Annotated in this window: 71 protein-coding genes, 2 tRNA genes and 3 pseudogenes; 41 read left to right on the forward strand and 35 right to left on the reverse strand. The window is 71.9% G+C overall.

Going from position 1 to position 82,885, the window contains the following annotated elements:
- From ACWDVB_RS06200 to ACWDVB_RS06210, 3 genes and pseudogenes are all read left to right on the forward strand, one after another.
- A pseudogene (locus tag ACWDVB_RS06200) lies at positions 1 to 177 on the forward strand (replication initiation protein); the annotation flags it as partial.
- A complete protein-coding gene (locus tag ACWDVB_RS06205) occupies positions 171 to 389 on the forward strand; it encodes an excisionase family DNA-binding protein (RefSeq protein WP_451517438.1) in 219 nt (72 codons plus the stop codon). The pseudogene ACWDVB_RS06200 and the gene ACWDVB_RS06205, both read left to right, overlap by 7 nt.
- Complete coding sequence (locus ACWDVB_RS06210) at positions 389 to 1,513, forward strand: tyrosine-type recombinase/integrase (RefSeq protein WP_451517430.1); 1,125 nt, start codon at positions 389 to 391, stop codon at positions 1,511 to 1,513. Before ACWDVB_RS06205 ends, ACWDVB_RS06210 begins: the two co-directional genes overlap by 1 nt.
- A gap of 90 nt (positions 1,514 to 1,603) precedes the next feature.
- Here the strand turns inward: ACWDVB_RS06210 and ACWDVB_RS06215 are convergent.
- A tRNA-Arg gene (locus ACWDVB_RS06215) sits at positions 1,604 to 1,676 on the reverse strand.
- A 114-nt stretch (positions 1,677 to 1,790) separates the two neighbouring features.
- Positions 1,791 to 2,204, reverse strand: a complete 414-nt coding sequence (locus ACWDVB_RS06220) for an organic hydroperoxide resistance protein (protein WP_451517429.1) — start codon at positions 2,202 to 2,204, stop codon at positions 1,791 to 1,793.
- A gap of 179 nt (positions 2,205 to 2,383) precedes the next feature.
- On the opposite strand from ACWDVB_RS06220, the gene ACWDVB_RS06225 reads away from it, so the two are divergent.
- Together ACWDVB_RS06225 and ACWDVB_RS06230 are read left to right on the forward strand one after the other, a co-directional pair.
- On the forward strand, positions 2,384 to 2,908 hold the full coding sequence (locus tag ACWDVB_RS06225; RefSeq protein ID WP_451517428.1) for a MarR family winged helix-turn-helix transcriptional regulator: 525 nt from the start codon (positions 2,384 to 2,386) through the stop codon (positions 2,906 to 2,908).
- A gap of 28 nt (positions 2,909 to 2,936) precedes the next feature.
- Positions 2,937 to 3,677, forward strand: a complete 741-nt coding sequence (locus tag ACWDVB_RS06230; RefSeq protein WP_451611945.1) for a maleylpyruvate isomerase family mycothiol-dependent enzyme — start codon at positions 2,937 to 2,939, stop codon at positions 3,675 to 3,677.
- A 14-nt stretch (positions 3,678 to 3,691) separates the two neighbouring features.
- Here the strand turns inward: ACWDVB_RS06230 and ACWDVB_RS06235 are convergent, their stop codons facing one another.
- The 5 genes and pseudogenes from ACWDVB_RS06235 to ACWDVB_RS06255 form a co-directional block, all read right to left on the reverse strand.
- Positions 3,692 to 3,943: a phosphopantetheine-binding protein gene (locus tag ACWDVB_RS06235; RefSeq protein ID WP_451517426.1), complete on the reverse strand. Its 252-nt coding sequence runs from the start codon at positions 3,941 to 3,943 to the stop codon at positions 3,692 to 3,694.
- Positions 3,944 to 4,101: 158 nt separating this feature from the next.
- Positions 4,102 to 4,722, reverse strand: a pseudogene (locus ACWDVB_RS06240) (isochorismatase family protein); the annotation flags it as partial.
- 18 nt (positions 4,723 to 4,740) lie between these two features.
- Complete coding sequence (locus tag ACWDVB_RS06245; protein ID WP_451517437.1) at positions 4,741 to 6,390, reverse strand: (2,3-dihydroxybenzoyl)adenylate synthase; 1,650 nt, start codon at positions 6,388 to 6,390, stop codon at positions 4,741 to 4,743.
- Positions 6,391 to 6,410: 20 nt separating this feature from the next.
- Complete coding sequence (gene dhbC / locus ACWDVB_RS06250; RefSeq protein ID WP_451517425.1) at positions 6,411 to 7,619, reverse strand: isochorismate synthase DhbC; 1,209 nt, start codon at positions 7,617 to 7,619, stop codon at positions 6,411 to 6,413.
- 150 nt (positions 7,620 to 7,769) lie between these two features.
- Positions 7,770 to 8,585, reverse strand: coding sequence for a 2,3-dihydro-2,3-dihydroxybenzoate dehydrogenase (locus ACWDVB_RS06255; RefSeq protein WP_451517424.1), 816 nt, complete (start codon positions 8,583 to 8,585; stop codon positions 7,770 to 7,772).
- A gap of 102 nt (positions 8,586 to 8,687) precedes the next feature.
- Between ACWDVB_RS06255 and fhuB the strand changes: the two genes are divergently transcribed.
- Both fhuB and fes read left to right on the forward strand, forming a co-directional pair.
- A complete protein-coding gene (gene fhuB / locus ACWDVB_RS06260; protein WP_451517423.1) occupies positions 8,688 to 10,973 on the forward strand; it encodes a Fe(3+)-hydroxamate ABC transporter permease FhuB in 2,286 nt (761 codons plus the stop codon).
- 5 nt (positions 10,974 to 10,978) lie between these two features.
- Positions 10,979 to 12,226 (forward strand): enterochelin esterase, encoded by a 1,248-nt coding sequence (fes, locus tag ACWDVB_RS06265; RefSeq protein ID WP_451517422.1) that lies wholly within the window; start codon positions 10,979 to 10,981, stop codon positions 12,224 to 12,226.
- 20 nt (positions 12,227 to 12,246) lie between these two features.
- Here the strand turns inward: fes and ACWDVB_RS06270 are convergent, their stop codons facing one another.
- The 3 genes from ACWDVB_RS06270 to ACWDVB_RS06280 are packed head-to-tail and all read right to left on the reverse strand — an operon-like array spanning position 12,247 to position 21,103.
- On the reverse strand, positions 12,247 to 13,641 hold the full coding sequence (locus ACWDVB_RS06270; RefSeq protein WP_451517421.1) for a DHA2 family efflux MFS transporter permease subunit: 1,395 nt from the start codon (positions 13,639 to 13,641) through the stop codon (positions 12,247 to 12,249).
- A complete protein-coding gene (locus tag ACWDVB_RS06275; protein WP_451517420.1) occupies positions 13,638 to 13,811 on the reverse strand; it encodes an MbtH family protein in 174 nt (57 codons plus the stop codon). The genes ACWDVB_RS06270 and ACWDVB_RS06275 overlap by 4 nt, the downstream gene beginning before the upstream one ends.
- Positions 13,808 to 21,103 (reverse strand): amino acid adenylation domain-containing protein, encoded by a 7,296-nt coding sequence (locus ACWDVB_RS06280; RefSeq protein WP_451517419.1) that lies wholly within the window; start codon positions 21,101 to 21,103, stop codon positions 13,808 to 13,810. The genes ACWDVB_RS06275 and ACWDVB_RS06280 overlap by 4 nt, the downstream gene beginning before the upstream one ends.
- A gap of 107 nt (positions 21,104 to 21,210) precedes the next feature.
- Here ACWDVB_RS06280 and ACWDVB_RS06285 point away from each other — a divergent pair, with 107 nt between their 5' ends.
- Complete coding sequence (locus ACWDVB_RS06285; RefSeq protein ID WP_451517418.1) at positions 21,211 to 22,368, forward strand: M20 family metallopeptidase; 1,158 nt, start codon at positions 21,211 to 21,213, stop codon at positions 22,366 to 22,368.
- Here the strand turns inward: ACWDVB_RS06285 and ACWDVB_RS06290 are convergent.
- Complete coding sequence (locus ACWDVB_RS06290; RefSeq protein ID WP_451517436.1) at positions 22,355 to 23,350, reverse strand: ABC transporter substrate-binding protein; 996 nt, start codon at positions 23,348 to 23,350, stop codon at positions 22,355 to 22,357. The two genes, ACWDVB_RS06285 and ACWDVB_RS06290, sit on opposite strands and share 14 nt — an antisense overlap.
- 126 nt (positions 23,351 to 23,476) lie before the next feature.
- On the opposite strand from ACWDVB_RS06290, the gene ACWDVB_RS06295 reads away from it, so the two are divergent.
- Together ACWDVB_RS06295 and rho are read left to right on the forward strand one after the other, a co-directional pair.
- The gene (locus ACWDVB_RS06295) at positions 23,477 to 24,268 is read left to right on the forward strand and encodes an ABC transporter ATP-binding protein (RefSeq protein ID WP_451517417.1); all 792 of its coding nucleotides are present in this window, start codon (positions 23,477 to 23,479) and stop codon (positions 24,266 to 24,268) included.
- Between the two features lie 359 nt (positions 24,269 to 24,627).
- Positions 24,628 to 25,854, forward strand: a complete 1,227-nt coding sequence (gene rho, locus ACWDVB_RS06300) for a transcription termination factor Rho (RefSeq protein WP_451517416.1) — start codon at positions 24,628 to 24,630, stop codon at positions 25,852 to 25,854.
- Here rho and ACWDVB_RS06305 read toward each other — a convergent pair.
- Positions 25,841 to 27,124, reverse strand: a complete 1,284-nt coding sequence (locus tag ACWDVB_RS06305) for a M6 family metalloprotease domain-containing protein (RefSeq protein ID WP_451517415.1) — start codon at positions 27,122 to 27,124, stop codon at positions 25,841 to 25,843. The two genes, rho and ACWDVB_RS06305, sit on opposite strands and share 14 nt — an antisense overlap.
- A 292-nt stretch (positions 27,125 to 27,416) precedes the next feature.
- Between ACWDVB_RS06305 and ACWDVB_RS06310 the strand changes: the two genes are divergently transcribed.
- The gene (locus ACWDVB_RS06310; RefSeq protein WP_451517414.1) at positions 27,417 to 28,073 is read left to right on the forward strand and encodes a TetR/AcrR family transcriptional regulator; all 657 of its coding nucleotides are present in this window, start codon (positions 27,417 to 27,419) and stop codon (positions 28,071 to 28,073) included.
- Positions 28,074 to 28,203: 130 nt separating this feature from the next.
- Positions 28,204 to 29,703, forward strand: a complete 1,500-nt coding sequence (locus ACWDVB_RS06315; RefSeq protein WP_451517413.1) for an MFS transporter — start codon at positions 28,204 to 28,206, stop codon at positions 29,701 to 29,703.
- Positions 29,704 to 29,716: 13 nt separating this feature from the next.
- On the opposite strand, the gene ACWDVB_RS06320 is transcribed toward ACWDVB_RS06315, so the two are convergent.
- A complete protein-coding gene (locus tag ACWDVB_RS06320; protein ID WP_451517412.1) occupies positions 29,717 to 30,232 on the reverse strand; it encodes a MarR family winged helix-turn-helix transcriptional regulator in 516 nt (171 codons plus the stop codon).
- A gap of 118 nt (positions 30,233 to 30,350) precedes the next feature.
- Between ACWDVB_RS06320 and ACWDVB_RS06325 the strand changes: the two genes are divergently transcribed.
- Positions 30,351 to 31,121: a dioxygenase family protein gene (locus ACWDVB_RS06325; protein ID WP_451517411.1), complete on the forward strand. Its 771-nt coding sequence runs from the start codon at positions 30,351 to 30,353 to the stop codon at positions 31,119 to 31,121.
- A gap of 86 nt (positions 31,122 to 31,207) precedes the next feature.
- Here ACWDVB_RS06325 and ACWDVB_RS06330 read toward each other — a convergent pair whose 3' ends face one another.
- Positions 31,208 to 32,245 carry a questin oxidase family protein gene (locus tag ACWDVB_RS06330; RefSeq protein ID WP_451517410.1) on the reverse strand — a complete coding sequence of 346 codons (1,038 nt, stop codon included), beginning with the start codon at positions 32,243 to 32,245 and terminating at the stop codon, positions 31,208 to 31,210.
- 48 nt (positions 32,246 to 32,293) lie between these two features.
- Positions 32,294 to 32,836, reverse strand: coding sequence for an N-acetyltransferase family protein (locus ACWDVB_RS06335; RefSeq protein ID WP_451517409.1), 543 nt, complete (start codon positions 32,834 to 32,836; stop codon positions 32,294 to 32,296).
- Positions 32,837 to 33,018: 182 nt separating this feature from the next.
- On the opposite strand from ACWDVB_RS06335, the gene ACWDVB_RS06340 reads away from it, so the two are divergent.
- On the forward strand, positions 33,019 to 34,017 hold the full coding sequence (locus ACWDVB_RS06340) for a sigma-70 family RNA polymerase sigma factor (protein ID WP_451517408.1): 999 nt from the start codon (positions 33,019 to 33,021) through the stop codon (positions 34,015 to 34,017).
- Between the two features lie 147 nt (positions 34,018 to 34,164).
- Here the strand turns inward: ACWDVB_RS06340 and ACWDVB_RS06345 are convergent, their stop codons facing one another.
- The gene (locus ACWDVB_RS06345; RefSeq protein ID WP_451517407.1) at positions 34,165 to 35,148 is read right to left on the reverse strand and encodes a helix-turn-helix transcriptional regulator; all 984 of its coding nucleotides are present in this window, start codon (positions 35,146 to 35,148) and stop codon (positions 34,165 to 34,167) included.
- A 151-nt stretch (positions 35,149 to 35,299) separates the two neighbouring features.
- Here ACWDVB_RS06345 and ACWDVB_RS06350 point away from each other — a divergent pair, with 151 nt between their 5' ends.
- Positions 35,300 to 36,829 carry an MFS transporter gene (locus ACWDVB_RS06350; protein WP_451517406.1) on the forward strand — a complete coding sequence of 510 codons (1,530 nt, stop codon included), beginning with the start codon at positions 35,300 to 35,302 and terminating at the stop codon, positions 36,827 to 36,829.
- Between the two features lie 36 nt (positions 36,830 to 36,865).
- On the opposite strand, the gene ACWDVB_RS06355 is transcribed toward ACWDVB_RS06350, so the two are convergent.
- On the reverse strand, positions 36,866 to 38,119 hold the full coding sequence (locus ACWDVB_RS06355) for an extracellular solute-binding protein (RefSeq protein ID WP_451517405.1): 1,254 nt from the start codon (positions 38,117 to 38,119) through the stop codon (positions 36,866 to 36,868).
- A 143-nt stretch (positions 38,120 to 38,262) separates the two neighbouring features.
- Between ACWDVB_RS06355 and ACWDVB_RS06360 the strand changes: the two genes are divergently transcribed.
- The 5 genes from ACWDVB_RS06360 (at position 38,263) to ACWDVB_RS06380 (ending at position 43,114) form a co-directional block, all read left to right on the forward strand.
- Complete coding sequence (locus ACWDVB_RS06360; RefSeq protein WP_451517404.1) at positions 38,263 to 38,946, forward strand: TetR/AcrR family transcriptional regulator; 684 nt, start codon at positions 38,263 to 38,265, stop codon at positions 38,944 to 38,946.
- Between the two features lie 135 nt (positions 38,947 to 39,081).
- The gene (locus ACWDVB_RS06365; protein WP_451517435.1) at positions 39,082 to 39,843 is read left to right on the forward strand and encodes a DeoR/GlpR family DNA-binding transcription regulator; all 762 of its coding nucleotides are present in this window, start codon (positions 39,082 to 39,084) and stop codon (positions 39,841 to 39,843) included.
- Positions 39,840 to 40,787: a 1-phosphofructokinase gene (gene pfkB, locus ACWDVB_RS06370; RefSeq protein WP_451517403.1), complete on the forward strand. Its 948-nt coding sequence runs from the start codon at positions 39,840 to 39,842 to the stop codon at positions 40,785 to 40,787. Before ACWDVB_RS06365 ends, pfkB begins: the two co-directional genes overlap by 4 nt.
- 55 nt (positions 40,788 to 40,842) lie before the next feature.
- On the forward strand, positions 40,843 to 42,795 hold the full coding sequence (locus ACWDVB_RS06375; protein WP_451517402.1) for a PTS fructose transporter subunit IIABC: 1,953 nt from the start codon (positions 40,843 to 40,845) through the stop codon (positions 42,793 to 42,795).
- A 52-nt stretch (positions 42,796 to 42,847) separates the two neighbouring features.
- A complete protein-coding gene (locus ACWDVB_RS06380) occupies positions 42,848 to 43,114 on the forward strand; it encodes a hypothetical protein (protein ID WP_451517401.1) in 267 nt (88 codons plus the stop codon).
- A gap of 13 nt (positions 43,115 to 43,127) precedes the next feature.
- On the opposite strand, the gene ACWDVB_RS06385 is transcribed toward ACWDVB_RS06380, so the two are convergent.
- The 4 genes from ACWDVB_RS06385 to ACWDVB_RS06400 all read right to left on the reverse strand — a co-directional run bounded on the left by ACWDVB_RS06385 (position 43,128) and on the right by ACWDVB_RS06400 (position 47,702).
- Positions 43,128 to 43,886: a DUF6227 family protein gene (locus ACWDVB_RS06385; RefSeq protein ID WP_451517400.1), complete on the reverse strand. Its 759-nt coding sequence runs from the start codon at positions 43,884 to 43,886 to the stop codon at positions 43,128 to 43,130.
- A gap of 136 nt (positions 43,887 to 44,022) precedes the next feature.
- Positions 44,023 to 45,252, reverse strand: coding sequence for a L,D-transpeptidase (locus tag ACWDVB_RS06390; protein WP_451517399.1), 1,230 nt, complete (start codon positions 45,250 to 45,252; stop codon positions 44,023 to 44,025).
- Positions 45,253 to 45,369: 117 nt separating this feature from the next.
- A complete protein-coding gene (locus ACWDVB_RS06395) occupies positions 45,370 to 46,395 on the reverse strand; it encodes a P1 family peptidase (protein ID WP_451517398.1) in 1,026 nt (341 codons plus the stop codon).
- A 50-nt stretch (positions 46,396 to 46,445) separates the two neighbouring features.
- Positions 46,446 to 47,702, reverse strand: a complete 1,257-nt coding sequence (locus tag ACWDVB_RS06400; protein WP_451517397.1) for a low temperature requirement protein A — start codon at positions 47,700 to 47,702, stop codon at positions 46,446 to 46,448.
- Positions 47,703 to 47,860: 158 nt separating this feature from the next.
- On the opposite strand from ACWDVB_RS06400, the gene ACWDVB_RS06405 reads away from it, so the two are divergent.
- Positions 47,861 to 48,061 carry a hypothetical protein gene (locus ACWDVB_RS06405; RefSeq protein ID WP_451517396.1) on the forward strand — a complete coding sequence of 67 codons (201 nt, stop codon included), beginning with the start codon at positions 47,861 to 47,863 and terminating at the stop codon, positions 48,059 to 48,061.
- A gap of 43 nt (positions 48,062 to 48,104) precedes the next feature.
- Here the strand turns inward: ACWDVB_RS06405 and mscL are convergent, their stop codons facing one another.
- The 6 genes from mscL to ACWDVB_RS06435 all read right to left on the reverse strand — a co-directional run bounded on the left by mscL (position 48,105) and on the right by ACWDVB_RS06435 (position 53,858).
- Entirely contained in the window at positions 48,105 to 48,581 is a 477-nt protein-coding gene (gene mscL / locus ACWDVB_RS06410; RefSeq protein WP_451517395.1) for a large conductance mechanosensitive channel protein MscL, read from the reverse strand.
- Between the two features lie 138 nt (positions 48,582 to 48,719).
- Positions 48,720 to 49,241 carry an RcpC/CpaB family pilus assembly protein gene (locus tag ACWDVB_RS06415; protein ID WP_451517394.1) on the reverse strand — a complete coding sequence of 174 codons (522 nt, stop codon included), beginning with the start codon at positions 49,239 to 49,241 and terminating at the stop codon, positions 48,720 to 48,722.
- 192 nt (positions 49,242 to 49,433) lie between these two features.
- Complete coding sequence (locus ACWDVB_RS06420) at positions 49,434 to 50,303, reverse strand: S-methyl-5'-thioadenosine phosphorylase (RefSeq protein WP_451517393.1); 870 nt, start codon at positions 50,301 to 50,303, stop codon at positions 49,434 to 49,436.
- A gap of 93 nt (positions 50,304 to 50,396) precedes the next feature.
- Positions 50,397 to 50,732 carry an FmdB family zinc ribbon protein gene (locus tag ACWDVB_RS06425; RefSeq protein ID WP_451517392.1) on the reverse strand — a complete coding sequence of 112 codons (336 nt, stop codon included), beginning with the start codon at positions 50,730 to 50,732 and terminating at the stop codon, positions 50,397 to 50,399.
- Between the two features lie 67 nt (positions 50,733 to 50,799).
- A complete protein-coding gene (locus ACWDVB_RS06430; RefSeq protein ID WP_451517391.1) occupies positions 50,800 to 52,071 on the reverse strand; it encodes an MFS transporter in 1,272 nt (423 codons plus the stop codon).
- A 248-nt stretch (positions 52,072 to 52,319) separates the two neighbouring features.
- The gene (locus tag ACWDVB_RS06435; RefSeq protein WP_451517390.1) at positions 52,320 to 53,858 is read right to left on the reverse strand and encodes a potassium/proton antiporter; all 1,539 of its coding nucleotides are present in this window, start codon (positions 53,856 to 53,858) and stop codon (positions 52,320 to 52,322) included.
- A 210-nt stretch (positions 53,859 to 54,068) separates the two neighbouring features.
- On the opposite strand from ACWDVB_RS06435, the gene ACWDVB_RS06440 reads away from it, so the two are divergent.
- Entirely contained in the window at positions 54,069 to 56,864 is a 2,796-nt protein-coding gene (locus ACWDVB_RS06440) for a penicillin acylase family protein (protein ID WP_451517389.1), read from the forward strand.
- A 65-nt stretch (positions 56,865 to 56,929) separates the two neighbouring features.
- On the opposite strand, the gene ACWDVB_RS06445 is transcribed toward ACWDVB_RS06440, so the two are convergent.
- Positions 56,930 to 57,544: a 5-formyltetrahydrofolate cyclo-ligase gene (locus ACWDVB_RS06445; RefSeq protein WP_451517388.1), complete on the reverse strand. Its 615-nt coding sequence runs from the start codon at positions 57,542 to 57,544 to the stop codon at positions 56,930 to 56,932.
- A 93-nt stretch (positions 57,545 to 57,637) separates the two neighbouring features.
- On the opposite strand from ACWDVB_RS06445, the gene galU reads away from it, so the two are divergent.
- From galU to ACWDVB_RS06480, 7 genes are all read left to right on the forward strand, one after another.
- Positions 57,638 to 58,549: a UTP--glucose-1-phosphate uridylyltransferase GalU gene (gene galU, locus ACWDVB_RS06450; RefSeq protein ID WP_451517387.1), complete on the forward strand. Its 912-nt coding sequence runs from the start codon at positions 57,638 to 57,640 to the stop codon at positions 58,547 to 58,549.
- A 4-nt stretch (positions 58,550 to 58,553) separates the two neighbouring features.
- Positions 58,554 to 59,900: a molybdotransferase-like divisome protein Glp gene (gene glp, locus ACWDVB_RS06455; RefSeq protein ID WP_451517386.1), complete on the forward strand. Its 1,347-nt coding sequence runs from the start codon at positions 58,554 to 58,556 to the stop codon at positions 59,898 to 59,900.
- Positions 59,901 to 59,987: 87 nt separating this feature from the next.
- Positions 59,988 to 60,512: a cyclic pyranopterin monophosphate synthase MoaC gene (moaC, locus tag ACWDVB_RS06460; protein WP_451517385.1), complete on the forward strand. Its 525-nt coding sequence runs from the start codon at positions 59,988 to 59,990 to the stop codon at positions 60,510 to 60,512.
- Positions 60,509 to 61,093 (forward strand): MogA/MoaB family molybdenum cofactor biosynthesis protein, encoded by a 585-nt coding sequence (locus tag ACWDVB_RS06465; RefSeq protein WP_451517384.1) that lies wholly within the window; start codon positions 60,509 to 60,511, stop codon positions 61,091 to 61,093. The genes moaC and ACWDVB_RS06465 overlap by 4 nt, the downstream gene beginning before the upstream one ends.
- Positions 61,090 to 61,713: a GNAT family N-acetyltransferase gene (locus tag ACWDVB_RS06470; protein ID WP_451517434.1), complete on the forward strand. Its 624-nt coding sequence runs from the start codon at positions 61,090 to 61,092 to the stop codon at positions 61,711 to 61,713. Before ACWDVB_RS06465 ends, ACWDVB_RS06470 begins: the two co-directional genes overlap by 4 nt.
- A 260-nt stretch (positions 61,714 to 61,973) precedes the next feature.
- A complete protein-coding gene (gene sepX, locus ACWDVB_RS06475; RefSeq protein ID WP_451517383.1) occupies positions 61,974 to 63,230 on the forward strand; it encodes a divisome protein SepX/GlpR in 1,257 nt (418 codons plus the stop codon).
- An 85-nt stretch (positions 63,231 to 63,315) separates the two neighbouring features.
- Positions 63,316 to 63,389, forward strand: a tRNA-Ala gene (locus ACWDVB_RS06480).
- 85 nt (positions 63,390 to 63,474) lie between these two features.
- Here ACWDVB_RS06480 and ACWDVB_RS06485 read toward each other — a convergent pair.
- Positions 63,475 to 63,993: a GNAT family N-acetyltransferase gene (locus tag ACWDVB_RS06485; RefSeq protein ID WP_451517382.1), complete on the reverse strand. Its 519-nt coding sequence runs from the start codon at positions 63,991 to 63,993 to the stop codon at positions 63,475 to 63,477.
- 187 nt (positions 63,994 to 64,180) lie between these two features.
- Here ACWDVB_RS06485 and ACWDVB_RS06490 point away from each other — a divergent pair, with 187 nt between their 5' ends.
- Positions 64,181 to 64,972 carry an exodeoxyribonuclease III gene (locus tag ACWDVB_RS06490; RefSeq protein ID WP_451517381.1) on the forward strand — a complete coding sequence of 264 codons (792 nt, stop codon included), beginning with the start codon at positions 64,181 to 64,183 and terminating at the stop codon, positions 64,970 to 64,972.
- A 136-nt stretch (positions 64,973 to 65,108) separates the two neighbouring features.
- Entirely contained in the window at positions 65,109 to 66,134 is a 1,026-nt protein-coding gene (locus ACWDVB_RS06495) for a DUF6528 family protein (protein ID WP_451517380.1), read from the forward strand.
- Positions 66,135 to 66,140: 6 nt separating this feature from the next.
- On the opposite strand, the gene ACWDVB_RS06500 is transcribed toward ACWDVB_RS06495, so the two are convergent.
- Positions 66,141 to 66,767 carry a MerR family transcriptional regulator gene (locus ACWDVB_RS06500; protein WP_451517433.1) on the reverse strand — a complete coding sequence of 209 codons (627 nt, stop codon included), beginning with the start codon at positions 66,765 to 66,767 and terminating at the stop codon, positions 66,141 to 66,143.
- A gap of 181 nt (positions 66,768 to 66,948) precedes the next feature.
- Between ACWDVB_RS06500 and ACWDVB_RS06505 the strand changes: the two genes are divergently transcribed.
- Genes ACWDVB_RS06505 through ACWDVB_RS06515 form a run of 3 tightly spaced genes read left to right on the forward strand, consistent with a single transcriptional unit; the run spans position 66,949 to position 70,339 of the window.
- On the forward strand, positions 66,949 to 68,511 hold the full coding sequence (locus ACWDVB_RS06505; protein ID WP_451517379.1) for a flavin-containing monooxygenase: 1,563 nt from the start codon (positions 66,949 to 66,951) through the stop codon (positions 68,509 to 68,511).
- A complete protein-coding gene (locus ACWDVB_RS06510) occupies positions 68,508 to 69,464 on the forward strand; it encodes an alpha/beta fold hydrolase (protein ID WP_451517378.1) in 957 nt (318 codons plus the stop codon). The genes ACWDVB_RS06505 and ACWDVB_RS06510 overlap by 4 nt, the downstream gene beginning before the upstream one ends.
- Positions 69,461 to 70,339: an SDR family oxidoreductase gene (locus ACWDVB_RS06515; protein WP_451517377.1), complete on the forward strand. Its 879-nt coding sequence runs from the start codon at positions 69,461 to 69,463 to the stop codon at positions 70,337 to 70,339. The genes ACWDVB_RS06510 and ACWDVB_RS06515 overlap by 4 nt, the downstream gene beginning before the upstream one ends.
- An 86-nt stretch (positions 70,340 to 70,425) precedes the next feature.
- On the opposite strand, the gene ACWDVB_RS06520 is transcribed toward ACWDVB_RS06515, so the two are convergent.
- Both ACWDVB_RS06520 and ACWDVB_RS06525 read right to left on the reverse strand, forming a co-directional pair.
- The gene (locus ACWDVB_RS06520) at positions 70,426 to 70,632 is read right to left on the reverse strand and encodes a hypothetical protein (RefSeq protein WP_451517376.1); all 207 of its coding nucleotides are present in this window, start codon (positions 70,630 to 70,632) and stop codon (positions 70,426 to 70,428) included.
- Positions 70,633 to 70,722: 90 nt separating this feature from the next.
- Positions 70,723 to 74,046: a S41 family peptidase gene (locus ACWDVB_RS06525; RefSeq protein ID WP_451517432.1), complete on the reverse strand. Its 3,324-nt coding sequence runs from the start codon at positions 74,044 to 74,046 to the stop codon at positions 70,723 to 70,725.
- 264 nt (positions 74,047 to 74,310) lie between these two features.
- Here ACWDVB_RS06525 and ACWDVB_RS06530 point away from each other — a divergent pair, with 264 nt between their 5' ends.
- Both ACWDVB_RS06530 and ACWDVB_RS06535 read left to right on the forward strand, forming a co-directional pair.
- On the forward strand, positions 74,311 to 74,901 hold the full coding sequence (locus ACWDVB_RS06530) for a TetR/AcrR family transcriptional regulator (RefSeq protein WP_451517375.1): 591 nt from the start codon (positions 74,311 to 74,313) through the stop codon (positions 74,899 to 74,901).
- Between the two features lie 121 nt (positions 74,902 to 75,022).
- Complete coding sequence (locus ACWDVB_RS06535; RefSeq protein WP_451517374.1) at positions 75,023 to 77,245, forward strand: MMPL family transporter; 2,223 nt, start codon at positions 75,023 to 75,025, stop codon at positions 77,243 to 77,245.
- 38 nt (positions 77,246 to 77,283) lie between these two features.
- Here ACWDVB_RS06535 and ACWDVB_RS06540 read toward each other — a convergent pair whose 3' ends face one another.
- Positions 77,284 to 77,628 (reverse strand): SsgA family sporulation/cell division regulator, encoded by a 345-nt coding sequence (locus ACWDVB_RS06540; protein ID WP_451517373.1) that lies wholly within the window; start codon positions 77,626 to 77,628, stop codon positions 77,284 to 77,286.
- A 251-nt stretch (positions 77,629 to 77,879) separates the two neighbouring features.
- On the opposite strand from ACWDVB_RS06540, the pseudogene ACWDVB_RS06545 reads away from it, so the two are divergent.
- From ACWDVB_RS06545 to ACWDVB_RS06555, 3 genes and pseudogenes are all read left to right on the forward strand, one after another.
- A pseudogene (locus tag ACWDVB_RS06545) lies at positions 77,880 to 78,917 on the forward strand (energy-coupling factor ABC transporter permease); the annotation flags it as partial.
- Between the two features lie 328 nt (positions 78,918 to 79,245).
- Complete coding sequence (cbiQ, locus tag ACWDVB_RS06550) at positions 79,246 to 80,007, forward strand: cobalt ECF transporter T component CbiQ (RefSeq protein ID WP_451517372.1); 762 nt, start codon at positions 79,246 to 79,248, stop codon at positions 80,005 to 80,007.
- Complete coding sequence (locus tag ACWDVB_RS06555) at positions 79,995 to 80,774, forward strand: energy-coupling factor ABC transporter ATP-binding protein (protein WP_451517371.1); 780 nt, start codon at positions 79,995 to 79,997, stop codon at positions 80,772 to 80,774. The genes cbiQ and ACWDVB_RS06555 overlap by 13 nt, the downstream gene beginning before the upstream one ends.
- A gap of 91 nt (positions 80,775 to 80,865) precedes the next feature.
- Here the strand turns inward: ACWDVB_RS06555 and ACWDVB_RS06560 are convergent, their stop codons facing one another.
- Positions 80,866 to 81,129 (reverse strand): DUF3817 domain-containing protein, encoded by a 264-nt coding sequence (locus tag ACWDVB_RS06560; protein ID WP_451517370.1) that lies wholly within the window; start codon positions 81,127 to 81,129, stop codon positions 80,866 to 80,868.
- A 5-nt stretch (positions 81,130 to 81,134) separates the two neighbouring features.
- Positions 81,135 to 81,626, reverse strand: a complete 492-nt coding sequence (locus ACWDVB_RS06565; protein WP_451517369.1) for a hypothetical protein — start codon at positions 81,624 to 81,626, stop codon at positions 81,135 to 81,137.
- A 90-nt stretch (positions 81,627 to 81,716) separates the two neighbouring features.
- Here ACWDVB_RS06565 and ACWDVB_RS06570 point away from each other — a divergent pair, with 90 nt between their 5' ends.
- Both ACWDVB_RS06570 and ACWDVB_RS06575 read left to right on the forward strand, forming a co-directional pair.
- A complete protein-coding gene (locus ACWDVB_RS06570) occupies positions 81,717 to 82,061 on the forward strand; it encodes a PadR family transcriptional regulator (RefSeq protein WP_451517368.1) in 345 nt (114 codons plus the stop codon).
- Positions 82,058 to 82,753, forward strand: coding sequence for a permease prefix domain 1-containing protein (locus tag ACWDVB_RS06575; RefSeq protein WP_451517367.1), 696 nt, complete (start codon positions 82,058 to 82,060; stop codon positions 82,751 to 82,753). The genes ACWDVB_RS06570 and ACWDVB_RS06575 overlap by 4 nt, the downstream gene beginning before the upstream one ends.
- Positions 82,754 to 82,885 lie beyond the last annotated feature (132 nt).

The following is an 82,885-nucleotide window of genomic DNA, read 5'->3' on the forward strand; positions in this document are numbered from 1 at the left end:
GCCGACGACCCGGAGGGCTCCACGCTGGTCATGGCCCACTGGACCTACGCCGGACACGGCCACACACCCGGCGAATCCTGGCTCGCCCAAACCATCGCTGAGGGCATCCGCACCAACCGCGAAACCGCACGCGAAGCACTCGCCGACATGACCGATCTGGCAGAGGGGGACTGGTGACCGTGGATCGACTTCTGACCGTGCAGCAAGCCGCTGAGCTTCTTGGCACGAGCGTGCGGTTTCCCCGTCGGTTGATCGAGGAACGCCGGATTACGTTCGTCAAGGTCGGGCGGCATGTCCGCATCCCTGAGAGCATCCTGTCCACCTACGTTGCTGAGCACACCGTTCAGCCGGTGAGGGCTCGATCTGCCGCGCTGCGGGGGGTTGCCTGATGGCGAACAACCAGGGCAGGCGGCGCCGGTTCGGCTCGGTGCGACAGCTCAAGTCCGGTCGCTGGCAGGCACGCTACCGCGACCCGAACACGGGCCAGCTCCGCAGCACGGAGGACACGTACGCCACCAAGACGGATGCCGAAGTGGTCCTGACTCACATCGAGGCGGACATCACCCGTGGCCAGTGGTCGGACCCTGACGCGGGCAAGGTCCACTTCGGGGAGTACGCCACGGCGTGGATCAAGGATCGGAAGCTGGCTGCCCGTTCGAGGGAACGTCACGAGTCGGTGATCCGACTGCATCTCATGCCGACGTTCAGTGAGCGACCGCTGTTCTCGATCACGACAGCCCAGGTCCGGGCCTGGCGGACTACGCGCCTTGCGCGGACCGGTGAGCCCACCGTGGTCAAGGCTTACCAGATCCTCCGCGCCATCCTGAATACGGCCGTGGATGACGAATTGATCCGGCGCAACCCTTGCCGGATCAAGGGTGCCGATCGTTACGACGTGCCAGAGCGACCCGTCCTGACCGTGGCTGAGGTGTACGCCGTGGCCGACGCGATCACCCCGCGCTACCGGCTGCTCGTGCTTCTGGCGGCCTTTACGGGGCTGCGTTTCGGGGAACTGGCTTCGCTGCGTCGGCGGGACATCGATGCGGCGAACGCCGCGCTCATGGTCCGGCGCTCACAGGCGGAGATGCAGACCGGAGCACTCTTCGACAAGGCGCCCAAATCCGATGCCGGAATTCGGCCGGTGGCCTTTCCGACCGAACTTCTGCCGGACGTGAAGCAACATCTCGACGCCTACGCCGGGCCAGGCCGCGACGGGCACGTCTTCCTCGGCTCTCAGGGCGGACAGCTCCGACGGAGCAACTTCCGGGATGACTGGATCAACGCACGAAGGAAGGCGAGGATCGCGGCTGGCGTTCACTTTCACGATCTTCGGCATACCGGGAACACGCTCGCTGCGTCCGGCGCGAGCCTGCGGGAGCTGATGACCAGGATGGGCCACAGCACCCCCCGGGCAGCGCTGATCTATCAGCACGTGGTCAGCGGCCGTGATCGTGAGATCGCCGATCGGCTTGGCTCGATGATCCGCAAGACGCGGGGAGGGGCGGGCTCCTAGCGGACCTTGTGGCACGAGTGTGGCACGGCCGCGATCATGGCAAAGGGCCAGTTCGAGAGGATCAAGCCTCTGAACTGGCCCTTAGTCGCGTGCCCCCGGCAGGATTCGAACCTGCGACACCCGCTTTAGGAGAGCGGTGCTCTATCCCCTGAGCTACGAAGGCCGGGCATGGTGGCGCGGGTCCGGACGGACTGCGGCACCGCCGTCAGTGTAGCGGGTGGTCGTTTCGGGGCCGGGGGGTTGTCCGGAGGCGGGGTGGAGGTGGTCGGGGGCGAGGTTACTCGATGACCAGTTCCACCGGGATGTTGCCTCGCGTCGCCTTCGAGTAGGGGCAGAACTCGTGGGTCTTCTTCAGGAGGTCCTCGCCCGCGGGGCCCTGCAGGTGGTCGGGGAGTTCCGCGCGCATGACCACGGCGAGGCCGAAGCCGCCGTCGGTGTCCTTGCCGATGCTGACCTCGGCGGTCACCGAGACGTCCGAGACATCGATCTTCTCCTGGCGCGCGATGTTGCCCATCGCGCTGGCGAAGCAGGCCGCGTAGCCCGCGGCGAAGAGCTGCTCGGGGTTGGTGCCCTTGCCGTTGCCGCCGAGGGCGGCGGGGAAGCCGAGGGGGAGGTCGATCTGGCCGTCGGAGCTGACGGCGCGGCCCTCGCGGCCGTTGGCGGTGGCCACAGCGGTGTACAGCGCGTCCATGGGGTCTCCTCTTCCTGTCCGGTTCCATCCGGTCTCGTCCGGTTTTGTCCGGCCCTGTTCTCTGTGCGGTTGTCGGCCGGTGGCTGCTGGAGCTGCCTGCCGTCCGAAGAAAGTAGAGCATGCTATTTAATTGTGCACAACTTAATTGGGCGCGGTGGGGTCGTTGTAGTGTGGGAGGTATGGAGAACGACGCGAACTACGGGGCCCTGCGCGGTGAGCCCCGTGACGAGGACGACGAGGACGGCTTTCTGCGGCTCGATTCTCAGATCTGCTTCTCGTTGCACGCCGCCGCCCGCGCCTTCAACGGCGTCTACCGTGCCGCGCTCAAGGATCTGGGGCTCACCTATCCCCAGTACCTCGTGATGCTCGTACTCTGGGAACACGGTGAACTGCCCGTCAAGAAGATCGGGGAGCGGCTGCGGCTGGACTCCGGGACGTTGTCGCCGCTGCTCAAGCGGCTGGAGGCTGCCGGGCACGTGGAGCGGCGGCGGAGTGTCGAGGATGAGCGGTCCGTCGGGGTGCGGCTCACCGGGCAGGGGGCGGCGCTCCGGGAGAGGGCTCGTGCCGTGCCTCGTGCCATTGCCACGTCCACCGGGCTTTCGCTGGACGAGATGCGGGATCTGCGAGCCCGGCTCAACGCGTTGACCGCCGCGCTCGACGGGGCCGAGGTCGAGGAAGGGGGCGTGAGGGACTGTGTCCGTTGATGTTGGCGTTCACGTGCACCGGGGTGCCGTGGCCGCCGAGAGCGAACGGTTCGTGGCCCTTCTGGAAGGGGCGGATCTCTCCGTTCCCGTGCCCGCGTGTCCGGGGTGGACCCTGCTTGACCTCGTGCGGCATATCGGGAGCGTGCAGCGGTGGTTCTGTGTTCTTCTGCGGGAGCCTGCGCAGGAGCCGCCAAGGACGCGGGCGGTGGAGTTGGAGCTGCCGGAGTCCGAGGACGCGTACGCCGCTTGGCTCGCCGCCAGTGCGGACCTCGCCGCCCGCGCCTTCGCCGAGGTCGATCCCGACGCGCCCATGTGGGTCTGGGGCGCCGACCCGCACGCCCGGTTCTGGGTGCGGCGCATGCTGCACGAGACGCTCGTGCACCGCACCGACGCGGAGGCCGCCCTCGGGGTGCCGACCGTGATCGACCCGGCGTTGGCCGCCGACGGCGTGGACGAGTTCCTCGTCAATCTGCCCTTCGCCACGCCGTACGCCCCTGGAGTCGCCCAGTTGCGCGGCCAAGGCGAAGTCATTCGCTTCCGGGCTACTGACGTTGGTCAGGAGTGGCTCGTTCAGCTGCGCGCCGATGGGTTCGGCCTCGTCGAGCAAGGGCAGCCGGACGTGGACGCCTCCGTGGATGCCTCCGTACACGCTCGCGCCGCCGATCTGCTTCTGCTGCTCTATGGGCGGCTCGCGTGGGACTCCGGTGCCTACGAAGTCGGCGGCGACGCGGAGCTGCTCGGCCGGTGGTTCGGCAACTCCGCCTTCTGAGACCGCCTTCCGGGCTACGCCCCCCGCGTCAGTACCGGCACCCACTTCTCCAGTGCCGGCTCCTCCGCCAGGTCCGCGAAGGACGCCGTCACGCCGTGGTCGCGGCGCCAGCGGCCGAGCAGGGTCATGAGGCGTACGGAGTCGAGACCGTAGTCGACGAGGTTCTCGTCGGCCGGGATGTCCGCCGGGTCCTCGCCGAGGACGTCGGCCACGTCCGCGCGCAGCTGGTCGAGGGTCAGAGGGGGAGGGGTTGGGGTTGTGGTCATGGTCGCGGTTCCTGCCTTCACGCTTCGTCAGTAGTGGCGGTGCTGGCGGTCGTGCCGCCGAGGCCGGTCGTCGTTCCCGCGTGACCCCCGTGACCCCCGTGGCCCGCCTGGCCCGCGTGACCCTCGTGGCCCCCGTAGCCCCCATGGCCCCCGTCCCCGAAGACCGCCCCCGTCGTCGTGACCACCGCGCACCTGCCCGCCGCCCAGCGCAGCGCCATCGCGTGGTCGTCCGCCGAGAAGTCGGCCACCGCGTCGGCGACCACGAATGCCTGGATGTCCTGCATCCACGCGTCGCAGGCCGTCATCAGGACGCCGATGTGGGCGTAGATCCCGGTGATGACCAGCTGGTCGCGGCCCTGTTCGCGCAGCCGCTCCAGGAGGTCGGTGCGGACGAAGCCGCTGTACTTCCACTTGGTGAGGACCGTCTCGGCGGGCGCCGGGCCGATCTCCGGGGCGATCGCCGCCGCCTGCGCGTCGTCCGGCAGGCCCGGACCCCAGAAGTCCTGCTGGAGGCCGCGTTCCTCGGGGGTCTGGCCGCCGGGCTGCGCGGTGTGCAGGACCGGTACGCCGAGCCGGTCGGCCTGTCGCTTCAAGCCGGCCACGTTGGCGAGGAGTTCCGGCACGGGCGAGGCGTCGCGGTCGTACGCCGACAGGAAGTAGTTCTGCAGGTCGTGGACGAGGAGCACCGCGCGGGACGGGTCGACCTTCCAGTCGACGCGGTTGGCGGGCAGCTCGTCACCCGACGGCATCGGGTACGGGGTGATGGCGGGAAGGGCCATGGTGGTGAGGTGTTCCGATCAGGCTTGCGTGGACGGGGACGGGGACGGGGACGGATGCGGAGCGGAAGCGGGCTGCGCCGACGCCGCCGCCCGTAGGTCCTTCTTGGAGATCTTTCCTACGCCCGTCTGCGGGAAGGCGTCCACGAACTCGACACGGTCCGGCACTTTGTACGCCGCCAGGCCCCGCCCCCGTACGAACTTCTTGACCGCGACCGGCTTCAGCGGCTCGGCGTCGGCGCGCAGGATGACGTACGCGCATGTGCGCTCGCCCAGGTAGGGGTCGGGTTCGGCGACGACGTTCGCGTCGTGCACGGACGGGTGGGCGAGGATGTGGTTCTCGACCTCCTCCGCCGCGATCTTCTCGCCGCCGCGGTTGATCTGGTCCTTCGCGCGGCCCTCGACGACCAGGTGGCCGGTCTCGGTGAGGCGGACCACGTCGCCGGTGCGGTAGAAGCCGTCGGCGGTGAAGGAGCGGGCGTTGTGCTCGGGCGCCTTCCAGTAGCCGCGGATCGTGTACGGGCCGCGGGTCAGCAGGTGGCCGGTCGCGCCCGCGGGCAGGTCGTTGTCCTCGTCGTCGACGATCCGGATCTCGTCGTCGGGGGAGATCGGGCGGCCCTGCGTGGTCACGATCGTCTCGTCGGGGTCGTCCAGGCGCGTGTAGTTGACCAGGCCCTCCGCCATGCCGAAGACCTGCTGGAGGGTGCAGCCCAGTGCGGGCCGCACGCGGCGCGCCGCCTCCTCGCTGAACTTCGCGCCGCCGACCAGGAGCACGTCCAGGCTGGACAGGTCGTACGTCGATGAAGGCGCCGCCTCCGTCCAGACCAGGGCGAGCGGCGGGACGAGGCCGGTGATGGTGACGCCCTCGGACTCGATGAGCGGGAAGGCGGCCTCCGGGCTCGGCTGCGGGCAGAGCACGACGCGGGCGCCCGCGTAGAGCGCGCCGAGCGAACCGGGCGAGGAGAGCGGGAAGTTGTGGGCCGCGGGGAGGGCGACCAGGTACACGGAGTCCGCGTCGACCGCGCACAGCTCGTTCGAGCCGCGCAGCGAGTAGATGTAGTCGTCGTGCGTGCGGGGGATCAGCTTCGGTACGCCCGTCGACCCGCCGGAGAGCTGGAGGAACGCCAGGTCGGAGGGGGCGGGCGGGTCCGGGACGGTCACCGGGTCGACGGGTACGTCGGACAGGGCCTCGAAGGCGCCCGGGTCACCGGCGGCCACGAAGACGTGCCGCAGGGTCGGGACGTCCGCGAGGACCTTCGCCGCCAGGTCGCGGTAGTCGAAGCCGCCGTGCTCGGCGGGGATGACGTACCCGGCGGCCTCGGTGAACTCGCAGAAGTAGCGGATCTCCGTCTCGCGGTGCGCGGGCAGCGCGAAGACCGGCAGCGCGCCGATCCGGAACAGCGCGAAGACCGTCTCGAAGAACTCGGCGATGTTGGGGAGTTGGACGACGACCTTGTCGCCCTTGGCGATGCCCCGGGCGAGCAGGCCCGCGGCCAGGCGGTCGGCCCGCTGGTCCAGTTCGCCGTAGGTCCAGCGGCGGTCCCCGGCGGGGTCGACGATCGCGATGCGGTCGGGGTGTTCGGCCGCGCGGTCGCGGAGCATCCCGCCGAAGGTCTCGCCGCGCCACCAGCCCGCGGCGCGGTAGTGGGCGGCGAACTCCTCGGGCCACATGGGGGCTTCCAGGGCGGCGCTCACAGCTCCGCCCCCACCGCGTTCAGGAACGTACGGAACTTCGCGCCCGTCTCCGCGGTCTCCGCCGCCGGGTCCGAGGCGGCGACGACGCCCGCGCCCGCGTACAGCCGCAGGGAGCGCTCCTCGGCCTCGGCGCAGCGGATCGTCACGACCCACTCGCCGTCGCCGTTGGCGTCGCCCCAGCCGATCATGCCGGTGAAGAAACCGCGGTCGAACGGCTCGGTCTCGCGGATCACCTCGCGCGCCGTGGCCGTCGGGGTGCCGCAGACCGCGGGGGTGGGGTGCAGCGCGCAGGCCAGTTCGAGGGCGGACGCGTCGGGGGACGCGAGGGTGCCGGTGACCGTGGTGGACAGGTGCCACATGGTCGCCGTGCGGATGAGGGTGGGGCGGGCCGGGACGGTCAGGTCCGTGCAGAAGGAGGCGAGCGCCTGGTGCACGGCGTCGACCACGACCGCGTGCTCGTGGAGGTCCTTGGCGGACTCCAGGAGCGCGGCGGCGCGGCGCACGTCCTCGGCGAGGTCGTCGCTGCGGGGCGTCGAACCGGCGAGGGGGTTGGCGACGACCTGGCGGCCCCGGCGCGAGACGAGCAGTTCGGGGCTGGCGCCGATCAGGGTGCGGCCGGGGGCCGTGGGCAGCGCGAAGGTGTAGCCGGAGGGGTCGCGGCGGGCCAGGCGCTGGAGCATCAGGGGGATGTTCAGCGGGGCGGGCGCGGTCAGTTCGAGGGTGCGGGCGAGGACGACCTTGCTGAAGTCGCCGCGCCACATCCGCTCGACGGCGGCGGCCACTCCGGCGCCGTACTCCTCGGGGGCCGGTACCGGGCGGATCTGCCAGTCGGTGGCGTCCGGCGTCTCGGCGGGCAGCGCGATCAGCGGGTCCGCGGTCAACGGCGGCGCGGTGCGCAGCGCTTCGGGGACGGCGAGGGCGGCGGGCGCGGTGTGGTCGAAGGGGACGGCGCCGACGACGTACGGCTTGGCGATCCCGGACCGGCGGGCGTCGGCCAGGGTGGCGGCGACGCGCTGCGGCAGGGGTCTCTCGTCGTGCGGGACGTGGGCGTGGACGCCGCCCTCGGTGAGCAGGGTGCGGGTCGGCGTCGCGAGGAAGCGTTCGCCGGGCGTGTAGGCGTCGAGGAGGGCGGTGGCCGCTCCTACGGCGGGGTGGGCCTGCTCGGCCGTCGTGACGTGCGTGGCGACTTCGGGTGCCGTCGACACGGGGGCTCCATTTCTTGGGGGCGGTGACCCCTGGTTGCTGTACGACTCGGCGGGGCCGGGTGTTCCTACGGGGGGCATAACGCGGGGCGCACGGGTGGGAGGGTGGGAAAGCATCCGCCGCGAAGCGGCGGCCAGAACACCGCGCAAGCCTCAGCGCAGCGTCGCGCCCCCATCGACGTAAAGCTCCTGCAAGGTCACATGCCGGGCCCGGTCCGAGGCGAGGAAGAGCACCGCTTCCGCGATGTCGTCCGGGGAGGCGATCCGGCCGAGGGGAATACCCGTGCGGTACGTCGCCGGGTCACCGTCGATGACGCTGAGCGGCACCTCCGCCTGCCCCTCGGGCCACAGGGCCCGCTGCATCGCCGTATCCGTGGAGCCCGGCGCGACGACGTTGCAGCGCACCCCGCTGCGGGCGATCTCAAGCCCGAGGCACTTGGTGAACATCGTGGCCGCCGCCTTGGAAGCGGCGTACGCGGCCATGCCGGTCCGGGGGATCCCGGCGGCGTTGGAGGCGACGGTGACGATGCAGCCGGAGCCGCGCGCCGTCATGTGGGAGGCGGCGGCGCGCGAGGTGTGGAAGACGCCGGTGGTGTTCACGGCGAAGGTGTCGGCCCAGTCGGCGTCGGTCAGTTCGGCGACGGGCGCGGCGCGCAGGATGCCCGCGACGTTCACGAGGAGGTCGAGGGCGCCGTACTCGCGTACGACGTCGTCGATGACGGCGGTGACGGCGGCGGGGTCCGTGACGTCCATGACGCGCGGCGTGACCGTGCCGACCGAGCCCCGCGAGGCGGCGGCCACTTCGTCGACGCCGTGCGCCGAGCGGTCGGTGGCGACGACGTGCGCGCCGCGGGCGGCGAGCGCGGTGGCCACCGCGGCGCCGATACCCTGGCCCGCGCCGGTCACCAGAGCCGTACGCCCGGCGAACTCGCCCTCGGCCTGCGACTCGTACGGTATGTGCTCAGGCATGTGTGAGCCACCTCCCCCTGCTTTTTAGGTAAGCCTAACCTAACGTATAACTACTGCCCAGAGGTCGCAACGCCGTCACCATAGTTAGGCTAGCCTCACCTTATGCGCATGCCGACCGTGGGCACCACACCCCGAGCACCTCAACCGTCCGGACCGTCGGGCGAGTTGGCCGAAAAGGGCGCCCCCGGGCCGGTGCCCGACGACACCGAGCCCCGCACCCCGCGCCGCACCGTCGGTCTCGCCGTCGCCGGATTCACCTTCGCCCTGCTCCTGCTCGTGGTCCTCTCGCTGTGCGTCGGCGCGGGCGAGGTCGGCCCCGGCGGAGTCCTCGACTACCTCCTGAACCGGGGCGGCGCGCGCGGCGATTCACGCCTCGATCTCGTCGTCGGTGATCTGCGTATCCCGCGTACGCTCACCGCGCTGCTCGTCGGCGGCGCCCTCGGTGTCGCCGGGTGCCTGCTGCAGGCGGTCACCCGCAATCCGCTCGCCGAGACCGGCCTGCTCGGCGTCAACGCCGGTGCCTCACTGGGTGTCGTCGCGGGCATCGCGCTGCTCGGTCTCGATTCCGGTTACGCCTATCTGGTCTGCGCGTTCGTGGGCGCCGTGGTCGCGAGCGGGCTTGTGCTGCTCATCGCGGGACGCAAGGGCGGCGGCTCTCCCATGCGGCTCGTCCTCGCCGGATCGGCGCTCGGCGCCACCTTTGGCGGGCTCACCAGCGTCATCGTCGTCAACTCCGCCGAGACCTACGACAAGTTCCGCTTCTGGGTGCTCGGCTCGCTCGCCGGAGTCGAGGGATACGGCGAGCTCGGGCGGCTCGCGCCGGTCCTCGCGGCCGGGTTCCTGGTGGCGCTGCTGGTCGCCCGGCCGCTGTCCGCCCTCGCCCTCGGCGACGACCTCGCCCGCAGCCTCGGCCACCGGCCGCCCCTGATCCGTACCGTCGTCGCCGTCGCCGTCACCCTGCTCACGGCCGCCGCCGTCGCGCTCGCCGGGCCCATCTCCTTCCTCGGCCTGCTCGCGGGCTTCCTCGCCCGCGCCATCGCGGGCACCCGTCTGCCGGCCCGGCTCCTCCTCGCGGGCCTCGTCGGCGCCTGCGTCCTGACCGTCTCGGACGTCGCGGCCCGCGTCGTCTCGCGCCCGTACGAGGCGCCGGTCTCCGTCATCGTGGCGCTGATCGGCGCCCCCGTACTGATCCTCATCGTCCGCTCCAAGCAGCTCGCCACGATGGGCATGACGGAACCGGCGACGGAGGAGAGCGCCCCGTCCAAGTCCCGCCGGCTGCTGGGCCTGCGCCTCCCGAAGCGCGCCACCGCGCGACTGTCGAAGAAGCCCACGTCCCGTACTCCCCGCCTCCGCCCCGCCGACACCTACGTCCTGCGCCGCGGCCCCCTCTCCTTCCTCGTCGCCCGCCGCGCGACCCTCGCCTCGCTGCTGCTCGCCGCGCTGCTCCTGGTCGCCGTCGTGTTCTCCGCGTACGCGGGACAGAGCGACATGGGCGTCAGCCGCACCTTCCGCGCGGTGTTCGGGTACGGCGACCACTTCGACGTACTCCTCGTACAGAAGTTCCGCCTCGGCCGCATCGTCGCCGGGCTCACCGCGGGCGCCGCGCTCGGCCTCGCCGGGTGCCTGACCCAGACCCTCGCCCGCAACCGCCTGGCCACCCCCGAACTCCTCGGCGTCAACGACGGCGCCACGGCCGCGGTCCTGATCTCCGTCACCTTCAGCGCCTCCGGGTCCTTCGGCGCCTGGTGGGCGGGCCCGATCGGCGCGCTCGTCGCCGTGATCGTCGTGACGCTCGTCTCCGGCGGGCTCGGGCAGCGCGGCTACCGCGTGCTCGTCGTCGGCCTCGCCATGTCCGCGCTCGCCTCCGCCGCCACGCAGGTCGTCCTCTCGCGCCGCTCCCTCAACTCGGCCAGCTCGCTGTACGTATGGACCTCCGGGAGCCTCAACGGCCGCGGCTACTCCGTCGCCGTCCCCGTCCTCATCGGCCTGGCCGTCCTCGTCCCGCTCGCCCTCGCCGTCGCCCGCCACCTCGGCGTACTCCGCTTCGACGACGACACCGCCGCGTCGCTGGGCTCCAATGCCGGGCGCACCCGCCTGATCTGCCTCCTCCTCGCCGTCGCCCTCGCCGGGCTCGCGGTCGGCATCTGCGGGCCCGTCGGCTTCGTCGCCCTCGCCTCGCCCGTCATCGCCTCCCGCCTCGCGGGCCCGCTGCGGGTGCCGCTGGTCGGCTCGATGCTGACCGGCGCGGCCCTCGTGGTCGTCGCCGACACGCTCGGCCGCATCGCCTTCGACGGTTCGGAGCTGCCGGTCGGCATCGTCACGACGGTCCTCGGCGGACCGTTCCTGCTGTGGGTCCTGCTCGGCCGCTCGGCGGCGACGCGCGTCTGAGTCGTATGAGCCGCCCCCCAACTCCGAGAGAGGTCCCCGCTGTGCTGCGCAGTCCACTGCTTCGTACGCTCCTCCAGGCCGTACGAGCCCGCATACCCGGCGCCGAACGGGACTTCTGGAACCGGATCGAGGCCATGGGGGCGCCCCTCGTCGAACCGGACCCGGCCGGCGACCCGGCGTACCGCCTCGTCACCTTCCTCTGGCGGGACGACTCCGCACACTCCGCGCACCCCGCCACGGACGTCCTCGCCCTGCTCCACACCGTCACCGACAAGGACCGCCACGCGGGCGACCTCACCCCGCACCTCATGGAGCGGCTGCCCGGCACGGACGTCTGGGCGCTCGGCCACCGGCTGCGGGCCGACCACCGGGCCTCGTACCAGTTCTACGTCGCCCACGGCACCCGGCAGGACACCCTCCGCACCGACCGCGAGGCCTGGCTGCGCGTCCTCGACGAGGCCGTGCCCGATCCGCTCAACGCAGACCCGCGGCTGCCCGCCCGCGACGGCCGCAACCCCGCCTCCGTGATGTCGCTGCCGGACGCGCCGCCCCAGCCGTACGTGAACCGCCGCGCCAAGGCGGCCGGGAAGTCCGTCGAGGCCGAGGTGGACGGCAGGCGCGTCACCCTCCACCTGCCGCAGGAGCCGCCCCGCGCTCTGGCCGTACTTCTGGACGGCGAGATGTGGGGCCCGGTCCTCCGCGTCGGCGACACGCTCGACGCGCTGCACGCCGACGGCGCCGTGCCGCCCACGGCCGCGCTCCTCGTCGACACGATGGGCCGGCGCATGGAGGATCTGAGCTGTAGCGGCGACTTCGTGGACTGGCTGGCCGACGTGCTCCTGCCGTGGGCGGCGACCGCGTACGACGTGACCGCGCCCCCGGAACGCACGCTCATCGCAGGCCAGAGCGCGGGCGGCCTCACGGCGGCGTACGCGGCCCACCGCCGCCCGGACCGCTTCGGCGCCGCGCTCAGCCAGTCGGGCTCCTTCTGGTGGCCCGACGAGAACGCCCCGGACGGCGCGGGCCCGGAGTGGCTCACCCGCCAGTACGCCCGTGCCCCGCACCGCCCGGTCCGCCTCCACCTGGAGGTGGGCGCCCAGGAGTGGATGCTCCTCGCCGAGAACCGCCGCCTGCGCAACGTCCTGCGGGCCCGCGGCTACGACGTCACGTACGAGGAGTTCAACGGCGGCCACGATTACGCCTGCTGGCGGGGCGGCCTGGCGGCGGGGCTGGCGGAGCTGCTGGGGGACTGATCCCCGGCGGCAGCCGACCCTCACCCCGGTGGCGGTCCCGCCACCGTCTTCGGCAGGCGCATCGCCAGCAGCGCTCCCGCCGCCACGAAGCCCGCCGTCACCAGGACCGCCACGCGGTACGGCCCGGCGTCCGTGAAGCCCACTCCGTGGCCGCCGATCACCGCCGCGCACGCCGCGATGCCCAGCGCGCCGCCCAGTGTGCGGACGATCTGGAAGAGGCCCATCGCCTGGCCCATGTCGGCGGGGGCGATGTCCTCGAAGCCGGCGATCTGGATGGTCAGGACCGCCGTGCCGAGGACCAGGCCCACCGCGAACATCAGCGCCCGCACGGCCCAGGCGTTCTCCGCCACCCCGGGAACGGCCAGCGCCGCGAAGACGCCCGCCGCGAGGAGCAGCGCCGGGACCGCGAGGCGGCGCGGGCCGAGCCTCGGCAGCAGGCGGTCCACCGCCTGGGACGCCAGCATCAGGCCGAGCGCCTCGGGGAAGACGCTCAGCCCGGCGTCCAGCGCGGACGCCCCGAGCGCGGCCTGGTAGAGGAGCGGGAAGACGAAGAGGACGCCCATCAGGCCCGCCGCGCTGACCAGGGCCAGCCCGGAGGCCGCCCCGTACACGCGGTCGCCGAGCAGCCTCAGGCGCAGGAGCGGCTCCCGTGCGCGGAGCTGGTGGACGGCCGTGGCGGCCAGCAGGGCCACGCCCGCCACCGCGCTGACGGCCACCGACGGCTGGGACCAGCCGTGCGAGGGGCCGAAGCCGAGCGCGTACGTGAGGAGGCCGAGGGCCGGGGTGGCGAGGAGGAAGCCGACGCGGTCGAAGGGGCCCGGCGTGCCCTCGACGTGCTCACGCAGGGACACGGCACCCAGCAGCAGAGCCGCCGCGCCGACCGGCACGTTCACGAAGAACAGCCAGTGCCAGGAGAGGTGTTCCGTGAGGAAGCCGCCGAGCGGCGGGCCGAGCGCGGGCATCAGCGCGGTCGGCACGATGAGAACCTTCGATAGCTTCACCCGCTCCTCGGGCGGGAACGCGCGGAAGAGCAGCGTCATGCCGACCGGCGTGAGCAGCCCGCCCGCCAGACCCTGGACCGCCCTCGCCACCACCAGGGTGGTGAGGTTCGGCGCGAGACCGCAGACCGCGGAGGCCGCCGTGAAGACGGCCAGGGAGCCGAGGAAGACCCGCTTCGTGCCGAGGCGGTCGCCGAGCCAGCCCGCCACGGGGAGGGCGAGGGCGAGCGCGACGAGGAACGCCGTCTCGACCGTGTTCGCCGCCGACACCGGGCGGCCGAAGTCGCCCGCGATGGTGAACAGGGCCGGGTTGACGATCGTAGAGTCCAGGCCGTTCATGCACATCGCGGCCGTGTAGACGAGGACGACGGCGACCTTCGGGCGTATCCGGGGTCTGACCAGCAGGCCGCCGCTCACCGGCTGTTGACCCAGTCCAGGGCGTCCTGGCGCGGGCACGGGCCGTGGGCCGTGGACCAGCCGTCGGGCACGGCGGCGAAGAGCGGCCACAGCGAGTGCTCGCCGCGGTCGTTGGTCAGGACCAGGAACTCGCCTTCGCGGTCGAAGGGGTTGGCGCGGGCGTCATTCATGATCGCGGGTTCTCCAGCTCGGTCAGTCGGTCGGCGACCACGCGGGCGATGTGCGCGATCGGCTCGGGCAGGGTCATGTCCTTGTGCGAGCAGGCGACGTTCGTGTTCGCTATGCGCCCGCCGACGTACGGTGCCCAGGTCTCGGGCGTGAGCGTCTCGTCGATCGTGTCGACGGTCGCCCGGAAGAACAGCACGTCGCCGTCGAAGCGGCGGTGGTCGTAGGCCCGTACGAGATGGTTCGTGTTGAGGTAGATGTCGCGCAGCGCCTCGAAGGTGACGGGCGGCAGGGCGGCCAGCGGGCTGCCTTCGCGGCGCAGTACGTCGATGACGTTCCCGGTGGTCAGCTCCTTGCCCGCGAGACTGTCGGGGCCGTAACCGCCCATCGTGAGCAGCGACTCCAGGGCCTCGGCCTCGTCGGACTCGGGCAGCTCGCGGAAGCCCTCCGCCGGGTAGGCGTCGAGGATCGCGAGGAGCTCCACCTCGTGGCCGAGCTCCTGGAGGTGCGTGGCCATGGCGTGCGCGATGATGCCGCCGGTCGACCAGCCGAGGAGGCGGTAGGGGCCGGTGGGCTGGACCTCGCGCAGGCGGGAGACGTAGTGGGCGGCCAGCTCCTCCAGGGTGCGGGGGAGCGCGTCGGCGGCGGTGGCCGCTCCCACGCCCTGCGCCTGGAGGCCGTAGATCGGCACATCCGGCGGGAGGTGGCGGATCAGGCCCGCGTAGCACCAGCTCAGGCCGCCCGCCGGGTGGACGCAGTGGACCGGGGCGCGGTCGCCGTCGCGGGCGGGGCGCAGGGGCAGCAGGACGTCCAGGGGGTCGGCCTGCCCGCTCCCGGAGTCGAGGAACGCGTCGAGCCCGGCAGGTGTCGGCGACTGGAAGACCGTACCGATGGAGACCTCCGTGCCGAACGCGGCCCTGACGCGGCCCGCGAGGCGCACGGCGAGCAGCGAATGCCCGCCCAGTTCGAAGAAGTTGTCGTCGATGCCCACCGTCGTGACGCCGAGGACCTCCGCGAAGATCGCGCAGAGCTGCTCCTCGCGCGGCGTGCGCGGGGCGCGGCCCGCGTCGGTGGCGGCGGGCCGCTCCGGCGCGGGGAGGGCCTTGCGGTCCAGCTTGCCGTTGCTGGTGAGCGGCAGCCGGTCCAGGACGACGACGGCGGAGGGGACCATGTGGACGGGCAGTTCGCCGGCCGCGTGTTCACGCAGCTCAGCGGCGGTAGTGGTCGCGCCGTCGGCGACGACCGCGTAGCCGACGAGCCGCTTGTCGCCGGGCACGTCCTCGCGTACGACGACGGCCGCGTCCGAGACGGCGGGGTGCGCGGCGAGGACGGCCTCGATCTCGCCGAGTTCGATGCGGAAGCCACGGATCTTCACCTGGTGGTCGGCGCGCCCGAAGTACTCCAGGTTCCCGTCGGCGCGGCGGCGCGCGAGGTCGCCGGAGCGGTACATGCGGGCACCGCGCTCGCCGAAGAGGTGCGCGTACGGGTCGGCGACGAAGCGGGTCGCGGTCAGGTCGGGCCGGCCCAGATAGCCGCGGGCCAGGCCCTCACCGGCGACGTACATCTCACCGGTGACGCCGGGCGGGCACGGCTGGAGGCGGTCGTCGAGGACGTAGACGCGCAGGTCGGGAATGTTCACGCCGATGGTGCTCGACGTGGAGGCGGCGGCTTTCGCGCGGTCGAGCGCGAAGTAGGAGACGTGCACGGTCGTCTCGGTGATGCCGTACATGTTGACGAGGGTGGGCGCGGTGTCGCCGTGCCGTTCGTACCAGTCGTCGAGCCGGCCCAGTTCGAGCGCCTCGCCACCGAACACCACATACCGAAGGGCGAGCTCACGGCCGCCTCGCGCCTCCCGGTCGGCGGCGGCGAGCTGGTAGAAGGCGGACGGCGTCTGGTTGAGGACGGTGACGGCCTCGTCGGCGAGGAGCGTGCGGAAGGCGCCCGGGTCGCGGCTGGTCAGATGCGGTACGACGACGACCTTGCCGCCGTAACCGAGCGCGCCCCACAGCTCCCACACCGAGAAGTCGAAGGCGTACGAGTGGAAGAGCGTCCACACGTCGTTCTCGTCGAAGCCGAACCAGTGGTCGGTCGCGGTCAGCAGCCGCGTCACGTTGTGGTGTGTGACGACGACTCCCTTGGGGCGGCCCGTCGATCCTGAGGTGTAGATGACGTACGCGGGGTCGTCGGGGGTGAGCGGGCGGGTGCGGTCGCTCTGGGCGAGGGGGGTCTCGTCGTACGCGGCCGGGGCGTCGCCGTCGACCGCGATCAGCGGCAGCGCGTGGGCCTCGGCGGGCAGCCGGGGCGCGGTCGCGGTGTCGGTGAGCAGCGCGGCGGGGCGGGCGTCGCCGAGCATGTACGAGAGGCGGTCGGCGGGGTAGTCCGGGTCCAGGGGGAGGTAGGCGGCGCCGGAGAGCGCCACCGCGAGCAGGCCCGTGACCAGGTCGGCGGAGCGGGGCAGGGCGAGCGCCACGATGGAGCCTGGGCCGATGCCGCGGGCGGCGAGGAGGCGGGCCAGGCGGTGGGCGCGGGCGGACAGTTCGGCGTAGGTGAGGGCGTGGCCGTCGTGGGAGACGGCGGTGCGGTGCGGGTGCCGGGCGGCGGCCGATTCGTAGACGTCGGCGAGGGTGGCGGGCTCTTCCGTACGTGCCTGTGCGGCCTGCTGGTTGACGGCGACCAGGGCGTGGTGGCGCTCCTCGGCGCCGAGGAGGGGGAGGAGGCCGAGGGGGGTGTCGGGCGCCTCGGCCGCGGCGGTGAGGAGGCGGGCCAGGCGGGCGGCCAGGGCCTCGGCGGTGGCGCGGTCGAACAGGTCCGTACGGAATTCGAGGAAGCCGGATATGCCCTGCTCGTCGGCCAGTTCGCCGGCGTTCAGGGTCAGGTCGAACTTGGCCGTGCCCGACGGGACGGCGGTCAGCCGGGCCGTGGTGTCCGGGCCGAGCGCGAACCGCCCGTCCGGGATCGACTGCCAGGCCAGCATCACCTGGAAGAGGGGGTGGCGGGCGAGGGAGCGGGGCGGGTTCAGCTCCTCGACCAGCTGGTCGAAGGGGAGTACGTCGTGCTCGTACGCGGCGAGTGTCCCGCCCCGCACGCGGTCGAGGAGCGCACGGAAGGCGGGGTCGCCGGAGGTGTCCGTGCGCAGCACGACGGTGTTGGTGAAGAACCCGACGAGGTCGGCGGTCGCGTCGTCGTCGCGCCCGGCGACGGGCGTGCCGAGCGGGATGTCGGTGCCGCAGCCGTGCCGGGTGAGGAGCGCGGCAAGACCGGCCTGGACGGTCATGAAGACGGTGGTGCCGGTGGCGGCCGCGAGACGCTTCAGGGCGCGGTGGGTGGCGGGGGTGAGGCGGAAGGGGACGGTGCCGCCCTGGGACGAGGCGACGGGCGGGCGGGGCCGGTCGGCGGGCAGCTCCAGCTGGTCGGGCAGGCCCGCGAGGGCGTCCTTCCAGTACGCGAGGTGGGTCTGCGCCAGGCCGTCCGCGAGCAGTTTCTGCTGGTGGGCGGCGAGGTCGGCGTACTGGAAGGGGAGCGGCGCGAACTCCGGCGCCCGGCCGGCCGCGCGGGCGGTGTAGGCGGTCGCGAGGTCGCGGGCGAGGGGGGTGGTGGAGGCGCCGTCGCCCGCTATGTGGTGCAGGAGGAGCAGCAGGGTGTGACGGGCGGGGTTCTCGGGGTCGGTGAACAGGGTGGCGCGGAGCGGGGGTTCGGCGGCGAGGTCGAAGCAGTGGCGTACGGCATGGGAGAGGGCGTCCGCGTCGAGGGGCTCGCGGTGCAGGGCCGGGCGGGCCAGGGGGTGGTCGACATCGAGAATGCGCTGGTGGGGCTGGTCCTCAGGGGCGTTGTCAGTGGCGGGATATACCGTTCTGAGTGTCTCGTGGCGCGCGGTCAGATCGTGCAGGGCGAGCTGGAGCGCGGCGTGGTCGACAGGGCCGTTCAGGGTGAGGACGAGCGGGATGTTGTAGGTGGGGCTGGGTCCTTCGAGGCGGTGCAGGAACCACAGGCGCTGCTGGGCCGGGGAGAGGGGGAGGGTGTCGGTGCGGGGGACGGGGACGAGCGGGGCCGCTTCGCTGCCGGAGGCGGCCGAGGCGCGCACCAGTGCGGCGAGAGCGGCGGGGGTCGGCGCCTTGAAGACGTCGGCGATACCGACGGCGGCGGTGAACCGCTCACGAATACGGGCGGCCAGGCGCCCCGCGAGCAGCGAGTGACCGCCGAGATCGAAGAACCCGGCGTCGGCTGAGGGCCACCCGGACTCCAGCCCGAGAACATCGGCGAAGAGCCCGCAGAGGATCTCGGTGTACGGGTCACTCGGGTGCCTGCCGGTGTCCCCGACGGGGGCGACCGCGGGCTCCGGGTCGGGCAGGGCCCGATGGTCCAGCTTGTCGTTGGCGGTGCGCGGCAAGGCGGCGAGGAGCGTGACCGTGGCCGGGACCATGTGCTCGGGGAGGACCGCGGCGAGGTGGGCGCGGAGTTCGTCGGGGGTGACGGTGGGGAGTCCGTCCGGGGTGACGGCGCGGGCGTCGCGCGGCACCGCGTAGGCCAGGAGTCGCTTGCCATGCGCGGTGTCGCGGGCGATTACGGCCGCCTGGGCTACCGCCGGGTGGTCCGCGAGGCGTGCCTGGATCTCGCCGAGTTCGATGCGGAAGCCGCGGATCTTCACCTGGTCGTCGCCGCGGCCCAGGAACTCCAGGGTGCCGTCCGCGCGACGGCGCACGAGGTCCCCGGTGCGGTACATGCGGCCGCCGGGGTCGCCGTGCAGTGCCCCGAACGGATCGGCGACGAAGCGCTCGGCGGTCAGGTCGGGGCGCCCGAGATAGCCGCGGGCGAGGCACGCCCCGGCGACGTACAGCTCACCGGTGACGCCGGGGGGCGTCGGACGGAGGGAGGAGTCGAGGACGTAGACGCGGGAGGCGCGGACCGGGTGCCCGGTGGTGCTCCCGTCGGGCTCCGGCAGCCAGTAGTACGCGTCGACGGTCGTCTCCGTCGGCCCGTACAGGTTGACGGGCCGCGACCCTGCCGTGGACGCGAGCCGCTCCCACAGTGGTGCGGGGACGGTCTCGCCGCCCACGACCAGGACGGCGGGGTGGTGCCTGCCCTCGTCGAGGAGGCCCTCGGCGACGAGCGCCTCGGCGTAGGACGGGGTGACATCGAGGTAGTCGACGCGGTGCTCGTCGACGTACGCGGCGAGCACCGAGGGGTCGCGGTACGCGGCGTCGTCGAGGAGGTGGAGTTCGTGGCCGTGGACCATCCACAGGACCGGGTCCCACGACGCGTCGAAGGCGAACGACGCGCTGTGGGCGACGCGTAGGCGCTCCCGGCCGCCCGCGCGCTCGACCGCGGGCGCGATGTGGTCGGAGCCGTGCCCGGCGAGGAGGTTGGCGAGCGAGGCGTGGGTGACGACGACGCCCTTGGGGCGTCCCGTGGAACCGGAGGTGTGAATGATGTAGGCGGGGTCAGTCAGGCGCGGGGAGGCGGCGGGCGCGTCACAGGGGAGGGCGGCCAGCGCGGCCGACGTGTCCGGGTCGTCGAGCGCCAGTACGGGCAGGCCGTGGTCCGGGAGCGCGGCGAGCGTCGCCAGGGTCCCGATGACGTACGCGGGGCGGGCGTCGGCCAGCACGTCCAGGGTCCGCGCTGCGGGATGACCGAGGTCCAGCGGCTGGCAGACGCCGCGCGCCTTCAGCACGGCGAGCAGCGCCACGACCGTGTCGGTGCTGCGGGGCAGGGCGAGGGCGACGGGCGTGCCGGGTGCCACGTCGGCGGCCAGCCGGTGGGCGAGCCGGTTCGCCGCCGCGTCGAGCCCGCCGAAGGTCAGCGCGGCGCCGCCGCTGCGGACGGCCACCGCCTCGGGGGCGCGGGCGGCCTGCGCGGCGAACACCTCGGGCAGCGTGTGCTCGGCGGGCGCCTCCGCGCGCCCGGCGGTGGCCGCGCGGACCTCGTCGGGGGTGAGCAGGTCGAGGGTGCCGATGGGGCGGTGCGGGTCGGAGAGGAGGAGCTCGGCGAGACCGTCCAGGTAGGTGACCAACGTACGTTCGTGACGGGCGAGTTCGGCGTCCTCGTACCGTCCGGCGTTGGCGTCCAGGGTGATGCGCAGGGTGCCGTCCGCGCGGGGTGCGGCGCCGACGGCGAGGTCCTCGACGGGGCCCGCGGCGAGGTTGCGGATGGTGCCGGGCAGGCCCGCGAAGTCCAGGTCGGTCTCGAACGGCTTGATGTTGACCATGGGCCCGGTCAGCGGCTCGCCCGCCGTGCCGAGCGCGAGGTCGCGGCGCAGGTCGGCCTGCGGGTAGCGCTGGTGGCGGCGGACGGCGCGGACCTCCAGGACGACGCGGCGCAGGAGTTCGGCGCCGGTGTCGCGGGGGCGTACGGCGATGCGCAGCGGCAGGACGTTGACGGTCATCGCCGGGGTGCGCAGGGCGGCGGGGCCGCGGCGGTTGGTCAGCGGAAGGCCGAGCACGATGTCCTCGGCACCGGTGACGCGGTGCAGATGCCCGGCGGTGGCGGCGATGACCAGCTCGGCCCAGGTGGCCTTCACGGCCTGCGCGGCACGGCTGACGCGGTCGAAGGAGCCGTCGGGCAGGTCGGTGGCGCGGCGGTGCAGCAGATCGGAGGTTCCGGCGCGGGCGGCGAGGGTGGCGGGGGTGGTGTGCCCGGCGGTGCGCTCGGCCCAGAAGGCGCGGTCGGTGGCGTACTGCTCGCTGCCGAGGTAGTGCCGCTCCTCGTCGGCCAGCTCGGCCAGCGGCGCGAACCGGCGTTCGGGCAGCTCCTCTTGGCCGGTCGTGAGGGCGGTGTACAGCTCGGCGACGCGGCTGCCGATGAGCTGGAGGGCGTAGGCGTCGACGGCGAAGTGGTGGACGCGCTGGTACCACCAGTGGCGGTCGTCGGCGAGGCGGATCAGGGCCTGGGTGACGAGGCCGCCAGCAGCCTGGCCTCCGGCTTGGCCGTGGGCTCGGCCTTGGGAACCGGCGCCGGTGAGGTCCACGGGTCTCGCGAGGTCGGCCCGCATCCAGGCCTCGGCGGCCTGCTCCGGGTGGGCCTCGGTGCGCAGGTCCAGGTGGTGCAGGGTCACCGGCACGGCGTCGGGGCGGACCTCCTGCCAGGGGGTGCCGGCCGCGTCCTCGCCCGCCCGCAGCGACAGCGTCTCGGCCTCGGCCATGGTGCGCAGGAGCGCGGCCTCGAAGAAACCGGTGTCCAGGGGGCCTTGGATCTCCACGCGGTCCGCCGTGTTGAGCGCGGTGCTCTGGGGGGCCAGCTGCTGCGCGTAGAGGATGCCGGCCTGCGCGGTGAGCAGGGGAAGGCGGTCAGGGCGCTGATGCATGTGTGTGACGACTCCCGTGAACCTGAACATGAACCTGGACCTGGGCCTGGACCGGAACCCGGACCTACCGGTATGAACTTAGGTTAGCCTAAGTTATCTTGCTCGCCATGGAGAAGACGACCGCCCCCACGGACATCAAGACCGCCCTGCGCAAGGGCGTTGAGACCCACCGCGACGCCCTGCTCGCCCTCAGCGGCCGCATCCACGCCCACCCCGAGACCGCCTTCGAGGAGCACCGCGCCGCCGCCTGGTGCGCCGAACTCCTCGCCGGGCACGGCTTCGCCGTGACCACGCCCGCCTTCGGCCTGGAGACCGCGGTCAGTGCGACCATCGGCTCCGGACCCGTCACGGTCGCCATCGCCTGCGAGTACGACGCGCTGCCCGGCCTCGGCCACGCCTGCGGCCACAACCTGATCGCCGCCGCCGGTGTCGGAGCGGCCCTCGCCCTCGCCCCGTACGCCGATGCACTCGGCCTCACCGTACGAGTACTCGGGACACCCGCCGAGGAGCGCGGCGCGGGCAAGGCGCTGCTCATCGACGCGGGCGCCTTCGACGGCGTGGACGCGGCGATGATGGTGCACCCCTGCCCGTTCGAGATGGCCGACTTCCGCTCCTTCGCGCTCGGCACGCTCTCGGTGACGTACACGGGCAGGTCCGCGCATCCCAGCCTCAACCCGCACGAGGGCCGCAACGCCGCCGACGCCCTGACCGTCGCGCAGGTCGCGCTCGGCCTGCTGCGCCAGCAGCTCCCGGCGCAGTGGCGGGTGCACGGCATCACCACCGCCGCGGGCACGGCGCCGAACGCGATACCGGACCGCGCCACGGCCGAGTACGAGATCCGCGCCCTGGCCGCCGAGGACCTGCGCGAACTGAGGGAGCGGGTCGAGAACTGCTTCCGCGCCGGGGCTCTCGCCACCGGCTGCGACGTCACCCTGGAGCGGCCCGAGCCCGACTACCTCGACTTCCGCGGCGACCCGGAACTGATCGCCCTGTGGAAGGCGAACGCCCGGACGCTCGGCCGCGCCGAACCCGTCGAGCGCGAGCCGTTCGCCTGCACGGACATGGGCAACGTCTCGCACCTCGTGCCGTCCATCCACCCCGTCCTGGACATCAGCGGCGGCGCCTGCGGCCCGCACGAACCGGAGTTCGCGGCGGCCGCCGTCTCGCCGGCCGCCGAGCAGGCAGTGCTCGACGGCGCGCTGGGGATGGCCTGGACGGCGGCGGACTTCGCGAACGCCCGCTCCGGGGGTGCTACTTCTTCTTGAGCGCCTCGCTGATGTCGTTCATGACCTCGTCGGCGGCCAGTGGGCCGCCGCGGGTCGACCAGACCGAGCCGTCCACGGTCACGACCTGCTTCTTCTTGACCGCGCCGAGGTCCTTGTAGGCGGGCTTCTTCTGGACGTCCTTGAGGGCCTTCTCGCCGTCCGACGTGAGCGTGGAGAGGAACAGCCAGTCGCCGTCGATCTCGTTGATCTTCTCCAGGCTGAGCGAGGGGGTGTGCGCGTTGCCGTCCTTGTTCTGGTTCTTGGGCCGCTTCAGTCCCATCTCCAGGGCGACACCGCTGGCGAACTGCTTGTTCTCCATCCAGCTCGGGCCGTCCGGGTTCCAGCGGACGATGGAGACCTCGGCGCCCTTGTTCGCGCCGAGCTCCGTACCGGCCTTCTTGGCGGCGGCCTCGTGGTCGCCGATGACCTTGTTCGCCTTGGGGAGTTCGCCCACGGCGTTGCCGATGCCCCGCAGGGTCAGCTTCCAGTCGTCGGTGGGTGCCATCGTGACGACGGTCGCGGGCGTGATCTCGCGCAGCTGCTTGAGCACCTGCTCGTCCTGCATGTCACCGGCGAGGATCAGGTCGGGCTTGGCCGCGACGACCTTGTCCATGACGGGCTGCAGCAGATTGCCGACCACGTCGATGCCCTCGACCTTGTCGGCGAGGTAGGCCGGCGGCTTGTCCAGGCCCTGGCCGTTGGTGATGCCGACCGGCTTCACGCCGAGCGCGAGGACGGCGTCCAGGTCCTCCTGGGTCAGCGTCACGACGCGCTTGGGGCGGGCCGGGACCTTCACGGCCTTGCCGGTGGCGTCCTTGATGGTGCGGGTGTCCGAGGAGCCGGAGCCGCCCTTGGCGGAGCCCTTGTCGGAGCCGTCGTCCGAGCCGCAGCCCGTCAGGAGCAGCGCCGCCGCGCCGAGCGCGGCGACCGACTGGGTCGCGCGTCGGGAGGCGATGGAGAGGGGGCGGCGGGGGACGGTCATCAACAGCTCCGGGTTCAAGGGGACATGATGGAGTGGTCGTCAGCGACCATGGTTTTGGCTAAGGTTAGCCTTACCTTAGGTCAAATTGGCAAGGGGTGAGCCCCTCGATGCCGGAAAGGCACATCCGTGGAACTCCGCGTCGAGCAGCTCACCGCCGGATACGGCGGCACCCACACCGCCGTCGACGGCGTCGACCTCACGGTCGAATCCGGCCAGGTCGTGGCCATCGTCGGCCCCAACGGCTGCGGCAAGTCCACGCTCCTGCGCTGCATGGCGCGGCTCCACCAGCCCCTCTCCGGGCGGGTGTTCGCGGGCGACGCGGACCTCTGGAAGCTCAAGCAGCGCGAGACGGCGCATCGCGTCGCCCTGCTCCCGCAGTCGCCGCAGGCGCCCGAGGCGGTGACCGTCGCGGGTCTCGTACGGTACGGGCGCCATCCCCACCAGGGGCTGTTCCGCCAGTGGTCCGCCGAGGACGAGCGCGCCGTGACGCGGGCGCTCGAAGCCACCGGCACGGCGGAACTCGCCGAGCGGCGCCTCGACCAGCTGTCCGGCGGGCAGCGGCAGCGGTGCTGGCTCGCCATGGCACTGGCCCAGGAGACGCCGGTCGTCCTCCTCGACGAGCCGACCAGCGCGCTCGACATCGGGCACGCGGTGGAAGTGCTCGACCTGGTGCGGGAGGTCGCGGCGGAGGGCCGGACCATCGTGATGGTCGTCCACGACCTCGCGGCGGCGGCGCGGTACGCGGATGTCGTCGTCGCCATGCTGGCGGGGCGGATCGTGGCGACGGGCGCGCCGCGGGACGTGGTCGACGCGGGGCTCGTCAAGACGCTCTACGGGATCGACGCGGAGATCCTGCGGTCGGCGGTGGACGGGGCGCCGGTGGTGGTCCCGGCGGTGCGGGCTCCCGTCCGGGGGTGACGTTGCTCTGCACCCGCCGCTTCACGGCGGGGTGTTTCCCGCCCACTCGCCCGTTGCTCCGCATCATGCGGCGGGCGTAGGGGGCAGGCCGTTGGTCGCATGCGGCGGCATCGCGGGGCTTTTTGGGTGCGCGTTCTTCGTCTCGTGTGTTACCTTGCCATCAGTACGTGTGTACGCCCCGGCTCATATCAGGGCGCCCGTACCGGATTTTCTTCTCCCTCTTCCGGGATCCGGCAGGCCGGTCAGGCCTTCCCTCTCACTGCTCACGCAGCAGTTTCCCTTCTGCCCGTCGTACGGGGCGTGATCATCGCCGCCCCGCCGGGCCCCCTCATTCGCATGTCCGCGAAAGGACCACTCTCATGACCGCCACCGCGACCGAACGAGTCACGCGTACCGCTTCCACCACCCGCTCCACCACCCGCTCCACCGTTCTGACCTGCACCGGGGTCCTCGACATCGCCCGCGACGGGCGCGGGTTCCTCCGCGGCGACGGGTGTCTGCCCGGCTCCGACGACGTACAGGTGCCCGCCCCGCTCATCCATCAACTCGGCCTCCGCGGCGGGGACTTCGTCGACGGCGAGTGCGCCGGGCGGGCCCGGACCCTCACCGGCGTCCACCGGGTCAACGGACGCGTGCCCGAGGAGCTGCGGGGACGGCCCCGCTTCGGGGACCTCACCCCGCTGCACCCCCGCGAAAGGCTCCGCCTGGAGACCAGCGGCGCGGGCACCGTCGCGGGCGTCGCCGGGCGGCTCGTCGACCTCGTCGCGCCCGTCGGCAAGGGGCAGCGCGGCCTGATCGTCGCGCCGCCGAGGACCGGCAAGACGGTACTGCTCCAGCAGATCGCCGCGGCGGTCGCGGAGAACCACCCCGAGTGCCACCTCATGGTGGTCCTCCTCGACGAACGGCCCGAGGAGGTCACCGACATGCGGCGCTCGGTCCACGGCGAGGTGCTCTCCTCGACCTTCGACCGCCCCGCCAAGCAGCACATCGCGCTCGCCGAACTGGCCGTGGAGCGCGCCAAGCGCCTGGTCGAGCAGGGACGCGACGTCGTCATGCTCTTCGACTCGCTGACGCGGCTGTGCCGGGCGTACAACAACGCGGCGGCCAGCGGCGGGAAGACCCTCAGCGGCGGCGTCGACGCGGCGGCGATCCAGGGCCCGAAGCGGCTCTTCGGCGCCGCGCGCCTCGCCGAGGAGGGCGGCTCCCTGACGATGCTCGCGACCGTCCTCGTGGAGACCGGATCGCGCGCCGACGAGTACTACTTCGAGGAGCTGAAGGGCACCGGCAACATGGAGCTGCGGCTCGACCGCACCCTCGCCGACCGGCGCCTCTTCCCGGCCGTCGACGTCACGCCCTCCGGCACGCGGCGCGAGGAACTGCTCGTGCCGGGCGACGAGTTGACCGCCGTACGCGGGTTGCGGCGCGCCCTGCTCGGGCGGGACGGCGCAAGCTCCCTGGAGACGCTGCTCGACCGCATCAAGAAGACTCCGAACAACGCCGCTTTCCTGCGCCAGGTGCAGCAGACCGTGCCGGGAGCGGGCACGAACGCCGGGGCAGGAAACGGAAACGGCGCTACGGCCGTGTGACGTGCACCCGATAGTCGCCGTCGTCCGTCACGTCCGCCACCGCGACCCGCACGCCCGTCTCGCGGTCGGTGAAGGTCTCGCCCGCCCCGTAGGGGGCGTCGGAGAGTTCGGCGTGGACGTTGGGCCGACGGGTGCAACCGCCGCTGTCCGCCGTGGAGTCGGAGACCCTGACCGGACCGTGGCCCGTGTCGACGTCCGCGTCCACGCGGTAGACCAGGACGCCCGCCTTGCAGACCGCCTCGTCGTTGCCGTCCCGGGTGCGGACCTCGACCGCGTACCCCGTCTTCGCGTTCAGCGGGACGAAGGCGAGCTTGGTGCCGCCGGAGCGGGCCAGCGGGGTCAGGACGTGCTGGGTGGTGCCGGGCTTCGACGCGCAGCCGACCTGGTCGTCGTCGAGCCAGCCCAGTTTCCACTTGTGCCAGGCGAGCAGGTCGTTGTTGGCGCCCCAGTCCTCGCTCATGATGTCCCAGTGGCCGACCGCGCCGCCGCCGTCCTGCGTGTAGAGGTCGGGCAGGCCGAAGACGTGGCCGTTCTCGTGGGGCAGGACGCGGAAGCCCGTCTCGTGGTAGCTGCCCGAGCCGTCGTCCTGACGGCTGTAGACGAAGGACGCGTTGGAGACGGGCACGCCGTCCGCGACCGGCGCCTCGTGGTTGCCCGCGAAGGTCACCGACAGGACCGTGTCGAGCGCGGAGGGCCCCGCGTTCGGGGTGACCAGGATGTTCACGAGGTCGTACGAGCGGAAGTCCACGTCCGGGTCGGCGGCCGCCACGATGTCCTCCACGAGTCCGCGGTAGCCCGGATCGAAGGGGGCGCCGCGCTCTATCCCGTACTCCGCGAAGGGCTTCGGCATCCGCAGCCAGTCGGGCACGGGGGATTCGGGGCGGTAGTCGAGACGCCCGTAGGAACTGGTGCGGAACCACTGCGCGGTCTGCGGGAAGAACTCCGCGAGACGGTCCATCGCGCTGCCCTGACCGGGCGCGTCGGAGAAGTCGACCATGAGGTTCAGGGCCCGGACGGTGCCGGTGGAGCGGGTGTAGCCGGGCGGAGTGGGCACGCCCTCCGACATCTGTACGCCCATCGCGCCGGTGATCATGCACGGGCCGAGCGTGGTGCCGCGGGCCATCGACACCGGACCCGCCGCGCTGGGCGAGTCCTCCATCAGGCGTCCGGTGCTCGCCGAGGTCGTGACCGCGAGGGCGAGTGCCGTGACCGAGGCGAGGGCGACACCGCGGCGGGTGGAGCGTATCCGCCGCCACATCGGCTGCTGCATACGTTGCCCTTCACTCCGCGGCAGCCGCCGGTCCTGGCTGCACCCTGTCCGATCACCCTGTGCCGGGGGGTGCGCGGGCGCTCGCTGGGCGGGACCGATCGTGGGTTTCTCACCGGTTCACATGTGACTCAGGTCACATGAAGTTCGGGGCGGTGCGGGAAATATCCGGGGAGTCCTTCCCCGTTTAGAAGTGTGTTCGCGCGAAACGGGGACTGGCTCCCCGCATCGTCCGCGGACCCCCGCACCGCCCACATCGCACCGCCCACATCCGACGACCAGAGGAGAAGCCGCAGTGGACACCGCCACCGCCCCGCAGCGCCGGGCCCCCCGCCCGCGGGCCGACGCCCTGCGCAACCGGGAGCGGATCGTCGCCGCCGCACGCGAGATGTTCGTGGAGTACGGACCCGACGTACCCCTCGACGAGGTCGCGCGCCGGGCGGGCGTCGGCAACGCCACGGTCTACCGCAACTTCGCCGACCGCGCCGAGCTGGTGCGCGAGGTCGTCCTCTTCGTCACCGACCGCGTCGCGGCCCACGCCGAGCAGGGCATCGCCACGGCCGCCGCCGACGCGAGCGCCTCCTTCGCGGCGCTGCGCACCTTCGTGCACGCCGCGGCCGACGAACGGATCGGCGCCCTGTGCCCGATGCTGTCGTCCGTCTTCGACCACGACCACCCCGACCTGCTGGATGCCCGCGAGCGCCTGGAGCAGTCCATCGAGGACCTCGTGGGCCGGGCCCGCGCGGCCGGACAGCTGCGCACCGACATCGCCGTCGGCGATCTGATGATCGCCCTCTCCCAGCTCGGACGGCCGCTGCCCGGCACGGCCTGCCCGAACATGGACCGCTTCGTCCACCGCCATCTCCAGCTGTTCCTGGACGGCCTGATGGCTCCCGCCCGCTCGGAGCTCCCGGGGGAGGCGGCGACCTTGGAAGACCTCCGGCGAAGCTGACTTTCGCGAACCCATACGCGAACGCTTTCGCGAACGGCGAACGCTTACGCGAGCACTCTTCTTTTCACGAAGTTATTCACCATTACTCCCGTCATAACACACCATTTCGTACCGCTAGGTGGCCACCTCCATGTCTGAAACAGATCCGAGGCGCTGGAAAGCCCTCGTCTTCATCGCGCTCGCGCAGCTGATGGTCGTCCTCGACGCGACCATCGTGAACATCGCGCTGCCCTCCGCCCAGCAGGACCTCGGCATATCCGACGGCAACCGCCAGTGGGTCATCACGGCCTACGCGCTCGCCTTCGGCGGCCTGCTGCTCTTCGGCGGCCGCATCTCCGACCTGTGGGGCCGCAAGCGCACCTTCGTGACCGGCCTCATCGGCTTCGCCGCCGCCTCCGCGCTCGGCGGCGCCGCGACCGGCGAGGGCATGATGCTCGGCGCCCGCGCCCTCCAGGGCGTGTTCGGCGCGCTGCTCGCGCCCGCCGCGCTCTCCCTGCTCGCGGTGATGTTCACCGACGCCAAGGAGCGCGCCAAGGCCTTCGGCATCTACGGCGCGATCGCCGGTGGCGGCGGCGCCGTCGGCCTGATCCTCGGCGGCTTCCTCACCGAGTACCTGAACTGGCGCTGGACCTTCTTCGTCAACATCCCGTTCGCGGTGGTCGCCGCCCTCGGCGCGTACTTCGTCATCCGTGAGCCGGCCGGCGGCCGCAACCGCTCGCCGCTCGACATCCCCGGCGTGGTCCTGTCCACCCTCGGCCTGGTCGCGCTCGTCTACGGCTTCACCCGCGCCGAGTCCGAGGGCTGGTCGGACACCGTGACCATCACCATGTTCGTGGCGTCGGTCGTGCTGCTCGCCGCGTTCGTCCTCACCGAGGCCAAGGTCAAGTCGCCGCTGCTCCCGCTGCGCGTCCTGACCGAGCGCAACCGCGGTGGCGTCTACCTCTCGCTGGGCCTCGCCATCATCTCGATGTTCGGCCTGTTCCTGTTCCTCACGTACTACCTGCAGATCGTCGAGGGCTACTCGCCGGTCAAGACCGGCTTCGCCTTCCTGCCGATGATCGCGGGCATGATCGTGGGCTCCACGCAGATCGGCGCCCGCCTCATGACGCGCGTACCGCCGCGTCTGCTGATGGGCCCGGGCTTCCTGCTCGCCGCCGTCGGCATGCTGCTCCTGACGCAGCTTGAGGTCGGCTCCTCGTACACCGGGCTGATCATGCCGGCGCAGCTGATGCTCGGCCTCGGCATGGGTACGGCGTTCATGCCCGCCATGTCGCTCGCCACGCACGGCGTCGAGGCCCGTGACTCCGGTGTCGCCTCCGCGATGGTCAACACCTCGCAGCAGGTCGGCGGCGCCATCGGCACGGCCCTCCTGAACACCATCGCCGCCTCCGCGACCTCCGCGTACATCGCGGACCACGCGGCCGGTGCCGCCAACCCGAAGCTCGTCCAGGCGCAGGCCATGGTCGAGGGGTACACCAGTGCCATCTGGTGGGCGGTCGGCATCCTGGCGGTCGCCGCGCTGATCGCGGCGACGTTCATCAACACCGGCCACCAGGGCGGCTCCTCGGCCTCCGGGGACTCGGCGGAAGGCGCCGAGGACGAGGTGAAGATCCCGGTGATGGCCCACTGAGCCCGGCGGCCTCCTAGCGGAGCCAGGGGAGGTCGGCTCCGGCCTCCTCCGGCTGAAGTCCCTCGGCGACGATCGTCATGATCTCGCCGAGGGACTTCTGCTGTTCCGGGGTGAGCCGGTCGAAGAGGGCCTGCCGTACGGCGGTGACATGGCCGGGGGCGGTCCTGCCGAGCACCTCGAAACCCTCGTCGGTGAGGATCGCGAGCTGCCCGCGCTTGTCGGAGGGGCAGTCCTCGCGCCGCACCCAGCCGCTCTTCTCCAGGCGCGCGATCGCGTGCGAGAGCCGGGAGCGGGTGATCTTCATGGTCTTGGCCAGCTCGGTCATCCGCAGCCGCCGCCGGGGGGCGTCGGACAGCTGGACCAACAGCCCGTAATACATGTGCGGCATCCCCGCGTCGCGCTGCAGCTGGCGGTCGAGGAAGTCGTCGAGGAGCGTCGTCGCCTGGAGGTAGACCCGCCAGACGCGCTGCTCGTCGCGGTCCAGCCAGCGCGGCTCGCCGTCCGGGGAAGGAGTGGGTGCCATATCCATGTACTCCACTGTACGAGGCCCTTCCTTGAACTTTGAACAAACCGCGCGTACGGTCGCACCATAATGCTTGAGACTTCAAATAGCCAGCCTCACGCAGACAGAGCCCCGGAGGTGCGCGATGACCCGCATGCCCGCCCTGTACCTCAGCCACGGCGCCCCACCGCTCGCCGACGACCCGCTGTGGCCCGCCGAGCTGGCCGCCTGGTCCGCGCGGCTGCCACGCCCCCGGGCGATCCTCATGGTCTCCGCCCACTGGGAAGAGGCCCCGCTGGCGCTGGCCGCCACCGAGACGCTGCCGCTCGTGTACGACTTCTGGGGCTTCCCCGAGCACTACTACCAGGTGACGTACGCGGCCCCGGGCGCGCCCGAGCTGGCCGAGTCCGTACGCGGACTGCTGCGCGCACCCGGCGTTCCCGTGCAGGACGTGCCGGACCGGGGGCTCGACCACGGCGCGTACGTGCCGCTGGTGGAGATGTACCCCGAGGCGGACATCCCCGTACTCCAGATCTCCCTGCCGACCCTGGACCCGCGCCGCCTCATGGACCTCGGCCGCAGGCTCGCGCCGCTGCGCGACGAGGGCGTGCTGGTCGTCGGCAGCGGCTTCTTCACCCACAACCTGGCCGCGCTGCGACAAGGCGGCGTCCCGTCCTGGTCGGCCGAGTTCGACGCCTGGGGCCAGGAGGCGCTGGCGGCGGGCGACGTGGACGCGCTGCTCGACTTCGCCCACAAGTCCCCGTCCGGACAGCTCGCGCACCCCCGCACCGAGCACTTCGCCCCTCTCTTCGTGACGCTGGGCGCGGCGGAGGCCACGGGGGACCTCGCTGGGCAGCGCAGTGTGATCGAGGGTTTCTGGATGGGTCTGGCGAAGAGGTCGGTGCAGTTCGGCTGAGGCCCCGTAAGGGGCGCGGGGAACTGCGCGACCAGCCACATTCGGCCCGTAGCCGGGCCACCGGCCGGCGGAGGGCACCTAGACACCTAGCTGAGCGGCTCGCTCAGCTCAACCGCCCGCAGAGCCGCCGCCAGAGCCCGCTCATCGCCGACGTCCAACGCGGTATCGGTCAGCTTGATGACGTGCTCGTCACCGTGCGCGAGGGCCCGCTCCACAACCTCTCCGGCGGAGAACGTACCGGGCGGCTCATACGCGACGGGCGCGTCCGGCGCGTACATGGCCGTCACCGCCGCCGAAGCCGTCCAGGCCGCCCGCAGACTGGGCACCCACAGGCCGCGCGGCAGTGCGGGCAGCACACGGAGCACGGCGTTGGGCGCGGTCGCCGCGTGCACCAGCATCGTCTCCTCGCCGTGGCCATGCGTGGCGTACCGGTGGGTGGCCGCCCGCACCAGCTCGGTCAGCCTGCGCCGCGCCTCCTCGGGGCCGTCCACGGAGGCCGCCCACACCGGCAGCCCCCGGACGCGGCCGAGGCGGGCGGGGAAGCCGCCTTCGGTCCGGTCGGCGATGGGCGGCACCGCGTCCAGGGCGTCGGCCGCGCTGTCGGCGCCCGGCAGCGGGGTGACGCCGGTGACCGGGCGGTGCCGGGCGGCCCAGTAGCCGAGGCCGTGCGCGAGTTCGGCGAGGCGGGGCTCGGTGGCGCCCCGCTCCAGGGACCGCACGGCGTGGCCGACCCGGATCACCGGGTGCGTCGAACCTCCGTACATCCCGGGCAGCAGCAGCGGCCACCACTCGGCGAGCACGTCGCGCCAGGGCCTCTCCTCGACCTCGCGGCGGAAGTGGGCGATCCAGTCGGCCGCCCGGCGCGGATCTCCGAGCGCGGTGTGCCGGTCGGCGTCGGTGATCGGGGCGAGGGGAGCGGGAAATTCCTCCAATTTCGGGGCGTAGAGATCGAGCCACCGGTGGACCGCCCCCGACTGCCCGTGCGCGGAGAGTGCCTCGACGGCCATCGGCGCGTGGTTGGTGAGCCGCCCCAGCCGCTCGGGCCCGAAGCCGTGCAGCCGCTCAAGGGCTTCGTCGAGGATGCCTGTGGTGTCGGTGTCGGTGCCGGTCTCGGTGTCGCTCATGCGGGGACGGTAGGCCCTTGACCCGTCGGCCCGTAACGGCCTTGCGCCCTAGGTCCGGGGGCCGAGGGGACGCTCGTACCAGGCGACGTCCCAGTACCGCCCGAACTTCCTGCCGACGTCCTCGTACGTCCCCACGTGCCGGAACCCGAAGCGTTCGTGGAGTCGGACCGAGGCCTCGTTCGGCCGGGCGATCCCCGCGTAGGCGCGGTGCAGGTCCTCGCCCTCCAGGGCCTCGAAGAGCGCCTTGTAGAGCAGTGTGCCGATGCCGCGGCCCGCGGCGTCCGGCGCGCAGTAGACGCTTACTTCCACGGAAGTGGAGTAAGCGGGCTTCGGGCGGAAAGGGCTACTGGTCGTGTACCCGAGCAGCCGGCCCGGGTGGGCGCCGGAATCCGGCTCCTGGGCAACCAAGAGGCGGTGAGGGCCGTCTTCGGGGTGGGAGAGCAGCCAAGGGCGGCGCTCTTCCGGCAGGAAGACGACGGTGTCGAAGGTGATGGCCGTCTCACGTACGTAGTGGTTGTAGAGGTCGGTGAGGGGATCGAGATCGCTCTCCACCCCCGGCCTGACCTGCACCTCTGTACGCCCTGACATCATCCGGCCTCCCCCTGTGGCGCGACAGGGTACTGCACCGTCAGGAAAAAAGATGTGCGGCTTGGGAATTCTGTCCGGATTCCAGTCGTTGTTTCCATCGGATGCAGGGCACCCGAGGGTGTGCCATCCGCCACAGAGGCCCCAGCAAAGGGCCGGCCAGGACAACCACACGCAAGGGAGCACGCATGGCAACCCGTGCCGTCGCCCGTCGCAAGTCCGCCTCCGGCGAGACCAACGCGGCACGCAGTGTTCGCGCTGTAGGCGGGGAGATCGCCGACCGCGACCTGGTCGGCATGTACCTCGACGAGATCGCCCGTACGCCACTGCTCGACGCCGCCAAGGAAGTGGAGCTGTCCCAGATCATCGAGGCGGGTGTCTACGCCCGCAAGATCCTGGACGGCGAGGTCGAGGACAGCAGGATCACCGCGGACCGCGAGGAGCTCGAAGCCCTCGTCGCCGACGGTGAGCGCGCCAAGGACGTCTTCATCCGCTCGAACCTCCGCCTCGTCGTCGCGGTCGCCCGCCGCTATCCGCGCAGTGGCCTGCCCCTCCTCGACCTGATCCAGGAGGGGAACGCGGGCCTGGTGCGAGCGGTCGAGAAGTTCGACTATGCCAAGGGTTTCAAGTTCTCGACGTACGCCACGTGGTGGATCCGCCAGGCCATCACCCGCTCGATAGCCGACCAGTCCCGCACCATCCGCCTCCCCGTCCACCTGGTGGAGGAGCTGGGCCGCATCCGCCGCGTGCAGCGCGAGTTCAACCGCGAGCACGGCCGGGAGCCTGAGCCCGCGGAGATCGCCGCCGAGCTGGACTCGACGCCCGCGCGCGTCATCGACGTCCTGGACTGGGCGCGCGACCCCGTCTCGTTGAACATGGGCGTGGACGACACGGGCGACACCCAGTTCGGTGACCTCCTCGAGGACACCTCGGCCGTCTCGCCCGAGCAGTCCGTCCTCTCGCTGCTGCGCAGCGAGGAGCTGGGCGGCCTCCTCGGCCGCCTCGACCAGCGCACGGCCTCCATCATCAAGATGCGGTACGGCATCGAGGACGGGCGGGAGCGGACGCTGACGGAGGTCGGCAAGGAGCATGGGCTCACCCGCGAGCGGATCCGGCAGATCGAGAAGCACGCGCTTCTCGAACTGAAGAAGTTGGCGCGGGACACCGGGTTCGACGCGGTGGCCTAGGCGGCCGGCCCTGGGCGGGCCATTAGCCGGGCCCCGGTGCCATCCCCCCCGGCACCGGGGTCCTTTTTCGCGCTTCGCGCGTTGGTTTCCCGCCCTCCCCCCCGGCAAAAGCGCCGTACCCGAACGGCAAAACCCGCGCTGGTCGCCTCACCCCGGCGGCTGCTCCGTCGCTCGGGACAGGCGGGTGCCCAGGTCTCTGAGGCAGGTCACCAGGGCCTCGGGGCCGTGCGCCGTGAAGTCGCAGTCCACCAGGGCCAGGCGGACCGCCAGCCATTCGATGGAGTCCGTCGCCGTGCCGCGCAGACGGCAGCGGTGCTCGTCCAGCGGTTCCACCGTGCCGAGCGCCGAGGGCAGCCGGGCCACGACGGACTCCGCGGGCGCGGCGAAGGTCACGTCGATCTCGTACGACTGCTGCCCCCGCCAGACCGACTGGCGGATGAACTCCGCGGCGTCCCCCTTCGGCAGCTCCCGCGGCACGAACCGCGCCCCCGTGGCGAACGGGTCGGCCACCCGGTCGACGCGGAACGTCCGCCAGTCCTCGCGGTCGATGTCGTACGCCACGAGGTACCAGCGCCGCCCCGTCGAGACCAGGCGGTACGGCTCCGTCAGGCGGCGCGACTCCGTCCCGTCACCCGCCCGGTAGGCGAACCGCAGCCGCTCGTGGCCCGCCGCGGCCGACGCCATCACCGTCAGCGTCTCCGGCGCGATACTCGCCCCGTCTCCGCTGGTCAGCGGCGTCGTCGCGGTCTGTAGCGCGGAGACCCGGTGGCGCAGACGGGCGGGCAACACCTGCTCCAGCTTGGCGAGCGCCCGTACGGACGCCTCCTCCACGCCCTCCACGGCGTGCCCCGCCCCGGCCCGCAGCCCCACCGCGATCGCCACGGCCTCCTCGTCGTCGAGGACCAACGGCGGCATGGCCTTGCCCGCGACCAGCCGGTAGCCGCCGGTCGCGCCCTGACTGGCCCGCACCGGATAGCCGAGGTCCCGCAGCCGGTCGATGTCCCGCCGCACGGTACGCCTGCTGACACCGAGCCGCTCGGAGAGCTCACCGCCGGGCCACTCGCGGGGCGTCTGGAGAAGGGAGAGCAACTGGAACAGCCGGGCGGGCGTATCGGCCCCGGCCGCGCTCATGCGGCGCCCCCCGGGCAGCCCGAAGCCACGGCGTCCGGGAAGGCCGAAGCCGCGTCCGTCGTCACGCCCGTCATCTCATTCGTCGTCATGACGTTCACGATGCCGCAGAACTAGGACACAGGCTGACCTATACGCGTCCTAGCCTCCTCCCATGACTTCACCGAGCACCACTTCCGCCCCTGTGGGACAGGAGGCCACCGCCGACCGGCGACGTTGGTTCGCCCTGGCCATCGTGATGACCGCCGCCTTCATGGACCTGGTCGACGTCACGATCGTCAATATCGCGATTCCGTCGATCCAGCGGGACGCGGGCGCCTCGTTCAGCCAGATCCAGTGGATCACCGCGGGGTACACCCTCGCCTTCGCCGCCGGTCTCATCACGGGCGGGCGACTCGGAGACATCCACGGACGCAAGCGGCTCTTCCTGATCGGCATCACCGGCTTCACCGTCGCCTCCGCGCTCTGCGGCTTCGCCGCCAGCCCGGAGATGCTGGTCGCCTCGCGCATCCTTCAGGGCGGCATGGCCGCGCTGATGGTCCCGCAGGTGCTGTCCATCGTCCACGCGACCTTCCCCGCCCACGAGCGCGGCAAGGTCTTCGGGCTCTTCGGCATGGTCGTCGGGCTCGGCGCGGTCTCCGGACCGCTCCTTGGCGCGCTGCTCACCGAGTGGAACATCCTCGGCCTGGAGTGGAGGCCGATCTTCCTCATCAATCTGCCGGTCGGCATCGCCGGAATCATCCTCGGCCGGAAGTTCATCACCGAGTCCAAGGCCCCGAGGGCCCTCAAGCTCGACCTCGTCGGCGTCGTCCTGGTCACGCTCGGCCTGCTCATGCTCATCTACCCACTGACCCGTGGGCGCGAGCTGGGCTGGCCGACCTGGGGCTACGTCATGATGGCCGGCGCGCTCGTCGTCTTCGGCGCCCTCATCGCGTACGAGAAGTGGAAGACGGCGAAGGACGGCTCGCCGCTCGTCGAGCTGTCGCTGTTCAAGGTGAAGAGCTTCGCCGCGGGCATCGCCGTACAGACCGTCTTCGGCGTCGTGATGGGCATCTTCTTCCTCGTCTGGACCCTGTATATGCAGTTCGGCCTCGGCTGGACCCCGCTGCGCGCCGGCCTGACCGGCGTGCCGTTCTCGATCGCCGTCTCGGCGGCCGCCGGCCTGTCCGTGCAGAAGCTCGTGCCCCGCTTCGGCCGCAAGGTCCTCCAGGCCGGGGCCCTGGCCATGGCCGCCGGCCTGCTGATCTACATCTGGGAGGCGGACCGGTACGGCGCGGACATCTCGCCCTGGCAGATGACGCTGCCGCTGGTCGTGATGGGCGTCGGCATGGGCCTGATCGTGGCGCCGCTGACGGACGCGGTCCTCTCGGACGTGCCGCAGGAGCACGCGGGTTCCGCCTCCGGGCTCATCAACACCGTGCAGCAGATGGGCACCGCGCTCGGCCTCGGCCTGGTGTCGGTGGTCTTCTTCGGGGTGATCGACGAGCGGGTCGCGCCGAGCCGGCTCCCCGCGGAGTACATGGCCGGATTCGAGAACGCGCTGTGGTGGGCGGCGGGCGTGCTCGCGGTCATCTTCCTCATCATGTTCGCGCTCCCGGCGAAGCCGAGGCAGCACGTGGAGGGCGGCGACGAGCCGACGCCCGCGGCCGAACTCCCCGAGAAGGAGCCGGCACTGATTTCTTGACCCTTACGCCAAAGAACGGCCCAGCCCAGCGGAGCGCTAAAGCTCCGCCTGGGCCGCCGTCGCGTCCAAGGACTCCAGAACAGCCTTCGGGCTGCCCCCCTTGGCCACCGCCTCGCCGATCCGCGCGCGCACGGCGGCCCTGACATCGGGCCACGAGCCGAGGTTCGTCGGCTGGAAGCGGGCCTGCGGCATCTGGTCGATGAAGTCCCACATCGGCCGCTGCCGAGGGTCCTTGCGCAGGGCGTCCGACGCCGAACCGGTCACCGGCAGCGCGGACTGCCCGCCGCCGTACGCCACGGCGGACTTGCTGCCGTACAGGTAGCTCAGGAACGTGCCGCACCGCTCGCGCCGCCCGTTCCGCCTGAACGCCATCAGCCAGTCGTTGAGCCCCACCGGCGGCGCGGCGCCGCCGAGCTTCTTGGGGAACGGGGCGTGCGCGTAAGGGAACTTGGCCCGGTCGGCGGCGCCCATCAGGACCGGATGCGCGATCATCATGCCGATCCTGCCGCGCAGGAACTGGGCGTACGCGTCCGTCCTGGAGAGCTTCGAGGGGTCCGCGCCCGCCAGGCCCTCGCCGACGAGGTTGTCCCGCAGCCAGGTCAGCGTGTCGATGTTGCTGGGGCTGGCGAAGTCGTAGCCGGTCAGGCCGGAGTAGCCGCCGCCGTCCGCGAGCAGCCAGGCCAGCGCCTCGTCCTCGGCGGCCTCCGGGCCGAGCTGCAGCCCGTAGGGGGTCGGGACGCCGATCGCCTTCAACGCCTTGGCCGCGTCGTGCAGTTCGGCCCAGGAGCGGGGGGCGTTGATGCGGGCCTGCTTGAAGAGGGCCTTGTTGTAGAAGAGCCGTGGGGTGCTGGCGAGGAAGGGCAGGCCGTACTGGACGCGGTTGACCATGCCCGCCTCCGCGTACGAGCGGATGAAGTCGCCCTCGGTGCGTACGTCGAAGAGGTCGTCGGCGCCGTAGAGCCTGTCGTCCTCGGCGTACGGGGCGAAGAAGTTGGACTGTGCGATGTCGGGGGCGTCGCCGTCCTTCACGCGCCGGGCCAGGGTCTGGTCGAGCTTGGCGAACGGGACGCGTTCGAGGTCGACTTGGATGTCCGGGTGCGCCTTCTCGAAGGCGGCGACGACCTTGCCCCACTGGTCGCCGATCGAGGAGCCGACGCTGTCGTCGTAGCTGGCGACGAGGAGCTTGAGGGGCGTCTCGGTCTCGGCGGAACAGGCGCTGAGCCCGGCGGCGCCGAGAGCGGTGGCGCCGGTGAGCCCGGCCGTGTGGAGAAGGAACTGCCGACGACGCACCGCTGTTGCCACCTCTGCCTCTACGGTTCTACGGGCCCTGTGGGTTCCGTAGCTTTCGCGAGCTTTCGCGGTGGCAGATTCTGCCATAGGGGCAGCTTGTGCCGGAGAGGCCCCCGGGTGGGGGCTGGCATAACCTGCCTCTCATGCCCGCCCGTTCGCAGCCACCACCGCCACCACCACCGCAGTCAGCGCACTCGGCTCAGTCCCGGCAATCCCCGCAGCCTTCACTCACGGAGCGGCGGAAGAGCGAGACCCGCCTCGACATCGCCCGCACGGCCGCCTCGCTCTTCGCCACCGACGGACTCCGCGCCACCCGCGCCGAGGACATCGCCCGCGCCGCGGGCGTCGCGCCGCGCACCTTCTACCGCTACTTCGCCACCAAGGAGGAGGCGGTCGCCCCGCTCTTCACCGCCGGTGCCCAGCAGTGGGCCGAAGCGGTGCGGCAGGCGCCGGACGGCCTCTCGGTCCCGGACGCACTGCGGCACGCCGTGGCCCACACGCTCGCCGCCGGGGACGCGGGCGCGGCGGAATCCCTGGAGTGGGTGCGCTCGCTGCTGCGGATGTCGGAGCAGAGCCCGGCGCTGCGCGCGGTGTGGGCGGACACGTGCCACGCCTCGGAGCAGACGCTGCTTGCGGTCCTCGTGGAGCGGACGGGCGGGGACGGGCCGCCTCTTGAGCTGAGCCTCGCCGTGGCCGTCGCGAGCGCGGCGGTACGGGTGGCCGTCGAGACCTGGGCTGCGGGCGACGCCCCCGCCGACGGCCCCGATGGCCCGACCGCGCTGGCGGCCCGCTGTCTCGGCGCACTGGACGCCTTCCCCTGGCCGTAAAAAATCCGTGAGGTCACGCAGAACCGGAAGTCCGATTGTGTCCACGTCACGCCCGTAGATGTTTACTTTCCCGAAATCCAGCCGTACTGTCCCTCTGAAACCACAGGAACGGGCATGCGGCGGAGGCAAACGGACATGTACGCACCGGAGCGACAGCAGGAGATCCTGCGGCTCGCGCGAGACGGCGGGCGGGTCGACGTGCTGTCGCTGGCCGAGGAGTTCAAGGTCACCGCGGAGACCATCCGCCGCGACTTGAAGGCACTGGACCGCGCCGGGCTCGTACGCCGTGTGCACGGCGGGGCCATACCGGCCGGGCGCCTGGACTTCGAGCCGGACCTCGCCGAGCGCGAGGGCACCGCCGCGGACGAGAAGGACCGCATCGCCCGCGCCGCCCTCGGCGAGCTGCCCGCCGAGGGCAGCGTCGTCCTCGACGCCGGGTCGACCGTCGCGCGGCTCGCGGCGGCTCTCCCGCTGGAGTCGACGCTCACCGTCGTCACGCACAGCCTGCCGACCGCCGCCCGCCTCGCCGACCACCCCGGCATCCAGCTCCACCTCATCGGCGGCCGGGTCCGGCAGCGTACGCGCGCGGCCGTCGACGCCTGGGCTCTACGGGCGTACGGAGAGATCCGCGCCGACGTCCTCTTCCTCGCCGCCAACGGCTTCTCCGCCGAGGCCGGGCTCACCACCCCCGACCTCGCCGAGGCCGCCGTGAAACGCGCGGCCGTCGCCGCGGCCCGCCGGGTCGTCCTGCTGGCGGACTCCGCCAAGCACGGCCAGGACCACTTCGCCCGCTTCGGCGACCTCACCGATGTGGACCTACTGATCACAGACACCGGCCTCGCCCCCGACGAAGCCGCCACCATCGAACGGGCCGGCACGGAAGTAGTACGCGCATGATCCTCACCGTCACCCCGAACCCCTCCCTCGACCGTACCTACGAGGTGCCCTCCCTCGACCGCGGCGAGGTCGTGCGCGCCACCGGTGACCGTATGGACCCGGGCGGCAAGGGCGTCAACGTCTCGCGGGCCGTGGCGGCGGCGGGTGTACGGACCGTCGCCGTGCTGCCGCTCGGCGGCGCGCCCGGCGCGCTGGTCGCCCGGCTCCTCGATGAGCAGGGCATCGAGGCGGCCCCGGTGCCGGTGGCCGGGCAGACCCGTTCCAACATCGCGGTCGCGGAGCCGGACGGCACTCTGACGAAGATCAACGCCCTCGGCCCCGAACTCTCCGAGGCCGAGCAGGAGTCCCTGCTCGCCACCGTCGGCGAGAAGTCCGTCGGCGCCGACTGGGTCGCCTGCTGCGGCAGCCTCCCGCGCGGCCTCGCGCCCTCCTGGTACGCCGAGTTGGTGTCCCGCGCCCACGCGGCGGGCGCCCGTATCGCCCTGGACACCTCGGGCCCCGCCCTGCTCGCCGCCCTCGCCGAACGCCCCGACGTCGTCAAGCCCAACGCCGAGGAGCTCGCCGGAGCCGTCGGCCGCCCCCTCGCCACCGTCGGCGACGCGGTCGAGGCGGCGGAGGAACTGCGGGAACTGGGCGCGCACGCCGTACTCGCCAGCCTCGGCGCGGACGGCCAGCTCCTGGTGGACCCCTCGGGCGCGTACTTCGCGAGCGCCCCGGTCGACACCGTACGCAGCAACGTCGGCGCCGGTGACTCCTCCCTGGCCGGTTTCCTGATCGCGGGCGGCACAGGGGCGCGCGCCCTCGCCTCGGCCGTGGCGCACGGCGCCGCCGCGGTCCAGCTGCCGGGCAGCGTGATGCCGTCGCCCTCGGACCTGAGGCCGGAGGCGGTCACCGTGACGGCCGACGTCCCGCTGGACCGCGTACTGACAGAGCCGGCCTCATGAGCCGCCCCTACGCCCACGCCCCACACGCCCACGGAACGAAGCCAAGGAGCCCGCGATGACCGACGTGATCACCGCGGATCTGGTCGACCTCGATCTCGACCTGTCCGCAGAAAGCAAGGAAGCCGCGGCCCGCTCCCTCGCCGAGCGCATGGTGGCCCTCGGGCGCGTGACCGACCTGGACGGGTTCCTCGCCGACGTCGCGGCCCGCGAGGCGCAGATGCCGACCGGCCTGGACGGCGGCATCGGCATCCCGCACTGCCGCAGCGAGCACGTCACCGAGCCGACCCTCGCCTTCGGCCGCTCGGCCCGCGGCATCGACTTCGGGGCGCCGGACGGCCCGGCGGACCTGATCTTCCTGATCGCGGCCCCGTCGGGCGCGGACGACGCCCACCTGACGATCCTGTCGTCACTGGCGAGACAACTGATGGACGCGGACTTCACGGCCGCACTGCGGGCCACGACGGACGCGGAATCGGCAACGGCCCTCATCCGGGGCAACGGGCGCGCGGACGGGAAGGCACCCGCGCGAAGCGTGGAACAAGAAACAGAACCCACCACCCCGCAGCCCTTCCGCATCGTCGCCGTCACCTCCTGCCCCACAGGCATCGCCCACACCTACATGGCGGCCGAGTCCCTGGAGAACGCGGCCCGCGAGGCAGGCGTAGAACTGACCGTGGAGACACAGGGCTCGGCAGGCTTCACCCGCCTGGACCCGGCGGTCATAGCCGCCGCGGACGCGGTGATCCTGGCCCACGACATCCCCGTAAGGGACAAGCCACGCTTCGCGGGCAAGCCCACGGTCGACGTGGGCGTGAAGGCGGCCATCAACCGCCCGGCGGAACTGATCGCACAGGCCCACGAGAAGGCGGCCCGCGGCGAGACGACCGCGGGCGCCAAGGACCCGAGCCCGGTCGACGACACCGGGGAGAGCGGCGACGGCTACGCCACCAAGCTGCGCAAGTGGCTGATGTCCGGCGTGAGTTACATGGTCCCCTTCGTCGCCGCGGGCGGCCTCCTCATCGCCCTCGGCTTCGCCATCGGCGGCTGGAAGATCGACAAGGCGCCGTCCGTCGCCGAGCACTTCATCTGGACGGACCACACCAGCTGGGCCGCGCTGCTGTTCCAGATCGGCGGGCTCGCCTTCGCCTTCCTGGTCCCGGTCCTCGCGGGCTACATCGCGTACGGGATGGCCGACAGGCCGGGTCTGGTCCCCGGCTTCGTCGGCGGCTCGGTCGCCGTCACCATCAACGCGGGCTTCCTCGGCGGTCTCGCCGCGGGCCTGATCGCGGGCGCCGTCGTCATGGGCGTCCAGCGGGTCCGCATCCCGGCCGTGCTGCGCGGCATCATGCCGGTCGTGGTGATCCCGCTGATCTCCTCGGCGGTGGTCGGCTTCCTGATGTTCCTCGTCGTCGGCAAGCCCATCGCGTCCCTGCAGAGCGCGCTGACCGACTGGCTGGAGGGCCTCTCCGGCGCCAACGCGATCATCCTCGGCGTCATCCTCGGCCTGATGATGTGCTTCGACCTCGGCGGCCCGCTGAACAAGGTCGCGTACGCCTTCGCTGTGGGCGGCCTCGCCCACCCGACCGACGGCAGCCTCAAGGTCATGGCCGCGGTGATGGCGGCCGGCATGGTGCCGCCGCTCGCCATGGCGCTCGCCACGACCGTGCGCGGCAGGCTCTTCACCAGGACCGAGCGGGAGAACGGCAAGGCGGCCTGGTTCCTGGGCGCCTCCTTCATCACCGAGGGCGCGATTCCGTTCGCGGCCGCCGACCCGCTGCGGGTGATCCCCGCGTCGATGGCGGGCGGCGCGGTCACCGGCGCCCTGTCGATGGCCTTCGGCTGCACCCTGCGCGCCCCGCACGGCGGTGTCTTCGTGGTGCCGCTGATCGGGCATCCGCTGCTCTACCTCGTGGCGATCGCCGCCGGTGTCTGCGTCTCCACGGTCGTGGTGATCCTGCTCAAGGGCGCGGGCGCGCGCATGTGCGACTTGCGTCACTTCAGGACCTAAGCCCCATAACCCCCCTGTCGGAAGTCCCTGCCCTTGTTGTCTACTGGGCCGCATGTTCCGGGATGTCTCGATCGTTCAGCAGATAGGCGTGACCGTGCTCGCCGTGGCGACCGTGGCCTGGGCCGTCGGTCTGGTGCGGGTGATGCGCAGGGACCGGACCTCCCCAAGCTCTCCACTCCGGTCGAGCAGGGGAGGCTCCATCCCGGGCCAGCAGGGCCCACCGCGCGCGGAGACCGTGGAACTCACGGCGGACGAACGGGCCGCCTTCGCCGGACTCGTACGCCAGTACGGCGGCCAGTACGGCGACGGGCGCTCGTAGCCCCGAAGCCTTCCTACTGGCCCGGCGCCGCGCCCGTCGCCCTGCGCTCCATCGCGGCGCGGGCCGCCTCCTCGGTGGCGTACACCTCGCACATATGGCGTCCGTCGGGCGTCAGCGTGTGCTCGACCTCCCACAGGCTGATCTCGCCGCCGTCGAAGAGCAGGAACGCGTGCTCGTAGAGCGAGAAGCTCAGCCGCGCCTCGCCGCTCAGGCCGGGGCGGCCGAAGGCCTGCGTTATCTGATGGGCGAACGCCGCGCGCAGCAGGCGCGCGATGTCCTCGCCGGGGCGGTCGTCGTTCTCCGCGCGCCGCAGCAGCCGGCGCGCGTGGTCCGCCGAGTCGTCGGGGGCGTACGAGTGACGGGGCACGGAGTCGGCCGGCATCTGGAGCACGAAGGACCGGCCGCAGACGGGCGGGTCGGGCGGCAGCGGCAGCCGCGACGTGGCGACGCCCGCCTCCTCCTCGTCGGCGTAGATCTCATACGTCGGGGCGCTGCCCGGCGTCGTGTTGTGCACGAGTTCCCAGAGCGTGAGCACGGACGCGTCGGCGAGCAGCCAGGTGTGTCTGTACGTCTCGCGGTGCAGCCCCGCGCTGTGGTGCGCGGAGTGCAGGGAACTGTCGTACGCGAGGGCCGAGTCGAGGCGGCCTATCACCTCGTCCGGCAGGTCGAAGGAGTTCAGGGCGCGGCCGAGGAGTCGCTCGAGGTGCTCCTCCGGAGAGTGTGGCTCGGGCGACTCGGGTGGCTGGTACGCCGTTTCGTACGGAACGCTCAAGGCTTCTCCCGGCGTTGCTGCATGTCACCTGGTGAGTGCATACCGTAGCCCCTGGGTCCGACATCATGCCCGGGAACGGGAAAACGCGCGAGCCACGTGGGAAGTTCCCACGTGGCTCGCTCAGTTGAGGGGTGCGTCAGCTCGCGCTGCCCGCCGTCCACTCGCTCCACGACATGTTCCAGCCGTTGAGACCGTTGTCCGGGGAGATCGTCTTGTCGGGGGAGCCCTTGACCGTCACGACGTCACCGATCAGGGAGTTGTTGAAGAACCAGGCGCCCTGTGTGTTCGGGTCGCCCGCGCCCCGCGCGTCCTGGAGGCCGACACAGCCGTGGCTGGTGTTGGCGCTGCCGAAGATCGACGGCGAGCCCCAGTAGTTGCCGTGGATGAAGGTGCCGGACTGGGAGAGCCGCATGGCGTGCGGCACGTCCTTGATGTCGTACTCCCCGCCGAAGCCGACCGTGTCGCCGTTCATACGGGTCTGGGTGAACTTCTCGGAGATCACCATCTTGCCGTTGTACGTCGGGTTCGACGCGCTGCCCGCGGAGATCGGGATGGTCTTGATGACCTTGCCGTCCCGCTCGACCGTCATCTTCTTGGCGTTGACGTCGACGGTGGAGACCTGCGCGCGGCCGACGGTGAAGGTGACCGTCTTGTGCTGCACGCCGGTGATGCCGTTGCCGCCCTTCACGCCGTCCAGGTCGATCTTCATGGTGACCTTGGAGCCGGCCTTCCAGTACTCCTCGGGCCGGAAGTCGAGGCGCTGGTTGCCGAACCAGTGGCCGACGACCTTCTGGCCGCTGGTGGACGTCACCGTGATGTGCGACTGGACGTCCTTCTTCTCCGTGATCGCCTTGTCGAAGTTGAAGGAGACCGGCATGCCGACGCCGACCGTGGTGCCGCCGTCCGGGGTGTAGCTGCCGATGAAGCTGTTGGCCGAGGAGACGGTGGTGAACGTCGCGTTCTCCGTCGCCGCGTTGCCCTTGGGGTCCTTGGCGTTGGCGGTGACCTTGTACTTCGTGCCGCGCTCCAACTGGCCCTTGGGCTTCCAGGTGGTGCCGTCGCCGGAGATGGTTCCCTCGACCGCGGTGCCGGACGTCACCGACGTCATCTTCACGCTGGTCAGCTTGCCGCCCTTGACCTTCACGCCGGTGGCGTTGATCGAGGCGTCGGTGGCGCCGTCCTTCGAGGAGATGGTGATGTCGGCGCCCTTGGCGGCGGAACTCCCGCCCTTCTTGTCGTCCTTGGCGCCCGCGTCGCCCCCGCAGGCCGTGAGGGTCAGCGCGCCCACGGCGGCGAGCGCGGTGGCGGCCAGCAGGGCACGGCGCCGGGGGTTGACTACGACCGACCTTGTCACGGGCTGCTCCAAGTACGTGTTCTGATCCAGTACGTTCTGTTCCAGTACGACTAAAGAGCGCCCCGTGGCGCGGAGAGGTTCCCTCCGGAGGGTGTGAGAACGGGCACACCAGGTGCCCAACACGCGCTCCTACGCGTAGAGATCGCGGTACGCGGGGAACGTGCCGCCCGGCGTCCGGACGGACTCCGCGGCCAGCATCGCCCGCACGATCGCGGCCGTCACCAGGTCGGCGCCCGCGGCGAGGATCTCGTTGAGCGCGAGCGGGCTGCCGGCGTCCAGCGGGCGCTCCCCCGTGGCGAGGGCGAAGACCGTGTCACCGTCGTTGAGGAGGTGGACGGGCCGCACGGCGCGCGCCATGCCGTCGTGCGAGGTGCCGGCGAGCTTCTGCGCCTGCGCCTTGGTCAGTTCGGCGTCGGTGGCGACGACGGCGAGTGTGGTGTTGAGGGGCGGCGGCCCGTTCCCGGCAGCGGCCTCGGCTAGGCGCCGCGCGGCCTCCTCGTGCACCTCCGGCGCGGGGTAACCGACCCGCTGCCCCTCGAAGTACCGCCCGTACAGCGCACCCGTCCTCGGATCGAACCCCGACCCCGCGGCGTTCGCCACGACCAGCGCCGCGACCGTGATGCCCGAGTCGAGGCGGACGCTCGCACTGCCGATACCCCCCTTCATCTTGCCGACCACCGCGCCGGTCCCCGCGCCGACGTTGCCCTCCTCGACGGGCGTGAACGGCTCGGTGCGCGCGGCCGCCTCCACCGCGGCCCGCCCGGTCGCCGCGTCGGGGCGGGCCCTGAAGTCGCCGCCCCGGCCCAGGTCGAAGACGCAGGCGGCGGGGACGACGGGCACCACGTGGGAGGGATCGGCGCCGACCCGCACCCCTCGGCCCCGCTCCTCCAGCCACGCCATCACCCCGGACGCGGAGTCCAGACCGTACGCGCTGCCGCCGGTGAGCACGACGGCCTCGACGCGCTGCACGAGGTTGCGCGGATCGAGGGCGTCCGTCTCGCGGGTGCCGGGCCCGCCGCCGCGCACGTCCACGGCGGCGACGGCGCCTCCCTCGGGCGCCAACACGACCGTCGTCCCAGTCAGTTGTTCGTCTCCGACGAGCGTGGCATGCCCGACGCGCAGGCCCGCGACATCGGTCAGGGAGTCAGTAGTCATACGCCGATGCGTATCACGCGCGGTGGTTCACGAGGTCCGGGCGGCGCGATTCATGCGGGCCTGGTGGCGCGGTTCATACGGGCGGTGAGCGTCACCCCCGTCACGACCGTCGCTGTCGCCACGAGACCCGCCACGAGCACCGCCCAGCGCCCCGCGAACGTACTCGCCAGCGTCGCCAACGCGCTCACCGGCAGCACCATTTGCTGGGCGAGCCCCACCTTGAAGTACCGCGCGTGCAGCGCCCACACGGTAATCAGATAGAGCGCCGTCGGGACCGTCACGGCGGCGGACGCGGCCAGCGTCGAGAGGTGCGGCGCCTGGCCCACGGCCTGCTCGACCGCCACCTCGATCCCGGCCCCGATCGCCGCGGCCGAGCCGAGGATCACGTAGTGGCCATACCCCCACAGGAACGCCTGGTGGTTGCCGTGCAGCCGCCCGTGGGCCGGCACGACGAAGTAGATCCACCACGCGGCGAAGACGATGAGCAGCCCACCCGCGGCGATGGGCAGGAGTTCGTCGAGCGCGTCGTTCTCCTCGATGCCCGACTTCACCGCGACCGTCGCCGCCGCGATCGTCTCGCCGAGCACGATGATCGTGAACAGTCCGTACCGCTCCGAGATGTGGTGCGGGTGCCAGGCCGTGGTGTACTTCCGCTCCGCGATCACCGGCACGCACATCTCGGCGACCGCCATCACGAGGAACAGCCACGGCCGGGCGTCCTCCGGCAGGAACAGCAGCCCCGACCAGCCGATCTGGCAGATCACCACCCCGATCGCGTACCGCAGAGCCGTGGTCCGCTCGGCACCGGTCGCCGCCCCGGCCGCGCGCAGCCACTGCGAGGAGAGCGCGATCCGCATGATCAGGTAGCCGAGCCAGATCAACAGGAAGTCGTGGTCCTGGAAGGCCCGGGAGACTCCGGCGGCGAAGACGAGGACACCGGCGATCTGGATCAGCGTGACCACGCGGTACAGCACGTCGTCGTTGTCGTACGCCGAGGAGAACCAGGAGAAGTTGACCCAGGCCCAGAACAGCGCGAAGAACACCATCGCGTAATTGAGGATGCCCTCGCCCGCGTGCCCCTCGGCGACCGCGTGCACCAGCTCGGCACCGGCCTGCGCGACCGCCACGACGAAGCAGAGGTCGAAGAAGAGCTCCAGCGGTGTCGCGGCGCGGTGCTTCTCGTCCCGCCCGCGGGCGACGAGCGGCCGCAGCGGCTTGGAGAAGCCCGGCGGCGAGGGGCGGGAGGTGGGGGTGCCGGGAGCGCCGGGGGTGCCGGGGGAGTCGGCGGAGTGGGGGGATGACGTCATGCGCCCAGAACACCAGAAGACGTCCGCCGATCCGGGCCGCGCCGCGCCACACGCGTATCACCGCCCGGCCCCCCGCGGCCCCCGGCTCGGCCTCGCAGGTCAGGGCCTCGGGGCCGTCCGACGGCGGCTGTCCGGTACGGCCGACGTACCCTGGAGGCATGAGTACCGCCCCCGCCCACGGATCGCGCGATCCGGAGGAGCCGAAGAAGCCGAAGAACACGCTGGTCTTCGACGATCCGCTGTCGCAGCAGTCTTCGGACGATACGGACCGAGGGTGGGGCGAGCGGGCCGATTCCGGCGGCGACAGCGCCGCCGACCTGGCACGCTTCCTCGACGAGAAGCCGCCCCACCACCTCTGAGCCCACCAGCTCCGAGGCCGGGGCCGGGCTGTTCCCCGCCGGGCTACTCCTCGCGGGGCCCGGAGCCGCGCTGCGCCACCAGGGCGTCGCGGATCTCCTTGAGGACCTCCAGCTCGGAGACCTCCATGACCTCCTTCGTCCCTTCCTTCTCGGCCTTCCTGGCGGCCGCCCGCGCCAGGTACTTGGCCATCGGCAGCACCATCAGGAAGTACACGACGGCCGCGGTGATCACGAAGCTGAGGATCGCGCTCAGCACGGAACCCCACATGATCGGGATGCCCGAGACGACCTTGCCGGTGCCGTTCGTCTCGCAGGGTGACTTCAGGCATGAGCTGTAGTGGTCGAGGTTCTTCGTCCCGAAGGCGCCGACCAGCGGGTTGATGACACCCTTCACGACCGAGTTCACGATGTTCGTGAACGCGGCGCCGATGACCACCGCGACCGCCAGGTCGACGACATTGCCGCGCATCAGGAAGGCCTTGAAGCCCTCCCAGACGCCCGGTACCTTCTTCTCGCTCACCACGAGGCCCTTCGTCGCATGTGCGGGGTGCGGAACAGACGACTCCGCAACCTACGCCAGACCGTGGACGGCCTGTCCAATCCGCTCTCCCGGACGAGCGACGTGACCGGGTGTCAGTGCGATCGTGAACAGGGACGCTCATCGCAGCGTCACCGCCAAGCGGGCACTCGCCCCGGCTCCGGCCAGTCGCGCCGCCGTGTCGCGCGGCACCGAGAGCACCACCAACGCCCCGCTCTCGGCAGACCCTTCCACCTGCTCGGGCACCTCGGAGACCCGCGCCCCCGCCGCCACGACGCGTGGCTTCGCACCGCTCCCGGGCGGCCCTTCGGCGGCGATCACGTCGACCCGGTCGCCGGGGCGCAGCAGCCCCACGGCGGCCGCGTCCGCGATCCGCACGGGCGCGGTCACCGCCTCCGAGGGCGGCGGCTGCGCCGAGGGATCAGCGGCCGCCGCGGAGCCCCGCGGTCGACCCGTGTCCGGAGGGGGAGGGGCCGAGGCCGCGAGGGCGGCGGCGGTCATCGCGAGCCCCACGGCCAGGGCCCGCCGCCGGTGGCGCAGCAGGCGCCGCAGCCGCGGGTGCCCGCCGCGCACCCGCACGGGCGAGAAGTGGGGGACCGGGCAGCCGTCAGCCGGCCGGGCCTGAGTAGGTACGTGGGTCACGACAACCACCGCCTGCGATGCGTAGAGCTGGGCTTCCGCTCTCACGATGCAGGCTCGCGCCGATTCCCGCTGAGGCCCGTGGACTACTCCCCGGTTGTGGACAACTCCCTCACCCGAAGGGGAAGTTCCGCCCAGCCTCCCTGTCCTCCCCAGGCTCTCTTGCCTCTCTTGCCTCTCTTGTCTCCCTCAGCCTCACGGCAGCGGAATCCCCGGATCCATCCCACCCAGCGCCCCCGCACACAGGCATCCCCGCGCCCCGTCGGCCGGCACCGGCACCGACACCGGCAACCCCGCGATCGCGTCGAACAGCACACCCCGCAGCCGGTCCACATTCGCGGCGAACACCTGGAGCACCTCCTCGTGGGAGACCCCCTCACCGGTCTCCGCGCCCGCGTCCAGGTCGGTGACCAGCGTCAACGACGTGTAGCAGAGCTCAAGCTCCCGCGCGAGCACCGCCTCGGGATGCCCGGTCATGCCCACCACCGACCAGCCCTGAGCCGCGTGCCAGCGCGACTCCGCCCGGGTCGAGAAGCGCGGCCCCTCGACCACGACGAGCGTTCCGCCGTCCACCGGCTCCCAGCCACGGCCGCGGGCGGCCTTCAGCGCGGCCGTCCGCCCCGTCGGGCAGTACGGGTCGGCGAGCGAGACGTGCACGACGTCGGGAACGCTGCCGTCCGGCAGGGGCACCCCGTCGAAGTACGTCTGCGTACGCTCCTTGGTGCGGTCCACCAGCTGATCGGGCACGAGTAGCGTCCCCGGTCCGTACTCGGCCCGCAGTCCGCCGACCGCGCACGGCCCGAGCACCTGGCGTACGCCGACGGAGCGCAGCGCCCAGAGGTTGGCGCGGTAGTTGATGCGATGCGGTGGCAGATGGTGGCCCCGGCCGTGCCGGGGAAGGAACGCGACCCGCCGGCCCGCGGCCTCGCCGAGGAAGAGCGAGTCGCTCGGGGCTCCGTAGGGGGTGTCGACCTGGACCTCGGCCACGTTGTCGAGGAAGGAGTAGAGACCGGAGCCGCCGATCACGCCGATCTCGGCCCGCGTCGCGTTCGCCGTGTTCACCATGGACCGCACAGTAGCCGGGCCCGGACACGCCGAAGACCCCGCCGTCGGTGGACGGCGGGGTCCCGGAGAAAGGCTTTGAAGCGGGAAGAGGCCCTACGCGGCCGAACTCGAAGACGTCGACGACGTCGAACTCGAAGACGACGAGGAAGCCGATGAGGACTTCGCGTCGGACGACGATTTCGCGTCGGACGCGGGCTTCGCGTCGGACGTGGACTTCGACGTCGCCGTCGACGGCGTGCTGCTCGACGACGAGCCGCGGCTGTCGTTGCGGTAGAAGCCGGAGCCCTTGAAGACGATGCCGACCGCCGAGAACACCTTCTTGAGGCGTCCCTCGCAGCTCGGGCACGCCGTCAGGGCGTCGTCCGTGAACTTCTGCACCGCCTCGAGGCCCTCGCCGCACTCGGTGCACTGGTACTGGTACGTCGGCACTTGCTTCCTCCTGGCACTCTCACTCGATGAGTGCTAACGACGGTCCATAGTGACGTATTCCGCGAGATCAGTCCACCGTGACCGGCACGCGGTGACCGACGCCACGTGCCACGGTGCGGCCCGAGGTCTTGGGGACGAGCCGCGAGCGCAGCGTCACGAGGACCACCAGGGCCAGTGCCGTGCCGCCCAGCGGGACCAGGAACCCGGCCCCGTCCCAGAAGCGGTCCTCCAGCTGTCCGGCGACCGTGACGGCCGCCGCCTGCCCGAGCGCGACCGCGCCGGTCAGCCAGGTGAAGGCCTCGGTGCGGCCGGTCGGCGCGACGAGCTTGTCCACCAGCGTGTAGCCGGTGATCAGCGCGGGCGCGATGCAGACGCCGACCAGCAGGCCGAGCCCGGCGAGGAGCGGCGCGGAGTGCGCGGCCCACAGCCCGGAGGCCATCAGCGTGAGCGCCGCGTAGGCGACGAGGAGGCGCCGCTGCGGGGAGACCTTCCAGGCGATGGCGCCGCAGACGACGCCGGAGAGCATGTTGCCCGCCGCGAACGTGCCGTACAGGACGCCGTTCAGGCCGGGCTCGCCGATCGACTCGGAGAAGGCGGCCAGCGAGACCTGCATCCCGCCGAAGACGGCGCCGATCCCGACGAACGTCACGATCAGGACCCGGATGCCGGGGACCCGCAGCGCCGAGACGTGCTCCACGCGCGCGTGGCCCTCGTCCTGAGAGGACGGCTTCGGCTGGGTGCTCTTCTGCGCGGCGAACAGCAGACCGCCGATCAGCGTGAGCCCGGCCTCCGTGAGCAGGCCGGCGGAGGGGTCGATGCCGGTGCACAGCGCGGTCGCCACGAGCGGGCCGAGGACGAAGGTCAGTTCGTCGGTGACCGACTCGAAGGCGGCCGCGGTGGTGGCCAGCGGCGAGTCCTGGAGCTTGACGCCCCAGCGGGCCCGCACCATGGGGCCGATCTGCGGCGTCGACGCGCCCGCGGGCACGGCGGCCACGAAGAGCGCCCACAAGGGGGCGTCGGAGAGCGCGAGCACCGTCAGGGCGACGACGGCCGCGGAGTGCACGAGCACGCCGGGCACCAGCACGGCGCGCTGCCCGAACCGGTCGGCGAGCTTGCCGCTGAAGGGGGCGAACAGCGCCATGGAGACGCCGGTGGCGGCCGAGACGGCGCCCGCGGCACCGTACGAGCCGGTGGTGTGCTGCACCAGCAGGACGATGGAGATGGTCAGCATCGCGAACGGCTGTCGCGCCGCGAAGCCGGGGAGCAGGAACGTCCAGGCGCGAGGGGTGCGCAGGAGCTGTCCGTAACCCGGGCGGGATTCGGTGACCGTGGATGCCACGGCCCGTGCCTTTCTGCCGCCTGGTAGCGCGGCCCCCCTTGTGGGGCGGCGGCGCCGAGAGCTGTCCTCTTGCGCGGAACTGCGGTAGATGCCGGGGCCCACTGCGGGGGCGCCACGACCGCCATACGGTCGCGCCAGCTCTGCTTCAGGCAGAGTTGGTTCGATCAGGTGGTTCGGTTGAGTGCCTTTATCGTACAGGGAAGAGCCTCATCTGCCCCTGTGATCACAGCCGATGAGACCCCCGCCACCTACGATTGGTGTTTTTCTCCGTCGGTTCCCAGCCAGCCGGCGAGCTTTCCGCCGTGCCCGACCGCGCGCAGCCGACTCTCGGCCGCGTCCCGCACCGGGTCGGTCGCCACCACCAGGAGCTCGTCGCCGCGCCGCAGCACCGTCGTCGGCAGCGGCACGAACGATTCGCCGTCCCGCACGATCAACGTGACGGCCGCCCCCATGGGCAGCCGCAGCTCGCCGACCTCGACGCCGTGCATGCGCGAGCCCTTGGGGATGCCCACCGACAGAAGATGGCCGCGCAGCCGCTCCAGGGGCGCCGATTCGATCCCCAGGTCGGCGGCCTCCGGGGAGCCGCCGATCCGCAGCGTCCGGGCCAGCCAGGGCAGCGTGGGGCCCTGGATGAGGGTGTAGACGACGACGAGTACGAAGACGATGTTGAAGATCCGCTGGCTGTCCTCGACGCCGCTCACCATCGGGATCGTGGCCAGGATGATGGGCACGGCGCCGCGCAGGCCCGCCCAGGAGAGCAGCGCCTTCTCCTGCCACGGCATGCGGAACGGCACCAGGCTCAGGACGACCTCCAGCGGGCGCGCCACCACCGTCAGGATCAGGCCGATGACGATCGCGGGCCAGGTGTCGGCGAGCAGGTCGTGCGGGGTGACCAGGAGGCCGAGCAGGACGAACATGCCGATCTGGGCGAGCCAGCCGAGCCCTTCGGCGAAGCCTCGGGTGGCGGGCCAGTGCGGCAGCCTGGCGTTGCCGAGGGTCATCGCGGCGAGGTAGACGGCGAGGAAGCCGCTGCCGTGCGCCATGGCGCCGGCCGCGTAGGCGGCGACGGCGATCGCCATCACGGCGATGGGGTAGAGGCCGGAGGCGGGCAGTGCCACATGCCGCAGGCCGTAGGCGCCGAGCCAGCCGACCGCGATGCCGATCGCGGCGCCGATCGCCAGCTCCAGGGCGATCTTGCCGAGCAGCATGTACCACTCGTCCACCGGTCCCGCCGTGGAGAACGCCACGACGAGGATCACCACAGGGGCGTCGTTGAACCCCGACTCCGCTTCCAGGACGCCCGTGATGCGTGAGGGGAGCGGCACCTTCCGCAGCACCGAGAAGACCGCCGCGGCGTCCGTGGAGGAGACGACCGCGCCGATGATGAGCGCCGGCCGCCAGTCCAGGCCCACCAGATAGTGGGCACCGGCCGCCGTGACGCCCACGCTCACCGCGACGCCCACGGTCGAAAGGACGGCGGCCGCCGGCAGCGCGGGCCTGATCTCCTTCCACTTCGTGCCGAGGCCGCCCTCGGCGAGGATCACGACCAGGGCGGCATAGCCGATGACCTGCGTCAGCTCGGCGTTGTCGAAGTGCACGTCGCCGATGCCGTCCTGGCCCATGACGACACCGATGCCGAGGTACAGGAGCAGGCTGGGGAGCCCACTGCGCGACGAGATGCGGACCGCCGCCACCGCGACGAGCAGAACGAGCGAGCAGACGAGCAGGAGCTGGTTGAGGTGGTGGACAGTCAGGGGCCGTTCCTTCCTCCATGCGCGCGCAAGCACTTCTTGCGAGCCAAGTACTTCGTTACCTTACCTAATTGTTAACGCCTTCTTGATGCCTTCGAACGCGCTTACGATCTTCAGGGGTCCGGTTCCTGACTCCGCGTCCGGAGCCGAGACGCCCTGCGCCTATGGTTGCTCCAGCGCTCCCAGAGCCGCCCACTCGACAGCACAGCCCGCCCTGCCGCTCGCGTAAGGACAGCAAGGACAGCGATGCCCTCCAACACCAACGCCTCTTCCGGTCATAAGTCCGGCAAGAAGAAGGGGCGCCGAGCCCGACTCGTCGTGATCGTCCTGGTCCTGGCCATCGTCGGAGGCATCGGCTTCGGCGCGTACTGGAGCGTCAGCACCGTGCGCGCCTCCTTCCCGCAGACCAAGGGAACGATCAAGCTCGACGGCCTCTCGGGCCCCGTCGACGTGAAGCGCGACGGGAACGGAATCCCGCAGATCTACGCCGAGTCCGACGCCGACCTGTTCATGGCGCAGGGCTACGTCCAGGCGCAGGACCGCTTCTGGGAGATGGACGTACGACGTCATATGACCTCCGGGCGGCTCTCCGAGATGTTCGGCAGGAGCCAGGTCAAGACCGATGAGTTCCTGCGCACGCTCGGCTGGCACCGGGTGGCGAAGAAGGAGTACGACTCCAAGCTCTCCCCGGAGACGAAGAAGTACCTCCAGGCCTACGCCAAGGGAGTCAACGCCTACCTCGACGGCAAGGACGGCAAGGACATCTCCGTCGAGTACGCGGCGCTGGGCTTCGAGAACGACTACGCGCCGCAGGAGTGGACCCCCGTCGACTCCGTGGCCTGGCTCAAGGCCATGGCCTGGGACCTGCGCGGCAACATGCAGGACGAGATCGACCGCTCCTTGATGACGAGCCGCCTCGGCCCCTCGCAGATCAAGGACCTGTACCCGGAGTACCCGTACAAGCGGAACAAGCCCATCGTCCAAGAGGGCGCGTACGACGGCGTCACCGAGGAGTACGACGCGAAGGGCACCCCCGGCACCCAGTCCGGAACCGGCGGGACCGGCGGCACCACCGGCACGGGTGGCACCACCGGCACGGGCGGCACCGGCCTCGCGGGTGGCGCCCAGGCCCCCGACGGACTCCAGTCGCAGCTCTCCGAGGTCTCCGACGCCCTGGACGGGGTCCCCGCGATCCTCGGCCCGAACGGCAACGGCATCGGCTCGAACTCCTGGGTCGTCGCCGGTGACCACACGATCACCGGCAAGCCGCTCCTCGCGAACGACCCGCACCTGGCACCGCAGCTGCCCTCCGTCTGGTACCAGATGGGCCTGCACTGCCGGTCGGTCTCCGACAAGTGCCAGTACGACGTCTCGGGCTACACCTTCTCGGGCATGCCGGGCGTGGTCATCGGCCACAACAACGAGATCGCCTGGGGCATGACGAACCTCGGCGCCGACGTCACGGACCTGTACCTGGAGAAGTTCGCCGGGGACGGCTACCAGTACGACGGCAAGGTGAAGCCCTTCACCTCGCGCGAGGAGACCATCAAGGTCGCGGGCGGCAAGTCGAAGAAGATCACGGTCCGCGAGACCAACAACGGCCCGCTGATCTCCGACCGCGACGACGAGCTGGTCAAGGTCGGCAAGAAGGCCCACGTCGACACCGCGGCCCCCGACCGGGGCGACGGCTACGGAGTGGCGCTGCGCTGGACCGCGCTGAGCCCCGGCAAGTCCATGGACGCCGTCTTCGACCTCAACAAGGCGGAGAACTTCAAGGAGTTCCGCAAGGCGGCCGCTTCTTTTGAAGTGCCCTCCCAGAACCTGATCTACGCCGACCGCGACGGCCACATCGGCTACCAGGCGCCCGGCAGGATCCCGACCCGCGGCAAGGGCGACGGCTCGCTCCCGGCGCCCGGCTGGGACCCCGAGTACCGCTGGACCGGCTCCATCCCGCAGGACGCGCTGCCCTACGAGTACGACCCCGAGCGCGGCTACATCGTGACCGCCAACCAGGCCGTGATCGACGACACCGACAAGGCCAAGTACCCGTACAAGCTCACCTCGGACTGGGGCTACGGCGCGCGCAGCCAGCGCATCGACGACCTCATCCAGTCGAAGATCAAGAACGGCGGCAAGATCTCGACCGAGGACATGCGCCTCATGCAGATGGACAACAGCAGCGAGATCGCCAAGCTGCTGGTGCCCAAGCTGCTGAAGATCGACGTCAAGGACAAGTACGTCCGCGAGGCGCAGAAGCTCCTGGAGGGCTGGGACTACACCCAGGACGCCGACTCGGCGGCCGCCGCGTACTTCAACTCGGTCTGGCGCAACATCCTCAAGCTCGCCTTCGGCAACAAGCTCCCCAAGGAGCTGCGCGTCAAGGGCCAGTGCCTGAACGTCGAGCCGGCCGGTAACACCGGCCCCGCCGACGAGGGCAAGAAGGTGCGCGAGTGCGGTCAGCGTGACGCCGACTCGGCGCAGCCGGACGGCGGCGACCGCTACTACGAAGTGGTACGCAAGATCCTCGACGACGAGACCAACGACTGGTGGAAGACGCCGGCGACCCGCACCGACGGGAAGACCAAGACCCGCGACGGGCTGTTCGCGCGGGCCATGGAGGACGCGCGCTGGGACCTGACGGCCAAGCTGGGCAAGGACATCGACACCTGGAGCTGGGGGCGGCTGCACCGCCTCACGCTGAAGAACCAGACGCTCGGCACCGAAGGCCCCGGCTGGCTGCAGTACGTGCTCAACCGCGGCCCCTGGAACCTCGGCGGCGGCGAGGCGGCGGTCAACGCCACCGGCTGGAACGCGGCGGGCGGCTACGGCGTGGTCTGGGTGCCGTCGATGCGCATGGTGGTGAACCTCAAGGACCTCGACAAGTCCAAGTGGATCAACCTCACCGGCGCCTCGGGGCACGCGTACAACGCGCACTACACCGATCAGACCGACAAGTGGGCCAAGGGCGAACTCCTGCCGTGGGCCCACACGGAGAAGGCGGTCGAACGCAGCACCAGCGACAAGCTGGTCCTGCGCCCCTGACCGGGACCGGCAGACAGTGAAAGGGCCCTCCACGCGCGTGGAGGGCCCTTTCGGTATTCCGGGGGTCAGCGGAAGCGGCGTACTCCGGAGGGCGTCACCACGGCGTGCACCGGGTGGTCGTGAGCCTCCGCCGGGATGTGGGCGACCACTTCGGAGTCGTACAGGAGCACCACGAGCGCGGGATCGGCGCCCGCGCGCTCCAGACGGGCCAGGACGCGGTCGTACGACCCGCCGCCGCGTCCGAGCCGTGTCCCGCGCGCGTCCACGGCCAGCCCCGGCAGCAGCACGGCGTCCGCCGCCAGGATGGCCTCCGGCCCGAGCCGGGCCCCGGAGGGCTCCAGCAGCTCGATCTTCCCCGGGTGCCGCACGCGGACGAGGGAGCCCTCTCCGTCGTACGCGGCCCAGTCCAGGTCGTTGTCCGCGAGCAGCACCGGCAGCAGGACGCGCGTCCCGCGCGCGTGGAGGGCGTCGAGCAGCACGCGCGTGCCGGGCTCGCTCCCCACGGAGACGTACGCCGCGACCGTCCGCGCCCCGGCCAACTCGACGAGCTCCAGCGCGCGCTCGGCGAGAACCGCGGCGGCCTTCTCCGCGTCATCCCCAGTCAACCCGCTTCTCACCGCGAGGAGGTCTCGCCGCAACGTGCGCTTGGTTGGCTGGCCGTCGGCCTCGGTTCCGCTCATGGGATGCTCACAAATCCTTTCTGATGGGCTCATATGCCGTTCAACAATCTGGACCCACAGATTCCGCACATACGTACCGGATATGGTGGCCGCATGACTGAGTCTCACCCCCCCCACCCCCGGATCACCAAGGCGGTCATCCCGGCGGCAGGCCTCGGCACGCGCTTCCTGCCGGCCACCAAGGCGACCCCCAAGGAGATGCTGCCGGTCGTCGACAAGCCGGCGATCCAGTACGTGGTCGAGGAGGCCGCGTCCGCGGGTCTCGACGACGTCCTCATGATCACGGGCCGCAACAAGCGCCCGCTGGAGGACCACTTCGACCGCAACTACGAACTGGAGTCGGCCCTCCTGAAGAAGGGCGACGAGGCGCGGCTGTCCAAGGTCCAGGAGTCCAGCGACCTCGCGACGATGCACTACGTCCGCCAGGGCGACCCCAGGGGGCTCGGTCACGCCGTCCTGTGCGCGGCTCCGCACGTCGGCAACGAACCGTTCGCCGTCCTCCTCGGCGACGACCTCATCGACCCGCGCGACCCCCTCCTCGCCCGCATGGTCGAGGTCCAGGAGCGCCACGGCGGCAGCGTCATCGCCCTCATGGAGGTGGCCCCGGAGCAGATCCACCTCTACGGCTGCGCCGCCGTCGAGGCCACCGAGGAAGGCGACGTCGTCAAGGTCACCGACCTGGTCGAGAAGCCCGACACCGCCGACGCCCCCAGCAACTACGCGATCATCGGCCGCTACGTCCTGGACCCCAACGTCTTCGACGTCCTGCGCAAGACCGAGCCGGGCCGCGGCGGCGAGATCCAGCTCACCGACGCCCTCCAGCAGCTGTCCGCGGACGAGAAGGTCGGCGGCCCGGTGCATGGCGTCGTCTTCAAGGGCCGCCGCTATGACACCGGCGACCGGGGTGACTACCTGCGTGCCATTGTCAGACTCGCGTGCGAACGTGAAGATCTGGGGCCGGACTTCAAGGCCTGGCTTCGCAGTTACGTCACCGAGGAGATGTAGCACTTTGAGCAGCAGCACGACGACACCGCCCACCGGCCAGGACGCGCTCTGGTCGGTGGAAGAGCATCTGGACGACATCCTCACGACGGTCCGTCCGCTCGAACCCATCGAGCTGCAACTCCTCGACGCCCAGGGCTGCGTCCTCGTCGAGGACGTCACGGTGCCCGTCTCGCTGCCGCCCTTCGACAACAGCTCCATGGACGGGTACGCGGTACGGGTCGCCGATGTCGCGGGCGCGAGCGAGGAGTTCCCCGCCGTCCTGCGCGTCATCGGCGACGTGGCCGCGGGCGCGGGCGAGCAGCCCACCGTCGGCGCGGGCCAGGCCGCCCGCATCATGACCGGCGCGCCGCTGCCGCCCGGCGCCGAGGCCGTCGTCCCCGTGGAGTGGACCGACGGAGGCCTCGGCGAGGGCCCCGTCTCCGGGATGCGCGCCCACAGCGCGGCCCCCGAGGGCGCCTCCGGGGAGGTCCGCGTGCACCGCCCGGCCGAGGCACGCGCGCATGTACGCGCGCGGGGCAGCGACGTCCGGGCCGGCGACCGCGCCCTGTCCGCGGGCACGGTCCTCGGGCCGCCGCAGATCGCCCTGCTCGCCGCGGTCGGCCGCGGCACGGTGATGGTGCGCCCGCGCCCGCGCGTGGTCGTCATGTCCACCGGCAGCGAACTCATCCAGCCCGGCGAGCCCCTGGCTGACGGTCAGATCTACGACTCCAACAGCTTCGCCCTCACCTCCGCGGCCCGCGACGCCGGAGCCATCGCCTACCGCGTGGGCGCGGTCGCCGACGACGCCGAGACGCTGCGCTCCACGATCGAGGACCAGCTGATCCGCGCCGACCTCATCGTCACCACGGGCGGCGTGAGCGTGGGCGCGTACGACGTCGTGAAGGAGGCCCTGACCTCCGTCGGCGACCCGGACGAGGAGACCGGCATCGGGGCGGGCAGCGGGGTGGAGTTCCGCAAGCTCGCCATGCAGCCGGGCAAACCGCAGGGCTTTGGCTCCATCGGCCCCGACCACACCCCGCTGCTCGCGCTGCCGGGCAACCCCGTCTCCTCGTACGTCTCCTTCGAGCTCTTCGTACGCCCCGCGATCCGCACCCTGATGGGCCTGCCCGACGTCCACCGGCCCGCCACGCGCGCGCGGCTGACCACGGACAGGGCGCTGCGCTCGCCCCGGGGGCGCCGCCAGTTCCTGCGGGGCAGCCACGACGCCGGGGCGGGCACCGTGACGCCCGTCGGCGGCTCCGGCTCGCATCTGATCGCCGCGCTCGCGCACGCGAACGCGCTGATCGTCGTCCCCGAGGACACCACATCGGTGGAGCCGGGCACGGACGTCGAGATGGTCCTGCTCGGCTGAGGACGCCGTTCGCGCGGTACCGTGTCGCGCACAACAGGCCCGCGCGCGCCGCACCGCGCGGGGCCCGGACCGGGAGCGCCACAGCACATGACCGCGATTTCCCGGGGGGACACCCCCGGATCCCCTGAGCAGCAGCGACTGACGCACATCGACGAGGCGGGCGCGGCCCGCATGGTCGACGTCTCCGCGAAGGACGTGACCGCGCGCACCGCCCGCGCGAGCGGCCGAGTCCTCGTCTCGCCGCGGGTGATCGAGCTTCTGCGGGGTGAGGGCGTCCCCAAGGGAGACGCGCTGGCCACCGCCCGGATCGCCGGGATCATGGGAGCCAAGCGCACCCCTGACCTGATCCCGCTCTGCCACCCGCTGGCCGTCTCCGGAGTGAAGCTCGACCTCTCCGTGGCGGACGACGCCGTCGAGATCCTCGCCACCGTGAAGACGACGGACCGTACGGGCGTCGAGATGGAGGCCCTCACCGCGGTGACCGTCGCCGCCCTCACGGTGATCGACATGGTCAAGGCCGTCGACAAGGGCGCCGTCATCACGGACGTACGCGTCGAGGAGAAGACGGGCGGCAAGTCCGGGGACTGGAGCCGCGAAGGAGCGGGCGCATGAGCGGACGGCACGGCCACGCGCACGGGCACGCGGACGGGGAGCGGGAGCACGGGTCGTCGGCGACGACCCCGCAGGGGCCGGGCGCCGCGTACAAGGCGCTCGTCGTCACCGCCTCCAACCGCGCCGCCGCCGGGGTCTACCCCGACCGCGGCGGCCCCCTGATCGCCGAGGGCCTGGCCGCGCTCGGCTTCGCCGTCGACGGGCCGCGGGTCGTCCCCGACGGCGACCCCGTCGAGCAGGCCCTGCGCGTCGGCGCGCAGGCGGGCTACGACGTCATCGTCACCACCGGCGGCACCGGCATCTCACCCACCGACCGCACCCCGGAAGCCACCCGCCGCGTCATCGACCACGAGGTGCCGGGCATCCCGGAGGCGATCCGCGCGTACGGCAGGGAGAAGGTCCCCACGGCCGTGCTCTCCCGGGGCCTCGCCGGGGTCGCGGGCCGGACGCTCATCGTGAACCTGCCGGGTTCCACGGGCGGGGTGCGCGACGGCCTCGCCGTCCTGGAGCCGCTGCTGCGGCACGCCGTGGACCAGCTGCGCGGCGGCGACCATCCCGGACCCGCGGGGGGTGCGAGCTGAACAGCCCTTCCTGGCCCGTCGAGCTGACGGACGGCGATGTCACCCTCCGCCCGATAAAGATGCGCGACCAGCGCGCGTGGCGCGAGGTCAACCGGCGCAACCGCGACTGGCTGCGCCCCTGGGAGGCCACGATCCCGCCGCCCACGGCCAGCGGCCCGATCGTGCACCGCCCCACCTACCGCCAGATGGTCCGCCATCTGCGCGCCGAGGCGGCCGCGGGCCGGATGCTGCCGTTCATCATCGAGTACCAGGGCCGCCTCGTCGGGCAGTTGACGGTCGCCGGCATCACCTGGGGATCGATGTGCTCGGGCCACGTCGGCTACTGGGTCGACGAGTCCGTCGCGGGGCGCGGAGTCATGCCGACCGCCGTCGCGCTCGCCGTGGACCACTGCTTCCGCGCGGTCGGGCTGCACCGTATCGAGATCTGTATTCGCCCCGAGAACACGCCGAGTCGGCGGGTCACGGAGAAACTCGGATTCCGCGAGGAGGGGCTCCGTCCACGGTATCTTCACATCGACGGGGCCTGGCGCGATCATCTCGTCTTCGCGCTCACCGCCGAAGAGGTTCCCGAGGGGTTGTTGCACCGCTGGCACCAGGCGCGGCCCCGGAACACCGCCTAGCGGCGCCGGTCACCGCCCCGACCGCCGTAAATGAAATACGTGTTCGAAATTGATCGGCGATCGACCATCTGAGGTCCGTCTGAGGTTCCTCTCGGGATCGTATGAGGCTCGTATGAGCCTTGTCTCAGACTTTAATTTCACGCTGTTCGCGCCCTGTTGATCGCATCAGTCACAAAAAAAGTTCGAGATATCAGCCAGATCGTGCGACACACCGGCGCAATTGGCAGATGGCCTCAACGAAACCCCTCTACCGTGTGAGCGTGAGCAGCAGCGGCCTCATCTACGCAATCATCGTCGGGGCCTGGGCCGCCTACTTGGTGCCGATGTGGCTCCGTAGGCAGGACGAGCTGAACGAAGCCCGTCCGACGGAACGCTTCAGCACCGCCATCCGGCTGCTGTCCGGACGGGCGGGGATGGAGCGCCGATACGCCAAGGACCTGCAAGCCCGCTCGCCCGAAGAAGGCGAGACGCGCGGCGACCCGGACGACGTCACCGGCTCGGTGGACGTCCGGGCCTTCGTCGCGCCTCCGGTGGATCCGGTGGCACCCGAGCCGGTCCCGGTGGAGCCCCCGGCGGTCCCGGTGGAGTCTCCCGCCGCCCGGGTCGAGCCCCCGGCCCGTCAGAAGGCGCGCCCCGCGTCCGAACCGGAACCCGCACCGGAATCCGCGTCCGAACCCGAACCCGAACGCGAGCAGCCCTCGCACGCCCAGGCGTCGCGCGCTCGGCGTGCCGCCTCGGCGGAGGCCGCCGCGCGCGCCCGGCGCTCGAAGGTCCTCGCGCGGCGCCGGCGCACGACGGTGATGCTCTTCGCCGCCTTCACGGCCGGGACGGTCGTCGCCGCGATCGGTGGCCTCGCGTTCCTGTGGGCGCCCGCGGCGCCCGCCGTGCTGCTGAGCGCGTACATCGTCTATCTGCGGGGCCAGGAGCGGCGCCGCTTCACGTACACGATGGACCGGCAGCGGGCCGAGGCCGCGGCGCGGCGGCTGCGCGAGCGCCAGCCCCGGCGCAGGCCCGTCGGCGCGGAGCCCGTCGTCGACGAGGCGCGGGAAGGCACGGACCCCGGGACGGAGACGGGCCTGTCGGCGCTCGCCGCCGACCGCCGCGCCCTCGTCGAGCAGACCGACCACGCGGAGTGGGTCGACCAGCAGCGCGAGCGGCAGCGCGGGCCCGGCCGCGGCGACAGCTGGGACCCGGTCCCGGTGCCCCTGCCGACGTATGTGACCGCGCCGGTCGCCCCGCGCGCCACCGGCAGCGTCGACCTGGGCGCCCCCGACGCCTGGAGCTCGGCGCGCTCCAGCACCGCCGAACCGGCCGCCGACGAGCCGCGGCGGTCCGCCGAGGGCACCGGGGGCGTCGGAGGCGCAGGGGACATCGACGGGGCCGAGGGCGCCGACGCCGCGGGTGGGCGCAGCGACAAGCGCCGGGCCGCGTCCGCGCGCCGGTCCCGCGAGCGCGGGCGTACGCCGCTCTTCGACCAGTACGAGGACGGGGACCGGCCCCGCGCCGCCAACGAGTGAGGCGCCGTGGGGTCCGCCCCCGCTGACCAGCGAGAGCGGATTTCCGAGCACCCGGATCGGGATGCTAGAGTTTCACTCGTTGCAAGGGCCTGTGGCGCAGTCTGGTAGCGCACCTCGTTCGCATCGAGGGGGTCTGGGGTTCAAATCCCCACAGGTCCACCGCACATGAGATCCCGTCCAGTTCATCGAACTGGACGGGATCTTTGCGTTGCGGCCCCCGTCGGCTCCGGGCTGGAGACCCGGGCTAGAGCGCCTTCGCGTAGTGCAGGCTCAGCTCGTCGAAGCGGTAGTGGCCGAACTTGGTCGGGGCGAGGGCGTAGCCGCTGGAGAGGTAGAGCGATATCGCCTCCGGCTGCTTCGTGCCGGTCTCCAGGACCATGCGGGCGCGGCCCGCCGCCTTCGCGTCGTCCTCCAGGACCGCCAGGATGCGGCGGGCGAGGCCCAGGCCGCGCGCCTCGGGTGTGACGTACATCCGCTTCAGCTCCGCGTCGCCGTCGTCGTACCCCTCGCCGTTCGCGTCCATCGCGCGCCAGCCGCCGGTGGCCAGCGGGGTGCCGTTCTCGTCGTACGCGATGAGGTACAGGCCGTGTGGCGGCTCGAACATGGACGGGTCGAGGTAGGTGGCGTCGCCCTCGTCGCCGTAGCGCTGCGCGTATTCGAGCTGGACGCGGTCGTTGAGCTCGACCGCGTCGGGGTGCGCGAACGTGACCGTGCGCAGGTGGACGGGGGTGGCGGTGGCCGCGGCGGCAACTTGGATAGTCATGCGAGGCATCGTACTTCTATGCGATGGGGTGGTGGCCGGGAGGTGCGTGGGGAACGCGGGTCCAGTGTGCCGGGGCGGTGAGCCGCCGAGCCACCGAAATGAGGCGGCGCGGTCCCCGCGCGCTCGGTGTGGGAGCCTGACCCCTGGCCCGAGGAGGAAGTGGCCAAGGACGAGTAAGGCGAATGTTGTGCTGACAGTGACCTCTGTGAATGTGAACGGGCTGCGTGCCGCCGCCAAGAAGGGCTTCGTGGAGTGGCTCGGCGGCAGTACGGCCGACGTGCTGTGCCTGCAGGAGGTGCGCGCCGAGCCGCAGCAGCTGCCGGACGGGGTCCGCGCGCCCGAGGGGTGGCATGTCGTGCACGCGCCCGCCGCCGCGAAGGGGCGCGCCGGTGTCTCCCTCTACACGCGCCGCGAGCCGGACCGGGTGCGGGTCGGCTTCGGGTCGGCGGAGTTCGACGGCAGCGGGCGGTATGTGGAGGCCGATCTGCCGGGGGTCACCGTCGCCAGCCTGTATCTGCCCTCGGGGGAGGTCGGCACCGAGCGGCAGGACGAGAAGGTGCGGTTCATGGGGGAGTTCCTCGTGTACCTGAAGGAGCTCAAGGAGCGGGCCGCCGCCGAGGGGCGTCACGTCGTCGTCTGCGGCGACTGGAACATCGCCCACCAGGAGGCCGACCTCAAGAACTGGAAGGGCAACAAGAAGAGCTCCGGCTTCCTGCCCGAGGAGCGCGCCTGGCTGAGCGAGGTCTTCGAGGAGTACGAGGACGTCGTGCGGGCGCAGCACCCCGGCGTGGAGGGCCCCTACTCATGGTGGTCCTACCGGGGGCGCGCCTTCGACAACGACACGGGCTGGCGCATCGACTACCACGTCGCGACGCCGGGTCTCGCCGGGCGCGCGGTGAAGGCGTACGTGGAGCGCGCCGCGAGCCACGCCGAGCGGTGGAGCGACCATGCGCCCGTCACGGTGGTCTACGACCTGTAAAGGGCCGCCCTTGTGTGCCGCCCGCGGCAGAAGCGGCGTGCGGTCATAAAGTCCGGCAGAGGGCTGTCCCGGGCCCGTGCGGCATGGCAGATTGCGATCGCGCCATGTCCAACTGCCGAGGCTTCGGGGTGACTTCATGTCGTCGCTGCTGTCGAGACGTGCCGTGGTGCTGGGCGCCGCGGGCGCCGGGGCCGGGGCGGCGCTGCCCGCCGCGGCGGCGTACGGGGCGAGCGGGGGCGGGGTCCCCGCCGGGACGCCGCCCGTGCTGCTGACCGAGCAGGCGAGCAGGCGCGTCCTCGTGCTCGACCCGCGGCGGCGCGTGTGGGACCCGGCCGTCGACCCCTCGGCGGTGCGGTGGGAGTTCTCGCCGCTCGGCGACCCGCGGTACAAGGACCTCCGCCCGGATGTGAGCTGGGTGTACCCGTGCGAGGCGAAGGTGCGGCTGCACCGGAGGCGTACGTACGTCCTGACGACGGCGTCGTTCGGTTTCGTGGCCGTCGTCGAGCATCCGACGGGCAGGCGGTACTGGGGTGCGGCGCTCGGGCCTGGCGACGATCTGTTCAACCCGCACAGCGCCGAGATCCTGCCCGACGGCAATGTGGCCGTCGCGTGCAGCACGGGCGCGCTCGTACGGCTGTACGCGGCGTCGCGGGGCCCGCGCGCCACGCGGTACGCGGAGGCGCGGCTCAAAGGCGCGCACGGGCTGCACTGGGACGGCGGGCGCCGGGTGCTGTGGGCGCTCGGCGACGACGAGCTGGTGACGTACGCGGTGGGCGGGACGGCCGCGCGGCCGGTGCTGACGCGGACGTCCGCGGTCGGGCTGCCGGTGGGGACGCCGGGGCGGACGCCCGGCGGGCACGATCTCTTCCCCGTGGCGGGGCGGCCGGGGCGGCTGTGGGTGACGACGAACGCGGCCGTCTTCCAGTACGAGATCGGCAGCGGGGTCTTCCTGCGGGACTTCGCCGGGGCCGGGGAGATCTCCCGGAAGTCCGTCAAGGCCGTCGGCGACGATCCGCGCACCGGGCAGGTGGTGACCACCGTGCCGGAGAGCGGGCTCGGCGAGACATGGTGGACGACGACGGTGAGCGTCCACCGTCCGGCCGGTAGTTATAAGTACGTCAACGGCGGTATCTACAAGGCGCGTTGGTGGCTGCCGCGATGATGCCTGTCAGGGCTGCTTGAGGCGGCGGTCCAGGGCCATCGACAGCTCCGCCTCCACCACGCTCTTGGCCACCGGGCGCAGCTGCTCGATGTCCACCTCGGCGGTGTCGGGGGTGTGGGTGCGCATGACGGTGATGAACAACTCCGCGAGCGCGTCGGCGTGTTCGCGCACGCGCTGACCGGCCTCCAGGACCGCCGCGAGCGGGACCCCCTTGCGTACGAGCGTGGATGAGGCGTCGAGCAGACGGCGGCTGATGTGGACGAGCTCGTCGCCGTCGGTGCCCAGATAGCCGAGGTCGAGGGCGGCGACGAGGTTCTCCGGGGTGACCTCGCCCGCGAAGTGGTCGGCCAGTTCCTCGGGGGTGAGGCGGACCGGCTGTTCCTCGGTGGGCTCGCCGAGGCCGAGGAGTTCGCCGACGTCGCGGCCCTTCTCGAAGGCGTCGGCCAGCTCCGCGATGCCGTTCAGGGTGTGGCCGCGCTCCAGGAGGGCGGCGATGGTGCGCAGCCTCGCCAGGTGGTGCTCGTCGTACCAGGCGATGCGGCCCTCGCGGCGTGGTGGCGGGATCAGCCCGCGCTCGCGGTAGAAGCGCACGGTGCGCACGGTGATGCCGGCCTCCTTGGCCAACTCCGCCATGCGGTACTCGCGTACGCCGCTCTTGCTGTCGCCCACAGGTAGGTCTCCCACGCGGGAAGCCTATGTTGTACCGCCGGTAACTTTCTCCGGCCGGACCCCTACCCATCAGTACGAGGGTGTTCTACGCTCCCCATTGCGCCAGTGGTTACTGGCAGAGTCGTGTACTTCGGGAGGCGGCGGCATGGCCGAGCGCGAGCGTGGCCCTGAGCAGGGGCGTGAGCACGAGCATGTACGGGTGGCGGTGATCGGTTCCGGGTTCGGTGGCCTCGGGGCCGCCGTGCGGCTGCGCCGCGAGGGCATCACCGACTTCGTCGTCCTGGAGCGGGCCGGCGCGGTCGGCGGCACCTGGCGTGACAACAGCTACCCGGGCTGCGCCTGTGACGTGCCCTCGCACCTGTACTCGTTCTCCTTCGCGCCCAATCCCGACTGGCCGCGTACCTTCTCGGGGCAGGAGCACATCCAGGAGTACCTGGAGCGCGTCACCGACACCTTCCGGCTGCGCTCGCACATCCGCCTCAATACCGAGGTCGAGCTGGTGCGGTGGGACGCCGCGGAGCTTCGCTGGGAGATCGAGACCGGCAACGGGACCCTCACCGCCGACGTCGTCGTCTCCGCCACCGGGCCGCTCTCCGACCCCAAGACCCCGGACATCCCCGGCATCGACACCTTCCCCGGCGAGGTCTTCCACTCCGCCCGCTGGGACCACGGCTACGACCTGCGCGGCAAGCGCGTCGCGATGATCGGTACCGGCGCCTCCGCCATCCAGATCGTGCCCGAGATCCAGAAGCGGGTCGGCAGGCTCACCCTCTTCCAGCGCACGCCCCCGTGGGTGATGCCGCGTGCGGACCGCCCCATCACGGGCGCCGAGCGCTGGCTGCACCGGCAGCTGCCGTTCACCGCGCAGGCGCGGCGCGGGATCCTGTGGGGCATCCGGGAGTTGCAGGTCCAGGCGTTCACCAAGCGGCCCGACGAACTCGGCATGGTGGAGCAGCTCGCCAAGCGGAACATGTACCGGGCGATCAAGGACCCGGCGCTGCGGGCCAAGCTGACGCCGACGTACCGCATCGGCTGCAAGCGCATCCTGCTCTCCAACACCTACTATCCGGCGCTCGCCAAGCCCAATGTGGACGTCGTCGCCAGCGGTCTGGCCGAGGTGCGCGGCAGCACCGTCGTCGCCGCGGACGGCACCGGGACCGAGGTCGACGCGATCATCTTCGGCACCGGCTTCCACGTCACGGACATGCCGATCGCCGAGCGCGTGGTGGGCGACGAGGGCCAGACCCTCATGGAGAGCTGGAAGGGCGGGATGAACGCGCTGCGCGGCGCGACCGCGGCCGGTTTCCCCAACTGGATGACGATCATCGGACCCAACACCGGGCTCGGCAACTCCTCCATGATCCTGATGATCGAGTCCCAGCTGAACTACATGGCCGACTATCTGCGCCAGCTCGACGTCCTCGGCGGGCGCGCCGCGCTCGCCGCCCGGCCCGACGCCGTCAGCGCGTGGAACCGCCGGGTGCAGGAGCGGATGAAGCGCACCGTGTGGAACACCGGCGGCTGCAACAGCTGGTACCTCGACGCGAACGGCGTCAACACCACGGTCTGGCCCGGCACCACCACCGAGTTCAGGGCGGCGACGCGGCGGGTCGACCTCTCCGAGTACGAGGTGCTGCGGGCGCCGAAGGCGGCGCCGTCCTCCCCCGCCGGGAAGCCCGCGAGCGCCAAGGTGGAGGCAGGGACATGAGCCGGCTGACCCACGCGGTGAGCGGACCCTACGCGCCGCCCGCCGCCGCCCGTGAACTGACCGCCGTCTCCGCGGACGGAGCCCGTATCCACGTCGAGGCGCACGGGCCCGACGGAGCGCCCGCCGTGGTGCTCGCGCACGGGTGGACGTGCTCGACGGCCTTCTGGGCCGCGCAGATACGCGCGCTCGGCGCCGGCCACCGGGTGATCACGTACGACCAGCGGGGGCACGGGCGCAGCGCCGCGCCCGCGGACGCCGACGGGTACAGCACGCGGGCGCTCGCCGACGACCTCGAAGCGGTCCTCGCGGCGACGCTCGCGCCGGGCGAACGGGCCGTGCTCGTCGGCCACTCCATGGGCGGCATGACCATCATGGCCGCGGGCGGACGCGACCGGGTGCGGGAGCACACGGCTGCCGTCCTGCTGTGCAGCACGGGCAGTTCGAGCCTGGTCGCCGAGTCGCTGGTGGTGCCGCTGCGGGCGGGGCGGGTGCGGACGCGCGTCACGCGGTCCGTACTCGGCTCGCGGGCGCCGCTCGGGCCGGTCACGCCGCTGGCCAAGCGGATCCTCAAGTACGGGACCATGGGGCCCGGCGCGGCGCCGGACAAGGTCGACGCGTGCGCGCGGATCGTGCACGCGTGCCCGACGGCCGTACGCCACGGCTGGTCCCATGTGCTGGGCACGCTCGAACTGGACGTCGAGGTCGCGGCGTTGAAGGCGCCCACCGCCGTCCTCGCCGGTCTGGCCGACCGGCTCACGCCCGTCGTGCACGCGCGGCGGATCGCGGACGCGCTGCCCCGGTGCGTGGGGCTCACCGAGCTGGCCGGGGTCGGGCACATGACGCCCATCGAGGCACCGGAGGCCGTCACGGCGCGCATAACGGAACTCGTGGAAACGTACGTACAGCCGAAGCACGTACAGCCGAAGCACGTACAGGTGAAGGAGGGCGCATGAGCAGGGTCAGCCTGGAGGGGCAGGTCGCGGTCGTCACGGGCGCGGCGCGCGGAGTCGGCGAACTGCTCGCGCGCAAACTGTCCGCGCGCGGCGCGAAGGTCGCACTCGTGGGCCTGGAACCGGACGAGTTGAAGCAGGTCGCGCAGCGTCTGCACACAGAGTCCGACCACTGGCACGCGGACGTCACCGACCATGTGGCGATGGCCCGGGTCGCGCAGGAGGTCAAGGAGCGCTTCGGGAAGGTCGACATCGTCGTCGCGAACGCGGGCGTGGCGAGCGGCGGGCCGTTCATGGAGTCCGACCCCGACGCGTGGCGCCGGGTCATCGAGGTCAACCTCATCGGCAGCGCGGTCACCGGACGGGCCTTCCTGCCCGTCCTGATGGAGAGCCGCGGCTATCTGCTCCAGATCGCCTCGCTCGCCGCGATCACGCCGGCGCCGATGATGACGGCGTACTGCGCGTCGAAGTCGGGCGTCGAGGCGTACGCGCACGCGCTGCGGGCCGAGGTCGGCTACAAGGGCGTCAAGGTCGGCGTCGGCTATCTGTCCTGGACGGACACCGACATGGTGCGGGGCGCGGACCAGGACGACGTGATGCGGGAGCTGCGGCAGCGGCTGCCGTGGCCGTCCAACAAGACGTATCCGCTGGGTCCCGCGGTGGACAGGATCGTCGCCGGGATCGAGCGGCGCTCCAGCCATGTGTACGCGCAGTGGTGGCTGCGGGGCATGCAGGGCATACGCGGCTACCTGCCGGGGGTGATCGGCGCGGTCGGCCGGCGCGAGATGCGGCGCTTCGAGCCGCGGCTCGGGAGCGTTTCGACCGGGCTGGTCGGGGCGGGCGGCTCGGCGGACGAGCGGGCGCGGGCCGGGGGCTGACCGGGGGCTGACCCGCGGCGGTCACCGGTGAACAGCAGGAGGCCCCCGGCGTCCCGGGGGCCTCCTTCGCTCAAGTAGCCGCGGCGTCAGGCGTCGTAGTCCAGGTCGAACGTGTCCTGCCGCTCGCGCGCCGCGTCACGGGCCCGGTCCTGGGCCTGCGAGGACCGCTCCGACGCCTCGTCCCGGGCCCGCGTGCCGCGCTCGCGCGCCTGGTCCTGGCGGTCCGAGGCGCGGTCGCGCGCCTTGTCGGCGAGGTCGTTGGCCTTGTCCTGGAACTGGTCCTTGATGCCCATGCGATTCACTCCCGTTGTGGGTGAGGGGGTTGGGGCTCGACCAGATTTACATGGGCGGACACCTCACGCATTTCGATCAAGTACGGAGAGTCAGAATCGGGGCGGCAGCGGTGGGCGGCGGCGGTCCGGGACGTCCGAGTAGCCCGGCGGGGCCGCCGCCGGGTGCCGGTCGAGGAGGTCCAGCGCCAGCCTCACCGCGTCGTCGAGTTGGGCGTGCCGCCCCTCCGCCCAGTCCAGCGGCGTGCGCAGGACCTCCAGGTCCGGGGCCACGCCGTGGTTCTCCACGGACCAGCCGTACGCGTCGAACCAGCCCGCGTTCATCGGCACCGTGATCACCGTCCCGTCACCGAGCCGGTGCCGCCCCGTCATGCCGACCACGCCGCCCCAGGTGCGCTGCCCGACGACCGGGCCGAGCCCGAGCAGCTTGAAGGCCGCCGTGATCATGTCGCCGTCCGAGGACGTCGCCTCGTCGGCCAGCGCCACGACCGGGCCGCGCGGCGCGCTGGAGGCGTAGGAGACGGGCTGGGCGTTGCGCGTGAGGTCCCAGCCGAGGATCTTGCGGGTGAGCTTCTCCACGACCAGCTCGCTGATGTGGCCGCCCGCGTTGCCGCGCACGTCCACGATGAGAGCGGGCCGCGACACCTCAAGGCGCAGATCCCTGTTGAACTGGGCCCAGCCCGAGCCGCCCATGTCGGGGATGTGCAGATAGCCGCACTTGCCGCCGCTCAACTCCCTTACGACTTCGCGGCGTTTGGCCACCCAGTCCTGATAGCGCAGGGGGCGTTCGTTGACGAGGGGGACGATCGCGACGCGCCGCGCGCGCCCCCCGCCCTCCGCCGGGCGGAACGTCAGCTCGACGGTCGTGCCGCCCGCCGCCGCGAGGAGGGGGTAGGGCCCGGCCACGGGGTCGACCGGGCGGCCGTCGACGTGCGTGAGGACGGCGCCCTCGCGGATGCCCGAGCCGGCCAGCGGGGAGCGCGCCTTGGAGTCGGAGGAGTCGCCCGGCAGGATCCGTTTGACGGTCCAGCCGCCGTCCCGGTGTACGAGGTTCGCGCCGAGCAGGCCCATCGCGCGCTGGTAGTGGGGCGGGCCCTCGTTGCGGCGGGCCTGGGAGACGTACGCGTGGGAGGTGCCCAGTTCACCGAGGACCTCCCGCAGCAGGTCCGCGAACTCGTCCGGGGACGCGACGCGTTCGACCAGCGGGCGGTACTGCGCGAGCACCCCGTCCCAGTCGATGCCGCACATCAGCGGGTCCCAGAAGTAGGCGCGGATGATGCGGCCCGCCTCCTCGTACGCCTGGCGCCACTCGGCGGCCGGGTCGGCCTCGTGCAGGATGCGGCGCAGGTCGATCCAGACCGTCGTGTCGCTGTCGCCCTGCTCGGTGGCGGGCACGGCACTCAGGTCGCCCTCGTCGACGACCACGAGGCGTGAGCCGTCGCCGCTCGGCGCGAACCAGTCCAGGTGCTCGACGAGCTGGGACTTCTTCGCCTTGGCGATGTTGAAGTGCTCCAGGGTGGGGCGGCCCGAGGTGTCGGCCGGGTTGACGAAGGTCTCGCCGAGCGCGCCCGAGATCGGCCAGCGCAGCCAGACCAGGCCGCCGCCGCTGACGGGGTGCAGGGCCGAGTACTTCGACGCGGTGACGGGGAAAGGCGTGACCCGCGCCTCCAGGCCCTCGGTCTCGACGGTCGTCGTGCCGTCGCTCTCGCCGCTGTCCGCCGGGTCGAGGCCGCCCGCCGCCGGGCGCCCGTCGGGCAGCAGCGCGAAGGGGGAAGGGGTCGCCGAGGAGAGGGGTACGAGGTAGGGGCGGCAGCCCAGGGGGAAGGACAGGTCGCCGGTGTGCACGTCGTAGACGGGGTCGAAGCCGCGCCAGGAGAGGAAGGCGAGGTAGCGGCCGTCGCGGGTGAAGACGGGGTTCTCGTCCTCGAAGCGGCCATTGGTGACGTCGACGATCGTGCGGGGGCCGGGTCCCGCGATGCGGGCCAGCTTGATCTGCCGCAGGGAGCGGCCGATGCCGGGGTGGGACCAGGCCAGCCACTTCCCGTCGGGGGAGAAGGCGAGGTCCCGGACGGGCCCGTTGACGGAACGGATCAGCTCGGTGACCTCGCCACGGCCCTCCTGTGCCGTGTCCGCGGCCTCACGGATCTCCCCCAGCTCATGGATCTGGCGGTTCAGCTCCGCGGTGCCCGCCTCGTCGGACACCGTGAGGAGCAGGAGGCGGCCGTCGTTCGAGGCGATGGCGAGCCGCTCGCCCTCGGGGTCGGACACCATTTCCAGGATGTGGCCGAGTTCTCCGCCCGCCAGCCTGCGCGGCGGGCGGTCGCCGGTGGCGCGCGGCAGGTAGGCGACCTCGACGGCGTCCTCGCCGACCGCGTCGGTGACGTACGCGACCTGACCGCCGGTGCCGAGCATCTCGGGGAGGCGGACGCGTACGCCCGGCGTGTCGGCGATGGTGCGCGCCGGGCCGTCCCGGTGGGTCAGCCAGTAGAGGCTGCCGCGCACCACGACGGCGCTGGCCCGCCCCGTCGTGTCCACGGAGAGCGCGTCGAGGTGCTGCGCGGCCGGAACCTGATAGACCCGCCGTCCCGCGCGCGGCCCGCCGAGCCGCACGTCGAGGCGGCGCGGCACGGAGTCCGCGGCGAGCCCGTCGACCAGCCAGATGTCGCCCGCGCACTGGTAGACGACGCGCGTGCCGTCGCTGGCGGCGTGCCGGGCGTAGAAGGCGTCGTGGTCGGTGTGGCGCCGCAGGTCGGAGCCGTCGGGCAGACAGGAGTAGAGGTTGCCGACGCCTTCGTGGTCGGAGAGGAACGCGATGCGCCCGGCCACGAACATGGGTGAGTCGAGGTGCCCGTCGAGGTGGCCGAGGATCTGCTCGCCGTGCATCCACAGGCGCCCCGTCGCCCCGCCCCGGTACCGCTTCCAGGCGGCCGGTTCGTGGGGCGGCTTGCCCGTCAGGAGCAGCGTCTTGCGGTCGCAGTCGCCGTCGGCGAGGGTGTCGGTGATCGCGATGTCGGCGACCGGGCCCCAGGGCAGCTTGCCGCCGGGGGAGCCGTCGACGGGCACGCTGTAGGCCCAGCAGAAGTGCGAGAAGGGCTGGCCGTGCGAGGAGACGGCGAGGACGTCGCCGTCGGGGGACCAGCCGCAGACCCGGGTGTCGGTGCTGCCCCAGTAGGTCAGACGGCGCGAGGGCCCGCCGCCCACCGGCGCGAGATGGATCTCCGGGTCGAGGCTGCGCCAGGTCGTGTACGCGATGTGGCGGCCGTCGGGCGAGAAGCGGGGGTGGCCCACCTTGGTCCGGTCGACGGTGAGCCGCCAGGCCCGGTCGGCCGGGCCCCCCTCGGGGGTGAGGGGAGCCACCCACAGGTCGTCCTCGGCGGCGAAACAGAGGCGGTCGCCGCTGAGGTGGGGGAATCGCAGATAGCCGTTCTCTGCCTGGTCCGCCTGCTCTGTCTGCTCTGCCTGGTCCGCCGGGTCTACCTGGTCTGCCTGGTCCGTCTGCTCTGCCTGGGCATCGTCGCGCTCATCGGTCACCTCACCATGCTTTTCCGCTCCGGGGACCCCGGCAACTCGTGGCCGGGGGCGTGACGCAGCACACGTACGAAACGGTTTCGTTTCGTTAAGGGCCGACGTACAGTCATGGCGTACGAAACCGTTTCGTTCAGAGGGCAGGAGGTGCGGACCATGGCTGACGCGGCGACGACGCGGCGCAGCAGGATCACGCCCGAGCGCGAGGCCGAGCTGTACGAGGCCGTGCTCGACCTGCTCCGCGAGGTCGGTTACGACGCCCTCACCATGGACGCCGTGGCCGCCCGTACGCGCTCCAGCAAGGCCACCCTCTACCGCCAGTGGGGGAGCAAGCCCGAGCTGGTCGCCAAGGCGCTGCGCCACAACAAGCCGGTGTCCCTGGCGGACATCGACACCGGATCGCTGCGCGGCGACCTGAACGAGATGGTGAACCGCTCGGACGACTGCCAGATGGAGAAGGACGCCGCGCTGATGCGGGGCCTGTTCCATGCCGTCCACGACAACCCCGAACTCCACCAGGCGCTGCGGAACCTGCTCATAGAGCCGGAGCTGACCGGCCTGAGCGACCTGCTGCGCAGAGCGGTGGAGCGCGGTGAGGTCGCCGCGGACAATCCGGCGTTGGAGTACGTCGTCCACATGATGGTCGGCGGTTTCGTCGCCCGGGACCTCATCGAGGACCGCCCGGTCGACCGCGCGTTCCTCGCCTCGTACGTCGATGCCGTGATTCTCCCCGCTCTCGGCGTCTGACCCACCCCTCGCCCTTCGCCCCTCGCCCCCGACCCCGTACCTGACGCGCCACCGCTCACGTCGTCGGGCTGATCCCCCCTGCCCAATCCGGACACCACGACCTGACCGGGAGTACGCCCTCGTGGCCACTTTCCTTTACAAACTCGGCAAACTCGCCTTCCGGCGACGCCACTTCGTCGCCCTCATATGGGTGGCGCTCCTGACCCTCGCCGGGGTCGGCGCGGCGTCCGCGCCCACCGCCGCTTCCAGCTCCTTCTCCATACCGGGCACGGAGGCGCAGAAGGCCTTCGACCTCCTGGAGAAGCGCGCCCCCGAGGCCAGCGCCGACGGCGCCAGCGCCCGCGTCGTCTTCAAGGCGCCCGACGGCGAGAAGGTGACGGACCCGGCCAACAAGGCCGAGATCGTCAAGACCGTCGGCGCCCTCAAGTCCGGCTCGGACCACGTGGCCCGCGCGGACAGCCCCTTCCAGGCCAAGACCGTCAGCAAGGACGGCTCCACGGCGTACGCCTCTGTCTCGTACAAGGTCACCTCGATGGAGCTGACCGACGAGGACCGCGACGCGCTGGAGAAGACCACCGACGAGGCGCGCGAGTCCGGACTCACGGTCGAGGTCGGCGGTGACGCGCTGCAGGCCATGCCGGAGACCGGGTCCACCGAGATCATCGGCATCGCGGTCGCGGCGGTCGTCCTCGTCATCACCTTCGGTTCGCTGATCGCCGCCGGGCTTCCGCTGCTCACCGCGCTGATCGGTGTCGGCATCGGCGTCTCGTCGATCACCGCGCTCGCGAGCGCCCTGGACCTCGGCACCACCACCTCGACGCTCGCCATGATGATCGGCCTCGCGGTCGGCATCGACTACGCGCTCTTCATCGTCTCGCGCTACCGCGGCGAACTCGCCGACGGCCGCGACCGCGAGGAGGCGGCGGGCCGAGCCGTCGGCACCGCGGGCTCCGCGGTCGTCTTCGCCGGGCTCACCGTGGTCATCGCGCTGGTCGGCCTCGCCGTGGTCAACATCCCGATGCTCACCAAGATGGGCTTCGCCGCGGCCGGCACGGTCGTCATCGCCGTCCTCATCGCGCTGACCCTCATCCCGGCGCTGCTCGGGTACGCGGGCAGGCGGGTCATGCCGATGGGGGAGAAGAGCAGGCTGTTCGGCGGTGCCAAGGAGGCGGCCACCGGGGATGAGAAGCCGAACATGGGCACCCGCTGGGCCCGCTTCGTCGTACGCCGCCCGATCGCGGTGCTGCTCGTCGGCATCGTGGGCCTGGGCGCCGCGGCCATCCCGGTCTCGCAGCTGGAGCTCGGGCTGCCGGACGACGGCGCGCAGCCGACGTCCACGACGCAGCGCAAGGCGTACGACCTGGTCTCGGACGGCTTCGGGCCGGGCTTCAACGGCCCCCTGATGGTCGTCGGTGACCTCAAGGGCGCCGACGACCCGGAGGCCGCCGCGCAGCGGATCACCAAGACGATCTCGGGCCTCGACGACGTCCTGACCGTGGCCCCGCCGATGTTCAGCGAGGCCGGCGACACCGCGATCATCAGCGTCGTGCCGTCCTCCAAGCCCAGCGGCGTCGAGACGGAGGACCTGGTCCACTCGATCCGCGACACCGGCGCGAAGGTCACGTCCGACACCGGTGCCGAGATCATGGTCACCGGCACCACCGCCATGAACATCGACGTCTCGCAGAAGCTCAACGACGCCCTGCTGCCCTATCTGGCCCTGGTCGTCGGCCTGGCCTTCCTGCTCCTGATCGTCGTGTTCCGTTCGATCCTGGTCCCGCTCAAGGCGGCCCTCGGCTTCCTGCTCTCGGTCCTCGCGGCCCTCGGCGCGGTCGTCGCGGTCTTCCAGTGGGGCTGGCTCGGCTCGCTCTTCGGCGTGGAGCAGACCGGCCCGATCATGTCGATGATGCCGATCTTCATGGTGGGCGTGGTCTTCGGCCTGGCGATGGACTACGAGGTCTTCCTCGTGACGCGGATGCGGGAGGCGTACGTCCACGGGGAGCGGCCCGGCCAGGCGGTCGTGACCGGCTTCCGGCACGGGGCCCGGGTGGTCTCGGCGGCGGCCGTCATCATGATCGCGGTGTTCGCGGGCTTCATCGGGTCCGGCGAGCAGATGGTCAAGATGATCGGCTTCGGCCTCGCGATCGCGGTCTTCTTCGACGCGTTCGTGGTCCGTATGGCGCTGGTGCCCGCCGTCCTCGCACTGCTCGGCGACAAGGCGTGGTGGCTGCCGAAGTGGCTGGACCGCGCGCTGCCGAACGTCGACGTCGAGGGTGAGGGGCTGCGTACGGCGGCCGAGAAGGACGCCGATCCGGACGCGGACCGGGAGATGGTGCGCGTCTGACGCGTCCGGCCCACGTCCGGCCCCGGGGGTTGCCGGGCTCAGTGGGTGACCGGGGTGGCGGCCGCGTACGTACGGCGCAGGAAGCGGATCAGCGCCGAGGCGTCGAACTGGACGACCGTCACCCCGTCCCGCGCGTGGTGCTCCACGACCGTCTGCACCCGCCCGCACGGCCAGACGTGCATGTCGCCGGCGGTGACGGGGCCGCGTAGGCCCTCTTCGAGCAGATGCCGCGCGAAGACCCACTCGTGGGAACCCGGGAGGCCGATCCGCACCGTTTGCGGGTCGGCCTCCGGGTCGTAGCGCAGGACGACGGGGACGGCGCGGTGCCCCTCGGAGGAGTCCGTGACGAGGTGGGCCCGTGCGTACTGCTCGACTGCGGACATCGCTGAACTCCTCCACGTGCGAATACTTCCTCTACTTCGACACTAATGTCCCATATGTACGGAAAGCTGCCCTGAGGGGGCGCGCGGGGCGCACCCGGGGGGCGTGGCCGTACCGGGACCTCAGTGCTCTTGCAAACCGTTCGCAACAAGGCCCTATCATTGAACGGTTCACGAGCGTCATGTCATCGAACATCGAACGGTTCACGAGCGATCTGCCCTCCCTGCAAGGGCCCCTGCCCAGGAGTGCGCGCATGCATGTCCCCGACGGATTCATCAATGCCCCCGTCTCCGCGGCGGCCGGTCTCGTCGCCGCGGGCGCGGTGGCGGTCAGCCTCAAGGGCGCGCGGCGCGAACTGGACGAGCGGACGGCCCCGCTCGCCGGTCTGGTGGCCGCCTTCATCTTTGCGGTGCAAATGCTGAACTTCCCGGTCGCGGCCGGGACCAGCGGGCATCTGCTCGGCGGTGCGCTCGCCGCGATACTCGTCGGCCCCTTCACCGGGGTCCTCTGCGTCTCCGTCGTACTGCTCATGCAGGGCGTCCTCTTCGCGGACGGCGGCCTGACCGCGCTCGGCGTCAACATCTCCGACATGGCGATCGTCACCACCGTCGTCGCCTATCTCGTCTTCCGCGGCCTGGTGAAGGTCCTGCCGCGCGGCCGCCGCTCGGTCACCGTCGCCTCCTTCGTCGCGGCGCTGCTCTCCGTGCCCGCCGCCGCGGTCGCCTTCACCCTCATCTACGCGGTGGGCGGCACCACCGACGTCTCCCTCGGCAAGGTCGCCACCGCCATGGTCGGCGTCCACGTCCTCATCGGCGTCGGCGAGGCCGCGATCACCGCGCTCACCGTGGGCGCGGTCATCGCCGTACGGCCCGACCTCGTGTACGGGGCGCGGGGCCTGACCCGGCCGCTGAAGCTGCGGGTCGGCGGGGAACTGGTGGACGCGCCGGCCGCCGAACCGGCCCCCGTCGCCGCCCGCTCGCACCGGAAGGTCTGGCTCGCGGGCCTCGCCGCCTCCCTCGTCCTCGCGGGCTTCGTCAGCTTCTACGCCTCGTCGAACCCCGACGGCCTGGAGAAGGTCGCCCACGACAAGGGCATCGACAAGAAGGCCGAGATCCACGCGACCGCGGACTCGCCCCTCGCCGACTACGGCATCAAGAACATCACCGACGCCCGCCTCTCCGGCGGCCTGGCGGGCGTGATCGGCGTGGGCGTCACGGTCGTGGCGGGGACGGCGGTGTTCTGGACGCTGCGGCGTCGACGGACGGGGGCTGCGGGGCCGACGTCGACGACGGCGGTGCCCGGTGCTTCCGCGGCCGAGGCCTCCCCGTCCGGTGCTTCCGCGGCCGAGGCCTCCCTGCCCGGCGCTCCTGCGTCCGGGGCTTCCGCGTCCGGCGCCTCTCCGTCCGGGGCTTCCGCGTCCGGCGCCTCCCCGTCCGGGGCCTCCCCGTCCGGCGCCTCCCCGTCCGGCGCTCCCACGCCCGGCGCCTCTCCGTCCGGCGCCTCTCCGTCCGGTGCTCCCATGCCCGGCGCCTCCCCGTCCGGGGCTTCCGCGTCCGGCGCCTCCGCGTCCGAGGATTCTCCGGTAGAGCCCGAGCCCTCCGCCCCCGAGAAGGCCTGACATGGGTGCCGGCCACGCCCACCGGCTCTACCGGCGCGGTCATTCGGCGGTGCACGTGTTGCCTCCGCACACCAAGCTCGCCGCCGTCTTCTGCTTCGTGATCGTGGTCGTCTCCACGCCGCGCGAGGCGATGTGGGCCTTCGGGCTCTACGCCGTACTGCTGGCCACCGTCGCGTACGCGGCCCGCGTCCCCGCCGGGTTTCTTCTCAAGCGGCTGCTGATCGAGGTCCCGTTCGTGGCCTTCGCCGTCCTGATGCCGTTCGTCGCGCAGGGCGAGCGCGTCGACGTGCTCGGCATGTCCCTGAGCGTGAACGGCCTCTGGGGCGCCTGGAACGTCCTGGCCAAGGGGACGCTCGGCGTCGCCGCCTCCGTGCTGCTCGCGTCCACGACCGAGCTGCGCGCACTGCTCCTCGGGCTCCAGCGGCTGAAGCTCCCTCCGCTGCTCGTCCAGATCGCCTCGTTCATGATCCGGTACGGCGACGTCATCACGGACGAGATGCGCCGCATGAAGATCGCCCGGGATTCGCGCGGCTTCGAGGCGCGGGGCGTGCGGCAGTGGGGCGTCCTCGCCAAGTCCGCGGGCGCGCTCTTCATCCGCTCGTACGAGCGTGGGGAGCGGGTGCACCTGGCGATGGTCAGCCGGGGCTACTCCGGGTCGATGCCGGTCATCGACGAGGTGACCGCGGACCGCGCCCAGTGGACGTACGCGTTGACCCTTCCGTTCGCCGCTCTCGTCATATGCCTGTTGGGATGGACCCTGTGACCGCAGCACCCTCGCTGGAAGTGACCGGCCTCGCCTTCGCCTACCCCGACGGGCACCAGGCCCTCTTCGGCGTCGACTTCCGCGTCGGACGCGGCGAGCGCGTCGCGCTGCTCGGGCCGAACGGCGCGGGCAAGACGACCCTCGTCCTGCATCTGAACGGCATCCTGACCGCCGGCGCGGGCACGGTGACCGTCGCCGGGCTGCCCGTCGGCAAGAAGCACATGGCCGAGATCCGCCGCAGGGTCGGCATCGTCTTCCAGGACCCGGACGACCAGCTGTTCATGCCGACGGTCCGCGAGGACGTGGCGTTCGGCCCCGCGGCGGCCGGGATGCGCGGCCCGGAGCTGGAGGCCCGCGTGCTGAAGGCCCTGTCCCAGGTCGGCATGGCGGACTTCGCGGACCGCCCCCCGCACCACCTCTCCTTCGGGCAGCGCCGCAGGGTCGCGGTCGCGACGGTGCTCGCGATGGAGCCGGAGATCCTCGTCCTCGACGAGCCCTCCTCCAACCTCGACCCGGCCGCGCGCCGCGAACTGGCCGACATCCTGCGGTCGTTGGACATCACCGTCCTGATGGTCACGCACGACCTGCCGTACGCGATGGAACTCTGCCCCCGCGCCCTCGTCCTCAGCGAGGGCACGATCGCCGCGGACGGCCCGACGGGCGAACTCCTCGCCGACGAGACCCTGATGAGCGCACACCGCCTGGAACTGCCCTTCGGCTTCGATCCGAAGACAGTGAAGGGCGTAGGGCAGGGAATCGGCGGCTGACAGTGGCTGGGCGTCACGGCGGACCCCCGCGCCCAGGCACTCATACGGGCGCTCCGGGATCGGGAGGAGCAGGCGGCGCAAGTGGCGTAGGTCAGGGTCGGTGCGCGGGGGCACGGCCCTCGACCCGGCGCAGGGCGAGCAGCCCGCCGACGCCCGGGACGAGGGCGCGCCAACGGGCGCCCGGCGACGCGGCCGACGGAACCGTCCACGTCGTGGCGATGACGACGAGATACGCCGTGCCGTGCAGCGGGCCGAGGAGGGCCGAGAGCGCGGGCGCGTGGACGGTGAACAGGTTGACCAGCAGGAGGACGAGCGAGGCGGCCTCGGCGGTGGCCGCGATGCGTAGGGTGCGCATGGTTCTCACGCCCCGGTGGTGGAGCCGGGGCGGACGATCATCAGGACCACGACGATCGCCCAGAGGAGGTTGAAGACGCCGGTGAGCATCGCCAGCCGGGCGGCGACGGGCCGCGCCGCCGCCGCCGTCTCCGCCTCGCGTGACGCCGCCCCCTTCTCCGGCTCCTTCTCCGCCACCGCCGCGAGCAGGCTCCGCTGTCCGGGCAGGATGACGAGCGCCAGCAGCGCCGCCGCGCCCGCCGTCAGGACGAGCGAGACGATCAGCCACGCGTCACCGAGGACGCCCAGCTGGGCGCCGGTCGCGATGCCGAACACCGGCACGGCGATGCCCGCGACCGCGTAGCCGCGGCAGACCCGGTGCAGGAGCGCGGCGACCCCCGGCTCCTCGCCGCCGATCGCCCGCAGCGCCTGGCGCGGGAACATCGACGCGGCCACGGTGATCGACCCGACGGCCAGGATCGCCACGAGGACGTGTACGGACAACAGCAGCTTGGTCACGGCGGGGCCTCCAGGGCGGACGACGAACCCGAATAGGTTGGCTGCCAATACATACACTGCCTATGCAGACTTTGTGTAGGCTGCCTACTCATGAAGGCGGATGCGGTGCGAGGGCACCTCGACGGACTGCTGCTGGCCGTACTGGAGCCGGGCCCGCTGCACGGATACGCGATCATCGCCGCGGTGCAGCGCCGCAGCGGCGGCGTACTGGAGCTGCGTACGGGCACGATCTACCCCGCGCTGAACCGCCTGGAGCGGCTCGGACTGCTCAGCAGCAGCTGGCAGTCGTCGGGCGAACGGCGGCGCCGGTGCTATGAGTTGACGGACGCGGGGCGGGCGACCCTGGCGGGGGAGCGGGCGGCGTGGAGCGAGTTCACCGCGGCGATCGGCTCGGTCCTGAACCCCGGCGGCGCGCGTCCCGGGCTCGCGACGTGAGCGCCACCGGCCGGCTCATCCAGGAGTACGCGGCCGAGCTGACCGCCGCCCTGCACGGCCCCGCCAAGGCCAAGGCGCGGCTCGTCGACGAGGTACGGGACGGCCTCGCCGACACGGCCGCGGCGTACGCCGACGCGGGGCTTCCCGAGGAGGAGGCGGCCCGCCAGGCGGTACGGGAGTTCGGGACCGTCGACGAACTCCTGGCCAGCTGCCAGCGGGAGCTGACCGTCGTCCAGGCCCGGCACACCGCACGTGCCGTCACGCTCACCGCGCCCTTCCTGGTCGGCTGCTGGTACCTGGCGAGGACCGCGGGCCACGACCTGGCCTGGCAGCTGCCGCGCACGGCCCAGCTGGTCGCCGTCCACCTGGCCTTCGTCGCGACCGTCGCCGCGGTGCTCGCCGCGGTGACCCTGGCCGCCACCGGCAGCCTCGCCCGCCGGCTGCCGACGCCGGACCGGGTGCCGCTCCCGCTCGTGGTCGCCTGGGCCGGCACCACCGCCAGCGGAGCCATGGCGGCCTCGGCGCTCGCCCTCGCGACGGCCGCCGCCCTGGCCACGGACTGGCCCCTGCTCGCCTCCGCCGGGGCACTCGCCGCCGCCTCACACGCGACGATCGCATCCTCGGCCCGAGCCTGCCGCCACTGCGCCCGCCTCCCCACCGCGAAGCCGACGGTGCGGCCCGCCGCGGGGTGAGCGCATCCGCCCGCTGTCCGTGGAGCGCCTGCGCCCGCCATCCGCAGGGCACCCCCGCCATCCGCCGGGCACCGGCCGCCCGCCGGGCACCGGCCGCCCGCCGGGCACCGGCCATCCGCCGGGCACCGGCCA

Source organism: Streptomyces sp. NPDC003379 (genome assembly GCF_053589195.1).

What these genes read in the sequence shown, in the direction of transcription:
- cbiQ (WP_451517372.1), top strand. Translation starts at nt 79,246, where the DNA reads ATGGGTGCCGGCCACGCCCACCGGCTCTACCGGCGCGGTCATTCGGCG.
- ACWDVB_RS06360 (WP_451517404.1), top strand. Translation starts at nt 38,263, where the DNA reads ATGCCCGCCCGTTCGCAGCCACCACCGCCACCACCACCGCAGTCAGCG.
- fes (WP_451517422.1), top strand. Translation starts at nt 10,979, where the DNA reads ATGAGCCGCCCCCCAACTCCGAGAGAGGTCCCCGCTGTGCTGCGCAGT.
- ACWDVB_RS06530 (WP_451517375.1), top strand. Translation starts at nt 74,311, where the DNA reads ATGGCTGACGCGGCGACGACGCGGCGCAGCAGGATCACGCCCGAGCGC.
- rho (WP_451517416.1), top strand. Translation starts at nt 24,628, where the DNA reads ATGACCGCCACCGCGACCGAACGAGTCACGCGTACCGCTTCCACCACC.
- ACWDVB_RS06495 (WP_451517380.1), top strand. Translation starts at nt 65,109, where the DNA reads ATGTCGTCGCTGCTGTCGAGACGTGCCGTGGTGCTGGGCGCCGCGGGC.
- ACWDVB_RS06510 (WP_451517378.1), top strand. Translation starts at nt 68,508, where the DNA reads ATGAGCCGGCTGACCCACGCGGTGAGCGGACCCTACGCGCCGCCCGCC.
- ACWDVB_RS06515 (WP_451517377.1), top strand. Translation starts at nt 69,461, where the DNA reads ATGAGCAGGGTCAGCCTGGAGGGGCAGGTCGCGGTCGTCACGGGCGCG.
- ACWDVB_RS06465 (WP_451517384.1), top strand. Translation starts at nt 60,509, where the DNA reads ATGAGCGGACGGCACGGCCACGCGCACGGGCACGCGGACGGGGAGCGG.
- ACWDVB_RS06290 (WP_451517436.1), bottom strand. Translation starts at nt 23,350, where the DNA reads ATGACCGTCCCCCGCCGCCCCCTCTCCATCGCCTCCCGACGCGCGACC.
- ACWDVB_RS06440 (WP_451517389.1), top strand. Translation starts at nt 54,069, where the DNA reads ATGCCCTCCAACACCAACGCCTCTTCCGGTCATAAGTCCGGCAAGAAG.
- ACWDVB_RS06520 (WP_451517376.1), bottom strand. Translation starts at nt 70,632, where the DNA reads ATGGGCATCAAGGACCAGTTCCAGGACAAGGCCAACGACCTCGCCGAC.
- ACWDVB_RS06500 (WP_451517433.1), bottom strand. Translation starts at nt 66,767, where the DNA reads ATGGCGGAGTTGGCCAAGGAGGCCGGCATCACCGTGCGCACCGTGCGC.
- fhuB (WP_451517423.1), top strand. Translation starts at nt 8,688, where the DNA reads ATGCGCATGCCGACCGTGGGCACCACACCCCGAGCACCTCAACCGTCC.
- ACWDVB_RS06275 (WP_451517420.1), bottom strand. Translation starts at nt 13,811, where the DNA reads ATGAATGACGCCCGCGCCAACCCCTTCGACCGCGAAGGCGAGTTCCTG.
- ACWDVB_RS06210 (WP_451517430.1), top strand. Translation starts at nt 389, where the DNA reads ATGGCGAACAACCAGGGCAGGCGGCGCCGGTTCGGCTCGGTGCGACAG.
- ACWDVB_RS06255 (WP_451517424.1), bottom strand. Translation starts at nt 8,585, where the DNA reads ATGCCTGAGCACATACCGTACGAGTCGCAGGCCGAGGGCGAGTTCGCC.
- ACWDVB_RS06335 (WP_451517409.1), bottom strand. Translation starts at nt 32,836, where the DNA reads ATGATGTCAGGGCGTACAGAGGTGCAGGTCAGGCCGGGGGTGGAGAGC.
- ACWDVB_RS06235 (WP_451517426.1), bottom strand. Translation starts at nt 3,943, where the DNA reads ATGACCACAACCCCAACCCCTCCCCCTCTGACCCTCGACCAGCTGCGC.
- ACWDVB_RS06420 (WP_451517393.1), bottom strand. Translation starts at nt 50,303, where the DNA reads ATGGTGAACACGGCGAACGCGACGCGGGCCGAGATCGGCGTGATCGGC.
- ACWDVB_RS06280 (WP_451517419.1), bottom strand. Translation starts at nt 21,103, where the DNA reads ATGCATCAGCGCCCTGACCGCCTTCCCCTGCTCACCGCGCAGGCCGGC.
- ACWDVB_RS06400 (WP_451517397.1), bottom strand. Translation starts at nt 47,702, where the DNA reads ATGACGTCATCCCCCCACTCCGCCGACTCCCCCGGCACCCCCGGCGCT.
- ACWDVB_RS06395 (WP_451517398.1), bottom strand. Translation starts at nt 46,395, where the DNA reads ATGACTACTGACTCCCTGACCGATGTCGCGGGCCTGCGCGTCGGGCAT.
- ACWDVB_RS06340 (WP_451517408.1), top strand. Translation starts at nt 33,019, where the DNA reads ATGGCAACCCGTGCCGTCGCCCGTCGCAAGTCCGCCTCCGGCGAGACC.
- ACWDVB_RS06405 (WP_451517396.1), top strand. Translation starts at nt 47,861, where the DNA reads ATGAGTACCGCCCCCGCCCACGGATCGCGCGATCCGGAGGAGCCGAAG.
- ACWDVB_RS06555 (WP_451517371.1), top strand. Translation starts at nt 79,995, where the DNA reads ATGGACCCTGTGACCGCAGCACCCTCGCTGGAAGTGACCGGCCTCGCC.
- pfkB (WP_451517403.1), top strand. Translation starts at nt 39,840, where the DNA reads ATGATCCTCACCGTCACCCCGAACCCCTCCCTCGACCGTACCTACGAG.
- galU (WP_451517387.1), top strand. Translation starts at nt 57,638, where the DNA reads ATGACTGAGTCTCACCCCCCCCACCCCCGGATCACCAAGGCGGTCATC.
- ACWDVB_RS06330 (WP_451517410.1), bottom strand. Translation starts at nt 32,245, where the DNA reads ATGAGCGACACCGAGACCGGCACCGACACCGACACCACAGGCATCCTC.
- ACWDVB_RS06350 (WP_451517406.1), top strand. Translation starts at nt 35,300, where the DNA reads ATGACTTCACCGAGCACCACTTCCGCCCCTGTGGGACAGGAGGCCACC.
- ACWDVB_RS06570 (WP_451517368.1), top strand. Translation starts at nt 81,717, where the DNA reads ATGAAGGCGGATGCGGTGCGAGGGCACCTCGACGGACTGCTGCTGGCC.
- ACWDVB_RS06315 (WP_451517413.1), top strand. Translation starts at nt 28,204, where the DNA reads ATGTCTGAAACAGATCCGAGGCGCTGGAAAGCCCTCGTCTTCATCGCG.
- ACWDVB_RS06445 (WP_451517388.1), bottom strand. Translation starts at nt 57,544, where the DNA reads ATGAGCGGAACCGAGGCCGACGGCCAGCCAACCAAGCGCACGTTGCGG.
- ACWDVB_RS06485 (WP_451517382.1), bottom strand. Translation starts at nt 63,993, where the DNA reads ATGACTATCCAAGTTGCCGCCGCGGCCACCGCCACCCCCGTCCACCTG.
- moaC (WP_451517385.1), top strand. Translation starts at nt 59,988, where the DNA reads ATGACCGCGATTTCCCGGGGGGACACCCCCGGATCCCCTGAGCAGCAG.
- ACWDVB_RS06320 (WP_451517412.1), bottom strand. Translation starts at nt 30,232, where the DNA reads ATGGATATGGCACCCACTCCTTCCCCGGACGGCGAGCCGCGCTGGCTG.
- ACWDVB_RS06220 (WP_451517429.1), bottom strand. Translation starts at nt 2,204, where the DNA reads ATGGACGCGCTGTACACCGCTGTGGCCACCGCCAACGGCCGCGAGGGC.
- ACWDVB_RS06225 (WP_451517428.1), top strand. Translation starts at nt 2,384, where the DNA reads ATGGAGAACGACGCGAACTACGGGGCCCTGCGCGGTGAGCCCCGTGAC.
- ACWDVB_RS06345 (WP_451517407.1), bottom strand. Translation starts at nt 35,148, where the DNA reads ATGAGCGCGGCCGGGGCCGATACGCCCGCCCGGCTGTTCCAGTTGCTC.
- ACWDVB_RS06375 (WP_451517402.1), top strand. Translation starts at nt 40,843, where the DNA reads ATGACCGACGTGATCACCGCGGATCTGGTCGACCTCGATCTCGACCTG.
- ACWDVB_RS06245 (WP_451517437.1), bottom strand. Translation starts at nt 6,390, where the DNA reads ATGTGGCCCGAGGAGTTCGCCGCCCACTACCGCGCCGCGGGCTGGTGG.
- ACWDVB_RS06285 (WP_451517418.1), top strand. Translation starts at nt 21,211, where the DNA reads ATGGAGAAGACGACCGCCCCCACGGACATCAAGACCGCCCTGCGCAAG.
- ACWDVB_RS06365 (WP_451517435.1), top strand. Translation starts at nt 39,082, where the DNA reads ATGTACGCACCGGAGCGACAGCAGGAGATCCTGCGGCTCGCGCGAGAC.
- ACWDVB_RS06505 (WP_451517379.1), top strand. Translation starts at nt 66,949, where the DNA reads ATGGCCGAGCGCGAGCGTGGCCCTGAGCAGGGGCGTGAGCACGAGCAT.
- ACWDVB_RS06325 (WP_451517411.1), top strand. Translation starts at nt 30,351, where the DNA reads ATGACCCGCATGCCCGCCCTGTACCTCAGCCACGGCGCCCCACCGCTC.
- ACWDVB_RS06305 (WP_451517415.1), bottom strand. Translation starts at nt 27,124, where the DNA reads ATGCAGCAGCCGATGTGGCGGCGGATACGCTCCACCCGCCGCGGTGTC.
- ACWDVB_RS06560 (WP_451517370.1), bottom strand. Translation starts at nt 81,129, where the DNA reads ATGCGCACCCTACGCATCGCGGCCACCGCCGAGGCCGCCTCGCTCGTC.
- ACWDVB_RS06380 (WP_451517401.1), top strand. Translation starts at nt 42,848, where the DNA reads ATGTTCCGGGATGTCTCGATCGTTCAGCAGATAGGCGTGACCGTGCTC.
- ACWDVB_RS06540 (WP_451517373.1), bottom strand. Translation starts at nt 77,628, where the DNA reads ATGTCCGCAGTCGAGCAGTACGCACGGGCCCACCTCGTCACGGACTCC.